At 55.4% G+C, this 91,227-nt stretch carries 94 protein-coding genes and 1 pseudogene (1 of these 95 cut by a window edge); 49 read left to right on the top strand and 46 right to left on the bottom strand.

Annotated features, from left to right (window positions below; genetic code table 11):
* Nucleotides 1-4 precede the first annotated feature (4 nt).
* The 11 genes from paaK to paaA are packed head-to-tail and all read right to left on the bottom strand — an operon-like array spanning nt 5 to nt 9,685.
* A complete protein-coding gene (gene paaK, locus ACKWMY_RS16745) occupies nt 5-1,312 on the bottom strand; it encodes a phenylacetate--CoA ligase PaaK (RefSeq protein ID WP_024528944.1) in 1,308 nt (435 codons plus the stop codon).
* Nucleotides 1,313-1,331: 19 nt separating this feature from the next.
* Nucleotides 1,332-2,537: a 3-oxoadipyl-CoA thiolase gene (pcaF, locus tag ACKWMY_RS16740; RefSeq protein ID WP_024528943.1), complete on the bottom strand. Its 1,206-nt coding sequence runs from the start codon at nt 2,535-2,537 to the stop codon at nt 1,332-1,334.
* Nucleotides 2,534-2,974 carry a hydroxyphenylacetyl-CoA thioesterase PaaI gene (gene paaI, locus ACKWMY_RS16735; RefSeq protein ID WP_024485592.1) on the bottom strand — a complete coding sequence of 147 codons (441 nt, stop codon included), beginning with the start codon at nt 2,972-2,974 and terminating at the stop codon, nt 2,534-2,536. The genes pcaF and paaI overlap by 4 nt, the downstream gene beginning before the upstream one ends.
* Nucleotides 2,974-4,515, bottom strand: a complete 1,542-nt coding sequence (locus tag ACKWMY_RS16730) for a 3-hydroxyacyl-CoA dehydrogenase (protein ID WP_409486636.1) — start codon at nt 4,513-4,515, stop codon at nt 2,974-2,976. The genes paaI and ACKWMY_RS16730 overlap by 1 nt, the downstream gene beginning before the upstream one ends.
* A 1-nt stretch (nt 4,516) precedes the next feature.
* Nucleotides 4,517-5,308, bottom strand: a complete 792-nt coding sequence (gene paaG, locus ACKWMY_RS16725) for a 2-(1,2-epoxy-1,2-dihydrophenyl)acetyl-CoA isomerase PaaG (protein ID WP_024528941.1) — start codon at nt 5,306-5,308, stop codon at nt 4,517-4,519.
* Between the two features lie 3 nt (nt 5,309-5,311).
* The gene (paaF, locus tag ACKWMY_RS16720; protein ID WP_024528940.1) at nt 5,312-6,085 is read right to left on the bottom strand and encodes a 2,3-dehydroadipyl-CoA hydratase PaaF; all 774 of its coding nucleotides are present in this window, start codon (nt 6,083-6,085) and stop codon (nt 5,312-5,314) included.
* Between the two features lie 9 nt (nt 6,086-6,094).
* Nucleotides 6,095-7,153, bottom strand: a complete 1,059-nt coding sequence (gene paaE, locus ACKWMY_RS16715; RefSeq protein ID WP_024528939.1) for a 1,2-phenylacetyl-CoA epoxidase subunit PaaE — start codon at nt 7,151-7,153, stop codon at nt 6,095-6,097.
* Between the two features lie 14 nt (nt 7,154-7,167).
* On the bottom strand, nt 7,168-7,665 hold the full coding sequence (gene paaD, locus ACKWMY_RS16710; RefSeq protein WP_024528938.1) for a 1,2-phenylacetyl-CoA epoxidase subunit PaaD: 498 nt from the start codon (nt 7,663-7,665) through the stop codon (nt 7,168-7,170).
* An 8-nt stretch (nt 7,666-7,673) separates the two neighbouring features.
* Entirely contained in the window at nt 7,674-8,435 is a 762-nt protein-coding gene (paaC, locus tag ACKWMY_RS16705; RefSeq protein WP_409486635.1) for a 1,2-phenylacetyl-CoA epoxidase subunit PaaC, read from the bottom strand.
* Between the two features lie 9 nt (nt 8,436-8,444).
* On the bottom strand, nt 8,445-8,732 hold the full coding sequence (gene paaB / locus ACKWMY_RS16700; RefSeq protein ID WP_021180891.1) for a 1,2-phenylacetyl-CoA epoxidase subunit PaaB: 288 nt from the start codon (nt 8,730-8,732) through the stop codon (nt 8,445-8,447).
* Between the two features lie 14 nt (nt 8,733-8,746).
* On the bottom strand, nt 8,747-9,685 hold the full coding sequence (gene paaA / locus ACKWMY_RS16695) for a 1,2-phenylacetyl-CoA epoxidase subunit PaaA (RefSeq protein ID WP_024528936.1): 939 nt from the start codon (nt 9,683-9,685) through the stop codon (nt 8,747-8,749).
* Nucleotides 9,686-10,003: 318 nt separating this feature from the next.
* Here paaA and paaZ point away from each other — a divergent pair, with 318 nt between their 5' ends.
* Nucleotides 10,004-12,076, top strand: a complete 2,073-nt coding sequence (gene paaZ / locus ACKWMY_RS16690) for a phenylacetic acid degradation bifunctional protein PaaZ (RefSeq protein WP_409486634.1) — start codon at nt 10,004-10,006, stop codon at nt 12,074-12,076.
* 75 nt (nt 12,077-12,151) lie between these two features.
* Here paaZ and ACKWMY_RS16685 read toward each other — a convergent pair whose 3' ends face one another.
* Nucleotides 12,152-13,708 carry a GGDEF domain-containing protein gene (locus ACKWMY_RS16685; RefSeq protein WP_261159964.1) on the bottom strand — a complete coding sequence of 519 codons (1,557 nt, stop codon included), beginning with the start codon at nt 13,706-13,708 and terminating at the stop codon, nt 12,152-12,154.
* Nucleotides 13,709-13,834: 126 nt separating this feature from the next.
* On the opposite strand from ACKWMY_RS16685, the gene ACKWMY_RS16680 reads away from it, so the two are divergent.
* The gene (locus tag ACKWMY_RS16680) at nt 13,835-14,032 is read left to right on the top strand and encodes a hypothetical protein (protein ID WP_074031581.1); all 198 of its coding nucleotides are present in this window, start codon (nt 13,835-13,837) and stop codon (nt 14,030-14,032) included.
* A gap of 45 nt (nt 14,033-14,077) precedes the next feature.
* Here the strand turns inward: ACKWMY_RS16680 and ACKWMY_RS16675 are convergent, their stop codons facing one another.
* Nucleotides 14,078-14,494, bottom strand: a complete 417-nt coding sequence (locus tag ACKWMY_RS16675; RefSeq protein WP_024528932.1) for a VOC family protein — start codon at nt 14,492-14,494, stop codon at nt 14,078-14,080.
* 520 nt (nt 14,495-15,014) lie between these two features.
* Here ACKWMY_RS16675 and ACKWMY_RS16670 point away from each other — a divergent pair.
* Nucleotides 15,015-15,263 carry a GlsB/YeaQ/YmgE family stress response membrane protein gene (locus ACKWMY_RS16670; protein ID WP_021180898.1) on the top strand — a complete coding sequence of 83 codons (249 nt, stop codon included), beginning with the start codon at nt 15,015-15,017 and terminating at the stop codon, nt 15,261-15,263.
* 84 nt (nt 15,264-15,347) lie between these two features.
* Nucleotides 15,348-15,737, top strand: coding sequence for a YidB family protein (locus ACKWMY_RS16665; protein ID WP_021180899.1), 390 nt, complete (start codon nt 15,348-15,350; stop codon nt 15,735-15,737).
* A gap of 123 nt (nt 15,738-15,860) precedes the next feature.
* Here the strand turns inward: ACKWMY_RS16665 and ACKWMY_RS16660 are convergent, their stop codons facing one another.
* Nucleotides 15,861-16,868 carry an NAD(P)H-quinone oxidoreductase gene (locus ACKWMY_RS16660; RefSeq protein ID WP_024528931.1) on the bottom strand — a complete coding sequence of 336 codons (1,008 nt, stop codon included), beginning with the start codon at nt 16,866-16,868 and terminating at the stop codon, nt 15,861-15,863.
* A gap of 137 nt (nt 16,869-17,005) precedes the next feature.
* Nucleotides 17,006-17,215 carry a hypothetical protein gene (locus ACKWMY_RS16655; RefSeq protein WP_409486633.1) on the bottom strand — a complete coding sequence of 70 codons (210 nt, stop codon included), beginning with the start codon at nt 17,213-17,215 and terminating at the stop codon, nt 17,006-17,008.
* Nucleotides 17,216-17,503: 288 nt separating this feature from the next.
* Between ACKWMY_RS16655 and ACKWMY_RS16650 the strand changes: the two genes are divergently transcribed.
* The 3 genes from ACKWMY_RS16650 (at nt 17,504) to dsrB (ending at nt 19,229) form a co-directional block, all read left to right on the top strand.
* On the top strand, nt 17,504-18,283 hold the full coding sequence (locus ACKWMY_RS16650) for an ion transporter (RefSeq protein WP_080673349.1): 780 nt from the start codon (nt 17,504-17,506) through the stop codon (nt 18,281-18,283).
* A gap of 287 nt (nt 18,284-18,570) precedes the next feature.
* Complete coding sequence (gene cspE, locus ACKWMY_RS16645) at nt 18,571-18,783, top strand: transcription antiterminator/RNA stability regulator CspE (RefSeq protein WP_004946278.1); 213 nt, start codon at nt 18,571-18,573, stop codon at nt 18,781-18,783.
* 245 nt (nt 18,784-19,028) lie between these two features.
* The gene (gene dsrB, locus ACKWMY_RS16640; protein WP_021180904.1) at nt 19,029-19,229 is read left to right on the top strand and encodes a protein DsrB; all 201 of its coding nucleotides are present in this window, start codon (nt 19,029-19,031) and stop codon (nt 19,227-19,229) included.
* A gap of 188 nt (nt 19,230-19,417) precedes the next feature.
* Here dsrB and rcsA read toward each other — a convergent pair whose 3' ends face one another.
* Nucleotides 19,418-20,047: a transcriptional regulator RcsA gene (rcsA, locus tag ACKWMY_RS16635; RefSeq protein WP_024528929.1), complete on the bottom strand. Its 630-nt coding sequence runs from the start codon at nt 20,045-20,047 to the stop codon at nt 19,418-19,420.
* Between the two features lie 324 nt (nt 20,048-20,371).
* Here rcsA and ACKWMY_RS16630 point away from each other — a divergent pair, with 324 nt between their 5' ends.
* Together ACKWMY_RS16630 and ACKWMY_RS16625 are read left to right on the top strand one after the other, a co-directional pair.
* On the top strand, nt 20,372-20,524 hold the full coding sequence (locus tag ACKWMY_RS16630; RefSeq protein ID WP_409486632.1) for a hypothetical protein: 153 nt from the start codon (nt 20,372-20,374) through the stop codon (nt 20,522-20,524).
* Between the two features lie 209 nt (nt 20,525-20,733).
* Nucleotides 20,734-21,471 (top strand): GNAT family N-acetyltransferase, encoded by a 738-nt coding sequence (locus ACKWMY_RS16625; RefSeq protein WP_409486631.1) that lies wholly within the window; start codon nt 20,734-20,736, stop codon nt 21,469-21,471.
* Here the strand turns inward: ACKWMY_RS16625 and ACKWMY_RS16620 are convergent.
* The gene (locus ACKWMY_RS16620) at nt 21,425-22,837 is read right to left on the bottom strand and encodes a pyridoxal phosphate-dependent decarboxylase family protein (RefSeq protein WP_409486630.1); all 1,413 of its coding nucleotides are present in this window, start codon (nt 22,835-22,837) and stop codon (nt 21,425-21,427) included. The two genes, ACKWMY_RS16625 and ACKWMY_RS16620, sit on opposite strands and share 47 nt — an antisense overlap.
* A 105-nt stretch (nt 22,838-22,942) precedes the next feature.
* Here ACKWMY_RS16620 and ACKWMY_RS16615 point away from each other — a divergent pair, with 105 nt between their 5' ends.
* From ACKWMY_RS16615 to mgtA, 3 genes are all read left to right on the top strand, one after another.
* Nucleotides 22,943-23,812, top strand: a complete 870-nt coding sequence (locus ACKWMY_RS16615) for a LysR substrate-binding domain-containing protein (RefSeq protein ID WP_409486629.1) — start codon at nt 22,943-22,945, stop codon at nt 23,810-23,812.
* 528 nt (nt 23,813-24,340) lie between these two features.
* Nucleotides 24,341-25,039, top strand: a complete 699-nt coding sequence (locus ACKWMY_RS16610) for an MgtC family protein (protein WP_021180910.1) — start codon at nt 24,341-24,343, stop codon at nt 25,037-25,039.
* Nucleotides 25,040-25,360: 321 nt separating this feature from the next.
* Nucleotides 25,361-28,060: a magnesium-translocating P-type ATPase gene (mgtA, locus tag ACKWMY_RS16605; RefSeq protein ID WP_199061878.1), complete on the top strand. Its 2,700-nt coding sequence runs from the start codon at nt 25,361-25,363 to the stop codon at nt 28,058-28,060.
* A gap of 165 nt (nt 28,061-28,225) precedes the next feature.
* Here the strand turns inward: mgtA and ACKWMY_RS16600 are convergent, their stop codons facing one another.
* Nucleotides 28,226-29,053, bottom strand: a complete 828-nt coding sequence (locus tag ACKWMY_RS16600) for a helix-turn-helix domain-containing protein (protein ID WP_024528924.1) — start codon at nt 29,051-29,053, stop codon at nt 28,226-28,228.
* 245 nt (nt 29,054-29,298) lie between these two features.
* Between ACKWMY_RS16600 and ACKWMY_RS16595 the strand changes: the two genes are divergently transcribed.
* The 3 genes from ACKWMY_RS16595 (at nt 29,299) to sbmC (ending at nt 31,594) form a co-directional block, all read left to right on the top strand.
* On the top strand, nt 29,299-30,066 hold the full coding sequence (locus ACKWMY_RS16595) for a phytanoyl-CoA dioxygenase family protein (protein ID WP_065683387.1): 768 nt from the start codon (nt 29,299-29,301) through the stop codon (nt 30,064-30,066).
* Nucleotides 30,067-30,245: 179 nt separating this feature from the next.
* Nucleotides 30,246-31,088, top strand: coding sequence for a tryptophan 2,3-dioxygenase (gene kynA / locus ACKWMY_RS16590; RefSeq protein WP_211134734.1), 843 nt, complete (start codon nt 30,246-30,248; stop codon nt 31,086-31,088).
* Between the two features lie 38 nt (nt 31,089-31,126).
* Nucleotides 31,127-31,594: a DNA gyrase inhibitor SbmC gene (gene sbmC / locus ACKWMY_RS16585; protein WP_074031588.1), complete on the top strand. Its 468-nt coding sequence runs from the start codon at nt 31,127-31,129 to the stop codon at nt 31,592-31,594.
* A gap of 45 nt (nt 31,595-31,639) precedes the next feature.
* Here sbmC and ACKWMY_RS16580 read toward each other — a convergent pair whose 3' ends face one another.
* The 3 genes from ACKWMY_RS16580 to ydgT form a co-directional block, all read right to left on the bottom strand.
* The gene (locus ACKWMY_RS16580) at nt 31,640-32,671 is read right to left on the bottom strand and encodes an NADP-dependent oxidoreductase (RefSeq protein WP_024528920.1); all 1,032 of its coding nucleotides are present in this window, start codon (nt 32,669-32,671) and stop codon (nt 31,640-31,642) included.
* A 435-nt stretch (nt 32,672-33,106) separates the two neighbouring features.
* The gene (uspC, locus tag ACKWMY_RS16575; protein ID WP_024528919.1) at nt 33,107-33,517 is read right to left on the bottom strand and encodes a universal stress protein UspC; all 411 of its coding nucleotides are present in this window, start codon (nt 33,515-33,517) and stop codon (nt 33,107-33,109) included.
* Between the two features lie 154 nt (nt 33,518-33,671).
* Nucleotides 33,672-33,887, bottom strand: coding sequence for a transcription modulator YdgT (ydgT, locus tag ACKWMY_RS16570; protein ID WP_021180917.1), 216 nt, complete (start codon nt 33,885-33,887; stop codon nt 33,672-33,674).
* A gap of 1,359 nt (nt 33,888-35,246) precedes the next feature.
* Between ydgT and flhD the strand changes: the two genes are divergently transcribed.
* The 15 genes from flhD (at nt 35,247) to ACKWMY_RS16495 (ending at nt 51,551) form a co-directional block, all read left to right on the top strand.
* Nucleotides 35,247-35,597, top strand: coding sequence for a flagellar transcriptional regulator FlhD (flhD, locus tag ACKWMY_RS16565; protein WP_024528918.1), 351 nt, complete (start codon nt 35,247-35,249; stop codon nt 35,595-35,597).
* A complete protein-coding gene (flhC, locus tag ACKWMY_RS16560; protein ID WP_152529929.1) occupies nt 35,597-36,181 on the top strand; it encodes a flagellar transcriptional regulator FlhC in 585 nt (194 codons plus the stop codon). Before flhD ends, flhC begins: the two co-directional genes overlap by 1 nt.
* A 144-nt stretch (nt 36,182-36,325) precedes the next feature.
* A complete protein-coding gene (gene motA, locus ACKWMY_RS16555; protein ID WP_024528916.1) occupies nt 36,326-37,216 on the top strand; it encodes a flagellar motor stator protein MotA in 891 nt (296 codons plus the stop codon).
* On the top strand, nt 37,213-38,289 hold the full coding sequence (motB, locus tag ACKWMY_RS16550; protein WP_024528915.1) for a flagellar motor protein MotB: 1,077 nt from the start codon (nt 37,213-37,215) through the stop codon (nt 38,287-38,289). Before motA ends, motB begins: the two co-directional genes overlap by 4 nt.
* Nucleotides 38,290-38,293: 4 nt before the next feature.
* Complete coding sequence (gene cheA / locus ACKWMY_RS16545; protein ID WP_024528914.1) at nt 38,294-40,261, top strand: chemotaxis protein CheA; 1,968 nt, start codon at nt 38,294-38,296, stop codon at nt 40,259-40,261.
* Nucleotides 40,262-40,292: 31 nt separating this feature from the next.
* Nucleotides 40,293-40,793 carry a chemotaxis protein CheW gene (gene cheW / locus ACKWMY_RS16540; RefSeq protein ID WP_024528913.1) on the top strand — a complete coding sequence of 167 codons (501 nt, stop codon included), beginning with the start codon at nt 40,293-40,295 and terminating at the stop codon, nt 40,791-40,793.
* Between the two features lie 562 nt (nt 40,794-41,355).
* Nucleotides 41,356-43,023 (top strand): methyl-accepting chemotaxis protein, encoded by a 1,668-nt coding sequence (locus ACKWMY_RS16535; RefSeq protein ID WP_409486628.1) that lies wholly within the window; start codon nt 41,356-41,358, stop codon nt 43,021-43,023.
* An 87-nt stretch (nt 43,024-43,110) separates the two neighbouring features.
* Nucleotides 43,111-44,742 carry a methyl-accepting chemotaxis protein gene (locus tag ACKWMY_RS16530; RefSeq protein ID WP_074031590.1) on the top strand — a complete coding sequence of 544 codons (1,632 nt, stop codon included), beginning with the start codon at nt 43,111-43,113 and terminating at the stop codon, nt 44,740-44,742.
* 21 nt (nt 44,743-44,763) lie between these two features.
* Complete coding sequence (gene cheR, locus ACKWMY_RS16525) at nt 44,764-45,636, top strand: protein-glutamate O-methyltransferase CheR (protein WP_199063350.1); 873 nt, start codon at nt 44,764-44,766, stop codon at nt 45,634-45,636.
* Nucleotides 45,636-46,685, top strand: a complete 1,050-nt coding sequence (locus tag ACKWMY_RS16520) for a chemotaxis response regulator protein-glutamate methylesterase (protein ID WP_021180928.1) — start codon at nt 45,636-45,638, stop codon at nt 46,683-46,685. Before cheR ends, ACKWMY_RS16520 begins: the two co-directional genes overlap by 1 nt.
* Nucleotides 46,686-46,734: 49 nt before the next feature.
* A complete protein-coding gene (gene cheY, locus ACKWMY_RS16515; protein ID WP_021180929.1) occupies nt 46,735-47,124 on the top strand; it encodes a chemotaxis response regulator CheY in 390 nt (129 codons plus the stop codon).
* Between the two features lie 14 nt (nt 47,125-47,138).
* A complete protein-coding gene (gene cheZ, locus ACKWMY_RS16510) occupies nt 47,139-47,783 on the top strand; it encodes a protein phosphatase CheZ (RefSeq protein WP_024485789.1) in 645 nt (214 codons plus the stop codon).
* 153 nt (nt 47,784-47,936) lie between these two features.
* Nucleotides 47,937-49,079, top strand: coding sequence for a flagellar biosynthesis protein FlhB (flhB, locus tag ACKWMY_RS16505; protein WP_065684263.1), 1,143 nt, complete (start codon nt 47,937-47,939; stop codon nt 49,077-49,079).
* A complete protein-coding gene (gene flhA / locus ACKWMY_RS16500) occupies nt 49,072-51,150 on the top strand; it encodes a flagellar biosynthesis protein FlhA (protein WP_409486627.1) in 2,079 nt (692 codons plus the stop codon). Before flhB ends, flhA begins: the two co-directional genes overlap by 8 nt.
* A complete protein-coding gene (locus tag ACKWMY_RS16495) occupies nt 51,150-51,551 on the top strand; it encodes a flagellar protein FlhE (protein ID WP_199063349.1) in 402 nt (133 codons plus the stop codon). Before flhA ends, ACKWMY_RS16495 begins: the two co-directional genes overlap by 1 nt.
* A gap of 10 nt (nt 51,552-51,561) precedes the next feature.
* On the opposite strand, the pseudogene ACKWMY_RS16490 reads toward ACKWMY_RS16495, so the two are convergent.
* The 4 genes and pseudogenes from ACKWMY_RS16490 to flgA form a co-directional block, all read right to left on the bottom strand.
* Nucleotides 51,562-51,741: pseudogene (locus tag ACKWMY_RS16490) on the bottom strand (LysR family transcriptional regulator); the annotation flags it as partial.
* Nucleotides 51,742-51,898: 157 nt separating this feature from the next.
* Nucleotides 51,899-52,333: a flagella synthesis protein FlgN gene (locus ACKWMY_RS16485; RefSeq protein ID WP_024528906.1), complete on the bottom strand. Its 435-nt coding sequence runs from the start codon at nt 52,331-52,333 to the stop codon at nt 51,899-51,901.
* A gap of 21 nt (nt 52,334-52,354) precedes the next feature.
* Complete coding sequence (gene flgM, locus ACKWMY_RS16480; protein WP_024528905.1) at nt 52,355-52,666, bottom strand: flagellar biosynthesis anti-sigma factor FlgM; 312 nt, start codon at nt 52,664-52,666, stop codon at nt 52,355-52,357.
* Nucleotides 52,667-52,788: 122 nt separating this feature from the next.
* Nucleotides 52,789-53,445 (bottom strand): flagellar basal body P-ring formation chaperone FlgA, encoded by a 657-nt coding sequence (gene flgA / locus ACKWMY_RS16475; protein WP_409486626.1) that lies wholly within the window; start codon nt 53,443-53,445, stop codon nt 52,789-52,791.
* Nucleotides 53,446-53,607: 162 nt separating this feature from the next.
* Here flgA and flgB point away from each other — a divergent pair, with 162 nt between their 5' ends.
* From flgB to flgL, 11 genes are all read left to right on the top strand, one after another.
* Entirely contained in the window at nt 53,608-54,021 is a 414-nt protein-coding gene (flgB, locus tag ACKWMY_RS16470) for a flagellar basal body rod protein FlgB (RefSeq protein WP_409486625.1), read from the top strand.
* Nucleotides 54,022-54,026: 5 nt separating this feature from the next.
* A complete protein-coding gene (gene flgC, locus ACKWMY_RS16465) occupies nt 54,027-54,431 on the top strand; it encodes a flagellar basal body rod protein FlgC (protein WP_021180939.1) in 405 nt (134 codons plus the stop codon).
* A gap of 15 nt (nt 54,432-54,446) precedes the next feature.
* Nucleotides 54,447-55,157, top strand: a complete 711-nt coding sequence (gene flgD, locus ACKWMY_RS16460) for a flagellar hook assembly protein FlgD (protein ID WP_024528902.1) — start codon at nt 54,447-54,449, stop codon at nt 55,155-55,157.
* 79 nt (nt 55,158-55,236) lie between these two features.
* A complete protein-coding gene (gene flgE, locus ACKWMY_RS16455; RefSeq protein WP_409486624.1) occupies nt 55,237-56,475 on the top strand; it encodes a flagellar hook protein FlgE in 1,239 nt (412 codons plus the stop codon).
* A gap of 12 nt (nt 56,476-56,487) precedes the next feature.
* Entirely contained in the window at nt 56,488-57,243 is a 756-nt protein-coding gene (locus tag ACKWMY_RS16450; protein ID WP_024528900.1) for a flagellar basal body rod protein FlgF, read from the top strand.
* A 17-nt stretch (nt 57,244-57,260) separates the two neighbouring features.
* The gene (gene flgG / locus ACKWMY_RS16445; RefSeq protein ID WP_021180943.1) at nt 57,261-58,043 is read left to right on the top strand and encodes a flagellar basal-body rod protein FlgG; all 783 of its coding nucleotides are present in this window, start codon (nt 57,261-57,263) and stop codon (nt 58,041-58,043) included.
* Between the two features lie 125 nt (nt 58,044-58,168).
* A complete protein-coding gene (locus ACKWMY_RS16440) occupies nt 58,169-58,822 on the top strand; it encodes a flagellar basal body L-ring protein FlgH (protein WP_051363241.1) in 654 nt (217 codons plus the stop codon).
* Between the two features lie 10 nt (nt 58,823-58,832).
* Nucleotides 58,833-59,933 (top strand): flagellar basal body P-ring protein FlgI, encoded by a 1,101-nt coding sequence (locus tag ACKWMY_RS16435; RefSeq protein WP_024528899.1) that lies wholly within the window; start codon nt 58,833-58,835, stop codon nt 59,931-59,933.
* Complete coding sequence (flgJ, locus tag ACKWMY_RS16430; protein ID WP_074028529.1) at nt 59,933-60,874, top strand: flagellar assembly peptidoglycan hydrolase FlgJ; 942 nt, start codon at nt 59,933-59,935, stop codon at nt 60,872-60,874. Before ACKWMY_RS16435 ends, flgJ begins: the two co-directional genes overlap by 1 nt.
* Nucleotides 60,875-61,015: 141 nt before the next feature.
* Nucleotides 61,016-62,668, top strand: coding sequence for a flagellar hook-associated protein FlgK (flgK, locus tag ACKWMY_RS16425; protein ID WP_024528897.1), 1,653 nt, complete (start codon nt 61,016-61,018; stop codon nt 62,666-62,668).
* A 61-nt stretch (nt 62,669-62,729) separates the two neighbouring features.
* Entirely contained in the window at nt 62,730-63,692 is a 963-nt protein-coding gene (flgL, locus tag ACKWMY_RS16420) for a flagellar hook-associated protein FlgL (RefSeq protein WP_024528896.1), read from the top strand.
* 225 nt (nt 63,693-63,917) lie between these two features.
* Here the strand turns inward: flgL and sra are convergent, their stop codons facing one another.
* The 14 genes from sra to fliF form a co-directional block, all read right to left on the bottom strand.
* Complete coding sequence (gene sra, locus ACKWMY_RS16415; protein ID WP_098930689.1) at nt 63,918-64,043, bottom strand: stationary-phase-induced ribosome-associated protein; 126 nt, start codon at nt 64,041-64,043, stop codon at nt 63,918-63,920.
* Between the two features lie 291 nt (nt 64,044-64,334).
* Nucleotides 64,335-65,117, bottom strand: coding sequence for a flagellar biosynthetic protein FliR (gene fliR / locus ACKWMY_RS16410; RefSeq protein WP_024528895.1), 783 nt, complete (start codon nt 65,115-65,117; stop codon nt 64,335-64,337).
* 2 nt (nt 65,118-65,119) lie between these two features.
* The gene (fliQ, locus tag ACKWMY_RS16405) at nt 65,120-65,389 is read right to left on the bottom strand and encodes a flagellar biosynthesis protein FliQ (RefSeq protein WP_021180950.1); all 270 of its coding nucleotides are present in this window, start codon (nt 65,387-65,389) and stop codon (nt 65,120-65,122) included.
* Nucleotides 65,390-65,598: 209 nt separating this feature from the next.
* Entirely contained in the window at nt 65,599-66,354 is a 756-nt protein-coding gene (fliP, locus tag ACKWMY_RS16400; RefSeq protein ID WP_199063348.1) for a flagellar type III secretion system pore protein FliP, read from the bottom strand.
* Nucleotides 66,351-66,755, bottom strand: coding sequence for a flagellar biosynthetic protein FliO (fliO, locus tag ACKWMY_RS16395; RefSeq protein ID WP_409486623.1), 405 nt, complete (start codon nt 66,753-66,755; stop codon nt 66,351-66,353). Before fliO ends, fliP begins: the two co-directional genes overlap by 4 nt.
* A complete protein-coding gene (gene fliN, locus ACKWMY_RS16390) occupies nt 66,755-67,168 on the bottom strand; it encodes a flagellar motor switch protein FliN (protein WP_021180953.1) in 414 nt (137 codons plus the stop codon). The genes fliO and fliN overlap by 1 nt, the downstream gene beginning before the upstream one ends.
* On the bottom strand, nt 67,161-68,165 hold the full coding sequence (fliM, locus tag ACKWMY_RS16385; protein ID WP_024528892.1) for a flagellar motor switch protein FliM: 1,005 nt from the start codon (nt 68,163-68,165) through the stop codon (nt 67,161-67,163). Before fliM ends, fliN begins: the two co-directional genes overlap by 8 nt.
* A 6-nt stretch (nt 68,166-68,171) precedes the next feature.
* Entirely contained in the window at nt 68,172-68,666 is a 495-nt protein-coding gene (gene fliL, locus ACKWMY_RS16380) for a flagellar basal body-associated protein FliL (protein ID WP_409486622.1), read from the bottom strand.
* A gap of 135 nt (nt 68,667-68,801) precedes the next feature.
* On the bottom strand, nt 68,802-70,022 hold the full coding sequence (locus tag ACKWMY_RS16375; RefSeq protein WP_409486621.1) for a flagellar hook-length control protein FliK: 1,221 nt from the start codon (nt 70,020-70,022) through the stop codon (nt 68,802-68,804).
* Nucleotides 70,019-70,465: a flagellar export protein FliJ gene (gene fliJ / locus ACKWMY_RS16370; RefSeq protein WP_024528889.1), complete on the bottom strand. Its 447-nt coding sequence runs from the start codon at nt 70,463-70,465 to the stop codon at nt 70,019-70,021. The genes ACKWMY_RS16375 and fliJ overlap by 4 nt, the downstream gene beginning before the upstream one ends.
* Nucleotides 70,466-70,483: 18 nt before the next feature.
* Nucleotides 70,484-71,845 carry a flagellar protein export ATPase FliI gene (gene fliI, locus ACKWMY_RS16365; protein WP_021805706.1) on the bottom strand — a complete coding sequence of 454 codons (1,362 nt, stop codon included), beginning with the start codon at nt 71,843-71,845 and terminating at the stop codon, nt 70,484-70,486.
* The gene (gene fliH, locus ACKWMY_RS16360; protein WP_021180959.1) at nt 71,845-72,543 is read right to left on the bottom strand and encodes a flagellar assembly protein FliH; all 699 of its coding nucleotides are present in this window, start codon (nt 72,541-72,543) and stop codon (nt 71,845-71,847) included. The genes fliI and fliH overlap by 1 nt, the downstream gene beginning before the upstream one ends.
* The gene (gene fliG / locus ACKWMY_RS16355) at nt 72,536-73,528 is read right to left on the bottom strand and encodes a flagellar motor switch protein FliG (RefSeq protein WP_024486395.1); all 993 of its coding nucleotides are present in this window, start codon (nt 73,526-73,528) and stop codon (nt 72,536-72,538) included. Before fliG ends, fliH begins: the two co-directional genes overlap by 8 nt.
* Nucleotides 73,525-75,213: a flagellar basal-body MS-ring/collar protein FliF gene (gene fliF / locus ACKWMY_RS16350; RefSeq protein ID WP_211136348.1), complete on the bottom strand. Its 1,689-nt coding sequence runs from the start codon at nt 75,211-75,213 to the stop codon at nt 73,525-73,527. Before fliF ends, fliG begins: the two co-directional genes overlap by 4 nt.
* A 318-nt stretch (nt 75,214-75,531) precedes the next feature.
* On the opposite strand from fliF, the gene fliE reads away from it, so the two are divergent.
* Entirely contained in the window at nt 75,532-75,846 is a 315-nt protein-coding gene (gene fliE / locus ACKWMY_RS16345) for a flagellar hook-basal body complex protein FliE (RefSeq protein WP_024528887.1), read from the top strand.
* Nucleotides 75,847-76,665: 819 nt separating this feature from the next.
* Here fliE and ACKWMY_RS16340 read toward each other — a convergent pair.
* The 4 genes from ACKWMY_RS16340 to fliD all read right to left on the bottom strand — a co-directional run bounded on the left by ACKWMY_RS16340 (nt 76,666) and on the right by fliD (nt 80,054).
* Complete coding sequence (locus ACKWMY_RS16340; RefSeq protein ID WP_024528886.1) at nt 76,666-77,535, bottom strand: helix-turn-helix transcriptional regulator; 870 nt, start codon at nt 77,533-77,535, stop codon at nt 76,666-76,668.
* A 313-nt stretch (nt 77,536-77,848) separates the two neighbouring features.
* The gene (gene fliT / locus ACKWMY_RS16335) at nt 77,849-78,217 is read right to left on the bottom strand and encodes a flagella biosynthesis regulatory protein FliT (RefSeq protein ID WP_024528885.1); all 369 of its coding nucleotides are present in this window, start codon (nt 78,215-78,217) and stop codon (nt 77,849-77,851) included.
* Nucleotides 78,217-78,627, bottom strand: a complete 411-nt coding sequence (fliS, locus tag ACKWMY_RS16330) for a flagellar export chaperone FliS (protein WP_024528884.1) — start codon at nt 78,625-78,627, stop codon at nt 78,217-78,219. The genes fliT and fliS overlap by 1 nt, the downstream gene beginning before the upstream one ends.
* Before the next feature lie 23 nt (nt 78,628-78,650).
* Nucleotides 78,651-80,054: a flagellar filament capping protein FliD gene (fliD, locus tag ACKWMY_RS16325; RefSeq protein WP_024528883.1), complete on the bottom strand. Its 1,404-nt coding sequence runs from the start codon at nt 80,052-80,054 to the stop codon at nt 78,651-78,653.
* Nucleotides 80,055-80,337: 283 nt separating this feature from the next.
* On the opposite strand from fliD, the gene ACKWMY_RS16320 reads away from it, so the two are divergent.
* The 7 genes from ACKWMY_RS16320 to tcyN all read left to right on the top strand — a co-directional run bounded on the left by ACKWMY_RS16320 (nt 80,338) and on the right by tcyN (nt 86,518).
* On the top strand, nt 80,338-81,594 hold the full coding sequence (locus ACKWMY_RS16320; protein WP_024528882.1) for a FliC/FljB family flagellin: 1,257 nt from the start codon (nt 80,338-80,340) through the stop codon (nt 81,592-81,594).
* A 181-nt stretch (nt 81,595-81,775) separates the two neighbouring features.
* Nucleotides 81,776-82,498, top strand: a complete 723-nt coding sequence (locus ACKWMY_RS16315; RefSeq protein WP_024528881.1) for an RNA polymerase sigma factor FliA — start codon at nt 81,776-81,778, stop codon at nt 82,496-82,498.
* Nucleotides 82,499-82,558: 60 nt separating this feature from the next.
* Nucleotides 82,559-83,068, top strand: a complete 510-nt coding sequence (gene fliZ / locus ACKWMY_RS16310; protein WP_024528880.1) for a flagella biosynthesis regulatory protein FliZ — start codon at nt 82,559-82,561, stop codon at nt 83,066-83,068.
* 126 nt (nt 83,069-83,194) lie between these two features.
* Nucleotides 83,195-84,181, top strand: a complete 987-nt coding sequence (locus ACKWMY_RS16305) for a D-cysteine desulfhydrase (protein WP_024528879.1) — start codon at nt 83,195-83,197, stop codon at nt 84,179-84,181.
* 118 nt (nt 84,182-84,299) lie between these two features.
* The gene (gene tcyJ, locus ACKWMY_RS16300; RefSeq protein ID WP_024528878.1) at nt 84,300-85,100 is read left to right on the top strand and encodes a cystine ABC transporter substrate-binding protein; all 801 of its coding nucleotides are present in this window, start codon (nt 84,300-84,302) and stop codon (nt 85,098-85,100) included.
* Nucleotides 85,100-85,762 (top strand): cystine ABC transporter permease, encoded by a 663-nt coding sequence (tcyL, locus tag ACKWMY_RS16295; protein WP_021180972.1) that lies wholly within the window; start codon nt 85,100-85,102, stop codon nt 85,760-85,762. The genes tcyJ and tcyL overlap by 1 nt, the downstream gene beginning before the upstream one ends.
* A gap of 3 nt (nt 85,763-85,765) precedes the next feature.
* Nucleotides 85,766-86,518, top strand: a complete 753-nt coding sequence (gene tcyN, locus ACKWMY_RS16290) for an L-cystine ABC transporter ATP-binding protein TcyN (RefSeq protein WP_021805696.1) — start codon at nt 85,766-85,768, stop codon at nt 86,516-86,518.
* A gap of 32 nt (nt 86,519-86,550) precedes the next feature.
* Here the strand turns inward: tcyN and ACKWMY_RS16285 are convergent, their stop codons facing one another.
* The 3 genes from ACKWMY_RS16285 to putA all read right to left on the bottom strand — a co-directional run.
* Nucleotides 86,551-86,964 carry a type II toxin-antitoxin system HicB family antitoxin gene (locus ACKWMY_RS16285; RefSeq protein WP_065684215.1) on the bottom strand — a complete coding sequence of 138 codons (414 nt, stop codon included), beginning with the start codon at nt 86,962-86,964 and terminating at the stop codon, nt 86,551-86,553.
* A gap of 27 nt (nt 86,965-86,991) precedes the next feature.
* The gene (locus ACKWMY_RS16280; RefSeq protein WP_211136353.1) at nt 86,992-87,180 is read right to left on the bottom strand and encodes a type II toxin-antitoxin system HicA family toxin; all 189 of its coding nucleotides are present in this window, start codon (nt 87,178-87,180) and stop codon (nt 86,992-86,994) included.
* Nucleotides 87,181-87,480: 300 nt separating this feature from the next.
* Nucleotides 87,481-91,227, bottom strand: partial view of a trifunctional transcriptional regulator/proline dehydrogenase/L-glutamate gamma-semialdehyde dehydrogenase gene (gene putA / locus ACKWMY_RS16275; RefSeq protein WP_074028544.1) — the 3' portion only. The gene runs 225 nt beyond the window's last position; 3,747 of the gene's 3,972 nt are visible here — the last part of the coding sequence; its start codon lies off the right edge, out of view; its stop codon occupies nt 87,481-87,483.

Genomic DNA, 91,227 nt, shown 5'->3' with positions numbered 1-91,227 from the left:
AAACTTAACGTGGTCGCAGATCGATCACCCGCTGGGCCTTGCCTTCCGAGCGAGGAATATCGCCACAGTTGGCAATGCTGACGTCGGTGCTGACCCCAACGATCGATTTGATATGGTGACGCAACTGGTGGCAAATATCGCAACGCTGCTGGTGGTTGAGCGTCAACGCCGACTCTTTCAGCTCCACCCGCACGGCCAACGTATCCAGATGCCCGGCACGGCTCACCTGCAACTGATAATGCGGCGACAGATGCTCGAACTGCATAATCTGTTCCTCAACCTGTGACGGGAATACGTTCACGCCGCGAATGATCAGCATATCGTCGGAACGGCCAGTGATTTTGCCCATCCGGCGCATGTTGCGGGCATCCCCTGGCATTAGGTGGGTGAGGTCGCGCGTGCGATAGCGGATCACCGGCAGTGCCTCTTTGGTCAGCGTGGTGAAAACCAGTTCGCCATGCTCGCCGTCAGTCTGTATCGCGCCCGTTTCAGGATTGATGATCTCCGGCAGGAAGTGGTCTTCCCAGATGGTCGGACCGCCGCCGCTTTCGGCACACTCCATCGCTACCCCCGGCCCCATCACTTCGGAAAGGCCGTAGATATCCAGCGCTTTGATCCCCATGCGTGACTCGATCTCATGGCGCAGGGATTCTGACCAGGGTTCGGCACCGAACACGCCCAAACGCAGGGAGCAGTTGCGCGCATCGCCCCCCATTTTGCGTTCCAGCTCGTCGATCAGTGTCAGGCAGTAGGAAGGGGTCACCATGATCACGTCGGGTTTGAAATCCAGGATCAGCTGCACCTGCTTCTCCGTCTGGCCGCCGGACATCGGGATCACCGTCGCACCCAGACGTTCTGCGCCATAGTGCGCGCCCAACCCGCCGGTAAACAGGCCATAACCGTAGGCAACGTGGATTTTGTCTTTGGCTGTGGCCCCGGCAGAGCGTAGGCAGCGGGCGACAATATCGGCCCAGTTATCGATATCCCGCTGGGTATAACCTACGACCGTTGGGCGGCCTGTGGTGCCAGATGAAGCATGAATGCGCACCACCTGTTCCATCGGCACGGCAAAGGTGTCGAACGGGTAGTTGTCACGCAGATCCTGCTTGGTGGTGTAGGGGAATAGCGCCAGATCGCTCAGTTGTTTCAGATCGCTCGGATGCACACCGGCCTGATCGAACTTGCGTTGATACATCGGTACGTTGTTGTAGGCATGGTGCAGGGTCCATTGCAGGCGCTCCAGCTGTAATGCTTCGATTTCGTCGCGTGAAGCAAATTCAATCGCGTCGATGGGCCGTGGATTTGTAGTCATCTTTTTAGCCTCGCAGGTGTTAGACACGCTCTATAATCATGGCAATGCCCTGACCGACGCCAATGCACATGGTGCACAGTGCGTAACGGCCAGCGCGACGTTCCAGCTCAAACAGGGCGGCCAGCGCCAGGCGCGCACCGCTCATGCCCAATGGATGGCCAAGAGCGATGGCACCTCCGTTGGGATTGACCTGTTCGGCATCATCCGGCAGACCAAGCTGGCGCAACACCGCCAACGCCTGTGCGGCGAATGCTTCGTTAAGTTCAATGACGTCCATCTGCGCCAGGCTTAACCCGGCGATTTCCAGAACTTTGCGGGTCGCGGGCAGCGGGCCGATCCCCATCAATCTCGGTTCCACGCCGCAGGTGGCGGTAGCGACAATGCGTGCCCGTGGCGTCAAACCTTGCTGCAAGGCCATGGCTTCGGAAGCGACAATCAGCGCCGCCGCACCGTCGTTGACGCCAGAGGCATTCCCGGCGGTGATACAACCCGGCTGACGGAACGGTGTTTTCAGTTTTTGCAGTTGCTCCAGCGTGGTTTCTGCGCGTGGGTGTTCGTCTTCGCTGAACTGAGTAATGACTCCTTTCTTGCCGCTGAGGCTCACCGGAATAATTTCCTGTGCCAGGATCCCCCGCTGCTGTGCCAGGGCGGTGCGCTGCTGGCTGCGTAGAGCAAAAGCATCCTGATCTGCACGGCTGATGCCAAACTGCGCCGCGACGTTTTCGGCGGTTTCTGGCATCGAGTCGGTACCGAAAGCCGCATGCATCAGTGGGTTAACAAACCGCCAGCCGATGGTGGTATCAAACATCTGTGCCTGACGGCTGAAGGCGCTGTCCGCCTTGCCCATGACCAGCGGGGCACGGGTCATGGATTCGGCCCCTCCGGCCAATACCAGACTGGCTTCTCCGGCCTTGATGCTGCGGGCCGCCATCGCCAACGCATCCAACCCCGAACCGCATAGCCGGTTGATGGTGGTGCCGGAAACGTTTTGTGGTAGCCCGGCCAGCAGCGCCGCCATACGGGCCAGATTGCGGTTGTCTTCTCCGGCCTGATTGGCGCAGCCTAGGATGACATCATCCACCCGTGACCAGTCCACGTTAGGGTGGCGCTCCAACAGAGCACGCAGCGGCAGGGCGGCTAAATCGTCGGCCCGCACGTTTGCCAGCGCACCGCCGTAACGGCCAATCGGCGTGCGGACGCCATCGCAAATAAAAGCCTGATTCATGGCTGCTCTCCTAAAATGCTGTGGCCCAACCGATGGGCGCGGCCACGGAACCAGGCGACGGTTTTCCCTAATTGATTAACGATCTCAACGTCGTACAATCCGGTGGTTTTACCCTGATGGCGCACTTCAGCGCAGGCGGTGAGGCGGTCGCCTGCCAGCGCGGGACGGATAAAATCGATGGTGCAGCCAGAAGCGACTGCTGCCAGCCCCTGACTGTTGCAGGCATAAGCAAAGGCGGTATCTGCGAGGCTGAACAGTTGGCCACCGTGGCAGGTCTGGTGGCCATTGAGCATCTGCGGGCCGACGGTCATGCTGACTTTGGCCATGCCAGCATCCACGGCATCAATGCGCATATCCATTGCCTGTGCACAAGTATCTTGGCTAAACATCTGTTCGGCGCAGCGCTGGGCCAGCGCGCGGGGAGTGTTGGCATTCATCAACATTGAGCTCCTGAATAATTGGCGGCATAACGGCGCAGCAGCGGTATTGGGCGATAGCGGGGTTCCGCGTAATAACGTTGCAGGTTTTCCAGCGTGGTGAGGATCTGTTGCCAGCCGAGCTTGCTGCCCCAGGCCAGCGGACCTTGCGGGTAGTTGACGCCAAACCGCATGGCATCGTCGGTATCGGCGGCGTTGGCCACGCCTTTGTTCACCACGTCCAGGGCTTCATTAGCCAGCATGGCGACGGTGCGCATCACCAGCAGGCCCGGGTAGTCCGGCAGGTGGATCACCTGTTTACCCAGCGATTGCAGCAGGCGGATGACCTTGGCCGTGTGCGGCACCGTGTTCTGTTCGGCGCTGCTGATGGCGATAACGGGGGCGTGCTGATAGTTGACGGACAGGTCGAACAGAACCACGGGCGATCCGATTTCTTCGGCGACTTGGCTTGCTGTTTTACCATTTGTTAACATAAATGTAACTTCATCGATCCGGGCAAATGGACTGGTCTGGCCAGGATGTTTGATCGCCGCCGCATTTCCCGTCAGCAACTGTGCAAACTCGCCCATGGCCGACCAGTCGCCGTGCAACGTGACGGACTGAGGCAAGTCAGCCGTTACCGCCGAAGCAAAAGTTGCTGACGGTAGGGCCTGCTCACTGTCATAACGGTAGAAACCCCGGCCACTCTTGCGGCCCAAATGCCCGGCAGCAACGAGTTCCTGCTGCACCAGTGAAGGAGTAAAGCGGCTGTCCTGATAAAAGGCGTGATAGACCGATTCGGTGACGGCATAGTTGACGTCTTGACCGATCAGATCCGTCAGTTGCAGTGGCCCCATGGCGAAGCCACCAGCATCACGCAGTACGGCGTCAAGGGTGGCCGGATCGGCAATCTGTTCTTCCAGAGCGCGCAGGGTTTCACCGTAGAAAGGCCGGGCGACGCGGTTGACGATAAAGCCTGGCGTAGAACGGCACACGACACTGTGTTTACCCCATTGTTGAGCCAAGGTTTGCAGGCTGCTCAGCGTTTCCGGGCTGGTTTCCAGCCCACCGACGATCTCCACCAGTTTCATTAACGGAGCCGGGTTGAAGAAGTGCAGGCCCGCCATGCGCTGCGGATGCTGCAGCGCGCTGGCGATGGCGGTAATAGAGAGTGACGAGGTATTGCTGGCAAACAGCGTATCGGTAGAACATATCGCCTCCAGATCGCGAAACAGGCTCTGTTTGATCGGCAACTTTTCTGCCACCGCTTCGATCACCAGGCTGCAGTCGGCCAGATCGCTTAACGAGCCGGTCAACTGAATATGAGCCAGCAGGGTTTCGGTGCTGTGGGCATCGGCTTTACCTGCCTCGACCCGCTTGCGCAGGCGTTGCTCGAGCTGCTCAAGTGCGCGGGAGGCGGCGGGCAGGGCGATATCGAACAGCTTGACCTGATGCCCTGCTGCGGCGGCCACCTGAGCAATGCCGATCCCCATGGTTCCGGCACCAATCACGGCCACCGTTGCGGAGGTGGTTATGGCATTCACCGCCATTTTCTCTCTCATGCTATTTCCCGCTGAAGTTCGGTTGGCGTTTGGCAAAGAAGGCGCTGACGCCCTCGCGATAGTCGTCACTACGGCCACCCAAGCGTTGCAAATCGCGCTCTAAATCGAGCTGCTGGTCAAGCGTATTGCTGGCCGAGCGGTACATGGCCTTTTTAATCAGCCCCAGGCCGTAGGTAGGTTGGGTGGCAAGCTGTTTGGCCATGCTTTGGGTATGATCGGCCAGCTCGGCGGCGGCCACGACCTGCCAGATCATTCCCCACTCCAGCGCCTGCTGAGCACTGATTTTGTCCCCCAGCAGCGCCATACCCATGGCACGTGCATGCCCGGCCAGGCGTGGCAGATACCAACTGCCGCCGGAATCCGGTACCAGGCCCAGTTTGCAGAAGGATTGGATAAAGCTGGCGTTGTCGGCGGCCACCACGATATCGCAGGCCATTGCCAGCGCGGCACCTGCTCCGGCAGCAACGCCATTGACCGCGCAGACAATCGGCTTGGGTAGGGCGCTCAGGCGTCGGATCAGCGGGTTGTAAAAACGTTCTACGGACAGCCCAAGATCCGGGGGGGCCTGATCCACACTGACGTTACGATCGTTCAGATCCTGCCCGGCGCAGAAGCCGCGCCCGGCACCGGTGATCAGCACGCAACGCACGCTGTCATCTCGCTCCGCTACGGTTAGCGCCTCGCTGAGCTGGTGGTGCATTTCATCGTTAAAGCTGTTGAGCCGATCGGGGCGGTTCAGGGTAATGGTCAACACCCCGGCTTCGATGTGGCTAAGAATTAATGCGTTTTCCATAAATCAGCGCCCTTGATAGTTCGGTGTACGTTTTTCGAAGAAGGCGGCAATGCCTTCCCGGCGATCTTCGGTGGCGGCCAGGGTGACAAACTGCTGGCGTTCCATCTGCAAGCCTTGGCTTAGGCTGGTTTCCTGTGCCTGTTTTAGTGCCTGTTTGGCCGCGCGCAGCGCCAGCGGTGCCTGTTGGCTGATGCGTTGGGCCAGTTGTTGAGTACGCTCCAGCGTTAATGCGTCGACACAAACCTCGCTTACCAGCCCGGTTTGCAGTGCGCAGCGGGCGTCGATGGCTTCGCCGGTCAGCACCATTTGATAGGCGCGGGACTTGCCCACGCTGCGGATCAGGCGTTGAGTACCACCGGCACCGGGCATCAGGCCTAAAGTGATTTCCGGCAGGCCGAAGCGGGCGCTTTCGCCGCAGAGGGTAATGTCGCAGGCCAGAGCTAGTTCACAGCCTGCACCGAGCGCGTAACCGTTCACTGCCGCCAGCAAGGGTTTGCTGAACTGGGCCAATCGCTGCCATAGCAAAGGGCGGTGATCGAGCTGGGTGGCGGCGACATCCTGCTGCTGTAATTCGCGCAGATCGGCACCGGCAGCGAAGAACCGGGCGGCACCGGCGATCACCACGGCACCGACGTCGGCGTCGCTATCGGCTTGTTCCAGTTGATAAACCAACTGCTCCAGGCAGGCTGTGCTCAACGCATTGCGGGCATCGGGGCGGTGCAGCGTCAGTGTGACCACGCGTTGCTGCTGTTCGCGCAGGATCCAAGGGGTTTCCATCGTCGGCTCCTAAACGTCAAAGTCCAGCACCACGCCTTCTCCGCGTGGCCAGGACTGGCAGCTCAAGACATAGCCTGCCGCCAGTTGATCCGGCTCCAGGCTGTAGTTGATCGCCATATCCACTTCACCGGCCTTCAGCTTGCATTTGCAGGTGGCGCAGACGCCGCCTTTGCAGGCGTAGGGCAAATCGGCCCCCTGACGTAATGCGGCATCCAGAATGCTGTCATCCTCGCTGCCGACGTCGATTTTGAGGCTGCGGCCGTCGAGCCGGATCTCTACCTGAGTCGCGTTGCGGCTGCCTGCGTTGGCCGGCCGGGCGACGATGCCGCTGGTGTTGAAACGCTCGCTGTGAATATGTTCGGCAGGCATACCGGCCAGCTCCAGCACGGTGTGCGCGTCGTCCATCATCGTTTCCGGGCCGCAGATAAAGGCGTGGTCGAACTCGTTGAAGTTCACTAACGTGTTACCCAGCGCGGTCAGGTGGTCACGATCGATGCGGCCACTGAGCAGCGGGCTGTCGAGATTTTCCTGGCTAAAGAGATACAGCGGTTGGAAGCGCTGTGGATAACGGTTTTTCAGATCCGAGAGGGCTTCCTTAAACATCACCGAGCGGCTGGTGCGGTTGCCGTAGATCAGCGTGAACTGGCTGTTGGGTTCCAATTGCAACGTCGCCTTGATGATCGATAGCATCGGCGTGATACCGGAGCCAGCGGCGATCGCCAGATAGTTGCCCTGGGTTTGTGCCTGCGGCTGGTAACCAAAGCGGCCCTGCGGCAGCATCACTTCCAACTCGTCGCCCACCTGCAGGCTTTGGTTGATAAACGAAGAGAAACGCCCCTGATGGATCGCCTTGATGCCGATTTGTAATACGCCGTCCTGCGGTGCGCTACAGATGGAATAGCAGCGGCGCAGCTCTTCACCGTTGACCCGCGCCTTGAGCGTCAGGTGTTGGCCAGGGGTATAGCCGTAATGGGATTTCAGTTCGTCCGGGACGCGCAGCGTGATGGCTACGGCGTCCGGCGTTTCGCGCTCGATGGCTGCGACATTCAGGCGATGAAAGACCGTCATGGTTTTCAGTGCTCCTAAATACATTTGAAATAGTCGAACGGTTCCCGACATTCGCAGCAGCGGTAAAGCGCTTTGCAGGCGGTGGAACCGAACTCGCTGATCTTTTCCGTGTGCTCACTGCCGCAACGGGGGCACTGCACCGGACCGTGAGCCAGAGGCTTTTCACAGGTTTGCCCCTGCGGTGGCGCCACGCCGTATTCACGCAGACGCTGGCGAGCATCCGCATTCATCCAGTCGGTGGTCCAGGCCGGGCTGAGGCAGATGGTGATCTTTACCGGGCTGAAACCTGCCTCGTTCAGCGTCTGTTCAATGGCGTTGAGCAGGTATTCGGTCGCCGGGCAGCCGGAATAGGTTGGAGTAAAGGTGATGTGCCAGCCTGCACCGTCGCGCTCCACGTCACGTACCATGCCCAGATCGGTAATGGACAGTACCGGCAGTTCGGGATCGCTGATCTGCTGTAAGCAGTGCCAGATCTGCGGGATCTCGGCCGGTTGCAGTCGGGTGATATTCATCTTTGCCTCTACCAGCTACAGTTCGGGTAAGCGCGTGGCAGAAACTGCATTTCTGTCAGCATCGGGCCGAGGTGTTCAGTGTGCCGCCCTTGCTTACCGCCGTGGCGAAATGCCTGCTCGGTGGGCAGCGCGAGCGTGGCCTGTTGCAGCGTGTCGTTCACCATGGCCTGCCACGGTGCCTGCAACTGGCGTGGATCGACGGCAATGCCCAGCTCGGCCAGTTGCAGTTCAATCTCATCGGCGTGGAACAGCTCGGCGGTGAAGCGCCACAGGTCGTTTAATGACTGTTGGATCTTCTGGTGGCTGATTTCACTGCCGTCACCCAGGCGGATCATCCAGCCGTGGCTGAAGCGCAGGTGATAATCCGCTTCCTTCAGCGATTTGGCGGCAATGGCGGCCAGTTGGCTGTCTTTGCTGCGGCTCAATTCCCGGTGCAGCAGTACGTGGTAGGTATCGAGCAGGAACTGGCGTACCAGCGTGTCGTTAAAGCCGCCGTTGGGCTGTTCTGCCAACAGCAGGTTGTGAAATTCACGTTCGTCGCGGCCAAAGGCCAGGCTGTCTTCGCTGTGTTGCGGGCCGGAAAGCTCGGCGGCATAGGCCAGAAAATTGCGTGCCTGACCCAGCAGATCGAGGCCAATATTGGCCAGTGCCAGGTCGATCTCCAGCTCAGGAGCATGGCCACACCAAGCGCACAGGCGCTGTGCCAGAATGAGCGGTGTATCGCCCAAGCGCAGGGCATAGCTGATTGTTGCTGCGTTACTCATCGTCATGGCCTGCCTCTACATGTTCTTGATGCCGTCGGGGATGGTGTAGAACGTGGGATGACGGTAGATTTTATCGTCGGAAGGATCGAAGAATGCCGCCCGATCCTCCGCTTGAGAGGCGATCAGGTGGCAGGATTGCACCACCCAGATCGAACAGCCCTCACTGCGGCGGGTGTAGGCATCGCGGGCGTTTTCCAGCGCCATCTGATCGTCTGCTGCATGCAGGCTGCCCACGTGACGATGGGCCAAACCCTGCTTGCTGCGGATAAACACTTCATACAACGGCCATTCGGCGTGAGTCATTTTTCTCTCCTCGATTAAGCTGCATTTGCCGCGCGTTTGCTGGCATGTGCCATGGCGCCATCCCGTACCCAACTGCCGTCGTCCCAGGCTTTACGCTTGGCTTGCAGACGCTCGTGGTTGCACTGCCCACGCCCCTGGATCACTTCGTGCAGCTCTGCCCAGTCGATCTCGCCAAAGCGGTAATGTCCGCTGGCCTCATCCCATGCCAAATCGGCATCGGGGGCGGTCATACCCAGGGCTTCCAACTGCGGTACGGTGTTATCGATAAACTTCTGCCGCAGCTCGTCATTGCTGTGGCGTTTGATCTTCCAGGCCATGCTCTGCGCGCTGTGGGGTGAATCGCTATCATTGGGGCCAAACATCATCAGCGCTGGCCACCAGAAACGGTTGATGGCGTCCTGTAGCATGGCCTTTTGCGCTTCGCTGCCCTGGGCCATCACCATCACGGCTTCATAGCCCTGACGCTGGTGGAAGCTCTCTTCTTTACAGATTTTCACCATCGCTCTGGCATAGGGGCCGTAAGAGGCACGGCATAGGGCTACCTGATTGACGATGGCTGCACCGTCTACCAGCCAGCCGATCACGCCAATGTCAGCCCAGTTCAGCGTTGGGTAGTTGAAGATGGAGGAGTATTTCATCTGACCGGCGAGCATCTTTTGGTAGATATCCTGGCGGGTGCAGCCGAGGGTTTCCGCCGCGCTGTACAGATAAAGGCCATGCCCGGCCTCATCCTGGACTTTCGCCAATAACACCGCTTTACGCCGCAGGGAAGGGGCACGGGTCAGCCAATTGGCTTCTGGCAACATGCCGACCACCTCGGAATGCGCATGCTGGCCGATTTGTCGGATCAGATTGCGGCGATAGGCATCCGGCATCCAGTCTTTGGCTTCGATGGAGATATCGGCGGCGATCTTGTCGTCAAAGTGCTGCTGAAATTGTGTGTCAGTTGTCATGCTTGCCTCTTGGTGATTCATGTTTTTCACATTAAAACCAAAAATGTGAATCACTTTAACTAACCTTAAAGCTACAAGTTGATAACAACAAGATCAAATGCAAATGCTGTGGTTTTGCGATGAGCATCACAATACTTTTTATTATTTTGTTGATTTAAATGACTATTTATTTTCGGTGTCTATCGATAACGGTGGTGTTAACTTTGCGATTTAATGATTTTGTTTTGCTTTTGTTAAATTTTAACCTGGCATAAAGTGGAAATTATGTGATACATCATTAATCTTGATAGTGTCTATTTATGAATTCCGGAGGAGCAAATGCAGCAGTTAACCAGTTACCTTTCTGGCGCTTGGGTGTACGGACAGGGTCAATCCCGCGAGATCCAGCATGCCGTTACCGGCGAGCCTTTGTATCAGGTCTGCTCCGACGGGTTGCCGTTGGCTGCCAGCCTGAGTTATGCCCGCAAGCTGGGTGGCACGGCGCTGGCAAAGATGACGTTTCAACAGCGCGCTCAGATGATGAAAGCGGTGGCTAAACACCTGCTGGCTAATAAAGAAGCGCTATATCAGATCTCCTATCAAACCGGTGCTACGCGTAATGACAGCTGGGTTGATATCGAAGGCGGTATTGCCACGCTGTTCTCCTATGCGGGATTGGCCGGGCGCGAACTGCCGGACGATACGCTGTGGCCGGAAGATGAGCTGATCCCACTCTCCAAGCAGTCACAGTTTGCCGCACGCCATGTGCTGACTTCTCGCCCCGGTGTCGCACTGCATATCAACGCCTTTAACTTCCCTTGCTGGGGAATGTTGGAGAAACTGGCACCCACTTGGTTGGCGGGGATGCCTGCCATCATCAAACCCGCCACCGCTTCGGCACAGCTAACCCAGGCGATGGTGAAGCTGATTATTGACAGCGGGTTGGTGCCTGAAGGGGCGTTACAGCTAATCTGCGGCGGCGTGGGTGATATGTTCGAGCACCTCGATTATCAGGATGCGGTCACCTTTACCGGCTCGGCGCAAACCGGGCAGAAGCTGCGTTCTCATCCGCGCCTGCTGGAAAAATCGATCGCCTTTACCATGGAAGCGGACTCGTTAAACTGTTGCGTGCTAGGGGAGGACGTGACGCCAGAAATGCCGGAGTTTGCGCTGTTTATCAAAGAGGTCAGCCGCGAAATGACCAGCAAGGCGGGGCAAAAATGTACCGCTATCCGGCGCATTATCGTTCCGGTAGCCCGCATTGCCGAGGTACAGCAAGCGCTGTTGCAGCGCCTGGCTGGCGTAAAGATTGGTGACCCACAGCTGGAGCAGGTGCGGATGGGAGCGTTGGTCAATCAGGAACAGCGTGACGACGTGCAGCAAAAGGTGGAATTCCTGCTGCGCAATGGCTGTGAGCCACTCTGTGGTGCAACGCTGGATAAGTTGAAGGTGGTGGGCGATGGCGCTCAATCAGGTGCTTTTTATCCGATCACCCTGCTGTACTGCGCCGATCCGTTCCGCCATCAGGCCGTACATGGCACCGAGGCGTTTGGCCCGGTGGCGACGCTGATGCCTTATCAAACTACCGCACAGGCCATTGAGTTGGCGTTGCTGGGGCAAGGTAGTCTGGCCGGATCGTTGGTGACGGCTGATGCGGAGTTGGCTTCACAGTTTATTCGAGCAACCGCCTGCGCCCATGGCCGCATGTTGGTGCTGGATCGCCATGCGGCTACGGAATCGACCGGCCACGGTTCACCATTGCCTTTGCTGGTGCATGGTGGGCCAGGGCGAGCTGGCGGCGGGGAAGAGCTTGGTGGGTTACGGGCGGTAAAACACTATATGCAGCGCACGGCGATCCAGGGCAGCCCGTCGATGCTGGCGGCCATCAGCCGTGAATGGGTACGAGGTGCCGACGTGGTGGAGGAACAGGTACACCCGTTCCGCAAATACTTTGAGCAGTTGCAGATTGGCGAAAGCTTGCTGACCGCCCGCCGTACCATTACCGAAGCCGACCTCGTCAACTTTGCCTGCCTGAGCGGCGACCATTTCTACGCGCATATGGACAAGATCGGCGCGGCAGAATCACTGTTTGGTGAGCGAGTGGCCCACGGTTACTTTGTGGTTTCTGCCGCCGCCGGGCTGTTCGTCGATCCGGGCGTCGGGCCGGTGATTGCCAACTACGGCATGGAAAACCTGCGTTTTATCGAGCCGGTGAAAATTGGCGATACCATTCAGGTGCGGTTGACCTGTAAAAAGAAAATCCGCAAGCCGCAAAAAACCGCTGAGGATCGTCCGCATGGCGTGGTGGTCTGGGATGTGCAGGTGCTCAATCAGCATCAGCAGGCCGTGGCGCTGTATAGCATTCTGACGCTGGTGGCGCGCCAGGAAGGGGACTTCAACACGGTGCACTAAGGCTGGATCGTCAGGGGCATCATGTTAAGATGCCCCCATTATTTGCTGAAATGATCTACCCTAACTATTCTGAGCCTAGAGGCTGCAAACCCGGTTCTTGCCGCCTTTTTTCGCCGTATACAGGGCGTTATCCGCCAGGCTGACCAGGCTCAGCGGCGTATCGTTATACGGATGCGGGATTTTTGCACTGGCACCGATGCTGGCGGTGATAATCCCCAGCGGGCTGCCTGTGTGGGCGATCTTCAACTGCCGGATGCCCTCCAGAACCCGTTCGGCAAAGGCAATTGCGCCTTGAAGATCGGTATCCGGCAGAATAATTGCCAGCTCCTCACCGCCGTAACGCGCCATCAGATCGCCAGGACGGTTGACCATGCCTTGCAACATGCGGCCCAACTGCTGCAAACACTGATCCCCAGCCACGTGGCCGTAGATATCGTTAAACTGTTTAAAATAATCAATATCCAGCATCAACAGGGCAACGCTGCGATCGTTGCGCGCCGCTCGCGTCATTTCGTTTTTTAGCGCGATATCAAACTGACGGCGATTGGCCAGGCCGGTCAAGCCATCTAGCAAAGCCAGTTCTTCCAGCGTGTGGTTCATCAGCGTCAGTTGATCACGGGTGCGCACCAGCTCGACTTCGGTCTGTACGCTTTGGTTAATCTGACGTATCAGCACCAACCCCAGGGCCAACAGTATGGACAGCAGGACTCCTCCACCGAGTGCAAAAAGTGACGCATCGTTGCGCCAGTCGGCCAGAACGTCTTTTTTCGACAGCCCGGCGGTGATCACCAGCGGATAACGCTCCACCTGCGAATAACCATAAACCCTTTCTACATTGTCAAACTGTGAGACCATGGTGACGTTGCCAAAAGGTGAATGCGGCAGAACTTCGCGGAATAAAATGCTATGGGAGATGTTTTTCCCGATGGCATCCTCATTGTAAGGGCGGCGATATAAAATGGAGCCGTCGGCCAGTATCAGGCTGAGTGAGGCGTCGTTGTTAAGGGCAAAGGTGTTGTAAAACTGGCGGAAATAATCGACATACAGCGTCGAAATGACCACGCCGGCAAAGCTGCCGTCCGCATGGTTCAGGCGGCGCGACACCGGGATAACCAAATCGCCGGTCGAGCGGCTGCGGATCACCTCGCCTATATAAATCATATTATTGTTATGAGTGACGTGGTATTTAAAATACGCCCGGTCGGCATTATTGGCATGGCTGAGGGGTTTACCGTTGGACGTCAGGATCCAGTTGCCCTGGGCATCATAGATAAAACTGCCATGCAGTTGCGGAAAGTTACTGGCCTGAGTCTGCATGATTTTTTGCAGGCGTAAACGCTGGGGTTGGCCCAAGCCATCGGTTTCAATCCGTTCGCTAAGATCGGCCAGGTTACTGTCTACCTGCGCAAAGGTATCTTCGGCGTGCTGTGCCAGCGATCGGGCCAGATTCTGCGAGTCATTTTCGGCAATTTGCAGGTTGCGTTGATGAGCGTTCCAGATTTGCCAGGCGTTGAACATGATCAGGGTAAGCACGACGATAATAACGAACACGCCAGCCTGATAGAGTAACGGCGAGTTTTTGTTTTTCCCGGATAATGGCTGTTTTTGGGGCGGGAGCTGGGGTGCTGGCATAGCATTCCTGTCATGGAATCAATGGGGGATGGGTATTGCGAACAATCTTAACCCTTCTATTTCCATCTTGCATGTCCCGTTATATTTCCAGGATATGTTCAGCATAAATTGGTACCGGGGAGGCGCATGGCAGCACTATCTGACGCTATGATGCAGGTTTTACTGATGCTGGCGGTATATTACCCGTTAACGCTCCTGGCGTTGGCCGGGTTGATGATTATCGCCTATCAGCGGCGTAAAACACCGTTCTGGCGGTTGGCTCTGGTTTTGTTGCTGGTGTTGTTTGTCTTGTTCTCTCTGGTGGCTTCAAGCTGGCATCGTTAGCACTGGGCAGTGCCTACCCTCACAGCAAGGCACTGCATCATGTGGCTACTCGACGTTGACCATCCAGTTGACACCGAACTTATCGGTCAGCATGCCAAAGCCCTTGGCCCAGAAGGTCGGTTGGAAAGGCATGGTGATGCTGCCACCTTGGGCTAGCCGGTTAAATACCTCGCGGCCTTGCTCGACGTTCTCACTGCGGATCGACAGTGAATAACCGCTATGTGCCGGGCCAGTAGGGTCGGCCGGACACCCATCCGATGCCATAATCACGTTATCTCCGATCACCAGCCTGGCATGCATAATCGAGTCAGGATCGGCATTGGGCGGCCCATTTTGCTGCTCCTCTGCCGGGATATCTTTGTAACGCATCATGATTTCTATATTGCCGTTTAGCTGCTGGGCATAAAAATTCACCGCTTGCTCACAGTTACCGGTAAAAAACAGATAGGGTTGAATCAACATAGTTCCTCCTCTTCAATCCCATGCCCGACAAGGTTGCTGAATTTGTAGGGGGTGAGCATGTCCGAACTTAGGGGAGTCGCATGCTGCGCCCGCTTAACTGCTGGGCCGAGGAGCGCCAAAATAGAAAAACAGCGCCTTGATCAGGAATGGCTAGTCTGGTCGGACACGTTCACATAAACAACAACGCGGCGGAACCATCCCACACGGCGGCCAGGGCATAGACCAAAACCAAAAACAGCATGAAAGGAGGGTTGCTCATGACGCTATCCTCGGTCGAAGTTCAGTTGAGCATTCTTCAGTATAGCTGATTATCGCCACGCAACATGACAGTTGGATGAAAATCGCACAATTTTTATGCGCAGTTTTTCAGACTACAAGATGTAGGTAACCCGCTGATTTTTGACTATAGTAATAAGGTACAGAGGCGTTAATTCTGTCAGTGGGTGGTCGCTGACGGAGAACGTTTTGATAACGGTATTGCCAGCAATTTCGGGCAACGGGTCAATGAGGGAGAGTAAAAATGGGTATTATTTCCTGGATCGTTTTTGGGTTAATCGCCGGTATTCTGGCCAAGTGGATCATGCCGGGTAAAGACGGCGGCGGTTTTATCATGACCGTGATCCTGGGTGTGGTGGGTGCGGTTGTCGGCGGCTATATCAGTACCTTCTTCGGTATGGGCCGGGTTGATGGCTTTAACCTGGGCAGCTTTGTAGTTGCCGTTGTCGGTGCTCTGGTGGTGCTTTTTGTCTACAGAAAGATCAGAAGCTAAGCCGGGTTCGATCAACAGGGGTCGCTAAGGCGGCCCTTTTCTTTTAAATGCGACAAACGTACAGCGTTTGAGAAGGGGATAGCGATGGGATTATTGGATGGGTTAGTTGGGGCATTGAGCGGTGGTAAAGGTATGGATTACAGCGCCATCTTGCAGTGGGTTGAGCAGCAGGGGGGCTTGCCGGCCATTCTGGATAAATTCCGTCAGGGAAATTTGGCGGACGTGGTCGCCTCCTGGATCGGCACGGGTGAAAATCAGCCAATCAGCGGCGAACACGTTGAGCAGGCGTTGAGCACCGATGCCATTGCACAGTTGGCCGGTAAGTTGGGGATCGATCCGGCGCAGGCTTCTGCCCTGATTGCCCAGTATTTGCCGATGATCACCGACAAACTGTCACCTAATGGTCAGGAGCCGCAGGGCGGCGATTTGATGAGCGCCGGGATGGATTTGCTGAAAGGCAAACTGTTCGGCTGATATGAGGCTGTGTCCCTTAATTGCACGTGAGTGCCGCTGGAGGTCATTTGGACGCGTTGCAAGGCACCACGGTCAATTGAGGGACACAGCCTAGCCCTCCGGTTTCTGGCCGGAGGGTTGCTATTACAGCGTCAGCATAATTTTACCGATATGCGCACTGGACTCCATCAAGGCATGGGCCTGCGCGGCTTGTTCCAATGGGAACGTCTGGAAAATCTGTGGCTTTAACTCCCCGCGTTCCAGCAACGGCCACACTTTCAGCTCCAGTTCGGCAGCGATCTGGGCTTTATCTTCCACACTGCGCGCCCGCAGCGTTGAGCCGGTATGGGTCAGGCGTTTAAGCAGCAATGGCATCAGGTTCAATTCTTTCACTACGCCGTTTTGCGTGCCGATCTGAACGATACGCCCATCCATTGCGGCGGCGCGGTAGTTCTTCTCCACGTAATCCCCCGCGATCAGATCGACGATGACATCGGCCCCTTTCCCATTGGTGGCGGTTTTTGTCAGCTCGACAAAATCTTCGGTGCGGTAGTTGATGGCGACGTCAGCCCCCAACGCCAGGCTGGCCTCACGCTTTTCTTCAGAGCCAACGGTAGTAATGACATAGGCGCAGAAGGCTTTGGCCAACAGGGTGGCAACCGTGCCAATGCCAGATGTGCCTCCGTGGATCAGCACGGTTTCCCCGGCCCGAAGATGGCCCCGTTGAAATACGTTGACCCAAACGGTGAAGAAGGTTTCTGGCATGGCGGCGGCTTCTATCATGCTGAAGCCTTGAGGGACCGGCAGCGCATTGCTTTCATGCACCTTGCAATATTCGGCATAGCCCCCACCGGCGATCAGCGCACATACGTCGTCACCGGGGGCATAGCGTTGTACACCAACGCCAACGGCCACCACCGTGCCAGCAATTTCCAACCCTGGAATGTCCGAGGCGCCCGGCGGTGGGGCATATTGCCCACGGCGTTGCATAACATCTGGGCGGTTGACGCCGGCGGCAGCGACTTTCACCAGTATTTCACCCTGGGCTAATACCGGTAACGGGCGCTCCGCACTCACCAGAACCTCTGGTTCGCCCGGCTGGCTAATTTCGATGACCTTCATGTTTTCAGGTAGTTGTGCGTTGGCTGACATGCCGTTCTCCTTGATCAATCTGCGTATTCGGGATATTCCCGGCTGGATTATCTTATAGGGATAACAGAGTTGGCATGTGTGCGAAAGGGCGGTTTTATCTAGACAAGCAGAGATACCGCCGCAGAGGGGGCAGAGGATCATTCGTTTGGCGGAATACGAAAACCTTTCAGCGAGACGATAAAGTGTTTTTTACCTTTGGAAATCTTGGCACCCTGATCGCACCACAGGCTGGCGAGCTGGAAAAAATCGTCGCTGTCAATGTCATAGGCCAGCTCAATCTTTTTCGCCGATCCTGAGCGGATCAGCGTTTCTGCCTGCTGGTGATTAATGGCTTTTACGGTGTTCATAGGCGAAATCCTTGGTGTTAACCCGGAGCGGATAATCGCTAGCCATCATATGGCTGGATTGTGACATTTTTGTGATGGAAATATGACGCTGGACCATTTTGCGGCTTGGCGCTCATTTTCTCCTGATCCTGTCATGGGGTAAATTTGGTGGTGTGCAGGTTCGGATTTAGTATGCGTGTAAACCTTTTGACCAGACATCGGATTATGATCAACAAAGTACGAAAACAACCCCTGCGCCAGCGTAGCTATCAGCTGTTGTTCAGCAATCAAACCCGAACGGGGCGCAGGATGCAGCTATTCTGGGTGAGTACGGCGCTGCTCAGTGTGCTGTTGCTGTTTATCGAACCCGGCGGCAGCTCGCTGTATACCCCCAATGCTCAAGTGCTTTATCAGCTGTTTTTGGCGGAGGTCTTTTTCACCACCCTTTTTACTGTGGAATATCTGTTGCGGCTGTGGTGCACGCCGAGTAAAGAGCGCTATGCCATCAGCTTTTTTGGCATTGTCGATCTGCTGACGATGTTGCCGATGTATATCATCTGGATATTCCCGCATATGGCGGTGGAATATATCGCTCTGCTGCGTGTACTGCGGATCCTGCGCGTATTGCGGGTGTTGAAACTGTTGCGCTACATGAGTGAGATGAGCATTGTCTGGCGCAGCATCAAGCTGGCGCGCCATAAGCTGACCCTGTTCTTTGGCTTTGTCGGCGTGATGCTGTGCGTATTTGGTGGCTTGATGTACGCGGTGGAGGGAGGCAGTGGGGGATTTACCAGCCTTGGCGCATCAATGTACTGGGCGGTAGTTACGTTAACCACCGTGGGCTACGGCGATATTGTGCCCCACACGCCATTAGGGCGGATGCTGGCTTCGGTGCTGATCCTGGTAGGGTATTCGATTATTGCGGTGCCTACGGGGATCCTGACCGCCTACATGTCGCAGGAAATGCAGCGCTATCGGGAACAGCGCCATTGCGCACAATGCGACCGTGGCGGGCATGAAGCCGAGGCGAAGTTTTGTAAATATTGTGGCGCTACGTTACCACCATTGTCAGTGAAATCCGCAAGATAACGCCGATAATTTCGCCAGCGGGGAGCAAATTCTGTGCGTTCGATCTCCCTTTCCAGCCTCACGAGATAAAAAGAGTTGCTATTATACGCCCGACATGAGTTAATGATTCTCGGCCTGTGGTACAGACCTATTTATGCACGACATTTTGAGTAAAGTAGTTCAAATTTAAAGCGTTATCCTTGATAGCTCTTCACTGACGAATTTCCTTTCTAGTGCCTCCATAAGTAACTGATGACCGGCTATTTCATGCCCATGGTGGCTTAAATTTTTTATTGAAGGAATTCAACATGTCTAACATGATTAAAGGTCAAGTGAAGTGGTTCAACGAGTCTAAAGGTTTTGGTTTCATTACTCCTGCAGACGGCAGCAAAGACGTGTTCGTACACTTCTCTGCAATTCAGGATCAAGGCTTCAAGACCCTGGCTGAAGGCCAGAACGTACAGTTCTCTATCGAGAACGGTGCTAAAGGTCCGTCAGCGGCTAACGTTACCGCTATCTAATCGGCCTCTCGCTGATTAACAAAAACCCGCCAAGGCGGGTTTTTTTGTGTCTGTGATTTGAGCCAGTGAGCGGAAAAACCGTTCACGGTGGTGTGCCAGGCGCTCTGAAAGGTCAGCCTGACATTCTGCTAAGCTTTACTAGCCATCGTCGTAAGATGGCTCAGAGGGGCAACGGATTACGCAATGGTGGGTTCTTTTCGTCAACTGTAATAGACTGATATCCGGGATAAATAACGAGGTAGAGCATGAAAGTTAACGATCTGGTGACGGTAAAGACCGACGGCGGCCCTCGTCGGGAAGGGGTCGTGCTGGAAGTTGAAGTGTTTAATGAAGGCACCATGTATCTGGTGTCACTGGAAGATTACCCGGCGGGCGTGTGGTTCTTCAATGAGATCGATAGCCGCGATGGTACCTTTGTAGAGCTGCGTAGTGCTGAACAGGATTAAGTCTTTTCCTGCAATTAACAGCTTGCCGCCGGTCTGGCTGGTGGGCTGAAACCTGGCCGCACAGTTACGCGGTGTTGAAAACTTGCCAAAATACCCGTAGCGGCATCATTGCCGCTGAAAACGGGCGTTTTTCTGTCGTACCCTAAGCCAACGTGTTCTGCTGTCGCTTTATTTGGCCGCAATGGTCATCAACGGCTGTTGACGAAAATGCCGCTGGTAAGCGTGTCGGTCAGGCGGACAACATGGTAGATGATCTGCTTGTTGTGGGTTTTGATCTTTCTTTTGATGTTTCCCTTATGGGAAGAGACGGTTTTCACCTTGATCTGCATTTGATCGGAGATCTGGATGGTGCCTTGGCCGGACATCCACATGCGCAGCATGTTTGACTCGGTTTGGCTTAGTGTGACAGGCGTCTGATCCAGCGAGCTTTTTTCCGGGCGAACCAGCTTTCTTTCGAGGTAGTGGTTAAGCAGCTGGCTCATGGTTTGCGGTTTAATCGATTTTGACGAGATGATAACGTTCTTGCGGACGTATAAATAATCGTCGAAATGTACGTTGGTGATGGCCATGAAAATAAAGAATAAAGTATCGGGATTAAGAGAGATCACGCGTTTTATTCTTTCCGTCGCATCCGCCTCATGGATGAAGCAGTCTTCATTCAGGAATACCATATTAGGCTTAAGTTTGGTGCATTTCTCATGCAGGCCGTCGATATGATTGACGGCGCTAATCTGGCGCTTTTTCAACCCGTGCGACGTCAGGTAGTCGGTTAATCCTAGTCTAGTGTAACTGCATGAATCCATAATGATTATTGGCATAAAGCCCCCCTGCTTAAGTCCGTTTCCACGCGGTTATAAAAAGAAAGCCTGAAGATAAAAGGCTAAAAGTTATAAAAAAATCACATCTTATGAATGCAACTTTCTATCAATAAAACCGGCATGACTCAACGTCTTTTCGAATTATATTTTCAAATCTTCCAAAACCATCAGTTTAGCTTAAGTCGACTTATTATACTCTGTGGCTACTTTGCGGCTGGAAATATCAGTAGACGCCAGGTAGTCAGCCTTAAATTTGTTGCTAAGGTCAGCTATTTTCGTCTCGGTACTATTTTTCGATCATCAGATGATTCTTAAGGGTGTCTTATGGCTTGCTGTGAAGCCGGCGTTGGTGGTTTTTTGACTGATTTTGTTGCTTCCGTTTCATCACCAAACGCCATTAATTTTGCTTATTCAATTGATTGTATCAATGTATTGGCGCAAATGGTAACGATTCTTAGTTGGTTTTATGCGTTTTAGGAATTAGTTTATGAGTGAAATAAAGTCAAAATGAGTAGTTCTGCTAACCATGAGTCGTTTATTAAATAACTAATGTAAATTATTTCATTTGTTAATGATTTTCGAGTGGATAACTTATCAACGACATATCGATTTTCCTGACGTATCTTAGAGCGCAGAGACAACGTAATGTTGCTAAAGGCGATTTCAACTCACAACCCGGAGGCCAGGTGGATCACAATCAGTTTGGGCAACCCATTGGTGCAGTGCTTGAGGGCTGGCAACCAGCGGGTGAACCGGGAAAACAGAGTCTTCAAGGGCGTTTCTGCTGTCTGCAGCCGATGGATATCGCGCGCCGTGCCGATGAGTTGTTTCATGCCTACCAACTGGCGGAGGACGGGCGCGACTGGACCTATCTGTCTAGTGAACGCCCCACGGAGTTGCCTGTTTTCCAGCAGTATTTGCAGCGACAGCTGGCAACCCAGGGGAGAAACACCCTGACGGTGATCGATGCTACTAGCGGTAAAGCGGTCGGCACCTGCGCTTTCTTGAACATTGACCAACCCAACGGGGTGGTTGAGTTGGGGATGATCAACTGGTCACCCTTGATGAAGCGGCGAGCGATGGGGAGTGAAGCCATCTTTCTGATGCTCAAGCACGCTTTTGACGATTTGGGATTCCGCCGTTGCGAGTGGAAATGCGACCGTCTGAATGCCCCCTCTCGCGAGGCTGCACTGCGTCTGGGCTTCACCTTTGAGGGGACTTTTCGTCAGGCGATGACCAGAAAGGGACGCAACCGCGACACGGACTGGTTATCCATCATCGATGGTGAATGGCCAGTATTGCGCGAGGCGTTTGCTGCCTGGCTATCGCCTCAGAATATCTCAGCCGACGGCCAACAGAAGCAGCGCCTCGCGACTTTCAGGCTTCGACCCGACAAGCCTGCATCGATGCCAGCGCCAAAGTAATATCCTGCTCTTCGGTCATCCAATTCACCAGGGCAGCCCGGATACCCGGTTGGCCCGCATAGCTGGTGGGCGTGCAGCGCACCACGCCGTGCCGATCCAAGCGATCGATGAAGCGGTTGCGTGCAGCGGTGGCATCGCCTGTAACGCCCTTCAGCGCAAAGCATACGATGTTCAGATTCACCGGGGCCAGCAGGCGGAAGCCTTCACTGGCCGCCAATCCGTCACCTAAACGTCGCGCCAACGTTACGTTACGCTCGACGATCTCCCGCATACCACTGCTGCCGTAGGCTTTCAATGCCATCCATAAGGGCAGGGCGCGAAAACGCCGCGAATTCTCGGGCGTCAGGTGCAAATAGTTATCTGGGCGCAACGTGGGGGCCTCCAGATAGGTCGAGTGATTCTGGAACACCTGCATCTGCAATGCCAGATGACGGGTAAATTGAATGGCGCTGTCATAAGGGACATTCAGCCATTTATGGGCATCTACGGTGATTGAGTCCGCCTGATGCCAACCGTCCAGCAGATGAGCCAAGCGGGGAGAACAGGCCGCAATCCCCCCAAAGGCGGCATCAACATGTAGCCAGAAGGGATAGCGTGCACGCAGTGCCAGCAGGCGGGGCAGATCGTCGAAAACGCCGGTGTTTACCGTACCTGCGCTGGCGAGCACTATCGTCGGGATATCTGGCGTGGCGGCAAGGTGACGCTCCAGTGCCTCGATATCAATGGCTTCGCAATCAGCCTGGCTGGCGATAGACTTTAACGCTTCACGCCCAATACCGAGCATGCTGAGCGCTTTCACGCTGCTGGCATGGGCATTGGCGGAAAGGACCTGAATCGGCCCCAAGGCGGCCAAGCCAAACTGTGCCACATCGATCCCGCGCTGTTGCCCTAACCACTGGCGGCCGATGGCGATCCCGGTGAAGTTGGCCATGGTGGCACCGCTGACAAAGCTACCGCTGAAGTCGGCGGGCAGTTGCAGCAGGGTTTTCAGTTGCTCAATTGTCGCCAGCTCGATCGCAGCCGCCACGGTATCATTGCTCAGTTGGCTATTCTGGTCGGCAGTACTAACCAACCAGTCGGCAGCCAGCGCCGCAGGAGTGCTACCGCCGGTGACAAAACCAAAGTAACGCGGCCCGGCACTGCCGGAAAGGCCAGCCTCATAGCGTTGCCAAAAATCGTCTAACGCCGCTAACGCACCGCAACCCTCTTCGGTTAGCCGATCGTCACCGGTTTGCAACTGTTGTTCGGCCAGGGGCGGGCATACCGGCCGCTGGCTCAAGCTGGCAAGGAAGCCCTGCGCCAATTGGTTGGTATGGTCAAGTATGCGGGGTAAATCGTCGAGATCCTGCTGCAAACGTGGATGCATGGTCATGCCTTGAGTTAGGGGTCAGTATGTTTGCACTATAGGCGAACCTGATTAGTGCTAATATCGATAAAAAATGACCCTTTTGGATAGCAAGGCTAACCAGCAATGAATGAGCGTCTTCCCCTGCATATTTTGCCAACCTTTGTGATCGCTGCCCGGCTGGAGAATTTGCGTGCCACGGCACAACGTGTCAGCCTGACTCATGGTGCCGTTAGCCAACAAATCCAACTGCTCGAACAGGCTATTGGCTATCCACTGTTTGACCGCTCCGGGCGTGGGGTTCGGCTAAATGCTGCGGGGCGCGAACTGCTGGCGGCAACTGAACCTGCCTTGCTCGCTTTGCAACAGGGCGTTGACCGAGCCAGACGGGTAGCGGTAAGCCAGATGTTGCGCATCAGCGTGCTGCCTTCCTTTGCGCATTACTGGTTGTTGCCCAGATTGGCGGAGTTTCATCGTGCTTGCCCTGGGATCCGGTTGGATATTGACGCCTCGCTGGCGATACAGGATCTAGACCGTAAAGGATTTGATGCCGCGATCCGTATTGGTGATGGTCAATGGCCAGGCGTTCAGGCTCAGCGTATCGCTTCAGGAGTAGTGCTGCCGGTAGCGACTCCCGCACTGGCCAGGCAATGGCAGGAGGCATTTGATGCTGGAGATCCACAGGTCCCGCTGCTTGAGCATGACGTCACTCCCTGGCATAGCTGGTTTAGCGCCGTAGGGAGAATTGGCGGTGGGCAGCAGTTGGCGCTGTTCAACGACGCGGGTTTACTGTTGCGTGCAGCCGAGCAGGGGTTTGGTATTGCGCTGGTGAAGGCCGTGCTGGCGAAGGATGCGATTGCAGCAGGGCGCTTGGTGCCGCTGGCGGCCGCGCTGCATTTGAATGATAGCGATGTCTATCTGGTGTGGCCACAAGCCGCCGGTTTAACGCCTGAGGTGGTAGCGTTACTGAACTGGTTACAGCAACAGCTAAACTAAATCGCTCAACCGGATCCCTTGTGCTGCGTCTTGGGGCGCCCTACAAATTAAACAACGTTGCTCACTACGTAGAGGCTGCTGCGCCCGATTATTATTGTACCTATAACAATATCTCTATAAGGGGAATATTCTGTTTAGCTTTCGTTTACTAATATAACCTTTACTTCACAACCTCATGTCACTATACTCCAGCCAAAATTACCGAGGAGATAACCAATTGGACAGTTGCAGTAGTAGCGAAATAATAAAGGCAAGTTGACCAATCTCCTGTGATTTGTTGCTTGCCGAACACGGCGGGCAGCACCCCTCTCTCGTTATTCCGAGCTGTGCAAACCCGAACATGAAAGTTTTCCCGAGGCGCTTGCGCATTGGGCGTATTGATTCGGATATGATTATGGTATTTAACCATCACCACGGCCTTTTCCCTCCGGGCACCCAAACGCAGACCCGCTGATTAATTATCGGCGCGATTTCGCGTGTGCTTAACGGCACATGATTCAACCTCAATGATTAATTAAGGGGAAGATCATGGCTATGACTCCTTTTATTCTGAATTTATTCCTGGCAATGGGCCTGGGTGCCGTTATTGGTGCCGAGCGTCAATGGCGTCAGCGTATGGCGGGCTTGCGTACCAATTCTTTGGTCGCGACCGGCGCCGCCGTTTTTATCCTGAGCTCTTTTGACACCGAGCCTTCCAGCGCAGGGCGTATTGCGGCGCAGATCGTTTCTGGTATCGGTTTTCTCGGTGCCGGTGTGATTATGCGAGAAGGGCTGAATATCCGCGGCCTGAATACGGCAGCCACCTTGTGGTGCTCTGCGGCCATCGGTGTGCTATGTGGCCTGGGGCAGCATTGGGAGGCCGTCTGCGCCACCCTGGTGATCCTGTGTGCCAATATCCTGCTGCGTGAAGCGGCGCAGCGCATTAACCTGCAACCCCAGCAGCAAGCGGTGGATCTGGAGCTGCGTTATCGTGTCCAGGTGACCTGCGGTGAGCAGGATGAAATCCTGGTTCGTACCCTGATCCTACAGGCGTTGAACGGCGTGGCATTACGCCTGCAATCGCTGCGTAGCGCCGATATTGCCATTCCTGGCCAGTTGGAAGTCTGTGCGGAAATTGTGGCTAACCCGGCCGCGCAAAAAGAGATTGAGGGCATTGTCTGCCGTATTAGTTTAGAACGCAGCGTGAGTGCCGTGCATTGGCGTGTTGCGTCAGAATTACCCGTTTAACCATAAATAACCTTCACCGATAAGGTGATAAGGATGTGTTATGCAAGCACCCCCCAGAGATTTTATTATTCTGCGTATACCCGTCGTCTTTCAAGCTGTAGTGTTGTTTCCTGCAGTTACTCACCCCAGTCACTTACCCAAAAGTAAGCTCCTGGGGATGAGTAAGCTTGTCGCCTAGCTACAACTTGAAATTCAAAGGTATATTAATGGAATAAGCATTACGTTAATGAAGTAAACCAAATAAATTCCACTTTGTGCATGTTCACCCGTTATTACGGGCGGGGTAACCCTGTGTGCAAAGTAAAAAAAGAGAATAGCGTCATGACCCATATTAAAGAAAATAGCCGTCGCCGTGATAAACAGCGCGAGCCGTATGCCATTGCTCTCGAGGCAAAGAACAGCCTCGATCAAACGTTGGCTAATTTAAACTGTAACCGCATCGGATTAACTCAGGAAGATGCCCAGGAGCGTTTGCAGTATTTCGGTAGTAATCAGGTTGCCCATGAGAAGGCACCGCATGCGCTGGTACAGTTAGTCAGCGCGTTTAACAACCCGTTTATCTTTGTGTTGATGGTGCTGGCAGGGATCAGTTTCTTTACCGATTACTGGTTGCCCATGCAAAACGGTGAGGAAACCGATCTTACCGGCGTCATCATTATCCTGATTATGGTTACGTTGAGCGGGTTGCTGCGCTTCTGGCAGGAATACCGCACCAATAAAGCGGCCGAATCACTCAAATCGATGGTGCGTACCACGGCAACGGTGTTGCGCCGCAGTAATTTCAGCACCCAGGCGTTAGCAGTGGAAATTCCCATTCGTGAGTTGGTTCCGGGCGATATTATTCAGCTCTCCGCCGGGGATATGATACCCGCAGACCTCCGCTTGCTTAGCTCACGCGACCTGTTTATCAGCCAGGCCATCTTGACCGGCGAAGCTATTCCGATCGAAAAATACGATGCTTTGGCCGGCGTGAGCCAAAAGTCCAGCGAGATTGATGCCTCCAGCGAAAGCGAACTGCTGGAGTTAGCCAATATCTGCCTGATGGGCACCAACGTGGCCAGCGGAACGGCGACGGCGGTGGTAGTCGCGACCGGTGGCCGCACCTACTTTGGCTCTTTGGCGAAGTCGATCGTTGGTACCCGTTCGCAAACTGCCTTTGACCGTGGAGTAAACAGCGTTAGCTGGCTGCTGATCCGCTTTATGTTGGTGATGGTGCCGATCGTCTTGCTGATTAACGGTTTTACCAAGGGAGACTGGACGGAGGCGGCACTGTTTGCCTTGGCGGTCGCCGTGGGGCTGACGCCGGAAATGCTACCGATGATCGTCAGCTCGAACTTGGCGAAAGGCGCAATTGCCATGGCGCGCCGCAAGGTGGTGGTCAAACGGTTGAATGCGATCCAGAACTTTGGCGCGATGGACGTGCTCTGTACCGATAAAACCGGCACTCTGACGCAGGATCGCATCATTCTGGAACACCATCTGGACGTGAATGGTAGCAAAGATAACCACGTGCTGCATTTAGCCTGGTTGAACAGCTTCCATCAGAGTGGCATGAAGAACCTGATGGATCAGGCGGTGATCCGTTTTGGCCAGGGCCAGCCAGGCGTTGAGGCATTGGGGCGCTACAGCAAGGTTGATGAACTGCCGTTTGATTTTATACGTCGTCGCTTGTCGATCGTGGTACAGGATGAACAACAGCGCCAACTGCTGATTTGCAAAGGTGCAGTTGAAGAGATGTTGGAGATCGCCACCCACGTCCGCGTTGGGCAGCAGGTGTTGGCGCTTGACGAGGCTCGCCGTGCCGATTTGCAGGCGTTGGCCTGCCAGTACAATGAAGATGGTTTCCGCGTGCTGGTGCTGGCAACGCGAGATCTGGGTCTGGAAGGTTGTACTTTGCCACTGAGCATTGTGGATGAACGCGATCTGGTGATCGAAGGCCTGCTGACCTTCCTCGATCCGCCAAAAGAGAGCGCTCGTGAAGCGATTGCTGCCCTACAGGAAAATGGCGTGGCGGTGAAAGTGTTGACCGGCGACAACCCGGTGATCACCTGTAAAATCTGCCGCGATGTCGGCCTGGAGCCAGGAGAGCCGCTCTCCGGCCTGGAGATTGAACAGATGGACGATGCCCATCTGATGCGTGAAGTTGAGCAACGTACGGTATTTACCAAGCTGACGCCGTTGCAAAAATCACGCGTGCTGAAAATGTTGCAGGCTAATGGCCACACCGTGGGCTTCCTGGGGGATGGCATTAACGACGCCCCGGCGTTACGTGATGCCGACGTGGGCATTTCAGTCGATACCGGTACCGATATTGCCAAGGAATCCGCAGATATCATCCTGTTGGAAAAGAACCTGATGGTGCTGGAAGAAGGGGTGATCAAAGGGCGTGAAACCTTCGGCAATATCATCAAGTATCTGAACATGACCGCCAGCTCCAACTTCGGCAACGTGTTCTCGGTGCTGGTGGCCAGTGCGTTTATTCCGTTCCTGCCGATGCTGGCGATCCACCTGCTGTTACAGAACCTGATGTACGATATCTCCCAGCTTTCCCTGCCGTGGGACAAGATGGACAAAGAATTCCTGCGTAAACCGCGCAAGTGGGATGCCAAGAATATTGGTCGCTTTATGCTGTGGATTGGGCCGACGTCTTCGATTTTCGACATCACGACCTATGCGTTGATGTGGTTCGTGTTTGCCGCCAATAGCGTAGAGCATCAGGCGCTGTTCCAGTCCGGCTGGTTTATTGAAGGCTTGTTGTCTCAGACGCTGGTAGTGCATATGCTACGTACCCAGAAAATCCCGTTCATTCAGAGTACGGCGGCGCTGCCGGTGTTGTTGACCACTGGGATTATTATGGCACTCGGTATCTATATTCCGTTCTCGCCGCTCGGGGCATGGGTCGGGTTGCAACCGCTGCCGTGGGAGTATTTCCCTTGGCTGGTGGCCACTCTGGTCAGCTACTGTGTGGTGGCGCAATTGATGAAGCGTTTCTACATCCGCCGCTTTGGCAAGTGGTTCTAATCTACTTTTGCACCGGGCGTTATGCCCGGTGATAAACCTCAATCGGCCTGTTTCGAGGGTGCGCAGCATCTTGCAGCGCACCCTCGACCGAACATGTGCTGCCACCTTACAAATTCGGCAAGATTGCTACTTTGTCATCAAGCTGAGGCGCACACGTGTGTGCGACTACAGGCTGCGGCAATGCCTGCGATATTCAGAGGGGGAACGATCGGTATGCTTTTTGAATATCCGGCAAAAATAGTTACTGTCGTCGAACCCACAGTTATGAGCGATCTCTTTGATCTTCAGATCATAGCCACGCAATAAATTTTTCGCCCGCTCGAGGCGCACCCCGGTGATGTACTCATTGAAACCGACTGGGCCTGACTTTTGAAACAGGTGGGACAGATAGTTAGGGGTAATATGAAATCGTTTGGCAACGCCTTCCCGTGTTAACGGCAACCCGGCGTGGTCATCAAGGTAATCCTGTATGGCCAGCAGCAGTTCCTGGCTTTTACTGACGGTTTGCCCCTGGCCTGCGAGCTGTTCCAGGCAGTGGCTGACCAACCCGGTAAAGATCAGCTGCGAGGTCAATGCATCCGGTTGCAGCAAAACCTCATTCATCGCCAGCAGCAGGTATGAGCCGACTCTGGGCCCACGCCGCGCCACGTGCTGTTTTTGCGTTTCACACAGCGTTTGCCCGTCCCATCTTTGCAGGCTGAAACCCAGCTTTTGCTTACTGAACAAGATGCTCAGCGTGGTGGCTGGCTGGGTCCATTGCGGAAAACTCCATTTGCCCGCAGGGACATAAAGCACCTGATAGCTGGAGAGCGTGTTATTTGCCAAAGGCAGGCACTGATCTTCAACTTCCCCTTCGAGCACTATCTCAAGCCGTGGAAAAGGCACGCAGAAGGCCAGTGGTGGGGCAGGAAACGTGGGTTCAGGGAACCTTACCTGGATCGCATCCTGGTGGGCAATCAGCTGTTTAAGCAGGGTAACAAGCGTTTCAGACATCGCGATCTCCAGTGCGCTTCGGCGGTTAACGATGCATTTGAGAATGATGGTAAACCCAAGCGGGCAGCGCAATTAAGGTGATATCTCCCGGCATTCATGGGTCTTTTACGCATTTATGACCCTGGTCACATTTTTGGCTGGCGTACATCTGTGTCCAGTATTTCGTAGTAAAAGCCCCCTGTTTTTGGCCCAGGCTTCCAGTAAATTTGCCGTTATGTTATCAAAAAGTAAATGGAGAAATCATGATGCAACGTCAATCTGAGATATACCTGGAGGCTTTAGGAGCCAGCATCGAGTTAACGGCACAGATGAAGCAGGAGCTTGATACGTTGGGATATACCGTGGTGCACAACGTGGCCGATCCTGACTGGCTGGTGGCAATGCGCAATCTTATTGACGAGCTGGTGGAGAAAGAAGGGGATAACCTGGCCATTGAGCACCATCAGGAAGCGACAGCAACGCGCATAGCCAACATGGTGAATAAAGGTGTGGTATGGGAAAAGGTGTGGTCGCACCCGCTGATCCTGTCTGCCTGCCGCTATATTTTCAACGGTGAGTTCAAAGTCTCTAGCCTCAATGCCCGCGAAGCCTTGCACGGTGGCGGCCATCAGCCTCTGCATGCCGACTGGAAAAAGCCGCGTCCCGACTTTCCAAAAGTCCATTTGGTCAATGCGATATGGGCGATTGACGACCTAAGTGCGGAAAATGGCGCGCCGCGGATCATCGCCGGAACGCACCTGCGGCCGGAACTGCCGGAGGATGTGTTGGCCGATCCCGACTTGGCACATCCTGATGAAATTGTTTTTGCCGCCCCTGCCGGTAGCGTGATGATCTACAACGCGCACACCTGGCATGGAGGTACTCAGAACAGGATCGGTACTCGGCGGCGAGTGTTGCACGCACTCTATATTGACCGTGCAGATACCGCCCAGCAGGATCAGCGCCGCTGGCTGAAGGAAGAAACGGCCAGCCGGTTGACTCCGGCACAAAAATGGCTGCTTGATGTGCTTTAAGTGTCCGGTGTAGGGGCGCTGCTGCGCCCGTTAAATCCGATGTCAGCACCGGATCTGCGAGGCAGCTCTCGTTAATTGTTACGTTAATGTTGCTGGGATAGACTATTGTTTTCTCTTCACTTGCGAACCAGCAACGCGCGTCACGTTTGCCAAAGGCGTGAGCGACACGGAGAGAGAACATGAATCAGCGGGAACTAGAAAGCGCCATTGTCACCGATTTTTCCAAGCGCATGAGCTATGGTGATTACCTGTGCCTGGATCGACTGCTGGATTGTCAGCAGCCACTTTCCAGCCCGCAGCATCATGATGAGATGCTGTTTGTGGTGCAACATCAGACCTCGGAACTGTGGATGAAACTGATGCTGCATGAGCTGCAGGCGGCCAGGACTCTGGTGCAGCAGGATAAGCTCAGCCACTGTTTCAAGATCCTGGCCAGGGTAAAGCAGATCCAGCGTCTGCTGTTTGAGCAATGGGCGGTGCTGGAAACGCTGACTCCGTCGGAATATGTGGAGTTCCGTGGCGTGCTGGGTAACTCTTCGGGTTTCCAATCTCATCAATATCGTTCGATCGAGTTTTTGTTGGGTAACAAAAATGCCGCCATGCTGGCCGTCTTCAGCGACGATGCGCCAAAACATGCCGCGCTGAAAGCGATCCTCGAAGCCCCGAGCCTGTATGACGAATTCCTCCGCTATCTTTCCCGCCATGGTCTTGCGGTGCCTCAGGCATGTATCGAACGAGACTGGACCCAGCCTTACCAGCGCAATCCAGAGCTGTTACCGGTGTTCAAACTGATTTACGATAATCCGCAAACCTACTGGGCGGCCTACGAAATGGCCGAGAAGCTGGTGGATATCGAGGAAAGCTTCCATCTATGGCGTTTTCGCCATATGAAAACGGTCGAGCGGATCATTGGTTTTAAATCGGGTACCGGCGGCTCCAGCGGCGTCAGCTTCTTGAAGAAGGCGTTAGAACTGACATTTTTCCCTGAATTGCTGGATGTACGAACCGAAATTGGCGCTTGACTCTACCGTTCCGGACATAAGCGAGAGGAGTGATGACAATGGCGGTAAGCATTGAGCAAAAACCGGCAGAAAAGGCCGTTGGCGTGCGGGTTGTGGGGCCTTATGCGCAATCAGTCCCACTGGGTTTTCAGCAACTGATGGCCTGGCAACAACGGCAAGGCATTCCCGTGGGGAAATGGCTGGTACTCTATTGGGACGATCCGAACCAGGTCGCAGCGGAAAACCTGCGTGCCGACGTGGTGTTTACCGTTGCCGATGATTTTGTGCTACCTGCCGGCAGTGAAAAAATGGTGATACAAACCCTGCCGGCAGGGGAGTACGCCGTTTACCGGGTGCGGATCACCGATGGGGATTTCGCTACCCCCTGGCGTAATTTTTACCAGCAGCTATTACCCGCCAGTGGCTATCGGCCGTCTGAGGGTGTTTGCTATGAACATTATCTCAATGATTGCGTGGCTGATGGCTACTTTGATCTGGAGATTTGCCAGTCGGTAACCAAATTCTGAAGGCTGCGTAAAGGGTTCAGGGCGCACAGCGCCCTGATTAGAGGATCACTCCTCGGCGACGCGGATAATCAGCTTGCCGAAGTTTTTCCCTTTCAGCAGCCCGAAAAAGGCCTGAGGGGCATTTTCTAACCCGTCGACAACGTCCTCGCGGAATTTGATCTTGCCCTGGCTGACCCATTCCCCCATCTGTTGTAGAAACTCGCCGAAGTTTTCTGCGTAATCATCGAAGATGATAAAACCCTGCATCTTGATGCGTTTGCGCAGGATCAGGCTTTGTAACAACGGCAAGCGATCTGGGCCTGGTGGTAACTCGGTCGCGCTGTAGTGGGCGATCATGCCACAGACGGGGATACGTGCCTTGGTATTGAGTAAAGGAATAACCGCATCGAATACCGCGCCGCCGACGTTTTCATAGTAAATATCAATGCCCTGGGGGCAGGCTGCCGCCAACTGAGCTGCAAAGTCGGCCGAGTGGTGATCGATACAGGCATCAAATCCCAGTTCTTCCACCACATAGCGGCATTTCTCTGCGCCGCCTGCCACGCCCACTACGCGGCATCCTTTCAACTTGGCAATTTGACCTACCACGGAACCTACGGCTCCGCTGGCTGCCGCGACCACCAAGGTTTCGCCTGCCTGTGGCTGACCGATATCCAGCAACCCCATATAGGCGGTAAAACCTGGCATACCTAACACGCCAAGGAGCCTGGAAGGGTGATCCAGCTTGGCGCCCAGATTGCGCAGGCCGCTGCCGTCTGACAACGCATGGCTTTGCCACCCGTCGTAGCCTAGCACCCAATCTCCAACGTTAAAGTCTGGATGTTGTGAAGCCTGCACGCGGGATACGGTGCCGCCGACCATCACTTCACCTATCTGTACCGGGGGAGCATAAGAGGGTGCATCGCTCATACGGCCACGCATATAGGGATCTAATGAAAGGTAAACCGTGCGCAGCAACAGTTGTCCGGCAGCGGGCTGTGGGATGGGGTTGGTTTCCAGACGGAAATTGTCTGCCTGCGGTTCCCCGTGCGGGCGTGAAGCTAAAACAAAACGACGATGATGCGTTTGCTGAGACATCGATGACTCCTTGGCGACGGTGTTGAACTAATGGGGTTCAGGTACAGGTTAGTCTAGTTAATCTGCCGTAGTGGAAAATAGCGTTGTGTGCGCATGTACGCGAAAACGTAATAAGTATGGTGGGAGCCCTTGTTGAAAAATATTGCGTAATATTTGCGGTGACTGAGTGTTCGTTGAGCTTTCTTATATCGTGAAGAAAAATAACGCCAAAAATATAATGTTAAACCATAACTGGCAGTGATATTTAATGTTGGGTATATTGATGGTCTTGCGAAAATTCCGATGTCATATAGGGACGTTGGCGATAGTATTAAGGTTAGGCTGTAGCATAAGCGATACTTCGTTGGCGATCAGGTATTTCTAACGAGCTTCTTAATTTGCATCTAGAAAAAAGAGTTACGCCTTGAATTGGAAACTGGAAGTCATGAGTGTGTGTTATAGCGGAACGATCAGCACGTCAATGCTGCTGCTATTGATAAAGCGTGCGGCAGAGCAGGCTACCTTATTCATCATGCTATCGCTATGGTTGCCGCAGATGACCAGATCAAAGGGTTGCTTCTGGTTGGCGTAGGTCAGGCAGTCACCCAACTCGCCGTGAATGATCCGCGTTGCGATATTGGGATAGTTTGCCCGTAGGCACAGCTCTTCCATAAACAGCAGCGTCTCTTCCTCCATCAACGCACGTAGGTCGCCCAGCATGGGGGCGGGGAAAATCTCTGTATTGGCAATGATACTGACTAGCGTGATTTTTCCATCACAGGGGCGCACGATGGAGACGGCTTTCTCTACCAGCCTCTGGCTGTCCGCTGCGACCGCCACCGTAACCAGCACGTTGCGATATCCCATGTTCTACTCCCGTTGCCTGAGTGTGTGTGCTAAAAGGGTAGAGCAATGCCTGCGCAATAAATGTGGTTTGTATCACGCGCAACGCTAAATCTCAGGGCAAGGAAGAGATTCCGCCATAAAAGATAAAAAGATGCGCGCATAACGATCTGGGGGATTAAAGCACCTGCGCCCAGAGTGACTTTGGCACTTTACCCAAGTCGAACAGTTTGCCAGAGACCAGTTCCGCACGGCGATGATCCGCAGCACGGTACATGTTGCTCATTTCATTGTCATCCGTCAGTGAGTAATTCAGCTTGTCGTAGACTTTTTCCAGGCTGTCCAGGCTGGAACATTTGCGAAACGTCATCAGATAATCGATGGTACTTGTCATAGTTGAAGCATAGCCTATTAATAGTATTAAAGCGGAAAGAGAATCTCACATGTTCGCAGAAATCGCGATAAGATGAAGAGATGTCGCCAGGCAAAATAAAAGAAAAGTGAGTAAATGGAACTCGCGTAGCCAAAATACCCTTGCCAGGGGGGAGGCACTACCGAATGATAATATGTGCCGAGCGTCTGGGCAATATATCTCGACAGATAAACTATCAATTAGGGGGAATCTTACCTTATTGGCTCTGGGGGAAAGTTTGCCAGCATAGCTCTGCGCTTCTTTGGCTATGGCAAAGCAAATGATAACGGGAGTGGTTTTGGCGGCAACGCCGTAAAGTGGATACTCGATGTATTTGCATGGTAAACATTCAAAAATTTTGCTGAAGAGATGTCCGGCTCAAGCATAATCTCTCCAACGCTGAAAAAATAGCCAAAAAATAAAGCATGGATGACCTAATGCACTTTTTGAACGACGTCACTGGGATTAGGAATTTTCCATATAATAGTTCGGATGCCCTAAATAATAATTAAAGTGCTAAGTAAAAATTAATTTGCTGCTTTCCTTACTGACCAAGGCGAGTTGACATTAATTTTTTGACTCGCCCCTAACGACGTTCTTCCCGCCCCCCTCACTACGAAACACATTGTTACTTCTATTAACTTGTTAAGCCCATAATACTGCGCCTTTTAACCACAGGATCTGCTCTGTCGAAAATTGAAACAGCCACCCAAGTTAAATCTGACTTTTCAGTCGAGGGGAGGATAGTGGGTAATTTTATTCATAAGGAACTGGTTTTAAATGATAAACAGAATTTTAATCTGCCATGGTGGCGGGGTGGCAGATTTTTTCTCTGCGATTTGGCTTTAGTTAAGCTTTTGTTCGAATTGATCTAAAAATTGGTGTTTTTAGGCTATAAAAGCTGGTTTTTAAGACCTTTTCTTACTTTAGTGTGTTTATTGCACAGCTCAGAGGTTAATAAATGGTCACATTTTGGCCTTTTTAAGCTGGATATTTTTTATTTTTGTGATGTGTGTCACATTGTTTTTAAAATTGCGTGTCACTTACGTTGTGTGGGCTAAGTGATCAGGGGTAGAGTTGCGCTGTTATTAAGATTAATCTTATTATTTTTGTAAAAATAGTCTTACGAAAAACACACTTTTGAAGCAGGATGCTGTATATCCATACATGTGATTACATGTATATCAAATACTGAGTAACAACCCGAAATGTGTATAGTCGCGCAGTTATCGCGGCTGGCGTACAGGGATTTGTTTGCCAACTTTGGGAATGAACCCAAGTCATGGGCGATAATTTATCACCCAGCGTATGTTTTTAAACATAGTCTGTCGGGATGGGAATATGGGTACGTCTGAACTACTTAAACATATTTATGACATTAACTTGTCATATTTGCTTCTGGCACAGCGTCTGATTAACGATGAAAAAGCGTCGGCAATGTTTCGTCTGGGTATTGATAACTCGATGGCGGATGCGCTGTCGCAGCTCACGTTGCCACAAATGGTAAAACTGGCAGAAACTAATCAACTGGTTTGCCACTTCCGTTTCGACGACCACAATACTATCGAGCGTCTGACGAAAGAATCCCGCGTGGACGATCTGCAACAGATCCACACCGGCATTTTGCTATCGAGCCATTTACTCAAAGAACTATCGGGTAAAGGCGGTAGTGTGACGAAGAAAAGAGCCTGATGATGAGTGAGAAAAGTATTGTTCAGGAAGCCAAGGACATTCAACTCGCCATGGAACTGATCACGCTGGGCGCGCGTTTGCAGATGTTGGAGAGCGAAACGCAGCTTAGCCGTGGGCGATTGATCAAACTGTACAAAGAATTACGCGGCAGTCCGCCGCCCAAAGGCATGCTGCCATTCTCGACCGACTGGTTCATGACCTGGGAGCAAAACATCCACTCGTCGATGTTTTTCAATGCTTATCAGTTCCTGCTCAAATGCGGTCAGTGCCACGGGGTTGAAGCCGTGGTCAAAGCCTATCGACTGTATTTGGAACAGTGTCCGCAGCAGCCAGGCGAACCCCCGTTGCTGGCGCTGACTCGGGCCTGGACGCTGGTGCGTTTTGTCGACAGCGGTATGTTACAGCTTTCCGCTTGCAGTTGCTGTGGTGGGACGTTTATCACCCATGCGCACCAGCCGCTTAACAGTTTTGTCTGCAGTTTATGCCAACCCCCATCCCGCGCAGTAAAAAGACGTAAACTTTCTCCGCAACTGGCCGATATTATTCCACAACTGCTGGACGAGCAGGTTAAACGCGTGGTCTGAGCCTGTTTGCAGGCTAAGCAACAAGACAGACTGGTGAAACTCAAGGGCTCGGTACTCCGAGCCCTTTGGTGCGGCCCGTGCTGTAGCCGAATTTCATCCGCGTTGACTCACCTTCCATCCACATTGTGAATTTAAGGAATACGTGTGCTAGTTATTTTGGGTTATCTCGTGGTTCTGGGAACCGTGTTTGGCGGCTATATGATTGTCGGGGGGCACCTCGGTGCGCTCTATCAGCCTGCCGAATTTTTGATCATCGGGGGGGCCGGTGTGGGGGCCTTTATCGTCGGCAACAACGGTAAAGCGATCAAATCCACGCTGCGCGCTCTTCCCAAGCTGATGCGCCGCTCAAAATACAACAAAGAACTGTATATGGATCTGATGGCGCTGCTGTATCGGCTAATGGCCAAATCCCGCCAGCAGGGCATGTTGTCGCTTGAGTTTGATATCGATAATCCGCAGGAAAGCGAAATTTTCTCTAATTATCCGCGCATTCTTGCCGATAACCATTTGGTGGAATTTATTACCGACTACTTGCGGCTCATGGTGAGCGGCAATATGAACGCCTTTGAGATCGAAGCGTTGATGGATGAAGAGATCGAAACCTTCGAACAGGAGAGCGAGGTACCCGCTGGGAGCCTGGCGATGGTCGGCGATTCGTTGCCGGCTTTCGGCATCGTGGCCGCCGTGATGGGGGTAGTGCACGCGCTTGCTTCGGCTGACCGGCCTGCGGCGGAATTGGGGGCACTGATCGCTAATGCGATGGTGGGCACCTTCCTCGGCATTCTGTTGGCCTATGGGTTCATCTCGCCGCTGGCCACGTTGCTGCGCCAGAAGAGTGCCGAAACCACCAAGATGATGCAGTGCATCAAGGTCACCTTACTGTCGAGTTTGAATGGTTATGCTCCACAGATCGCGGTCGAGTTTGGCCGTAAAACGTTGTACACCACGGAGCGCCCCTCCTTCGTTGAGTTGGAAGAGCATGTGCGTAAGGTGAAAGCTCCGGCACAGCAGGCGACGGAAGAGCAGGACGCATGAAACAGAATCACCCGGTTATTCTGGTCAGAAAACGCAAAGCCCATCATGCCGGTCATCACGGCGGCTCCTGGAAGATTGCCTATGCCGATTTTATGACGGCGATGATGGCATTTTTTCTGGTGATGTGGTTGCTGGCGATTGCCAGCCCGCAGGAGTTGACGCAGATAGCCGAATATTTCCGTACCCCATTGAAGGTGGCGCTAACCAGCGGCGACAAGAGCAGCTCGGAAAGCAGCCCAATCCCAGGCGGTGGGGACGACCCAACCCAGCAGCAAGGGTTGGTCAAAAAGCAGATGGATTCACCGGAAAAGCGTGCGGAAGAGCTGCGCCTGAACAAGCTGCGCGAGAAACTCGATGAGCTGATTGAGTCGGACCCGCGCCTGAAAGCGCTGCGGCCACATTTGCTGATCAACATGATGGACGAAGGATTACGCATTCAAATTATCGATAGCCAGAACCGGCCTATGTTCAAGACCGGTAGCGCACAGGTGGAAAGCTATATGCGCGATATCCTGCGCGGGATAGCGCCGATCCTCAATGGATTGTCTAACAAAATCAGCCTGTCGGGCCATACCGACGATCTGCCTTATGCTACCGGTGAGCGTTATTACAGCAACTGGGAACTGTCCGCCGATCGTGCCAATGCCTCACGGCGTGAACTGATCGCCGGTGGTTTGGCCGAAGGCAAAGTATTGCGGGTGGTTGGGATGGCCTCGACCATGAACCTGAAACAGCACGGCGGTGATGATGCCGTTAACCGGCGGATCACCATTCTGGTGCTGAACAAAGCAACCCAGCAGGGGATAGAACACGAGAATGCGGAGAGCAGCGCTACGGAAATCGACCAGCCGGAAGGCCTGAAGCAGCTGGCTCCGCAGGCGACGGCACCGGCTATAGCGACACCAGAGTTACCGCCGTCGTCACCTGCTCCAACCGCCGAACTGCCGGCAACGCAGGGGACGTCAGAGCAACCTCCGGCAGCGGTGAAAGCCGCAGACACCGGGCCGACAGCGGCTATTCCGGCGGCACCTTCCGCCACTTCACCGACTAACAGCGACTCACAGCAGAGGTGACCCCGTGAGCATGGACATTAGCGCTTTTTATCAGACCTTTTTTGATGAGGCAGACGAGCTGCTGGCCGATATGGAGCAACATCTGTTGGAGCTGGACCCGCTGGCCCCGGATATTGAAACACTGAACGCGATTTTCCGCGCTGCCCATTCGATCAAGGGTGGGGCGGCCACCTTCGGCTTTAGCGTTCTGCAGGAAACTACCCACCTGCTGGAGAATTTGCTGGACGGTGCCCGGCGTCAGGAAATGAGCCTGAGCACTGAAATTATCAACCTGTTTCTGGAAACCAAAGACATTATGCAGGAGCAACTGGACGCCTATAAAACGTCGCAACAGCCTGATAGCGAGAGCTTTGAGTATATTTGTCAGGCATTGCGGCAGTTGGCTTTGGAAGCGCAACAGCAGGATGCTCCTGCGGCGGCGGTAACGGTAACCTCACCGGTGGTTCATGCCGCTGCTCCGGCCGCGATCGAAGGCGGGATGCGGATCAGCCTGAGCGGCCTGAAGCCAAATGAAATTCCTCTGATGCTGGAAGAGTTGGGCAATTTGGGCGAGGTGGAAAACCCGCAGCAGACCGAGAGCAGCCTGGAGGTGACTTTACTGACTTCTGCCAGTGAGGAGGATATCAGCGCGGTGCTGTGCTTTGTGTTGGAACCGGAGCAGATTGCCTTTTCCACACCGCCGAAGGCCGTGGCGAAAGTTAGCACGCCGGAACCCGTGGCCGTTGCTACACCCACCGCGCCTGCTCCGGCGGCAGAAGCGCCGAAGCCCAAAGCCAAGGCTAGCGAGTCCACTAGCATCCGCGTGGCGGTAGAAAAGGTCGATCAACTGATCAACCTGGTGGGTGAGTTGGTGATCACTCAGTCGATGTTGGCCCAGCGTTCAGGCTCCCTGGATCCGGTCAACCACGGCGATCTGCTTAACAGCATGAGCCAGTTGGAGCGTAACGCTCGCGACCTGCAAGAGTCGGTGATGTCGATCCGCATGATGCCGATGGAGTACGTTTTCAGCCGTTTCCCACGTCTGGTGCGCGATCTGGCCAGTAAGCTGGACAAGCAGGTGGAGTTGACGCTACGGGGCAGCTCTACCGAACTGGACAAGAGCCTGATTGAACGCATTATCGATCCGTTGACACATCTGGTGCGCAACAGCCTGGATCACGGTATTGAAGAACCTGCTGCGCGCCTGGCCGCCGGTAAGGCCGAAGTCGGTAATCTGATCCTGTCCGCCGAACATCAGGGCGGCAATATCTGCATTGAAGTCACCGATGACGGTGCTGGTCTCAACCGCCAGAAAATTCTCGCCAAGGCTGCCTCACAGGGGCTGGCGGTGAGTGACAACATGAGCGATGAAGAGGTCGGCATGTTGATCTTTGCCCCGGGTTTCTCCACCGCTGAGCAGGTGACCGACGTCTCCGGGCGCGGAGTGGGCATGGACGTGGTGAAGCGAAATATTCAGGAGATGGGGGGCCATGTCGAAATCCATTTCCAGGCCGGGAAAGGCACCTCAATCCGCATTTTACTGCCGCTGACGCTGGCCATTCTTGACGGCATGTCGGTCAAGGTGAATGAGGAAGTGTTCATTCTGCCATTGAATGCCGTGATGGAGTCATTGCAACCGCAGGCCGAGGATTTGCATCCGCTGGCCGGTGGGGAGCGTGTGCTTCAGGTTCGCGGCGAATATCTACCGTTGGTTGAGCTGTATAGGGTGTTTGAGGTTGACGGAGCCAAAACCGAAGCCACCCAGGGTATCGTGGTGATTTTGCAAAGTGCAGGCCGTCGCTATGCGCTGCTGGTCGATCAGTTGATCGGTCAGCACCAGGTGGTGGTGAAAAATCTGGAAAGCAATTATCGCAAGGTGCCGGGGATTTCCGCCGCAACCATTCTGGGGGATGGCAGCGTGGCGCTGATTGTAGATGTATCGGCGCTGCAAACGCTGAACCGGGAAAAGCGTCTGACGGACGCTGCCGCATAATTATTAACCGACTGATTTAAAGGTGATCGAAATGGCAGGACTGGCAGCCGTCAGCAAACTGGCGGGCGAAACGGTAGGTCAGGAGTTCCTGATTTTTACCTTGGGTAACGAAGAGTATGGCATTGATATCCTCAAGGTTCAGGAGATCCGCGGTTACGATCAGGTAACGCGTATCGCCAATACCCCGGCGTTTATCAAGGGCGTGACCAATCTGCGTGGGGTGATCGTGCCGATTATCGATCTGCGCGTGAAGTTTGCCCAGCAGGACGTCTCTTATGATGAAAACACCGTGGTGATCGTGCTGAACTTTGGCCAGCGGGTGGTGGGGATCGTGGTGGATGGCGTGTCTGATGTGCTGTCGTTAACGGCGGATCAGATCCGCCCGGCCCCCGAGTTTGCGGTCACGCTGGCAACGGAATATCTCACCGGTCTGGGATCGCTCGGTGAACGTATGCTGATCCTGGTGGATATCGAAAAGCTGCTGAGCAGCGAAGAGATGTCGCTGGTAGACAACGTAGCAAAAAGCGCCTGATTGTCTTAAATGCACCGCTGATTGACTAAGTTGCTGTGTGTGATGGTGTAACTGGTGAGGCGTATTGGCGTCAGTTCCCCTCACCCCAACCCTCTCCCACAGGGAGAGGGAGCTGGTACGGCGCTGTGTTCAGGTGCAGAAGCTAATCTGTAAAACGTGCGATATTGGCTGTAGTTAATCAGTCGCACGTTCTGTTCCTTCTTCCACAGGGAGAGGGCGCTGGTATGGCGCTGTGTTCAGGTGCAGAAGCTAATCTGTAAAACGTGCGACATTGGCTGTAGTTAATCAGTGGTACTTTCGTTTCCTTTGCCCTTTGGGAAAGCTGTGATCGGGATGACGTGAAGGACGCATACGGTACTAATCAGTTGCACGTTCTGTTCCCTCTCCCTGTGGGAGAGGGTTAGGGTGAGGGGCCATCCCTTCGCCGAGCTAAAATCTTACCCCCCGCACAATACAAAAAAATAGTTACAGATTTTTCTTAAAGTTCTCTTCTGCCACGCCGATAACCCAGACAGTTAACGTACACAGCGCTTGTCTGTGCGGGCTTCCAAGAAGGGTAAAAATGTTTAATCGTATGAAGGTGGTCACCAGCTTATTGCTGGTGCTAGTGTTATTCGGTGCCTTGCAGCTGGTTTCCGGTGGGCTGTTTTTCACTTCGCTGAAAGATAACAAAGAAAATTTTACCGTACTGCAAACTATCCGACAGCAGCAGTCTGAACTGAATGAAAGCTGGGTAAACCTGCTGCAAACCCGCAATACCCTCAATCGTGCCGGTATCCGCTACATGATGGACCTCAATAAAGCGGGCACCGGTGCCACCGTTGATGAACTGCTGGTCTCGGCGAAAAACACCTTGAGCATGGCGGAACAGCACTACGCTGCCTATGAGAAAATCCCTCTGGATGCTCGCCAGGATGCCGCAGCGGCAGATGAACTCAAGCAGCGTTATACCACTTTGCACACTGCACTGTCGGAACTGATCCCGCTGTTGGGTGACGGCAAGCTGGATGCCTTCTTTGAACAGCCCACTCAGCGTTATCAGACTGAATTTGAACAGCTCTATAACCGCTACCTGACTCAGAACGACAAGCTATACCAGATCGCGGTCGAAGATGGCGACAGCTCTTTCGAATTCGCCGTTTGGACTCTGGGCGTGGTGCTGGTACTGGTGGTTACGGTGATCGCTATGGTCTGGTTCGGCATCCACCATATTCTGGTGCGCCCACTCAACCGTATGATTGAGCACATCAAACTGATCGCCGCAGGCGATCTGACTCACCAGATCGACGTCAATAGCCGCAACGAAATGGGCGTGTTGGCAGCCAGCCTCCGGCATATGCAAGGCGAACTGATCGACACCGTCAGCGGCGTGCGTCAGGGGGCCGATGCCATCTACAGCGGTGCTTCCGAGATTGCAGCAGGTAACAACGATCTCTCTTCCCGTACCGAACAGCAGGCCGCCTCGTTGGAAGAAACCGCCGCCAGCATGGAGCAGTTGACCGCGACGGTGAAACAGAACGCCGAAAATGCCCGTCAGGCCAGCCAACTGGCGTTGAGCGCCTCAGAAACCGCGCAGAAAGGCGGCAAAGTGGTCGCCAACGTAGTGCAAACCATGCACGACATCGCTGGCAGCTCGCAGAAAATTGCCGATATCACCAGCGTGATCGATGGCATCGCCTTCCAGACCAATATCCTGGCGCTGAATGCGGCAGTAGAAGCTGCTCGTGCCGGTGAACAGGGCCGTGGCTTTGCCGTGGTGGCCGGTGAGGTACGTAACCTGGCAAGCCGCAGCGCGCAGGCAGCCAAAGAGATCAAAGGCCTGATTGAAGACTCGGTTAGCCGTGTTGATATGGGCTCGGTGCTGGTGGAAAGCGCCGGTGAAACCATGGGCGATATCGTCAATGCCGTCACCCGCGTTACCGATATCATGGGTGAAATCGCTTCGGCCTCCGACGAACAAAGCCGTGGTATCGATCAGGTTGGCCAGGCGGTAGCAGAAATGGATCGTGTCACCCAACAAAACGCCTCTTTGGTTGAAGAATCGGCCTCTGCGGCGGCAGCTCTGGAAGAGCAGGCCAGCCGCCTGACCCAGTCCGTTGCGGTATTCCGACTGAAAGCGGAAGGCCAAAACGAGTTCAAGTCATCCGCCAACAGTAAAGTCGTTACCCCGGTAATCAATCATAAAAAAATGAGCGCCAGCGATCCGCAGGAGAACTGGGAAACGTTCTAACCGGCATTGGGCTGCGTTCTTCCGTGAAGGCGTGGCCCTTTTTTCCGTCCTAAGCCGTGTTAACCCGCGGCTACCTGGAGGTTTATCGTGTTTAACCGAGTCCGTATCTCTACCAGTCTGTTTTTATTACTGCTGACCTTTTGCCTGATGCAACTGGTTAGCACCGGCTTGTCGTATACCGCTTCCCGCTCCGATAACCAAAATCTTAATCTGATTAGTCTGGGTAGCCAGCAGCGTGATGCTCTCAGCCTGAGCTGGGTTTCCCTGCTACAGGCGCGCAACACCTTGAACCGGGCCGGCACCCGTGCAGCGTTGAAATTGCCGCAAGAGCAGGTCGATGCTCTGATGGGCAACGCCCGCAGTTCGTTGCAGAAAGCCGATCTCTATTTTAATCAGTTCCTGGCCGTTTCCCGTAACAGCGACCAGGAGCAGCAACTGACAGAAACCACACAAGCCAGCTATGAGCGGCTACGCGGTGCGTTGCGTGAGTTAGTCGTCTTCCTGGAAGGTGGCAACCTGCAGGGCTTTATGGATCAACCCACGCAGAAAATGCAGGACCTGTTCGAAGCCGACTTCGTCCAGTACCTGCAACTGGTCAACGAAAATATCGCCCAGGCCAATGCGGCCAACCAGCGTTCCTTCACGCTGGCCGGTTGGCTGGTGTGCGGCGCAGTGCTGATGCTGATCCTGGTGACCGCCAGCGCCATGTGGTGGTTGCGCAATATGCTGGTTCAGCCGCTGAATATTATGCGCAGCCACTTTGACCGTATCGCCGACGGCGATCTGGCCGCGCCGATCCAGGTGTATGGCCGCAACGAGATCAGCCAGCTGTTTGCCAGCCTGCACCGCATGCAGAACTCGTTGATTGGCACAGTGGGTGCGGTGCGCGAAGGTGCCGAGTCGATCCTGATCGGGCTACAGGAGATTTCGGAAGGTAATAACGATCTCTCTTCCCGCACCGAACAGCAGGCCGCGTCGCTGGAGGAATCTGCCGCCAGTATGGAGCAGTTAACCGCCACGGTGAAACAGAATGCCGACAACGCCCGCCAGGCCTCAAAGCTGGCGCGCGATGCCTCAGCCACCGCGGCCAAAGGCGGGGAAATGGCCGACGATGTGGTGACCACCATGCACGATATTGCCAGCAGCTCGCAGAAAATTGGCGCCATTACCAGCGTGATCGACGGCATTGCCTTCCAGACCAATATCCTGGCATTGAACGCGGCGGTTGAAGCGGCGCGGGCGGGTGAACAAGGGCGGGGCTTTGCCGTGGTGGCGGCAGAGGTACGCAATCTGGCACAGCGTAGCGCCCAGGCAGCCAAAGAAATCAAAGTGCTGATCGATGAATCGGTCGGCCGTGTTAAGCAAGGGTCGGTGTTGGTCGAAAACTCCGGTGCCACGATGAAGGATATCGTGCGTTCGGTGACCCGCGTTACCGACATCATGGGCGAGATCTCCTCGGCTTCCGATGAGCAAAGCCGCGGTATCGAGCAGGTCACTCAGGCCGTGACCCAGATGGATCAGGTGACGCAACAGAACGCCGCGCTGGTGGAACAAGCGGCCTCTGCGGCGGCGGCATTGGAAGAGCAGGCTATTACGCTGGCCGATGCGGTAGCGGTATTCCGCCTGGCGGACGACAACATCACCTTATCAGAAAGTCTTAACAACGGAGTTTTATCAGTGGCAAAGGAAGCAACTAGTGTCGAATTGTATGGCAAGTAACAACCCATTGGGTGAAGGGCTATGAGTAGTTCCTCTTCACCCACCAATAAAGAGCCTGCGTCTTTACTGACTCAGATGGTGCAACGGCTGCCCCTGTCGGATGTGCATTTCCGACGGATCAGCCAGTTGATCTATCAGCGTGCCGGTATTGTGTTGGCCGAGCACAAACGCGAGATGGTTTACAACCGTCTGGTTCGCCGTCTGCGGCTGCTGGGAATACCCGATTTTGGTAGTTATCTGGTGCTGCTGGAAAGTGACACCAACAGCGCCGAGTGGCAGGCATTCGTCAACGCCCTGACCACCAACCTGACGGCGTTCTTCCGTGAGGCGCACCATTTCCCGATCCTGGCGGAACATGCGCGTTCGCGACCCAACGGTTACTCCGTGTGGAGTACCGCCGCCTCGACCGGTGAAGAGCCTTACTCGATCGCCATTACCTTGAATGAGGCGCTGGGGCAGCGGGCGACGGGGACGCAGGTGTGGGCCAGCGATATTGATACTCAGGTATTGGAAAAGGCCGAAGCGGGGGTGTATCGCCAGGAAGATCTGCGCACCCTGACACCGGCGCAGATGCAGCGTTATTTCCTGCGAGGGACCGGGCCTCACCATGGTCTGGTACGGGTTCGGCCAGAACTGGCGGCACAGGTGCATTTCCAGCCGCTCAATCTGCTGGCCCCTGAATGGGCGTTGCCGGGGCAATTTGATGCGATATTTTGCCGTAACGTCATGATCTATTTTGACAAGGAAACACAAGAGCGCATTTTGCGGCGCTTTGTGCCGCTGCTTAAACCGGGGGGCCTGATGTTTGCTGGCCATTCCGAAAACTTTAGCCAGCTCAGCCGGGATTTCTACTTGCGTGGGCAGACCGTGTATGGCCTGACCAAGGAGAGGTAATGAATAAAATCAGCGTATTAAGCGTAGACGACTCTGCCCTGATGCGGCAGCTGATGACCGAGATTGTCAATAGCCATCCCGATATGGAGATGGTGGCGACCGCCCCCGATCCGCTGGTGGCGCGTGATTTGATCAAAAAATTCAACCCGCAGGTGCTGACGCTGGACGTCGAAATGCCGCGTATGGACGGGCTGGATTTTCTGGAAAAACTGATGCGCCTGCGGCCGATGCCGGTGGTGATGGTGTCGTCGTTGACCGGAAAGGGATCGGAGATCACCCTGCGGGCGTTGGAATTGGGCGCAGTGGATTTTGTCACCAAGCCGCAGTTGGGGATCCGCGAAGGCATGCTGGCCTATAGCGAGCTGATTGCCGAAAAGATCCGCACGGCAGCCAAGGCGCGCCTGCCGCAGCGTTCAACGGCACCGGCTCCGGAGATCCTCAGCCATACGCCGTTGTTGAGCAGTGAGAAGCTGATCGCTATCGGGGCGTCTACCGGCGGTACCGAGGCAATCCGCCACGTCTTGCAGCCGTTACCGGCTACCAGCCCGGCGTTATTGATCACCCAGCATATGCCGCCAGGGTTTACCCGTTCGTTTGCCGAGCGGCTCAACAAGCTATGCCAGATCACGGTAAAAGAAGCCGAAGACGGCGAGCGCGTGTTGCCTGGTCATGCCTATATTGCGCCGGGAGATCGTCATCTGGAGCTGACGCGCAGCGGTGCCAACTATCAGGTTCGGCTGCATGATGGCCCGCCGGTGAACCGGCATCGTCCTTCGGTTGATGTGCTGTTCCGTTCGGTGGCCCAGTTTGCGGGGCGCAATGCGGTGGGGGTGATCCTCACCGGCATGGGGAATGACGGTGCGGCAGGCATGTTGGAAATGCACCGTGCCGGGGCGTACACCCTGGCGCAGAACGAAGCCAGTTGTGTGGTGTTTGGCATGCCGCGTGAGGCCATTGCCACCGGCGGAGTCAATGAAGTGGTGGAATTGGAGCGCATGAGCCAACGCATGTTGGCGCAGATCGCGGGTGGTCAGGCGCTGCGTATTTGATGTTATGCCCCTAACCACGGGGCAAAAATGATTAACCTTAGGAGCAATAATGGCAGACAAAAACCTTAAATTTCTGGTGGTGGATGATTTTTCTACCATGCGCCGCATCGTCAGAAATTTGCTGAAAGAACTGGGTTTTAACAACGTCGAAGAGGCGGAAGACGGGGCGGATGCGTTGAACAAACTGCGCGCCGGTAGCTTCGATTTCGTGGTATCGGACTGGAATATGCCGAACATGGATGGTCTCGAGCTGTTGCAAACCATCCGCGCCGACGGTGCGCTGGCATCTATGCCGGTGCTGATGGTGACGGCAGAGGCCAAGAAAGAGAACATCATTGCTGCCGCTCAGGCGGGTGCCAGTGGTTACGTGGTGAAACCCTTCACGGCGGCGACGCTGGAAGAGAAGCTCAACAAGATCTTTGAAAAACTGGGCATGTAAAAAAGGAGAGGGCGATGAGAGATATTCCAATGCCTGCCAGCGATGCAGCGACAGCGGGTGAGATCATCTCCCGCATCGGTCAACTGACCCGCATGCTGCGTGACAGCATGCGTGAGCTGGGGCTAGATCAGGCTATCGCTCAGGCTGCCGAAGCGATCCCGGACGCGCGCGACCGTCTTGATTATGTTGTCACCATGACGGCGCAGGCGGCGGAGCGGGCGCTCAACTGCGTGGAGGCGGCACAACCCCGTCAGGCGGAGTTGGAGTCGCAGGCCAATACGCTAAAAGGGCGCTGGGACGAGTGGTTTGCCAACCCTATCGAGCTGGCAGATGCCCGTTCACTGGTGACGGATACCCGTCAGTATCTGGATCGGGTGCCGGAGCACACCGCATTCACCAACGCCCAGTTGCTGGAGATCATGATGGCGCAGGATTTCCAGGATCTCACCGGCCAGGTGATCAAGCGCATGATGGACGTGGTGCAGGAGATTGAAAAGCAGCTGCTGATGGTACTGATGGAAAACATCCCGGATCAGCCTGCCAAAGAGAAAAGGCCGAACGACAGCCTGCTCAATGGCCCGCAGCTGGATCAGAACGGGGCTGGCGTAATTGCCAATCAGGCCCAGGTGGACGATCTGCTCGACAGCCTAGGTTTTTGATCATTTATTAGGGCGCACCCTGCGCCCTAAATCTTTTCGCTAGCCCATCCCCGAAATAACCGGCCTTTTGCGCCGTTGTTCCCGCAATGAAATCCGCATTTTTTTGGCATGCTGGCGGCAATTCTATTCTTCGCACGCATGGGAACCCTCGCCTTGGCCGAAGACAGTGATATGGAAAAAACTGAGGCCCCCACACCCCACCGGCTGGAAAAGGCGCGTGAAGAGGGCCAGATTGCGCGTTCGCGTGAATTGACTTCGATCCTGATGCTGATCGCGGGGTTGTCGATCTTGTGGGTAGCGGGCGGCCATATCGCGCAACAGTTGGCGAGGATGTTATCGGAAGGGCTGCATTTTGATCACAACATGGTCAGCAACGATAAGCAGATGCTGCGCCAGTTTGCCATGCTGCTGCGTCAGGCGGTGTGGGCGCTGATGCCGATCCTCGCTGGATTGGTGCTGGTGGCGCTGTCGGCCCCGATGCTGCTGGGTGGCGTAGGCTTCAGCCTTAAGTTTGATGCCAAGCGCATGAACCCGATCTCCGGATTAAAACGGATGTTCTCCACCCAGGTGCTGGCAGAGTTGTTGAAGGCCATTCTCAAAGCGACGCTGGTGGGTTGGGTAGCCGGGCTTTACCTGTGGCACAACTGGGCGGCGATGCTGCATCTGGTCACCCAGCAACCGCAGGACGCACTGCGCAATGCGCTACAGATTGTGATCTTCTGCGGCATGCTGATCGTCCTTGGGCTGGTGCCGATGGTGGCCTTCGACGTGTTTTATCAGCTATGGAGCCACTTCAAGAAATTGAAGATGACCAAGCAGGAAATCCGCGACGAACATAAGCAGCAGGAGGGCGATCCTCATGTCAAAGGGCGTATTCGCCAGCAACAGCGGGCCATCTCTCGCCGCCGCATGATGTCCGACGTGCCGAAGGCCGACGTGATTGTCACCAACCCGACACATTACGCCGTGGCATTGCAATACAACGACAAGAACATGAGCGCGCCAAAAGTCCTTGCCAAAGGGGCTGGGGAGATCGCCTTGCGTATCCGTGAATTGGCGAATGAACACCGTATCCCGACTCTGGAAGCTCCGCCGCTGGCGCGGGCGCTATACCGTCACAGTGAGATTGGGCAACACATTCCCACGACCTTGTATGCCGCCGTGGCCGAGGTCCTGGCCTGGGTCTACCAGCTGCGCCGTTGGCAGCGTGAAGGTGGCCTGATCCCGAAAAAACCTCAACGTTTACCGGTGCCTGAAGCACTGGATTTTGCTGGAGAGAATAACTCAGATGGCTAATTTGGCCTCCCTGCTTCGTTTGCCGGGTAATTTTAAAGATACGCAGTGGCAGGTGCTGGCTGGCCCGATACTGATCCTGATGATCCTGTCGATGATGGTGCTGCCGTTACCGGCATTTATCCTCGATCTGCTGTTTACCTTCAATATTGCCTTGTCGATTATGGTGCTGTTGGTGGCGATGTTTACCCAGCGGACGCTGGAGTTCGCCGCCTTCCCGACCATCCTGCTGTTCTCAACCCTGTTACGCCTATCGCTGAACGTCGCTTCCACGAGGATCATCCTGATGGAAGGGCATACCGGCGCGGCGGCCGCGGGGCGGGTGGTTGAAGCGTTCGGTCACTTCCTGGTGGGCGGCAACTTCGCCATTGGTATCGTGGTGTTCATCATTCTGGTGCTGATCAACTTTATGGTGATCACCAAAGGGGCCGGACGTATTGCCGAAGTGGGCGCCCGTTTTGTCCTTGACGGGATGCCGGGCAAACAGATGGCGATCGATGCCGATCTGAACGCCGGGCTGATCGGCGAAGACGAGGCTAAAAAGCGCCGTTCCGAAGTGACGCAGGAAGCGGATTTCTACGGTTCGATGGACGGTGCCAGCAAGTTTGTGCGCGGTGACGCGGTAGCAGGCTTGATGATCATGGTGATTAACGTGGTGGGTGGCCTGTTGGTCGGCGTGATCCAGCACGGTATGGAGTTGGGTACCGCGGCTGAAACCTATACCTTACTGACCATCGGTGATGGCCTGGTCGCCCAGATCCCTGCGTTGGTGATCTCGACGGCGGCCGGTGTGATCGTCACCCGCGTAGCGACCGATGAGGACGTTGGCGAGCAGATGGTCAACCAGCTGTTCAACAATCCGCGTGTGATGGTGTTGAGTGCTGGGGTATTGGGGCTGTTGGGGATGGTTCCTGGTATGCCAAACCTGGTGTTCCTGCTGTTCACGGCGGCACTGCTGGCGCTGGCCTGGCGGTTACGCGGGCGTGAACAGAAGGCGCCGAAAGTCAAAGAGCCGCCGCTGCCGCAGGAAAATCCGCAGGCGGTGGAGGCCAGTTGGTCAGATGTACAGCTGGAGGATCCGTTGGGCATGGAAGTCGGTTACCGCCTGATCCCCATGGTGGACTTTCAGCAAAACGGCGAGCTGCTGGGGCGTATTCGTGGCATCCGTAAAAAATTCGCTCAGGATACCGGCTATCTGCCGCCGGTGGTGCATATTCGCGACAACCTTGAACTGTCGGCGGCCAGTTACCGCATTCTGATGAAAGGGGTGGAGATCGGCAGCGGTGAAGCACATCCGGGGCGCTGGCTGGCGATAAATCCGGGCAATGCGCTGGGGGAGCTGGCCGGTGACAAAACCGTCGATCCGGCCTTCGGGCTGGAGGCGGTGTGGATCGATAGCGCACTGCGTGAACAGGCGCAGATCCAGGGGTTCACGGTGGTGGAGGCCAGTACCGTAGTCGCCACTCACCTCAACCATTTGCTTGGTCAGTTTGCCAGCGAGCTGTTTGGCCGCCAGGAAACCCAGCAATTGTTGGATCGTGTCTCGCAGGAGATGCCGAAGCTGACAGAGGATTTTGTACCAGGAGTCGTTTCGCTGACCACGTTGCACAAGGTGCTACAGAATCTGCTGGCCGAAAGAGTGTCGATTCGCGATATGCGTACCATTATAGAAACGCTGGCGGAACATGCGCCAACGCAAAGCGATCCTTTCGAACTGACCTCCGTGGTGCGCGTGGCTCTTGGGCGGGCCATCACCCAGCAGTGGTTCCCTGGTAACGGTGAGATCCAGGTCATTGGTCTGGATACGCCGCTTGAGCGCCTGCTGTTGCAGGCTCTGCAAGGGGGCGGAGGTCTTGAACCGGGTCTGGCGGACCGCTTGTTGGATCAGGCCAAACAGGCGCTGCAGCGTCAGGAAATGCTCAGCGCACCGCCGGTGCTGCTGGTAAACCATGCGTTACGTGCCCTGCTGGCGCGCTTCCTGCGCCGTACCTTGCCGCAGTTGGTGGTGCTGTCGAACCTGGAAATCAACGACGAACGTCAGATCCGCATGACCTCAACCATAGGAGCCGCCTGATGAAAGCTTTCCTTCCTTTGTTAGTGTTGTTCACTCCTTTGGCTGCGCAGGCGGTGTCGGGCTCTTGGGCCGCCGATGCCAGCGGCGTCACGCTGGAAACGGGGAGCGTGCGTGATGTTTCCCCCAGCCTGCGGCCAGCTAATCCACCGGCGGCGGATGCTCGGGTGACCAGCGTAAGCTGGCGTTATCAGTTGCTGGCAGGTGCGCCAGCCGGATTACAGGTACAGCTTTGTACCTCGTCACGTTGCTTGCCTCTAGGTGCGGGCAGTGGCCGTAGTGAGGCCTTCAACGGTCTTCCTGCAGACAGCGAGTTCCGCTTCATTTATTACGTGCAGTCTCGCGGCGCGTTAAATCCTCCGCTGCGGGCGATCTCTAATCAGGTGATTGTGAATTATGAGTGAGGACGAGCGGTCACCCTGGTGCGATTTGCCTTAACAGCCAGTCACGCAACTTCATGATATCGGCGCGCTGCGCGTTTTCTTCCGTGGTAACCAGGTAATAGCGGGCACCGGGTAATGACATCTCGAACGGCGCGGTTAATACGCCGCGTTGTAACAAATCTCGCGCCAGCAACTGGCTGGCAACCACGATAAAGCGATCCTCGTACAGCTAGGTACAGGAGCCAATTCCAGCTGGCGCTAGTTCAGGTGCAAATGAAATTGTGGGAATGGTATGAGATGCAGACTCAGTAGCAGAGTTGTGGCACGTTCTGTCCCCTCTCCTTTTGGGAGAGGGCTAGGGGCCGTGCTCAAACCCCAATCTTACGGCCCAGCAGGCTCCCCGCGCGGGACTGGCCATCGGGGCCGTACAGCGATTTATTTTGCTTGTTTAAAATCGCCAGTGCCTGCGTATTGTGCTCAATATGATGATTGAGCAGCATGCCGTTATGGTGATTCTGTTCGCGCAGTTGCAGGCTTTGCTGTTGCACTTGCTGCCAGCGGGTCGCCAACTGCGGTTGGCCATCATAAGGTGCCTGGCAGTGTTGCAGCCGCTCCATCTCCAGCCGCTGTTGGTCCAGATAATTGACCGTCGCCAGCAGTTGACTTTTAGCATCGGTCACGCGTTGCAGAGCCACGCCAGCCAAGGTTTTCGAGCACAGTAAAGTGTGCTCCTCCGTCTGCACCGTGCCTAATGCCTGCAAGGTGTCCAGCAGCTTATCCAGCAGTTGTGCCAGGTTTTCCATATCAATGACTCACCCTTGGTGTTAACCCCGATCGGCGCCGGACTGCCATTCGCTTTGCACGTCTTGTAACAAGGCGTCGGCAATCTTGCCGGTATCCATCTTCAATTCGCCGTTGCGGATCGCTTGCTTGATGCTTTCCACTCGCTCCATATTGATATCTTGGCTACCCGGCTGCATCAGGCGAGCCTGTGCATCACTCAGCTTAACCTGGGTGCCGCTGACCGCAGTTTCCGTCGATACCTTTTTACGTGCTTGCAACGTGCTGTCTGTCTGTGTTTCTCGCGGATGCACCGTGGGCACGGGTTGCAACCGTTGGGTACGATCGATACTCATGTTCAATCTCCATCTGTACCACCGTCGCCGAGGCAACGGGGAGTTCAATTCTGTGGCCCTGGTGGCCGGATAAATGCTGCTATGACTTGGTTATCGACAAGTATTGGCAAAGCTTTATTTTTTTATAGAGTAATACGAATTGTGCCATCGTCATTGGCGGTGCCGCTGACAATCTGCCCGGAGGCCATGCGCACGCGCACGCTGTCTTCGGCGGCGGCGTTATTCATCGCTTTCCCTGCGCCGCTGATATTAAATCCATCGCCCTGCGCCATCACCTGTACCGTTTGCCCGGCCTTGATCGCCCAGGCCCGTCTCAGCATGACCATGTTCAAGGGTTGCCCTGGGCTGATATTGCGCAGGCTGACGGCTCCGATCGCCTTGGCGTTATCGGTCAGGGTACGCGCCGGCAGGGTGTCTAATCGGCCGGTTTTCAGCTTGATATCATTGGCAGTGATTTTGCTGCCAGCACTGATCCCCCGTGCTGCCACCAGATAATGTCCCGCTACCTGCACCTGCGCCTGAATAAAGCGTCGCTCCTGGCCACAACGGGCCGAGATGCTGATGTTACCCCAGCTGCGAGCATTCTGAGGCATCGAAAGCTGCGGCAATTCGCACTGCGGCCAACGGCTTGCTGGCGTGCGTACCAGCACCTTGACGTCGGTCACGTTGGTACTGGTGGCAAATTGAGACTTGATAAAGCTCTCCACCTGTCCGTCCAGGCCCTCGGCGTGCGCGTTCAGGCCGATCAGCAAGCCGACCAACAGCAGGATCCTTTTCATATTTTGCCTCACAGACGCAGCGACCACAGGGGGACAAGTGTAACCGTTACGCGCGCAGGCTAAGCAGACAAATAGCGACGCATTTTGCCCTTATTCCCACGATAGGCTGACAGGTAGGGCGTTTATGCTGTCGGCTCCAAATTCTAACCTCGCGGAGGGAGCATGCTCGACAAATTGGACGCTGCTCTGCGTTTTGGCCAGGAGGCGCTGAACCTGCGCGCCCAGCGGCAGGAAATCCTGGCGGCCAACATCGCCAACGCAGATACGCCGGGCTATCAGGCTCGTGATATCGATTTCGCCAGCCAACTGAACAAGGTCATGGAACAGGGGCGCGTCAACAGCAGCGGCGTTGCGCTGAGCCTGACCTCGGCTCGCCATATCCCGGCGCAGAATATGCAGCCACCGTCGCTGGATCTTCTGTTCCGCGTACCGGATCAGCCTTCCCTGGATGGCAACACGGTGGATATGGACCGTGAGCGCACCAACTTTGCTGATAACAGCCTGAAATATCAAACCGACCTGACGCTGTTGAACGGCCAGATCAAAGGCATGATGTCCGTGCTGCAAGGAGGATAATTTCCATGTCGTTATTGAATATTTTTGATATTTCCGGTTCGGCCCTGTCCGCACAATCCCAACGTCTGAACGTCAGCGCCAGCAATATGGCCAACGCCGACAGCGCCACCGGCCCGGATGGCCAGCCTTATCGGGCCAAACAGGTGGTGTTTGAGGTCGCGGCGGCACCAGGCCAGTCGACCGGTGGCGTGCGCGTTGCGCAGGTAGTAGACGACCCCTCGCCGGAGCGCTTGGTGTTTCAGCCGGGCAACCCGCTGGCGGATGCCAAAGGCTACGTGCGGATGCCCAACGTCGATGTTGTAGGGGAAATGGTCAACACCATCTCGGCCTCGCGCAGCTATCAGGCCAACGTCGAAGTGTTGAATACCACCAAATCCATGTTGATGAAAACCCTGACGCTGGGTCAGTAACCGGAGCTTTTATTTATGGCCATTGCCGCCACCACCAATGAATCACTCGACAACAGCATTGCCGGTACCGGCGCCAAAAGCGGTGCGAATGGCAATACCAGCCAGGATCTGAGCAACAATTTCCTGACGCTGTTGGTGGCCCAGTTGAAAAACCAGGACCCCACCAACCCGATGCAAAACAACGAACTGACGACCCAACTGGCCCAGATCAATACGGTCAGCGGGATCGAGAAGCTCAACACCACGCTGGGGTCGATCTCCGGCCAGATCAGCGGCAACCAGTCAATCCAGGCCAGTTCGCTGATTGGCCACGGTGTGATGGTGCCGGGCAAGGAGATTCTGGTGGGGAATGACGCTGGCAAGGTCAGCACCACGCCGTTTGGCATCGAGCTGGAACGCACCGCCGATGCGGTCACGGCGACCATCAGCGATGCCACCGGCAAAGTGGTACGCACCATCGATCTGGGCGGGCTGACCGCCGGTGTGCACTCCTTCTCCTGGGACGGTTCGCTGGAGGATGGCACCAATGCGCCCGATGGCTCTTACACCGTGGCGATCAACGCCAAAAACGGTGGTGAGCAGTTGGTGGCGCAGCCACTGCGTTTCGCCATGGTTAACGGCGTCACGCGCGGTACGGATGGGGCAAAACTGGATCTGGGCGTGGCGGGGACCTCAACGCTGGATGACGTGCGCCTGATCCTGTCCAAACTGGGTTCGTCAAACTAAACGCAGTGATTTTCCACGTCGGCAATGGATCGCTCGATCCTGAAGACACCTTTTTAAATGACCTATTTCGGAGAACGACATGGCTTTTTCTCAAGCGGTCAGCGGTTTAAACGCGGCTGCAACCAACCTGGATGTGATTGGTAACAACATCGCCAACTCCGCCACCTATGGCTTTAAATCCGGCAGCGTATCCTTTGCCGATATGTTTGCTGGCTCGCAGGTCGGGCTGGGGGTGAAAGTGGCGGGGATCACCCAGAACTTCAACGGCGGTACTACCACCAACACCAACCGGGCAATGGATATCGCCATCAGCCAGAACGGCTTCTTCCGTATGCAAGACGCCGATGGCGGCATCTTCTATACGCGTAATGGGCAGTTCATCATGGATGCCAACCGCAACATCACCAACATGCAAGGGTTGAGCCTGACCGGCTACCCGGCGGCTGGTTCGCCGCCAACCATCCAGCAGGGGGCCGATCCGGTACCGCTGAGCATCCCTGAAGGCATGATGAACGCCAAAGCCAGCACCAGCGGCAATATGGTGGCCAACCTGAAATCGACCCATAAGCCACCGGCGGTGACGCCTTTCGATCCCAACAAGACCGACTCGTTTAACTGCGTCAACACCATTACCACCTACGACACCCTGGGCAATGCACACAACATCAACGCCTACTTTGTTAAAACAGCTGATAACAAGTGGGACGTTTATACCCAGGACGGCAGCGTGACAGGTGCTCCGTCTGCCAAAGCGGGCAGCCTGAACTTTGACAACAGCGGTACGCTGACCGGGACGCTGAAGCCAGATGGCACACCAAGCGCCACGCCATTCAACCTGGTCGTGCCAATGTCGGCTAAAGACGGCGCGCTGGCGCAAAACTTTAACCTGAGCTTTGCCGGTAGCCTGCAACAGAACGTTGGTAGTGACTCTGTCAGCAAGATTTCCCAGGACGGCTATGCCACCGGGGAATACCAGGGCTTCCAGATCAACAAAGACGGCACCGTGGTCGGGGTATACAACAACCAGCAGACCCAATTGCTGGGGCAGATCGTGTTGACCAACTTCTCCAACCCGGAAGGGCTGGCCTCACAGGGTGATAACGTCTGGAAGGAGACCGGTGCTTCAGGTCAGCCACGTGTAGGCCTGGCGGGCGGTGGCGGTTTCGGTTCACTGACCAGCGGAGCGCTGGAGTCTTCCAACGTCGATCTGAGTCAGGAACTGGTAAACATGATCGTCGCACAGCGTAACTACCAATCAAACGCGCAAACCATCAAAACCCAGGATTCGATCCTGCAAACGCTGGTCAGCCTGCGCTAATAGGATTGATTTATGGATCACGCGATTTATACCGCGATGGGTGGAGCCCGGCAGACGCTGGAGCAGCAGTCGGTCACGGCCAACAACCTGGCCAATGCCTCCACGCCGGGGTTCCGCGCACAGCTTTCGGCACTGCGTGCAGTGCCGGTTGATGGGCCAAGCATGCAGACCCGTACGCTGGTGGCAGCTTCGACGCCTGGGGCAGACATGAGCCAAGGGCCGCTGAACTACACCGGGCGGCCACTGGATGTGGCATTGCAGCAGGACGGGTTTCTGGCGCTAAGGCTGCCGGACGGCACTGAAGCTTACAGCCGTAACGGCAGCATCCAGATCTCTTCCACCGGGCAGTTGATGGTGCAGGGCGTGCCGCTGATGGGTGATGGCGGGCCGATCGAAGCCCCGCCGCAGGCAGAACTGACGCTGGCGGCGGACGGCACCATCTCGGCGTTAAATCCGGGCGATCCGCCAAACACCATTTCCCAGATTGGCCGCTTGAAGCTGGTGAAGGCCGATGCGCGGGAAGTGGTGCGCGGGGACGACGGCCTGTTCCATCTGACTGCCGAGGCTCAGCAGCAGCGTGGCAACCAACTACCGAACGATCCCGAAGTGCGGATCATGCCGGGAGTGTTGGAGGGCAGCAACGTCAAACCGCTGGAGACAATGGTGGATATGATCGCCAACGCTCGCCGGTTCGAAATGCAAATGAAGGTCATCCACAGCGTGGATGAAAACGCACAGCGCGCCAACTCATTGCTGTCAATGAGCTGAGTGCAGAGGAATAAATCATGATCCCATCCTTATGGATTGCCAAAACCGGTCTGGATGCGCAGCAGACCAATATGGACGTGATCGCCAACAACCTGGCGAACGTCAGTACCAACGGGTTTAAACGCCAGCGTGCGGTGTTTGAAGATCTGCTGTACCAGACCATGCGTCAGCCCGGAGCTCAGTCTTCCGAGCAGACCACGCTGCCTTCCGGTTTGCAGATTGGTACCGGCGTACGTCCGGTGGCGACCGAGCGCATCCACAGCCAGGGCAATCTGTCGCAGACCAACAACAGCAAAGACGTGGCGATCAAGGGGCAGGGCTTCTTCCAGGTGGTGTTACCGGATGGCACTCAGGCCTATACCCGCGATGGTTCATTCCAGATCGATCAGAATGGCCAGTTGGTGACCGCCAGTGGTTTTCAGGTGCAACCGGCGATCACCATTCCGGCCAACGCCCTGAGCATTACCGTGGGCCGTGATGGCATCGTCAGCGTGACCCAGCAGGGCCAGACGGCGGCGCAGCAGGTCGGGCAACTGACGTTGACCACCTTTATCAACGATAGCGGCCTGGAAAGCATGGGTGAAAACCTGTACCAGGAAACCGAAAGCTCCGGTGCACCTAACGAAAGTACCCCTGGCCTAAACGGGGCAGGCCTGTTGTATCAGGGTTATGTTGAAACCTCTAACGTCAACGTGGCGGAAGAGTTGGTCAACATGATCCAGACCCAGCGTGCCTATGAGATCAACAGCAAAGCGGTATCAACGTCTGACCAGATGCTGCAAAAGCTGACGCAACTGTAATCGACGGGCGCAGCAGGCTGCGCCCGTAATCCTTATCCTGAGCAACAAAGGCGATACCCGTGGTAACCACCTTTTTAGCGGCCAGCGTGCCGCAGCAAGGCAAACGCGTCCTGGCCGGGCTGCTGATGCTGACAGTCGGCGGCTGTGCCTATATTCCGCATACCCCCCTGGTTGACGGAGCTACCACGGCTCAGCCCGCTCCGGCAGGCGCTCCGGTGCCGAACGGTTCGATTTTCCAGACGGTACAGCCGATGAACTACGGCTATCAGCCGCTGTTTGAAGATCGTCGCCCGCGTAATATCGGCGACACCCTGACCATCGTGCTGCAAGAAAACGTCAGTGCCAGCAAGAGTTCATCCGCCAACGCCAGCCGCAATGGGGCCAGCAAATTTGGCGTAGCCACTTCACCGCGATACCTCGAAGGGCTGCTTGGTAACGCGCGAGCCGACATGGATATCTCCGGCGACAGCACCTTCGGCGGCAAGGGGGGGGCGAACGCCAACAACACCTTTAACGGCACCATTACCGTCACGGTCAATCAGGTCTTGGCCAACGGCAACCTGCACGTGGTGGGCGAAAAGCAAATTGCCATCAATCAGGGCACCGAATTCATCCGTTTCTCCGGTGTGGTTAACCCCCGCACCATCAGTGGCAATAACTCGGTCACGTCCACCCAGGTGGCGGATGCACGCATTGAATACGTCGGCAACGGCTATATCAATGAAGCGCAGACCATGGGGTGGCTACAGCGCTTCTTCTTAAATGTTTCACCGTTCTAAGGATTGACCGATGCTGAAAAAGTTTCTTCTCACACTGTCCATGATGCTGGTTTGCCTGCCCGCGACGGCGGAACGCATCCGCGATCTGGTGACGGTACAGGGCGTACGTGACAACGCGTTGATTGGCTACGGCCTTGTCGTGGGATTGGACGGCTCTGGCGACCAGACCATGCAAACCCCGTTTACCACCCAGAGCCTGAGTAACATGCTGTCGCAGCTGGGGATCACCGTGCCGCCAGGCACCAACATGCAGTTAAAAAACGTGGCGGCGGTGATGGTAACCGCCAAGCTGCCGCCGTTCTCCCGTGCGGGGCAGAATATCGACGTGGTGGTGTCCTCAATGGGTAACGCCAAAAGCCTGCGTGGCGGGACACTGCTGATGACACCGCTGAAAGGTGTTGATAATCAGGTCTATGCGTTGGCACAGGGTAACGTGCTGGTCGGCGGGGCCGGTGCGTCCTCCGGGGGCAGCAGCGTGCAGGTCAATCAGTTGGCCGGTGGCCGTATCAGCAACGGCGCTTCCATCGAACGCGAATTGCCGACCACCTTCGGCCAGGATGGCGTGATCAACCTGCAACTGAACGACGATGATTTCACCCTGGCACAACAGATCAGCGACGCCATCAACCGCCAGCGCGGCGGTGGCACCGCCTCTCCGCTCGATTCCCGTACCGTGCAGGTATTGGTGCCGCGCGGCAATAGTTCGCAAGTGCGCTTCCTGGCGGATATTCAGAATATCAGCATTAACGTTGGGGCGATGGATGCCAAAGTGATCATCAACTCCCGGACCGGTTCGGTGGTAATGAACCGCGATGTGGTACTGGACTCCTGCGCGGTGGCACAAGGGAACCTGTCGGTGGTGGTCGATCGGCAAAACACCGTCAGCCAGCCGGATACGCCATTCGGCGGTGGCCAGACCGTGGTGACGCCGAATACCCAGATTTCCGTGCAGCAGCAGGGAGGTTCACTGCAAAAAGTGAACGCCAGTGCCAACCTCAATAACGTGGTTCGCGCGTTGAATGCGCTGGGGGCGACGCCGATCGACCTGATGTCTATCTTGCAGGCAATGCAGAGCGCTGGTTGCCTGCGTGCCAAACTGGAAATTATCTGATGAGCAGCGATCTGATGGCCATGTCGGGCGCTGCCTATGACACCCAGTCGCTAAACGGCTTGAAGCGCGATGTTGCCGCCGATCCGCAGGGCAATATCAAGCAGGTGGCCCAGCAGGTGGAAGGTATGTTCGTGCAGATGATGCTGAAAAGCATGCGTGCGGCATTGCCGCAGGATGGTGTGTTGAGCAGCGACCAGACGCGGCTGTATACCTCGATGTACGATCAGCAAATCGCCCAACAGATGTCGCAGAAAGGCCTGGGGCTGGCGGACATGATGGTCAAGCAGCTCTCCGCCGGAAACAGCCGCCCAAGCGAAACCGCAGGGACGGTGCCGATGGCGCTGGACAACGAGGTGTTACAGACCTTGCCGCGTCAGGCATTGGAGCAGATGGTCCGCCGGGCAGTGCCCAAAATACCTTCGGCGCCTCCCTTGCCGTTGAGCAACGGCAACTTTGTGGCGCAGTTGTCCATTCCGGCACGGGTTGCCAGCCAGCAAAGCGGTATTCCGCACCAGTTGATTGTGGCGCAGGCTGCGCTGGAGTCTGGCTGGGGGCAACGCGAGATCCCGGCGGCGGATGGCTCACGCAGTTATAACCTGTTTGGTATCAAGGCCGGTAGCAGTTGGGATGGCCCGGTGACGGAGATCACCACTACCGAGTTCGAGGAAGGGGTGGCGAAGAAGGTCAAGGCACGCTTCCGCGTGTATGGCTCTTATATGGAAGCGATTGGGGATTACGTCAAATTGCTGACCAACAACCCGCGTTACGCCAACGTTGCCAGTGCCAGCAGCCCCGAGCAGGCGGCACATGCGCTGCAAAAGGCCGGTTATGCGACCGATCCGCTGTATGCCAAAAAGCTGGTCAGCATGATCCAGCAGATGAAAAACGCCGGGGAGCAGGTAACCAAAGCCTATACCCACGATTTGCAGGATCTGTTTTAGCTGTCGGGCGCTGCATGCAGCGCCCATTTTTTTACTCAAGTTTGCCGTCAGATGGCCGATAACCCAAACAGGCTGGATGGCAACGCCCGGCACAATTTTTGACCTCTGTGGGCCGCTGGCACCGCAGCATAAGGAACCTCTATGTCCAACAGCTTAATCAATACCGCGATGAGTGGCCTGAATGCGGCGCAGGTTGCGCTCAGCACCGTCAGTAATAACATTTCCAACTACAACGTGGCGGGCTATAACCGCCAGACCGCGATCCTGGCGCAAAACGGCGGCCTGGGTACCATGAACGGATTTATCGGCAACGGAGCCACCGTGACTACGGTCAATCGCGAGTATAACCAGTTCATCATGACCCAGCTGCGCGGAGCGCAAAGCGAAGCTTCGGCCCAGAGCAGCTACTTCGAAAAAGTCTCCCAGATTGACAACCTGCTGGCGTCCAAAACCAACACCCTGGCATCGGGGATGGAAGACTTCTTTAAAAACCTGCAAAACGTTGTCAGCAATGCCGGGGATGACGCAGCCCGTCAGACCGTGTTAGGCAAGGCCAACGGCCTGGTGAATCAGTTCAACAATGCGGATAAATATCTGCGCGATATGGATGCGGGCGTCAATCAGCAACTGAGCGACAGCGCCAACCAGATCAATACTTACAGCCAGCAGATCGCCCGTTTGAATAACGAAATCACCCAGGTGCGGGCCAGCAGCGGCGGCAGCGAGCCGAACGCCTTGCTGGATCAGCGCGATCAGTTGGTGACAGAGCTTAACAAAGTGGTCGGCGTTCAGGTCACTCAGCAGGACGGTGATGCCTATACCGTGACCTTCGCCAACGGCTTGACGCTGGTGCAAGGCAACTCCTCCTATCAGGTGACGGCGATGCCTTCCAGCAAAGACCCGTCCCGCCTGACGCTGGGTTACGATCGCGGCAATGGCGCTAGCGAAATTCCGGAAAGTCAGATTGGTAGCGGCAGCGTCAGCGGCGTGCTGAAGTTCCGCAGTGAATCACTGGACGGCGCACGTAACCAGTTGGGGCAATTGGCCCTGGCGCTGGCCGATAGCTTTAACCAGCAGCATCGCGAAGGCTTTGATATCAACGGCGATCCGGGGGAAGATTTCTTCAGCTTCTCGGGTGGGCGTACGGTCAACAATACCAACAACACCGGCAATGCCTCGCTGTCGGTCTCCTTTACCGATACCAGCAAGGTCAAGGCCAGCGACTACCGCATGGAGTTTGACGGTGCCAACTGGCAGGTTACGCGCCTGTCCGACAACGTCAAAGTGCCTGCCACCGCAGGCACTGATGCGGATGGCAAACCGACGCTGAGCTTTGATGGCCTGCAGGTCGGCGTGACGGGCAACGCGCAAAAGAATGACAGCTTTACCGTGAAGCCGGTTAGCGATGTGGCCGGAACCCTGAAGGTCGCGATCAGCGACTCGGCCAAGTTTGCAGCCGCAGGAACGGAAGATGGCGGTAAGGGTGATAACGACAACGTCAAGAAACTGCTCGATCTGCAAACCGCCAAAGTGGTGGAGGGTAAAGCAACCTTGAGCGGCGCCTATGCCGGATTGGTCAGCAGCGTGGGTAACCAGACCGCTACCGCCAAGGTCAACGCCACCGCACAAACCAATATTGTGACCCAATTGCAAACCCAACAGCAGTCCATCTCCGGGGTTAACCTGGACGAAGAGTATGGCGAACTGCTGCGTTTCCAACAGTATTACATGGCCAATGCGCAGGTGATCCAGACCGCCAGCTCGTTGTTTGACGCCATACTGAATATTCGTTGATTTTACCGTTAACTGCAGCCGGGATACCGGCTGCGGATGCCCTTAGTGAGGAATCCAACCCATGCGCATGAGCACCAGCATGATCTACCAGCAGAATCTGTCGGGGGTCACCAATAATCAGTCTCTGTGGATGCAGTCCGGGCAGCAGCTTTCCAGCGGCAAGCGCGTGCTTTACCCTTCGGACGATCCGTTAGCGGCGTCACAGGCGGTGATGATCTCGCAGTCGATGTCAGAAAACAGCCAGTACGCGCTGGCGCGCACCTTTGCCCGTCAGAATATCTCGATGGAAGAAACCGTACTGCGTAGCGCTGCCGACGGCATCAAGGACATGAAAACGCTGATCGTCAACGCCGGTGACGGCACGCTCAGCGATAATGACCGTGACTCTTTGGCCACCCAGTTGCAGGGGCTGAAAGATCAGCTACTCAGCCAGGCCAACAGTACCGACGGTAACGGCCGTTTCATTTTTGCTGGTTTTGCCAATGACAAAGCCCCGTTTGTCGAGCAGGGCGGCAAGGTGGTTTATCAGGGCAGCAACTCGGCCATTGAGCAGAAAGTGGATGCCAACCGCACCATGACCGTGGGCCACACCGGTAGCTCGATATTTATGTCGCTGACCAGCAATATCAAACCGGAGCCGGACGGCAGCGCTTCCGAGACAAACGTGTTCGAGAGTATCGACACGGCGCTGAAAGCGTTGAAAACCCCGCTGCAAGGGGCCGATGAGGCTACTCGCGCACAGGTGACGGCGGCGCTCGATAAGGCAACCCGTGGTCTGGATAACAGCTATAACAACGTGCTGAGCACCAACGCGGTGCTGGGGACTCAACTGCAAGAGTTGGACGTGCTGGACAGCATCGGTATCGAAAACAATACGGCTAACAAAAATCAGCTGACCGCGCTGGTTGAGGCGGATGTGGTGGAGGCGATCTCGTCTTACTACATGCAACAGGCGGCCTTGCAGGCATCGTATAAGACCTTCAGCGATATGCAGGGTATGTCGCTATTTCAAATGAATCGATAATACCCGTCGTTTTTCAAGCTGCAGGTAACAACGCTGCAGCTTGAAATCCATAGGGTATTAATTCTAGATAATGTCTATATTCAGGTTATAGGGCACTGCGCCCTATAACGTGGATATAGAGCGCAGTGCCGTTTTTGCACAGCCTGATTTAACGGCGGGAATCGTCAGGATATTCAGGCTGGATAAGCGATCATGCTATTTTTAACGTCACGCATTAAAAACAGATTATTTTTTCTTTTTGGCTACGGTCCAGATTTTTCCGCAGGCGGACGCCGTGATCTGAATGCGATTAGTGGTCCAATGCGCCATGCCCAAGGCTCTGCGTGCTTTTCTGTTAGTTTTCGCTTTCATTTGATGCTCCTGGCTATATTGAGATAAATAAAATTCCGCCGCCCTAAGGTGCGGTTATTTTATTTTCTTGGTGTTCCGTTAGTGTTAATAAATCACGTGACCCATTTAATGGTCTTTTACCGCTTTTTTATACGGCATGGGATTTATTTAATGAGGCCATTCTAAGGGGGGTATTTTATTATTCAAGCCCGGCAGAATAATCGCCGCTAAATCTGGTTAATTTCGCTTTTTCAACTTTTTATCTCGGAAAATATCTTTCCCTGCTAGTTTGTCTCGCGGGTAACCTCAGCGTTAAGGGGTCATGCCGCCGATCACCGCCGCCAGTCGATCGAAAAACTCACCGAACAGGTGCTCGCAGAAGGGGGCCAGCATCGGCATCATCATGCCAAGGGTCAACATGCCGATGGTTAATGTGACCGGGAAACCGATCACAAACACTGAAAGCTGTGGGGTAACGCGGTTGAGCAGGCCAAGCGCCAGGTTCAGCGTCAGCAGCAGGCAGATCAGCGGCAGCGCCAGCATCATACCGTTAATGAAGATCAGCGTTCCCGCTTGGGTCAGCGCCAGGAAACCGTTGCCGTTCAGCGGCCGCGCCTGGATAGGAAGGGTGTGAAAGCTGTCGGCTAACAGCGAGATCAGCCACAGGTGACCATCGAAGGTTAGGAACAATAGCATCGCCAGCAGGTTCAGCAGGCGCGCCAACAGCGGCGTATTGGGGCCGCCGGAGGGATCGAAGAAGGTGGCAAAGGACAACCCCATCTGCATGCCGATCACCTCACCCGCCAGGCGCACCGCCGCAAAGGCGAACTGCATCGTCAAACCGATCGCCACGCCGATCAGGATCTGCTGCACGGCCAGCCACAGGCCGGTGACGGAAAACAGGGGGATATTGCTGGTGGGCAGAGTGGGAGCGATCAGCAAAACGATCAGACCGCCCAGGCCGATTTTCACCCGCTTGGAGATCTGCTTTTCACTGAACAGCGGGGCGGTGCTAATCAGCGCCAGGACGCGTAGCAGAGGCCAGAAGAACTGGCTGAGCCAGACGCTGAGTTGGGCGCTGTCAAAGGTCAGCATGGTTAGCCGATCAGGTTCGGCAGGTTGCTGAACAGCATGCGCATGTAGTCCAGCAGCAGGTTAAGCATCCACGGCCCGGCAACGATCAGGGTAGCGACCACGGAGAGAATTTTGGGAATGAACGACAGCGTCATTTCGTTAATTTGCGTGGCGGCCTGCAACAGGCTGACGATCAGCCCGCTGAACAGCGCGGCCAACAGCAGCGGGGCGGCCAGCGCCAGCGCCACTTTCATCGCTTCCGTACCCAGCGCCATTACCGATTCAGGTGTCATCTCTTTTCTCCAATATGGGAGGTTGCGTTCTGCCCCTCACCCCAACCCTCTCCCAAAGGGAGAGGGGGCTAGTCTGTGCTCTTTCGGAAAGAATATTGTGCTGTTAGTCATTCTTTTCTTTCAGATGGATAACTAAATTTTCAGCAAGCTCGATCGGTCCCCTCTCCTGGGGGAGAGGGTTAGGGTGAGGGCGAGGGGTCAACACCGATCTAGCTATAAAAACTCTGCGCCAGCGAACCCAACAGCAACTGCCAACCATCCACCAGCACAAACAACATCAGCTTGAACGGTAGCGAGATAGTCGCGGGCGGCACCATCATCATCCCCAGCGCCATCAGCACGCTGGCCACCACCAGGTCGATGATCAGGAAAGGAATAAACACGGTAAAACCAATCTGGAAGGCGGTTTTCAGCTCACTGGTGACATAGGCGGGCAACAGAATACGCATCGGGACGGCCTCTGGGCCTTCCAACGCGGGCAGGTTAGCTAGCCTGGCATACAGGGCGAGATCGCTTTCCCGCGTCTGGCGCAGCATAAACTCGCGCAGCGGTTGCGAACCTTTGTCGATCGCCACTTCCATGCTGATCTTGTCCTGGCTGAACGGCAGATAGGCATCCTGGTACACCTTGTCGAACACCGGTGACATGATAAAGAAGGTCAGAAACAGCGCCAGCCCCAGCATCACCTGATTGGGGGGTGCCGACGGGGTGCCGAGGGCGTTACGCAGCAGCCCCAGCACGATGATGATGCGGGTAAAGCTGGTCATCATCAGCAGCATCGCGGGCAGGAAGCTGAGTGAGGTGATCAGTACCAGCGTCTGTACCGGCAGCGTCCAGCTTTGGCCGCCGTTGGCCGTAGGTTGGCTAATCAGCCCCGGCAACTGTGCCAAAGCGGCAGGGCTGAGCAGTAGCAGGCCAGCAGCCAGCAGCGGGCCAAAAGCCCGGCGGAGGGAGAATGGATTCATGCCGATTTATCCGGGCGTTTTAATACGTTTTGCATTAGCTGGCGGAAATCTGCCGGTGATTTATGGTCGGTTGCTTCCTGTACCGGTGGTGCGGGCAGAGTGTGCAACGGGGTGATTTGCTGAGCCGTAACGCCTAGCACCAGCCAGGTGTTATCCACTTCAACCACCACCACGCGTTCGCGTTGGCCAATCTGACAACTGGCCCGCAGGTTGAGCAATTTTTGATTGCCACGGGCCTGCGGAGCAAAGCCCAGCCGACGAAACAACCAGCCAGCGAGCAGGATCAGCAACAAAATAGCGCCCAGCGCGCTGCTGACCTGCATCAATACCGAGCCGGTGGGCAGCGCCGTACCGACGGGCTGCTGAGTGCTTTGCGTCTGCACGCTGGCGTTGGGGTTCATCAGCGGCTCAGGCGGCGCATGCGCTCGGAAGGTGTGATGATATCGGTGATGCGTACGCCGAACTTGTCGCCGACCACCACCACTTCGCCCTGGGCAATCAGATAGCCGTTAATCAGGATGTCCAATGGTTCACCGGCCAGACCATCCAACGCCACCACCGAGCCTTGCGACAGGCGCAGCAGTTCTTTAATGGTCATCTTGGTGCGGCCCAGCTCCACGGTCAGCTTGACCGGAATATCCAGGATCAGATCGATATCTTGCAGGCTACCCAACGCATCCTGAGCTTCCAGCGACTTGAATACGCCTTCGGTAGAGGCGGATTTTTCGGTCGCCTGTTGCTCGTTAAACGCATCAGCCCACAGATCGTCTACGGAGTCCTTCTCTTCGCCAGACGGTTGTTTAGGATCACTCATTGGGCCGTTCCTCGCTCAGGGCATTCAAAATAGGGTTAATCAAATGTTCAACACGCAGGGCGTACTGCCCGTTCAAAGTGCCGTATTGGCTGGTCAATACCGGGACGCCGTCAACATGAGCGATCAGGCGTTCCGGCTTATCGATCGGTAACACGTCGCCCGGTTGCAGTTTCAGCACTTTCGACAGGCGCATCGGGATATCGACAAAGTTGGCTATCAGTTCAAGTTCGGAATGCTGAACCTGTTTCACCAGCGTTTCTCGCCACTGGCTGTCTTCCTGGCGGGAGTTCTCCACCGGTGGGTTAGTCAGCAACTCGCGCAGTGGTTCGATCATGGCGAATGGAATACAGATATTGAATTCACCGCTCAGCGCCCCGATCTCCACCTGGAACGGCGTGGTTACCACGATATCGTTGGGAGAGGTGGTGATATTGGTGAACTTGACCTGCATTTCGGCACGTACGTATTCCACATCGATCTTGTAGATGGCGCTCCAGGCATCGCCGTAGGCGTCCAGCGCCAAGCGCAGCATGCGCTTGATCACCCGCTGTTCGGTAGGCGTAAATTCCCGGCCTTCCACCTTGGTAGGAAAACGGCCATCGCCACCGAACAGGTTATCCACGGCGATAAACACCAGGCTGGGGGCAAACACAAACAGCGCCGTGCCGCGCAGTGGATTCAGGTGGACCAGGTTCAGGTTGGTCGGCACTGGCAGGTTGCGGGCAAACTCATGGTATGGCTGGATTTTGATCGCCCCGACGGTGATATCCGGGCTACGGCGTAACAGGTTAAACAACCCCATGCGAAACTGACGGGCAAAACGCTCGTTAATGATCTCCAGGGCTTGCAGGCGCTCACGCACCACGCGGCGTTGGGTTGTGGGATCGTAAGGTTTGACCTCACTTTCATTACCGATGACGGCGGCGGGTTCATCCCCCGCGCTGTCGCCATTGAGCAGTGCGTCGATCTCGGCCTGTGAAAGAATATTGTCGCCCATGGTTAATTACCGCAGTATGAAGGCAGTGAACAGCACATCGCTGACCACTTGCTTCGGTTGTCCCGTTACCAGCGGTGGGCTGAGCACGTCTTTAATCTGTGCCACCAGTTGCTGTTTCCCTTGCTCGTTGGCCAGTTGGCTTGCTTCCTGCCGTGAAAGCAGCATTAGCAGACGGCTACGCACTTCCGGCAGAAAATCGTTCAGCCGGCGGCGTGTTTCTTCATCTGGCAGGCGCAGCGTCAGGCCGATATACAGCACGCGGTCCAGATTGTTATCCGGCGTCACCAGATTGACGGTAAAGGTATCGAGCGGCATAAACACCGGTGCCGGAGGCGGCTGCTTTTTTTCCTCGGCGGCGGGTTGACCGTTCTTATGCTGCTGCATCAACCACCAGCTATAGCCTGCGGCACCACATGCGCCCAAGGCGATCAGTACCAGCAGGATCACCAGTATTGGACGTTTCTTTGTTGTTGCTGCTGTTGGAAGGGAGTTCTGAGACATTACCAAGTCAAATCCTGTTCTCTGCGTGCAGATAGGCAGCACGCAATACATGTAAAGCTATTATCCCGCTTATTCCAGGCTGCAATAGCCAGAATAGGCGGGGAAAAGCGTGCCAGCTTGGGCGTTTGCACGCCGTCAGGCGAAAATATCAACGCCGTCGACCGAACGAGCCATTGCCTGCAGCGCTGCTGGAGCGCTCAGGGCTTCAACGCCGGTTTCGGCGCTGCCGTGCTGTTCACGGTAAGAAGGCTGCCCGCCTTGGTGAGAGGCTTGCTGCTGTGACTGTTGCGGCTGCGGCAGTGACTCACCGCCAACGCTGCTCTGGCCAAGGTTGATACCACTTTCCGCCAGCGCATGGCGTAGATGGGGCAGCGCGGCTTCCACCGCCGCACGAACCTGGCCGTGTGCCGAGGCGATATGCAACTGGGCCTGGTTATCGTCGAGCTTCAGCGTGATTTGCAAGGCACCCAGTTCCTGCGGATGCAGGCGTAATTCGGCGCTCTGTTGGCCGTTGCGGTGGAACATCAGCACCTGCTGACTCAGCGCCTGCTGCCATTCAGGGCTGCCGAGTTGAGCGTTCAACTGTGGCGTTGCCGGTGCGCTTACCGTCGCGCTGACAGGTTGGCTGGCGATCACCGGGCTGGACACTGGTGCAGGGGCTGCGTGCTGTGGCGTTGCAGAAGATTGCGCCGATTCGGCCATCAATTTCAGTGGGGAGGTGCCGCGATCCTGATTGTCATCGGCCTGAGAAGACAGTACCGCCGCTGCGTCAGTTTTGGCGGCCAAGGCGGATTTATCGTCTGCGTGCGGCTGCGATTTTGACGCTGGTAGGCTGGCAATGGATAATGCGGGTTTTTCGCTCAGGGTGGCTAACAGTGATGCAGCTCCCGTCAGCGGTGCTTCGTCCCCGCTTGGCTCAGCGGCGGTTGCTACCCCATTTCCTGGTAGCGGCTGCACAACGGCGGCAGGCAGCATGGCAAACAGGGCCTGCAAACTGGCCGCATCCAAAGTATCGACAGGGTGCAACGGCTGTTCGTCATCGCGCTTGGTTAACCGGGTTTGGTTATCGTCTGCCGTATTCAGATCCTGCGGGGCAGCCAGCAATCGGCCACGATCGCTAAACGAGGTCAGCAGTTGGTTAAGCTGCTGGCGGCTGAGGGTTGAGAGTTGTGGATCTTTGGCCAGTAGCTGTGCCACGTTCGGCTTGCCTTTCAGTTGACCTTCAGGCGCGAAGCGTTCACCGAGCAGTTGAGCAAAGCTGGCAGACAGCCCGGCATCATCCAACGACAGCGCGGTAAGGCCAGTCTCCGTGCCGTCAGCGGCCGCCGGCAAGCCAGAGAGAACGTTGAGATTCATGGGTTTAGATTCCTTTGTGAACTGCGTTGAGCGAACTCATCCATCAGTTTTTGGTCACGCTTGTTTTCCAGCACCAGCTCGGCGCTGAGGGCACGGGTGTTGAGCGTTTCAAAAGCGTTCAGCCGCTGCTGTTTGTCCTGCCACTGCTTGACCGCCCGTTCTACCTTCTCGCTCCACTGCAGCAACTGCTGGCGGTGCTGGCTGATGGCCTGCTCGAGCGTGCCGATAAACTGCTGGTAGTTTTGCCAACTGGCGGAACCCATGCCGCTAGACAGGGTGTTGTTCAGCTTTTGCCGATACTCATCCTGGTAGTTGAGCAGCATGGCAAGCTGTTGTTCCGCCGCCTGTTGCGCCTGACGTGCCTGACCGAGGTGCTGTGCGGCCTGTTCTACGGCATCCTGCGCCAGATCGCGCAGGATAATCAGCGGTGACTGTGGTTTCATGGTGCTCAGGCTCCGTGGTTAAACAATCAGTTGCTGTAACTGCTGGCAGGCATCGTCGTAGCCGCTGCGCTCGAAGATGCCCTGTTGCAGATAGGCTTCCATCTGCGGATATAGCGTCATGGCTTTGTCCAGCAGCGGATCGCTGCCTGCGGCGTAGGCTCCTACACTGATCAGATCGCGGTTACGTTGGTAACTGGCCAGCATCTGTTTGAAATTACGTACCCGCCGGTAATGCTCCTCATCGATCAGCGAGGTCATGGCTCGGCTGATCGAGGCTTCAATATCGATGGCGGGGTAGTGGCCCGCCTCTGCCAAGCGCCGGGAGAGCACCACATGGCCATCTAGAATGGCGCGTGCCGAATCGGCAATCGGGTCTTGCTGGTCATCACCCTCGGTCAACACGGTATAAAAAGCGGTAATGGAACCGCCGCCGCTGATGCCGTTACCGGCACGCTCCACCAGCGCGGGTAGTTTGGCGAATACCGAAGGGGGATAGCCTTTGGTCGCTGGGGGTTCGCCGATCGCCAGGGCGATCTCACGTTGCGCCATGGCGTAGCGGGTCAGGGAATCCATAATCAGCAGCACGTGTTGGCCACGATCGCGGAAATCTTCGGCGATGCGGGTAGCGTAGGCGGCGCCCTGCATGCGCAGCAGTGGGGAAACGTCTGCCGGTGCAGCGATCACCACCGAACGGGCTCTTCCCTCGGTGCCGAGGATGTTTTCGATAAAGTCTTTCACTTCGCGGCCACGTTCGCCGATCAGCCCGACGACGATCACGTCGGCCTGGGTGTAACGCGCCATCATGCCGAGCAGTACGCTTTTACCCACGCCAGAACCGGCGAACAGGCCCATACGCTGGCCACGGCCCACGGTGAGCAGCCCGTTAATGGTGCGCACGCCCACGTCGAGAACCTGTTCGATCGGGGTGCGCTGCAACGGGTTGAACGGGGCGGTGATCAGCGGCGCACGGTAGCCGGTATCGGGTGCTGGCAGACCATCGAGCGGTTTGGCTCCGCCGTCGAGCACCCGGCCAAGCAATGCCGGGCCGAGGGGTAACTGTTTGCTGGCGCTTTGCCCTTCGGGGGAGACGCGAGCATAGACCCGAGCGCCGGGCACGATACCGTCGACTTCTTCCAGCGGCATCAGGAACAGTCGCTGGCCGTTAAAACCGACCACCTCGCTTTCTACCTCCTGCACCACACCGCTGTCATGGCGTTCGATCAGGCAGGTGGCCCCCAGCGGTAACTGCAAACCGGTGGCTTCCAGTACCAGCCCGGTAGCTCGGGTCAGGCGGCCATAGCGGCGCACCGCTGGCGCACGGGCAATGCGTTTTTCCAGACTGTCCAGCGAGTTCAGCCAGCGGCCGAGACGAACGGTCATCACAGCTCTCCCGGTGCGGCCAGACGGCACAGCTCATGCCAGCGGGTGGCCAGGCTGGCATCCAGATCGCCTTCTTCTGCGCTGACCTTGCAGCCGCCTGGATGTAACTGTCCGTCGGCCAGCAGCCGCCAGCCGTGCAGGCTGAGGGTCATGCCAAGCTGCTGCTCTACCCGTTCGTAATCATCCGGGTGTACGCGCAGCTGAGGTTTACCACTGAACATCGGTTCTTGCTGGATCAGCTGTTGGATCTGGCCGAGCAGGGCAGTACCGTCGCACACTGGTGCTTGCCCGATTACCTGTTTGGCCGCCGTCAGGGCCAGCTGCATCAGGCGTGAGGCAATCACGCTGTCGAGCGCGTCCAGCGTGTGCTGGAACTCGGTGACCAACTGTTGCCAATGTTCCGTGATCGGTTGCTGCTGCTGTTGGCCCGCCAGAATGCCTTGCTGACGGCCTTCCTCCAGCCCGGCCTGGAAACCGGCGTCATAGCCTTTCTGCTGGCCCTCGGCAAAGCCTTGTTGCTGACCTTGCTGTTGGGCCTGCAAACGCAGCATCTCCAGCCGCTGCTGTTCGTTGATGCTGTCATCCTGCGGGATGATGATCACCTCAGGCGGGCTTTCCGGTTCCAGCACCGGTTTGGGATCCGCCAGGTCGTTAAGCGACCAGGGCTGCCAGGGCAGGGTATTGAGGCGATCAGACATAGGTGTCCTCGCCACCGCCGATGATCATTTCGCCGGTTTCTGCCAGGCGGCGTACCACCAACAGGATAGCCTTCTGTTCGTTCTCCACCTGCGACATGCGCACCGGGCCACGGTTGGCCAGATCGTCGCGCAGGATATCGGCGGCACGTTGCGACATGTTCTTGAGGAACTTCTCGCGCAGCGGCTGTTCGGCCCCTTTCAAAGCGATCAACAGGGATTCGCTTTCCACGTCCTGCAACAGGCGCTGGATGCTGCGGTCGTCCACTTCGACCAGGTTTTCGAACAGGAACATTTCGTCGATGATCTTCTGCGCCAGCTCGCCGTCGTAGTCGCGCATGGCACCGATAACCGCCTCTTCCTGCTGGGTTTTCATCAGGTTGATAATCTCGGCGGCGGTACGGACGCCCCCCATTTTGCTGCGCTTGAGGTTCTGGCCGTCCAGCAGATTGTTCAGCACTTCGGTCAGCTCTGCCAAGGCGTCCGGTTGTACACCGCCGAAGGTGGCGATACGCAGCATCACGTCGTTGCGCAGGCGCTCCTCGAACTGTGCCAGGATATCCGCCGCCTGGCCGCGCTTGAGGTGAACCAGAATGGTGGCAATGATCTGCGGGTGTTCGTCGCGGATCAGATCGGCCGCGCTCTGCGGTTCCATAAAGTTGAGCGTTTCCATGCCGGAGGTGTCTTCGCGTGATTCGAGAATATCCTCCAACAGACTGCTGGCACGTTCTTCACCCAAGGCTTTAACCAGCACCGATCGCAGGTAGTCGCTGGCATTGACACTCAGCGCGGCATACTGTTCGGCATCGTCTTCAAACTCGCTGAGGACTTCCCCCAGCTGTTTGTGAGACACCTGACGCATGCTGGCCATGGTGCCACTCAACTGCTGCACTTCCCGTGACGAGAGGTGCTTGAAGACTTCGGCGGCGCGATCTTCACCCAGCGTCATTAGCAGGATGGCGCTCTTTTCGGTACCTGTCAGGCTCATAGTTCGTTACTCATCCATTGACGGATCACCAGGGCGACCACGCGTGGATCTTTATCTGCCAGTTCGCGGATCCGCTGGCCCTGGACTTCAGCATTGACGCGCTGCTGTGATTTCTTATGCAGCGCCTGCTCTTCATGACTTGGCTTATTGACCTCAGCCGGGCGGCTAGCTGGTGCCTTGGCAGCAGTAACCGCGGCCTGTTGTGCGATCTGACGGCTTTGCAGCTGCGGACGAACCAGCTTGCGCCACAAAATCCAGGCTACCAGCAGCACCAGCAAATAACGGCCTGCGTTGAACAACTGATCGATAAACGACTGTGACTGCCAGAAAGGCAACTCGCCGCCGGTCTGCTCGACATCGTTGAACGGGGTGTTGACCACGTTAAGCGTATCGCCACGGCTGCTGGAGTAACCCATCGCTTCACGGACCAGTGACTCCACCTGGGCCAACTGCTCTTTGCTCATCGGCTGCGGTTTGCCGTCTTTATCGGTACCCAGGGTGTTGAGCACCACGGCGACCGACAGGCGTTCCACCGCTCCAGCCTTGTGCTGGGTATGACGAATGGTGCGATCCACCTCGTAGTTGGTGGTTTCATCACGGCGACTGTTTTGCGCTACGTTACCACTAGCCCCGGTTCGCGTGCTGTTATTGGCATTGTTTGCCGTGGCAGGAGTATTAGTATTACCCGCAGCCGTAGTTTTTGGTGTTTCTATCGGTGCAGTCGGTGCTGCACTCGGCTGGTTGGAAAGGGCACCCGGTACGCCGCCAATCTGTTGCCCGCCGTTCTGTTCACTCTGGCTGAGCTGTCTGGAGCGTATCGCGGATTTATCCGGCTGCTGGTTGGGCTGGTACTGTTCGTCGGTTTGCTCACGGGTGGAGAAATCGATTTGTGCCGTTACTTGTGCACGCACGTTCGCGCTGCCGACGATCGGTGCCAGAATGGCTTCAATACGACGCTGATAGCGGCTCTCAACCTCATTGGCGTACTTCAGCTGTGCGGCATTGAGATCGCGTCCGGTGCCGTCGGATTGGGTCAGTAAGCGGCCAGCCTGATCGACCACCGTGACGTTGCCCGGCGGTAAACCGGCCACGCTGCTGGACACCATATACACCACGGCATTGATCTGGCCGTCGTCCAGGGTGCGGCCTGGTTGCAGCGTTAGCGTCACGGAAGCTGAAGGGTTCTTTTGTTCGCGTACAAACAGCGAAGGCTTAGGCAGTGCCAGATGCACACGGGCATTCTGTACCGGCCCCAGGGATTCGATAGTGCGTGACAGTTCGCCTTCCAGCGCGCGCTGGTAGTTGATCTGTTCGCTGAACTGGCTGATGCCAAATTTTTCCTGATCCAGCAGCTCAAAGCCGACGGCCCCACCCTTAGGCAGCCCCTGTTGCGCCAGACGCAGGCGGGTTTCATGCACCTTTTCCGCCGGGATCATCAACGCCGAGCCGTTCTCGGTAAAGCGATAGGGGATGTTCATCTGCGTGAGTTGCGTGACGATGGCGCCGCCGTCGCGATCGTTGAGATTGCTGTACAGCACGCGGTAATCCGGGCTTTTGGCCCATAGCGTCAGCGCAACCACGATGGCGATCGCCGCCGAGGCCGCGATCAGCAGTGGAATTTTAGGGTTGGCACGCAGGCGATTCCATAGGGCCAGCAGGCCGTTATCACGGCTTTCACCATTCATGCTGGTACCCACTCTGGTGGGTTCGAGGTATGGCTAGCGTTGTTGAGTGATGACAAAACAGACTCCCTGAATACACAGTTCTTTACGGCCTAACAAAAGCGCCCCCATTTTTGGGCATGCCATTATTTGCTCTTGGGACCAATTTTGATGGCCCGATAAACCGGTGTTTTTGCAGTTAATTAGCCGCTTTAGCCGGAAAACACTGTGGTAGGGTGTGCAGCATCGGGATCATGCAGGTGAATGAAGGCGCGGTTTTCCCGTCGTCTTTCAGACCACCGCATGAAATCCATAGGCTATGAATGAAGTGACGAGGTCATGATGGCAATTCAGGGTATTGAAGGAGTGGTGCAGCAGTTGCAAGCCACGGCAGTTCAGGCCGGAGCGCTGCGACAAAACGATCCGGTGCAGGGAGCAAGCTTTGCCAATGAGTTAAAGGCGGCTCTCGGTAAGATCAGCGAGACTCAACAAACTGCACGCCAGCAAGCACAGGATTTTGAATTGGGTGTGCCGGGGATCAGTTTGAACGACGTGATGGTCGATCTGCAAAAATCTTCGGTTTCTTTGCAACTGGGAGTGCAGGTGCGTAATAAACTGGTTGCGGCTTATCAAGACGTCATGAATATGGCGGTGTAGGGGTAAATAAAGGGTGGCTATAGCACACAACAGATAATCTGTTCTGTATTGGCGTAAGCCTCCCTAATGTGATTTTCTCTGATTTTCGGCCCGTTTTCCCAATCAATAAATCATGGCGAGCCGGTGTCTTGAGCGTCGGCGGTGTTTTTTATGGGCGACGCCAATCTTTTTACTATCAATAACTTTGGCGTGTTTCTTAAAGGAAAAAAGGCATAAAACAGTCAGCGATGCTACCAAATACTCCATTATCTTATCCTCCTTGAATTGGTTAATTAAGCTAATATTTGTAGTTATTGTCCTGAATGTCAATTAACCGGTGTGCAAATTAGATATATCCTTATGGCCCCCAGGAGCTATCTTATATTTTTAAGTGGAGTCGTTCTCTGTCACTCGTAGCCCACGTAAAAAGTATTGGCTGACGGTGAGGCGATTGAGTCTCATTCAAGCACTGGCACAGAACCGCGAACTGTGTAACTTAAAGAAATACCTCTGTTTTATTGAAAGACCTAATTCCTATTGTGCGGTAGTTGTTATTTTTTTCGATCGTGCTTTGGAGTAGGCTGATGCCGTTGTGGATAAGACGAACGATACACGGCTTTGGCAAGGATGTTATTTTCTCTATGGAAATAATCGCGCTAATAGTATTTATTCGGGAAAGGTGATGAGCACTAAAAGTGAAGTAAGATGGCGTTTTTTCAGTATTGTCATGTTAATTGTGTTGGCCGTATTGACCTATGCGTTAGTTAAACTCAACTGATGTACGGGCCACTCAGGGTGGCCTTAGTCACATCCTCAGCCTGCCGTTGTTAAAATCAGCACTTATTCCTCTACCGTGTTTAGCCATGGATATGCCGGGGGCTGCACGGCGGTGGGCTGCATAATTCGCTGGTGCCCACGGATGGCGGTAGGCGCGAAGCCGAATCGCTTACGAAAGCGTTCGGCAAACCGGGAAGAACTCTCGTAGCTCACATATTGTGCAATGGCGGAAATCGGCCAGTCTGTGGCCTGCAATAAGAGCAGCGCGCGGCTCATACGTACGTCGATCATCAGGCTGCGCAAGGCGCTATTCTCCGCCGACAGTTTACGCCGCAGCACCACCTCGCTCATCATCAGATTTTCAGCCACTTCGGCGGCGGTCCAAATCCGTTGCGGATCGCTTGCCAGCAAGCGGCGCACCTGCTGGGTCAGATTATTGGCTTCCTGGTGAATAAAGCGAATCCCCAGGTGTGCCAGCCACAGTAGGATTTCGCACATTTTATGGTGGATAATCATCTGGGGAAAACGATCGTGCAGCGTCAGTGCCAGTGCAGCGGTTTCAAAACTGTGCAAAAACGGGCAGGGCAGCTTCGTCAGCGTAGTGACGCCGGTGAAAGGGATAGGCGGCGGCGCGATAGGCGCATTGGCTAGCGTATCAAACAGCAAGGGATCGCAAATCAGCAGTTGGCAACTGAATATTCCACTGTCTGAAAGGCTATTAATCACATCGGCGGTTAGCCCACCTTCTACGATCAACAGCTCCCCAGCGCGAGCTACCACCTCCCGCTGCTGCCACCGTATACGTGTTTGCCCTTGTTGGATCAAAAACAGATGCGTCTGCTCAAAATAGAGCGACGGAAGTCGCAGTTCAGTATGCTGAATGATGTGTGCTGAGGCACCGATCCCAGGACAAAAATTAATTAAGCGTTCCATCAATATTCATTTCATCGTTATTATCTACGAATATCTTTACGCTTTGCTGGGGGATGGAGCAACATTTTTTCGCCTGTTGCCGATCACAACTCGGTAATTTACTTGTCAAGAATCAGTTTCCTGTTGAACAGAAAACGTCCGTGTCGGGATAAGTGTTATCCATTAAATCGGCAATAGTGCCAGCGGTTTGCATTTTCATGCATTACCTGCCATACGAATTATTCAAATCTCATGCGTTTATATTATGGTGCAACGGGATAATAATAGTGTTTTATCCTATTAATTACTTAGGATAGACGGTAAAACATAAGATTTATCTTGGTTGCGGCTCACCAAGCAGCAAAGCGCGGTCATGGAATTGACCGTAGGTGCTGTTGACCACGCTCTGGCGGGTAGACTGCCCGATCAACACCGTTAATTCGTCCATGCGTAGTTGCATCAGTCGCTTCAGTTCGGTTTCGTTGTTGAGGATTTGCTGCAATTTACCGCGTAAAATATCCTGCAAGCTCGAAGATGGCTCAGGGATACCCGCCAGTTGGGCGGTTTTTTCTACCGCCTGTACATAGACGATCTCCATTTCAATCAGCGCATCCCACTGGCCAGCCTGCGCCAGGGTGATCATCTGCTCGCTCAGGGTATGGATCTGTTGATAGGCCGATAGCAGTTGTTGGTGGTGTTCCATTATACGCCGTCCTGAACGGGTTGATAATTGGGGCCAATTTGGCGCCAGGCGTCGGCAATGTTCTCCAGCAGCCCGCTGACTTCGTCAAGGGCCGCGACATCGTTGTGCAGGTTGGCCTGCATCAGACGGCGTTTCATATAATCATATAAGGCTGCGAGATTATCGGCGATCTCCCCTCCCTGTTCATGGTTGAGGCCATTTTTTAGCCCGTTATCAATGATATTAATCGCTTTTGAGATCGCCAGCCCCTTGCCGGCGATATTCCCCTGATTCATCAGGATGCGTGCACGAAGCAGGGCGCTAAGCGCCCCGTCGAATAGCATCACGATGAGCTGGTGCGGGCTGGCACCCATCACGCCACTTTCTACACTAACCTGGGCGTAAGCCTGGGTTCCGCTGCGGTTGTACATGCTATTTTACCTGGTTAACGCGCCTATTTAGACGTGAACTGTTGGGTTAAATAATTACTGGTACCATTCAGTTTCGACATCATGGTATCCAACTGAACAAATTGCTGTTTGTAACGATCGATGGAGCTTTGAATGCTTTCGGTCACGCGGGTGATTTGAGTATTCAAACGGTCGAGGTTGGTATTGATACTCTTGGTCGAGTTCTCAATCACGCCACCGGCCTTGATATAGTTTTGGATCTCATTGTGGATTTCCGTCGCCATACCGCTCTCCTTGCCATCACCCGCGAAGAAATTGGCTACCTGATCGGGTTTTTCATCGATCGCTTTTTTCAACTTTTCGCTGTCCAATTCCAGCTTGCCGGTTTTGGTATTGGTGGTAATACCCAGGTTACCCAAGCCTTTCAGCTCCGGGTTGTCCTGTGCGGCGCTCAGCGCGCTCTTAATGGAGGATTGGATGCCGCGCAGCGTGTTGTCGCCCAGCAATGCTCCGTTTTTGGCGCTCTGCTCTTCGCCACTTTTCACCGGGGTGTATTTGGTCAGGGAATTGAAGGTATCCAATAGCGAGTTATAGCTATCAACCCAAGCCTTGACCTTGTCCGAGGTGCCGCTTTTATCACCGGTGACCACCAGGTTCTGCGGTTCGCCCGGTTTGGTGGTGGTTTTCAGATCCAGCGTCACCCCTTGCAGGGCGTCGGCGACCGAATTGGTGCTGCGCTTGATGGTGGTGCCGTTAATGGTCAACTCGGCATCTTGGCCTTTGACCGTTTCCTTCATCGCGTTGCTGGTGCTGGTAGGATCATAATTTAAGATCGCCCCCAGTTTATCGTCATTATTAACCTGCACCTTGACCGTATTTTTTTCGCCGGTGGTGGAGGAGCTGATGGCCAACTGATAGTCGTTGTCACCCACGCGCATGATGGTGGCGTTCACCCCGGCTTTGGCGCCGTTAATCGCATCACGCATTTCCAGCAGTGAGGTTTGATCGTCACCTAGCGGGATTTTGACCTCTTTGGGAGGGTTGCCGGCGGTGATCGAAATCGAACGATCGCTGGCGCCGCTAGTGCCCAGCTTTTCCGCTTGATCTTTAATATCGGCCTTTGTCGTCAAGGTTTGCGGCTGTGCCAGGTGCAGCACCTCGACGCTATAGTTACCCGGGACCGATTTGGCGGTGGTAGTCACGTTAAACTGATCGTGAGTGGTGGCGGTAGTATTGTTAAAGAATTCTGGCTTGGCCAAATCCTTGCTCAGGTTATCGAATTTTTCCAGTGAGCTTTTCAGCGTGCCGTAGGCGGTCAGCTTGGCGTTATAGCTGGTTTGCTGAGTAGTATAAGGTGTCAGACGTTGTTGTTCCGCCTTGGTCAGCTTGTCCAGCAAGCCGTTGAGGTCCAGCCCTGAGCCGATGCCTAATGAACTAATCGATGCCATTCGTGATTCTCCTATGGTCAATGACTTTTACGCTCTATGCGTTATCGGCTCAGTATTCAAAAAGTTTACGGATAAATAGAAAAAACGATGGCGCAGTAGAAGAGGGAAAAACAGCGTTATTCGCGCCATTGGCGAAAAGTGAAAAAAACGCAAAAAAAATCTAAAGGTTGTGGGGGGAGCGCCGATACCTGAGGAGACGGTGGTTGACGCCGTGGACCAACAAGGTCCGAACCCTTTAATTGTGAATGCGAACGTCGCAACTGATTCGTAAGGAAAGCAAATTATGGCACAAGTAATTAATACCAACAGCCTGTCGTTGATGGCGCAGAACAACCTGAACAAATCTCAGTCTTCTCTGGGGACCGCTATCGAGCGTCTGTCTTCCGGTCTGCGTATCAACAGCGCGAAGGATGATGCTGCGGGTCAGGCGATCTCTAACCGTTTCACCGCTAACATCAAGGGCCTGACTCAGGCTTCCCGTAACGCTAACGACGGTATCTCTCTGGCGCAGACCACTGAAGGCGCACTGAACGAAGTCAACGACAACCTGCAGAACATCCGTCGTCTGACCGTGCAGTCTCAGAACGGTTCTAACTCATCCAGCGACCTGCAGTCAATCCAGGATGAAATCTCTCAGCGTCTGAACGAAATCAACCGTATTTCAGAGCAAACCGACTTCAACGGCGTGAAAGTGTTGAGCAGCGATCAGAAACTGACCATTCAGGTTGGTGCCAACGATGGTGAAACCATCGATATCGATCTGAAAGATATCAATGCTAAAACTCTGGGCTTGGATAAATTCAGCGTAGCAAACCCAATCGATACTGCCAAAGTGGGCGGAACAGCATTGACTGCTGTTGATAAAATGGGGCCACCGGCTATTCAGGCTGATGCGAATGGCACGCCAAAAACCAGCGATAGCAAGCTTTACACTACGAATGGCACCGATTTCTTTGTAAAAGCTACCGATGGCTCTATTTACGATGCCGCTGTTGCCGCTGACGGTAAAGTGACCTGGGATTCTACCACTGCGACAGCTAAGTCTACCGCTGGGATCAAGGAACAGGCTCAAGTTAAAGTTGGTACCACCACCGTTAGTGGTTTAACTGGCAGCGATGAACTGCATTCCTATACCGATCCGGCTGGTAAAGCGGGTTATATGATCAAAGGTAAGGATGACAACGGTAACGACGCTTACTATGCAGCTACTGTAGATGCATCTGGCAAAGTAACCAAAGGCGCGCAACAGTCTACCGATCCAAAAACTGTCGACCCACTGGCAACTCTGGACAAAGCTCTGTCACAAGTTGACGGCCTGCGTTCTTCTCTGGGTGCGGTACAGAACCGTTTCGATTCTGTAATCAACAACCTGAACAGCACCGTTAACAACCTGTCTGCTTCCCAGTCTCGTATTCAGGATGCTGACTACGCGACCGAAGTGTCCAACATGAGCCGTGCCAACATCCTGCAACAGGCTGGCACCTCTGTTCTGGCCCAGGCTAACCAGTCTACCCAGAACGTACTGACCCTGCTGCGTTAATCGACTCTCTCCGATTAGCCTTGTCATCCAAACCCTGCTTCGGCAGGGTTTTTTGTCTTCTGCTGCCGTCTGGGTTTTTACATGGCACAAATAAAGCCCGTTTTGTACGGCTGTTCAGACGATTGGTATTGCGCCTGCTACGGATAATAGTCATGACTCCGTTATCCGCAGGTTAGACATAGTGAGCGATCTGTATACCGCCGAAGGCGTCATGGACAAAAATTCTCTCTGGCTGCGCTACGTTCCGCTAGTGCGCCACGAGGCGTTGCGCCTGCAGGTTCGGCTGCCCGCCAGCGTGGAACTGGACGATCTGCTGCAAGCAGGGGGAATAGGGCTGTTGAACGCCGTTGAGCGTTACGATGCCCTACAAGGAACGGCCTTCACGACCTATGCCGTGCAGCGTATTCGCGGTGCAATGCTCGACGAGTTGCGTAGCCGCGACTGGGTGCCGCGCAGCGTACGCCGCAATGCTCGGGAAGTGGCGCGCATGATGCAGCAGTTGGAACAGCGGCTTGGCCGCCCGGCCAGCGAAGTGGAGGTGGCACAGGGGCTGGATGTCTCGCTGGACGAGTATCGCCAGATCCTGCTGGACACCAATAATAGTCAGCTATTTTCCTACGACGAATGGCAGGAAGAGCATGGCGACAGTGCCGAACCGGTGCTGGAAGGTCATGAGGCTGCCAATCCGCTGCATCAACTGTTGGAAGGCAATCTGCGCCAGCGGGTGATCGACGCCATCGAGGCGCTGCCGGAACGCGAAAAACTGGTACTGACGTTGTATTACCAGGAGGAGTTGAATCTGAAGGAAATTGGCGCAGTGCTTGATGTGGGTGAGTCGCGAGTCAGCCAGTTGCACAGCCAGGCGATTAAACGCCTGCGGGCACGTCTGGCCCAGGACTCCTGAACCCCAAAGCCTGCCTCCCTAACCAACCTGATTACTGCCGCAATAAATGGACTGCAAATGATGCCAGGAAAACAGTTGAAGAAACGGCCACTCAGCCGCTACCTGAAAGATTATAAACACAGCCAAACCCATTGCTCCCAGTGCGAGAAGGTGCTTGACCGCATGGCGCTGGTGTTCCGTGGCAAGATCATCAATAAGGAAGCCATCGCCCGGATGGATCAGCCGATTGACGATCTGGTCTGGCAAAACGTGCAAAGCGAGTTGACCGCGCTATGCCGTTTTTGTAGTGAAATCTCCTGTAATAGTCACCCCAGCTACTTCGACATCATGGCGTTTAAACAGTATCTGTTTGAACAAACCGAGATGAACCACAGCACCATCCGTGAATATGTCGTGCGCCTGCGGCGCCTGGATGAAATGCTGGTGGCACACAACTATCCTGCCGATCAGTTTGCCAGTGCGTTCAACCATCAGCGTATTATTGACGATCTGCCACCGGCGGTGAGCGATAACTACCGCATTGCGCTGCGTAAATACGACCAGTACCTGGCCTGGCAAAAAAGCTACTGAGTGATCTGACCCGGTCGGTTGGCCGGGTTACCTTGCACCCACCCCCACGAATAAAGAGTGATTATTCAGAGCACATCTGATAAATCTATCACTCAAACACCGTTATTTTATTCCCTGGGGGAAGTTGTGGATCTGCAACAGCAACTGGCGCAATTCCCGCGCCTGGATTTGGTTGGCTCTGCCACGCCGCTCGAAAAGTTATCCCGCCTTTCAGACTACCTTGGCCGCGACATTTACATCAAACGTGACGATGTCACGCCGATGGCAATGGGTGGCAACAAGCTGAGAAAGCTCGAGTTTTTAGCCGCCGACGCGGTACGCCAAGGGGCCGACACCCTGGTTACCGCCGGTGCCATTCAATCCAACCACGTTCGCCAGACCGCCGCCGTGGCGGCCAAGCTCGGCCTGCAATGCGTTGCGCTGTTGGAAAACCCCATCGATACCAAAGCGGAAAACTACCTCAGTAACGGTAATCGCCTGCTGCTCGATCTGTTCAATGTTGAAGTGGTGATGTGCGATGCCTTGCACGATCCGCAGATGCAACTTGCCGATCTGGCCACACGTTTGGAAGCCCAAGGTTTCCGTCCTTATGTCATCCCCGTAGGTGGTTCCAACGCGCTCGGCTCATTGGGCTATGTGCAGTGTGCGCTGGAAATTGCCGCGCAAAGCCATGGCGTTACCTTCAGTTCGATCGTGGTGGCATCCGGCAGTGCCGGGACGCACGCCGGTCTGGCGGTGGGGCTACAGCAACTGCTGCCGGAGAGCGAACTGATTGGCGTGACCGTTTCCCGCAAGGTGATCGATCAGCTACCGAAGGTTGAACAGTTGCAAAAGGCGGTCGCCTGTTCGCTGGATATTGACGAGTTGGCCCCCATTACCCTGTGGGATGACTATTTTGCCCCGCAGTACGGTATGCCGAATGACGAAGGTATGGCGGCGGTGAAGCTGCTGGCGCAGCAGGAAGGTGTGCTGCTGGACCCGGTCTATACTGGTAAGGCGATGGCGGGGTTGATTGATGGTATCAGCCAGAAACGTTTTCGCGATGAAGGTCCGATCCTGTTTGTGCACACTGGTGGAGCTCCTGCGCTGTTCGCCTATCACCCGCAGGTCTGATGCCGAGCACAGTTGTTATTCCATTTAGAACTATAGTTATTAGGTTATATTCCTTTATGAAGTGCTTATGACTGTTAAAGTCATGAAATCAAAAAGATAAACAACAGATGGGGTGTCTATGGTCTTTTCAAAATTTCGTCGTCAACTGCTGCTGGGGGTGATGGCCGTGGCGCTGACCACCGGCTTGAACGTGAAAACCTACGCGGCCGATAACCTGCTCGATCAGGTCAAGCAGCGCGGCACGCTGATCGTTGGGCTGGAAGGCACCTATCCGCCGTTCAGCTTCCAGGGCGAGGACGGCAAACTGACCGGCTTCGAGGTGGATTTTGCTAATGCACTGGCGGAACATCTGGGGGTGAAGGCCAAGCTCAATCCAACCAAATGGGATGGCATGTTAGCCTCGTTGGAGTCCAAGCGTATCGACGTGGTGATCAATCAGGTTACCATCTCCGATGAGCGTAAGAAAAAGTACGATTTCTCTACCCCATACACCGTTTCCGGTATCCAGGCGCTGGTGAAGAAAGGCAATGAAGGCATTATTACCAAGGCCGATGACCTGAAGGGTAAAAAGGTCGGCGTGGGCCTGGGCACCAACTACGAACAGTGGCTGCGTGACAACGTACAGGGTGTTGATGTGCGTACCTACGACGATGACCCAACCAAATATCAGGATCTGCGCGTAGGCCGCATTGATGCCATTTTGGTCGACCGTCTGGCGGCGTTGGATCTGGTGAAGAAAACCGGTGATACGCTGGCCGTCGCTGGCCCGGCATTCTCTCGCCAGGAAGCAGGCGTAGCGGTACGTAAAAACAATCCGGAACTGCTGGCCGCTATCAATCAGGCGATTGCCGAAATGCAGAAAGACGGGACGTTGGCGAAGATCTCTGAAAAATGGTTTGGCGCGGACGTAACTAAATAATGCAAGAGAGTATTCAACTGGCGCTGGATTCAGCGCCATTTTTATTACGGGGTGCGCTGTTGACCCTCCAGCTCAGTCTGGGTGGTATGGCGCTCGGTTTGATCCTCGGTTTTTTGCTGGCGCTGATGCGCCTTTCGCCGTTATGGCCGATCTCCTGGCTGTCACGCATCTACGTTTCCCTGTTTCGCGGTACGCCGCTGATCGCCCAGCTGTTTATGATCTATTACGGCTTACCGCAGTTTGGCATTGAGCTGGATCCGTTCCCGGCGGCATTAATCGGCCTTTCGTTAAACACCGCCGCCTATACATCGGAAACGCTGCGTGCGGCGATTTCCTCGATCGACAAAGGGCAGTGGGAAGCAGCGGCCAGTATCGGCATGACGCCCTGGCAGACCCTGCGCCGGGTGATCCTGCCGCAGGCGGCTCGCACCGCGCTGCCTCCGTTGGGCAACAGCTTTATCGGTTTGGTCAAGGATACCTCGCTGGCGGCGACCATTCAGGTGCCGGAGCTGTTCCGTCAGGCGCAACTGATCACCTCACGTACGCTGGAAGTGTTCGCCATGTATCTGGCGGCATCGCTGATCTACTGGGTGATGGCCACCTTGCTTTCCGCGTTGCAGAACCGTCTGGAAGCGCACGTTAACCGTCAGGATCAGGAGTAGCCGATGAGCGCCATCGAAGTCAGACAGTTGGTTAAAAAGTTCAAAGGGCAGACCGTATTGCACGGGATCGATCTTGAGGTGAACGCGGGTGAAGTGGTGGCGATTATCGGGCCTAGTGGTTCCGGTAAGACGACTTTGCTACGCAGCATCAACCTGCTGGAAGTGCCGGATTCTGGCACTATCCGTGTCGGTGACATCTTGATCGACAGCGCTCGCCCGCTGAGCAAACAAAAAAATCAGGTACGGGCCCTGCGCCAGCAGGTGGGCTTTGTGTTTCAGAGCTTCAACCTGTTTCCCCACCGTTCGGTGCTGGAAAACATCATCGAAGGACCGGTGATCGTTAAAGGAGAGGCCAAGGCCAGCGCTGAAAAGCTGGCGCGTGTCCTGCTGGCAAAAGTGGGGCTGAGCGGTAAAGAACAGGCTTACCCTAAACGTTTGTCCGGCGGTCAGCAGCAGCGCGTAGCCATTGCCAGGGCGTTAGCGATGCAGCCCGAGGTCATTTTGTTTGATGAACCGACCTCTGCGCTGGATCCTGAACTGGTTGGCGAAGTGCTCAATACCATTCGCGCCTTGGCAGAAGAGAAACGCACCATGGTGATCGTCACCCACGAAATGAGCTTTGCCCGTGACGTGGCCGATCGCGCCATTTTTATGGATCATGGCCGCATTGTCGAGCAGGGGCCCGCGAAGGCGTTGTTCGCCAACCCGCAGCATCAGCGCACCAAGCAGTTTCTGGATAAGTTTCTCAATCAGTGATCTTGTCAGGGGGCGATGCCCCCTTAACCCCGTTATCCTGCCTTTAACAACTCATTACGCGCTGCGGCGGCGAGAAATGCACTGCGGCTGCCATAGCCCGGGTGCTGCTGCACCAGCGAATCAATACGGTTGAGCAGCCTGTGGGGCAACGTGATATTGATGCGTTCTGCCCGGCCATCGAATTTGTCCATATTGATATCCACCAGTAACCACTGGCCGCCATTAAGGGCGTCGTTGCCCTGAGCCAGATGGAAGGACACTGCTTGTGGGCGTGGAATGGCCTGATTCTCTTCGCTCAATAATTCAAAGTGGGCATCCAGCGCGCTTTTGGCATCCTGGAAGGTTTGATCGAGACTGTCTCCAGCAAAGTAGCAGCCTGGCACATCGGGAAAAAAGCCGCTGGCGCTGCCATCTGGCTCGGCATGTATATAAGCGGGATAAAACATAGTGTTACCTCGTCATTGCGAAATGGTCTAGGAATTAAGCAACCCTGCATCCTTCATGATTTGCCGCAGCGTTTCCAATTTCACCTCCTTATTGGGATGAGGCACGGTGATCACCAACGGTGAGTTGGGGTGTTTGAATTGATGGTGGCTGCCTTTGATCCGTTGTAAAACCCAACCATGGCTTTCGAGTCGTTTAATCAGTTCTGAACTTTTCACCTATTCATCCCTCATGATACACACCATACACATTTATTGGCAAGGAGATGAATACGGTATCGGCTGACTTTTATGCAGGCAATAAAAAGCCCCGTGTCAATGCTGGGTTTACGAAGAGGCTCGCAACGTAGATGCTGACAAACTTCAACCGGTGCAAAACGTAGGGGGGCTGCATACTGTTCCCCCCTTCGGTTGGAATTGGAGATTGTGGGGGTTGCATGGGGTGTGTTTAGCGTGGCAGAAAAAAGGGCGCAGTTCATATGATGCTGCGCCCTTTTGGGGGGAGAAATACGGCTGTTGTTAACCGATAGTCATCAGGCTGGCGTTACCCCCGGCGGCAGCGGTGTTGACGCTTAATGAGCGTTCGATCAACAGGCGCTCCAACAGGATATTGGTTTCACCGCGGGCGAAGCCCTGCACCGAGACAATGGCACCGCTGCGTTGAGCAATCTGCTCACACAGGGTGCGCAGCTGATCTGCGTCGCCGTGATAGATGGCCGCATCAAACTCGACTTTATCCTGCGCCCAATCCTTGGTGAAACCGATCCGTGCCTGTACGGCGGCTGGCAAGCTGCGATAGAGCGTGCGCTGCAATTCCGCTTCCGGCCACAGCGCCTGGCTGCCAACCGCCAGCACGGCGGCCAACTGGTTCAGCGCATCGGCGTTGTTGTCCGCCAGGCACAGCACGCGTTCACGTGGCAGCAGGGCGTAAGTGTTGCGTTCCCCGGTTGGGCCTGGCAGCGGGCGAACGGTGCCACCCTGACCCAGTTCGGCGTATTGTTGCGCCAGAACTGCCAACTCGCGATGGTTCTCTGCCACGGCCCATTGTTCCAAAGCCTGATGCGGCACAAGCAGCGTAGGGCGCACGGTAGCCTCCAGAGGACGCTCGTTATCCTGGCGATTCAGAGTGCGCTGCACGGCATCCTGTGGACGGCTGGCCAGCAGGCGGTACAGATAGAGTGGACCACCGGCTTTCGGCCCGGTGCCAGATAATCCCTCGCCGCCAAACGGCTGCACGCCTACCACCGCACCCACCATATTGCGGTTAACATACAGGTTACCGACCTTGGCATGATCGGTGACTCTGGCGATGGTTTCATCGATACGCGTATGGATACCCAGCGTCAGACCATAGCCTGAAGCATTGATCTGATCGACCAACGCGCCCAGGTTGGCACGTTGGAAGCGAACCACGTGAAGTACCGGGCCAAAGATCTCTTTTTGCAGCTCGTCAAAGCTTTCCAGTTCGATCAGCGTTGGTTTCACAAAGGTGCCGCGAGCCCACTCTTTCTCATCATCTCCCAGGCTTTTTGCCGCCTGATACACCTTGCGGCCTTTGGCACGCATGGCCTGGATATGGCGTTCAATGCCGGTTTTGGCTTCGGCGTCGATCACCGGGCCAATGTCGGTAGACAGACGTTCTGGATTACCCATCCGGCATTCGGCCATCGCCCCGCGCAGCATTTTCAGGGTGTGTTCTGCCACGTCTTCTTGCACACACAGGATGCGCAGGGCAGAGCAACGCTGCCCGGCACTGTCGAAGGCGGAGGCCACGACGTCGGTCACCACCTGTTCGGTCAGGGCGGAAGAGTCGACGATCATCGCATTCAAACCGCCGGTTTCGGCAATCAACGGCGTCGGGCGGCCTTGAGGATCAAGGCGGCCTGCGATGTTGCGTTGCAGAATGCCCGCAACGTCGGTAGAGCCGGTGAACATCACGCCGCGTACACGGGAATCATTGACCAATAGGGAACCGACGGTTTCACCCTGGCCAGGCAACAGTTGCAGAACACCCTGAGGAATACCAGCCTCTAGCAGGATGCGTACCGCCTGGGCGGCGACCAACGGCGTCTGTTCTGCCGGTTTTGCCAGCACGCTGTTACCGGCGGCAAGGGCGGCGGCAACCTGACCAGTGAAGATGGCCAGCGGGAAGTTCCACGGGCTGATACAGACTACCGGGCCTAACGGGCGATGGCTGTCGTTGGCGAAGTCGTCACGCACTTGGCCAGCGTAGTAATGCAGAAAATCAACCGCTTCACGGACTTCTGAGATGGCGTTATTGAAGGTTTTACCCGCCTCACGCACCAGGATCCCCAGCAGGCTTTGCAGTTGGCTTTCCATCAGCTCTGCCGCGCGTTCTAAAATGGCAGCACGTTCGGAAGGTGGAGTAGCAAACCAGATCGGCCCGGCTGCGGCAGCAGAGTCTAATGCCCGGCTGACTTCACCTTCGGTGGCCTCACGCACATAGCCGACAATATCACCCGGTTCGGCTGGGTTGATCACCGGTTGTTCAACTCCTTGATCCAACGGAGCATCAATAATCGGCTCGGCACGCCATTGTTGGCTTGCGCTGGTGAGCAGGGCGCTGGACAGCGAAGCCAGCCGCTGTTCGTTGGCAAGATCCAGGCCGCTGGAGTTAACGCGTTTTTCACCATATAGCTCACGCGGCAACGGAATGCGCGGATGCGGTAAACCTATGCGGCCTTCGCTAGCCGCCATGGCCTCGACCGCGCTGACCGGATCGGCTACCAGTTCGTCGAGCGGCAGGGTGGCATCGGCAATACGGTTAACGAATGAGGTATTGGCCCCGTTTTCCAACAGACGGCGTACCAGATAGGCCAGCAGCGTTTCGTGTGTGCCGACTGGCGCATAAATACGGCAAGGGCGGTTCAACTTGCCGTCGGCCACTTTGCCTACCACCTGTTCGTACAGCGGTTCTCCCATGCCATGCAGACACTGGAATTCGTACTGGCCCGGATAGTAGTTATTGCCTGCCAGATGATAGATGGCGCTCAGGGTGTGGGCGTTGTGGGTAGCAAACTGCGGATAAATCAGGTTCGGTACCGCCAGCAGCTTGCGGGCGCAGGCCAGATAGGAAACGTCGGTATACACTTTGCGGGTATACACCGGGTAGCCTTCCAGGCCATCCATCTGAGCGCGTTTGATTTCGCTGTCCCAGTAAGCGCCTTTAACCAGGCGGATCATCAGGCGACGACGGCTGCGGCTGGCCATGTCGATCACCGCATCAATGGCAAACGGACAGCGCTTCTGGTAAGCCTGAATAACAAAGCCAATGCCGTTCCAGCCGGCCAACTGCGGCTCAAAGCACAGCTTTTCCAGCAGATCGAGGGAGATTTCCAGGCGATCGGCCTCTTCGGCGTCGATATTGATGCCGATATCGTATTGGCGCGCCTGTAACGTCAGCGACAGCAAGCGTGGATACAGCTCTTCCATCACGCGATCGTACTGGGCACGGCTGTATCGTGGGTGTAGCGCCGAGAGTTTGATCGAGATGCCTGGGCCTTCATAGATGCCACGGCCATTGGAGGCTTTGCCGATAGCGTGGATTGCTTGCTGATAGGAAACCAGATAGGCCTGCGCATCGGCTTCGGTCAGTGCGGCTTCACCCAGCATGTCGTAAGAGTAACGGAAGCCTTTGTCTTCCAACTTACGCGCGTTGGCCAGCGCTTCGGCGATGGTTTCACCGGTCACAAACTGTTCGCCCATCAGGCGCATCGCCATGTCGACTCCTTTACGGATCAACGGCTCGCCGCGCTTACCGATGATGCGGTTCAGTGCGCTGGAGAGATTGGCTTCATTATGGGTAGACACCAGCTTGCCGGTAAACAGCAGGCCCCAGGTCGCGGCATTGACAAACAGCGAAGGGCTGCGCCCAAGGTGGGAGTGCCAGTTACCGTTGCTGATTTTGTCGCGGATTAACGCATCGCGCGTTGGCTTGTCTGGAATACGCAGCAGCGCTTCGGCCAGGCACATCAGAGCCACCCCTTCCTGAGAAGAGAGTGAGAACTCCTGCAGTAATCCTTGCACCATACCGGCGCGGCCGTTGGCACTCTTCTGGTTACGCAGCTTCTCGGCAATGCCATAGGCCAGTTTATGGGTGGCCTGTGCCAGATCGGCAGGTAAACGCGCCTGTTCGAGCAGCATTGGCACCGCTTCAGTTTCCGGGCGGCGGTAGGCGGCGGTGATAGCCGCACGAGTGACGGACTGCGGCAGGATCTGTTCGGCAAACTCAAGGAAAGGCTGATG

The sequence above is a fragment of the Serratia sp. J2 genome, assembly GCF_046269175.1.
GTDB classification, from domain to species: domain Bacteria; phylum Pseudomonadota; class Gammaproteobacteria; order Enterobacterales; family Enterobacteriaceae; genus Chania; species Chania fonticola_C.
This window is presented reverse-complemented; position numbering and strand designations above follow the sequence as displayed.

What these genes read in the sequence shown, in the direction of transcription:
- paaK (WP_024528944.1), bottom strand. Translation starts at nt 1,312, where the DNA reads ATGACTACAAATCCACGGCCCATCGACGCGATTGAATTTGCTTCACGC.
- pcaF (WP_024528943.1), bottom strand. Translation starts at nt 2,537, where the DNA reads ATGAATCAGGCTTTTATTTGCGATGGCGTCCGCACGCCGATTGGCCGT.
- paaI (WP_024485592.1), bottom strand. Translation starts at nt 2,974, where the DNA reads ATGAATGCCAACACTCCCCGCGCGCTGGCCCAGCGCTGCGCCGAACAG.
- ACKWMY_RS16730 (WP_409486636.1), bottom strand. Translation starts at nt 4,515, where the DNA reads ATGAGAGAGAAAATGGCGGTGAATGCCATAACCACCTCCGCAACGGTG.
- paaG (WP_024528941.1), bottom strand. Translation starts at nt 5,308, where the DNA reads ATGGAAAACGCATTAATTCTTAGCCACATCGAAGCCGGGGTGTTGACC.
- paaF (WP_024528940.1), bottom strand. Translation starts at nt 6,085, where the DNA reads ATGGAAACCCCTTGGATCCTGCGCGAACAGCAGCAACGCGTGGTCACA.
- paaE (WP_024528939.1), bottom strand. Translation starts at nt 7,153, where the DNA reads ATGACGGTCTTTCATCGCCTGAATGTCGCAGCCATCGAGCGCGAAACG.
- paaD (WP_024528938.1), bottom strand. Translation starts at nt 7,665, where the DNA reads ATGAATATCACCCGACTGCAACCGGCCGAGATCCCGCAGATCTGGCAC.
- paaC (WP_409486635.1), bottom strand. Translation starts at nt 8,435, where the DNA reads ATGACGATGAGTAACGCAGCAACAATCAGCTATGCCCTGCGCTTGGGC.
- paaB (WP_021180891.1), bottom strand. Translation starts at nt 8,732, where the DNA reads ATGACTCACGCCGAATGGCCGTTGTATGAAGTGTTTATCCGCAGCAAG.
- paaA (WP_024528936.1), bottom strand. Translation starts at nt 9,685, where the DNA reads ATGACAACTGACACACAATTTCAGCAGCACTTTGACGACAAGATCGCC.
- paaZ (WP_409486634.1), top strand. Translation starts at nt 10,004, where the DNA reads ATGCAGCAGTTAACCAGTTACCTTTCTGGCGCTTGGGTGTACGGACAG.
- ACKWMY_RS16685 (WP_261159964.1), bottom strand. Translation starts at nt 13,708, where the DNA reads ATGCCAGCACCCCAGCTCCCGCCCCAAAAACAGCCATTATCCGGGAAA.
- ACKWMY_RS16680 (WP_074031581.1), top strand. Translation starts at nt 13,835, where the DNA reads ATGGCAGCACTATCTGACGCTATGATGCAGGTTTTACTGATGCTGGCG.
- ACKWMY_RS16675 (WP_024528932.1), bottom strand. Translation starts at nt 14,494, where the DNA reads ATGTTGATTCAACCCTATCTGTTTTTTACCGGTAACTGTGAGCAAGCG.
- ACKWMY_RS16670 (WP_021180898.1), top strand. Translation starts at nt 15,015, where the DNA reads ATGGGTATTATTTCCTGGATCGTTTTTGGGTTAATCGCCGGTATTCTG.
- ACKWMY_RS16665 (WP_021180899.1), top strand. Translation starts at nt 15,348, where the DNA reads ATGGGATTATTGGATGGGTTAGTTGGGGCATTGAGCGGTGGTAAAGGT.
- ACKWMY_RS16660 (WP_024528931.1), bottom strand. Translation starts at nt 16,868, where the DNA reads ATGTCAGCCAACGCACAACTACCTGAAAACATGAAGGTCATCGAAATT.
- ACKWMY_RS16655 (WP_409486633.1), bottom strand. Translation starts at nt 17,215, where the DNA reads ATGAACACCGTAAAAGCCATTAATCACCAGCAGGCAGAAACGCTGATC.
- ACKWMY_RS16650 (WP_080673349.1), top strand. Translation starts at nt 17,504, where the DNA reads ATGCAGCTATTCTGGGTGAGTACGGCGCTGCTCAGTGTGCTGTTGCTG.
- cspE (WP_004946278.1), top strand. Translation starts at nt 18,571, where the DNA reads ATGTCTAACATGATTAAAGGTCAAGTGAAGTGGTTCAACGAGTCTAAA.
- dsrB (WP_021180904.1), top strand. Translation starts at nt 19,029, where the DNA reads ATGAAAGTTAACGATCTGGTGACGGTAAAGACCGACGGCGGCCCTCGT.
- rcsA (WP_024528929.1), bottom strand. Translation starts at nt 20,047, where the DNA reads ATGCCAATAATCATTATGGATTCATGCAGTTACACTAGACTAGGATTA.
- ACKWMY_RS16630 (WP_409486632.1), top strand. Translation starts at nt 20,372, where the DNA reads ATGGCTTGCTGTGAAGCCGGCGTTGGTGGTTTTTTGACTGATTTTGTT.
- ACKWMY_RS16620 (WP_409486630.1), bottom strand. Translation starts at nt 22,837, where the DNA reads ATGCATCCACGTTTGCAGCAGGATCTCGACGATTTACCCCGCATACTT.
- ACKWMY_RS16615 (WP_409486629.1), top strand. Translation starts at nt 22,943, where the DNA reads ATGAATGAGCGTCTTCCCCTGCATATTTTGCCAACCTTTGTGATCGCT.
- ACKWMY_RS16610 (WP_021180910.1), top strand. Translation starts at nt 24,341, where the DNA reads ATGGCTATGACTCCTTTTATTCTGAATTTATTCCTGGCAATGGGCCTG.
- mgtA (WP_199061878.1), top strand. Translation starts at nt 25,361, where the DNA reads ATGACCCATATTAAAGAAAATAGCCGTCGCCGTGATAAACAGCGCGAG.
- ACKWMY_RS16600 (WP_024528924.1), bottom strand. Translation starts at nt 29,053, where the DNA reads ATGTCTGAAACGCTTGTTACCCTGCTTAAACAGCTGATTGCCCACCAG.
- ACKWMY_RS16595 (WP_065683387.1), top strand. Translation starts at nt 29,299, where the DNA reads ATGCAACGTCAATCTGAGATATACCTGGAGGCTTTAGGAGCCAGCATC.
- kynA (WP_211134734.1), top strand. Translation starts at nt 30,246, where the DNA reads ATGAATCAGCGGGAACTAGAAAGCGCCATTGTCACCGATTTTTCCAAG.
- sbmC (WP_074031588.1), top strand. Translation starts at nt 31,127, where the DNA reads ATGGCGGTAAGCATTGAGCAAAAACCGGCAGAAAAGGCCGTTGGCGTG.
- ACKWMY_RS16580 (WP_024528920.1), bottom strand. Translation starts at nt 32,671, where the DNA reads ATGTCTCAGCAAACGCATCATCGTCGTTTTGTTTTAGCTTCACGCCCG.
- uspC (WP_024528919.1), bottom strand. Translation starts at nt 33,517, where the DNA reads ATGGGATATCGCAACGTGCTGGTTACGGTGGCGGTCGCAGCGGACAGC.
- ydgT (WP_021180917.1), bottom strand. Translation starts at nt 33,887, where the DNA reads ATGACAAGTACCATCGATTATCTGATGACGTTTCGCAAATGTTCCAGC.
- flhD (WP_024528918.1), top strand. Translation starts at nt 35,247, where the DNA reads ATGGGTACGTCTGAACTACTTAAACATATTTATGACATTAACTTGTCA.
- flhC (WP_152529929.1), top strand. Translation starts at nt 35,597, where the DNA reads ATGATGAGTGAGAAAAGTATTGTTCAGGAAGCCAAGGACATTCAACTC.
- motB (WP_024528915.1), top strand. Translation starts at nt 37,213, where the DNA reads ATGAAACAGAATCACCCGGTTATTCTGGTCAGAAAACGCAAAGCCCAT.
- cheW (WP_024528913.1), top strand. Translation starts at nt 40,293, where the DNA reads ATGGCAGGACTGGCAGCCGTCAGCAAACTGGCGGGCGAAACGGTAGGT.
- ACKWMY_RS16535 (WP_409486628.1), top strand. Translation starts at nt 41,356, where the DNA reads ATGTTTAATCGTATGAAGGTGGTCACCAGCTTATTGCTGGTGCTAGTG.
- cheR (WP_199063350.1), top strand. Translation starts at nt 44,764, where the DNA reads ATGAGTAGTTCCTCTTCACCCACCAATAAAGAGCCTGCGTCTTTACTG.
- ACKWMY_RS16520 (WP_021180928.1), top strand. Translation starts at nt 45,636, where the DNA reads ATGAATAAAATCAGCGTATTAAGCGTAGACGACTCTGCCCTGATGCGG.
- cheY (WP_021180929.1), top strand. Translation starts at nt 46,735, where the DNA reads ATGGCAGACAAAAACCTTAAATTTCTGGTGGTGGATGATTTTTCTACC.
- cheZ (WP_024485789.1), top strand. Translation starts at nt 47,139, where the DNA reads ATGAGAGATATTCCAATGCCTGCCAGCGATGCAGCGACAGCGGGTGAG.
- flhA (WP_409486627.1), top strand. Translation starts at nt 49,072, where the DNA reads ATGGCTAATTTGGCCTCCCTGCTTCGTTTGCCGGGTAATTTTAAAGAT.
- ACKWMY_RS16495 (WP_199063349.1), top strand. Translation starts at nt 51,150, where the DNA reads ATGAAAGCTTTCCTTCCTTTGTTAGTGTTGTTCACTCCTTTGGCTGCG.
- ACKWMY_RS16485 (WP_024528906.1), bottom strand. Translation starts at nt 52,333, where the DNA reads ATGGAAAACCTGGCACAACTGCTGGATAAGCTGCTGGACACCTTGCAG.
- flgM (WP_024528905.1), bottom strand. Translation starts at nt 52,666, where the DNA reads ATGAGTATCGATCGTACCCAACGGTTGCAACCCGTGCCCACGGTGCAT.
- flgA (WP_409486626.1), bottom strand. Translation starts at nt 53,445, where the DNA reads ATGAAAAGGATCCTGCTGTTGGTCGGCTTGCTGATCGGCCTGAACGCG.
- flgB (WP_409486625.1), top strand. Translation starts at nt 53,608, where the DNA reads ATGCTCGACAAATTGGACGCTGCTCTGCGTTTTGGCCAGGAGGCGCTG.
- flgC (WP_021180939.1), top strand. Translation starts at nt 54,027, where the DNA reads ATGTCGTTATTGAATATTTTTGATATTTCCGGTTCGGCCCTGTCCGCA.
- flgD (WP_024528902.1), top strand. Translation starts at nt 54,447, where the DNA reads ATGGCCATTGCCGCCACCACCAATGAATCACTCGACAACAGCATTGCC.
- flgE (WP_409486624.1), top strand. Translation starts at nt 55,237, where the DNA reads ATGGCTTTTTCTCAAGCGGTCAGCGGTTTAAACGCGGCTGCAACCAAC.
- ACKWMY_RS16450 (WP_024528900.1), top strand. Translation starts at nt 56,488, where the DNA reads ATGGATCACGCGATTTATACCGCGATGGGTGGAGCCCGGCAGACGCTG.
- flgG (WP_021180943.1), top strand. Translation starts at nt 57,261, where the DNA reads ATGATCCCATCCTTATGGATTGCCAAAACCGGTCTGGATGCGCAGCAG.
- ACKWMY_RS16440 (WP_051363241.1), top strand. Translation starts at nt 58,169, where the DNA reads ATGCTGACAGTCGGCGGCTGTGCCTATATTCCGCATACCCCCCTGGTT.
- ACKWMY_RS16435 (WP_024528899.1), top strand. Translation starts at nt 58,833, where the DNA reads ATGCTGAAAAAGTTTCTTCTCACACTGTCCATGATGCTGGTTTGCCTG.
- flgJ (WP_074028529.1), top strand. Translation starts at nt 59,933, where the DNA reads ATGAGCAGCGATCTGATGGCCATGTCGGGCGCTGCCTATGACACCCAG.
- flgK (WP_024528897.1), top strand. Translation starts at nt 61,016, where the DNA reads ATGTCCAACAGCTTAATCAATACCGCGATGAGTGGCCTGAATGCGGCG.
- flgL (WP_024528896.1), top strand. Translation starts at nt 62,730, where the DNA reads ATGCGCATGAGCACCAGCATGATCTACCAGCAGAATCTGTCGGGGGTC.
- sra (WP_098930689.1), bottom strand. Translation starts at nt 64,043, where the DNA reads ATGAAAGCGAAAACTAACAGAAAAGCACGCAGAGCCTTGGGCATGGCG.
- fliR (WP_024528895.1), bottom strand. Translation starts at nt 65,117, where the DNA reads ATGCTGACCTTTGACAGCGCCCAACTCAGCGTCTGGCTCAGCCAGTTC.
- fliQ (WP_021180950.1), bottom strand. Translation starts at nt 65,389, where the DNA reads ATGACACCTGAATCGGTAATGGCGCTGGGTACGGAAGCGATGAAAGTG.
- fliP (WP_199063348.1), bottom strand. Translation starts at nt 66,354, where the DNA reads ATGAATCCATTCTCCCTCCGCCGGGCTTTTGGCCCGCTGCTGGCTGCT.
- fliO (WP_409486623.1), bottom strand. Translation starts at nt 66,755, where the DNA reads ATGAACCCCAACGCCAGCGTGCAGACGCAAAGCACTCAGCAGCCCGTC.
- fliN (WP_021180953.1), bottom strand. Translation starts at nt 67,168, where the DNA reads ATGAGTGATCCTAAACAACCGTCTGGCGAAGAGAAGGACTCCGTAGAC.
- fliM (WP_024528892.1), bottom strand. Translation starts at nt 68,165, where the DNA reads ATGGGCGACAATATTCTTTCACAGGCCGAGATCGACGCACTGCTCAAT.
- fliL (WP_409486622.1), bottom strand. Translation starts at nt 68,666, where the DNA reads ATGTCTCAGAACTCCCTTCCAACAGCAGCAACAACAAAGAAACGTCCA.
- ACKWMY_RS16375 (WP_409486621.1), bottom strand. Translation starts at nt 70,022, where the DNA reads ATGAATCTCAACGTTCTCTCTGGCTTGCCGGCGGCCGCTGACGGCACG.
- fliJ (WP_024528889.1), bottom strand. Translation starts at nt 70,465, where the DNA reads ATGAAACCACAGTCACCGCTGATTATCCTGCGCGATCTGGCGCAGGAT.
- fliI (WP_021805706.1), bottom strand. Translation starts at nt 71,845, where the DNA reads ATGACCGTTCGTCTCGGCCGCTGGCTGAACTCGCTGGACAGTCTGGAA.
- fliH (WP_021180959.1), bottom strand. Translation starts at nt 72,543, where the DNA reads ATGTCTGATCGCCTCAATACCCTGCCCTGGCAGCCCTGGTCGCTTAAC.
- fliG (WP_024486395.1), bottom strand. Translation starts at nt 73,528, where the DNA reads ATGAGCCTGACAGGTACCGAAAAGAGCGCCATCCTGCTAATGACGCTG.
- fliF (WP_211136348.1), bottom strand. Translation starts at nt 75,213, where the DNA reads ATGAATGGTGAAAGCCGTGATAACGGCCTGCTGGCCCTATGGAATCGC.
- fliE (WP_024528887.1), top strand. Translation starts at nt 75,532, where the DNA reads ATGGCAATTCAGGGTATTGAAGGAGTGGTGCAGCAGTTGCAAGCCACG.
- ACKWMY_RS16340 (WP_024528886.1), bottom strand. Translation starts at nt 77,535, where the DNA reads ATGGAACGCTTAATTAATTTTTGTCCTGGGATCGGTGCCTCAGCACAC.
- fliT (WP_024528885.1), bottom strand. Translation starts at nt 78,217, where the DNA reads ATGGAACACCACCAACAACTGCTATCGGCCTATCAACAGATCCATACC.
- fliS (WP_024528884.1), bottom strand. Translation starts at nt 78,627, where the DNA reads ATGTACAACCGCAGCGGAACCCAGGCTTACGCCCAGGTTAGTGTAGAA.
- fliD (WP_024528883.1), bottom strand. Translation starts at nt 80,054, where the DNA reads ATGGCATCGATTAGTTCATTAGGCATCGGCTCAGGGCTGGACCTCAAC.
- ACKWMY_RS16320 (WP_024528882.1), top strand. Translation starts at nt 80,338, where the DNA reads ATGGCACAAGTAATTAATACCAACAGCCTGTCGTTGATGGCGCAGAAC.
- fliZ (WP_024528880.1), top strand. Translation starts at nt 82,559, where the DNA reads ATGCCAGGAAAACAGTTGAAGAAACGGCCACTCAGCCGCTACCTGAAA.
- tcyJ (WP_024528878.1), top strand. Translation starts at nt 84,300, where the DNA reads ATGGTCTTTTCAAAATTTCGTCGTCAACTGCTGCTGGGGGTGATGGCC.
- tcyL (WP_021180972.1), top strand. Translation starts at nt 85,100, where the DNA reads ATGCAAGAGAGTATTCAACTGGCGCTGGATTCAGCGCCATTTTTATTA.
- tcyN (WP_021805696.1), top strand. Translation starts at nt 85,766, where the DNA reads ATGAGCGCCATCGAAGTCAGACAGTTGGTTAAAAAGTTCAAAGGGCAG.
- ACKWMY_RS16285 (WP_065684215.1), bottom strand. Translation starts at nt 86,964, where the DNA reads ATGTTTTATCCCGCTTATATACATGCCGAGCCAGATGGCAGCGCCAGC.